The 113,079-nt window shown below is 46.6% G+C and carries 123 protein-coding genes, 1 other RNA gene, 4 pseudogenes and 1 other annotated feature (1 of these 129 only partly in view); of the genes and pseudogenes, 28 read left to right on the top strand and 100 right to left on the bottom strand.

Annotated features, from left to right (window positions below):
• Positions 1–32: 32 nt before the first annotated feature.
• Together ACM6JA_RS25605 and ACM6JA_RS25610 are read right to left on the bottom strand one after the other, a co-directional pair.
• Complete coding sequence (locus ACM6JA_RS25605; RefSeq protein WP_414854662.1) at positions 33–365, bottom strand: transporter; 333 nt, start codon at positions 363–365, stop codon at positions 33–35.
• 148 nt (positions 366–513) lie between these two features.
• The gene (locus tag ACM6JA_RS25610; RefSeq protein WP_414854918.1) at positions 514–1,683 is read right to left on the bottom strand and encodes a UDP-N-acetylmuramoyl-tripeptide--D-alanyl-D-alanine ligase; all 1,170 of its coding nucleotides are present in this window, start codon (positions 1,681–1,683) and stop codon (positions 514–516) included.
• A gap of 151 nt (positions 1,684–1,834) precedes the next feature.
• Here ACM6JA_RS25610 and ACM6JA_RS25615 point away from each other — a divergent pair, with 151 nt between their 5' ends.
• Together ACM6JA_RS25615 and ACM6JA_RS25620 are read left to right on the top strand one after the other, a co-directional pair.
• Positions 1,835–2,902, top strand: a complete 1,068-nt coding sequence (locus ACM6JA_RS25615; RefSeq protein WP_414854663.1) for a CapA family protein — start codon at positions 1,835–1,837, stop codon at positions 2,900–2,902.
• 151 nt (positions 2,903–3,053) lie between these two features.
• Complete coding sequence (locus ACM6JA_RS25620; RefSeq protein ID WP_414854664.1) at positions 3,054–4,022, top strand: GNAT family N-acetyltransferase; 969 nt, start codon at positions 3,054–3,056, stop codon at positions 4,020–4,022.
• A 68-nt stretch (positions 4,023–4,090) separates the two neighbouring features.
• Here the strand turns inward: ACM6JA_RS25620 and ACM6JA_RS25625 are convergent, their stop codons facing one another.
• The 5 genes from ACM6JA_RS25625 to ACM6JA_RS25645 all read right to left on the bottom strand — a co-directional run bounded on the left by ACM6JA_RS25625 (position 4,091) and on the right by ACM6JA_RS25645 (position 6,965).
• Positions 4,091–4,594, bottom strand: a complete 504-nt coding sequence (locus ACM6JA_RS25625) for a CarD family transcriptional regulator (RefSeq protein ID WP_414854665.1) — start codon at positions 4,592–4,594, stop codon at positions 4,091–4,093.
• Positions 4,595–4,696: 102 nt separating this feature from the next.
• Positions 4,697–5,164: a DMT family transporter gene (locus ACM6JA_RS25630; RefSeq protein WP_414854666.1), complete on the bottom strand. Its 468-nt coding sequence runs from the start codon at positions 5,162–5,164 to the stop codon at positions 4,697–4,699.
• Positions 5,165–5,185: 21 nt separating this feature from the next.
• On the bottom strand, positions 5,186–5,884 hold the full coding sequence (locus tag ACM6JA_RS25635; protein WP_414854667.1) for a Crp/Fnr family transcriptional regulator: 699 nt from the start codon (positions 5,882–5,884) through the stop codon (positions 5,186–5,188).
• Between the two features lie 23 nt (positions 5,885–5,907).
• Complete coding sequence (locus ACM6JA_RS25640; RefSeq protein ID WP_007727844.1) at positions 5,908–6,333, bottom strand: DMT family transporter; 426 nt, start codon at positions 6,331–6,333, stop codon at positions 5,908–5,910.
• 137 nt (positions 6,334–6,470) lie between these two features.
• Positions 6,471–6,965: a DUF1648 domain-containing protein gene (locus ACM6JA_RS25645; RefSeq protein WP_414854668.1), complete on the bottom strand. Its 495-nt coding sequence runs from the start codon at positions 6,963–6,965 to the stop codon at positions 6,471–6,473.
• A gap of 106 nt (positions 6,966–7,071) precedes the next feature.
• Between ACM6JA_RS25645 and ACM6JA_RS25650 the strand changes: the two genes are divergently transcribed.
• The gene (locus ACM6JA_RS25650; protein WP_414854919.1) at positions 7,072–7,902 is read left to right on the top strand and encodes a DUF2935 domain-containing protein; all 831 of its coding nucleotides are present in this window, start codon (positions 7,072–7,074) and stop codon (positions 7,900–7,902) included.
• A gap of 213 nt (positions 7,903–8,115) precedes the next feature.
• Here the strand turns inward: ACM6JA_RS25650 and ACM6JA_RS25655 are convergent, their stop codons facing one another.
• Complete coding sequence (locus ACM6JA_RS25655) at positions 8,116–8,238, bottom strand: hypothetical protein (RefSeq protein WP_414854669.1); 123 nt, start codon at positions 8,236–8,238, stop codon at positions 8,116–8,118.
• A 207-nt stretch (positions 8,239–8,445) separates the two neighbouring features.
• Here ACM6JA_RS25655 and ACM6JA_RS25660 point away from each other — a divergent pair, with 207 nt between their 5' ends.
• Positions 8,446–9,237, top strand: a complete 792-nt coding sequence (locus ACM6JA_RS25660; RefSeq protein ID WP_414854670.1) for a DUF2935 domain-containing protein — start codon at positions 8,446–8,448, stop codon at positions 9,235–9,237.
• 283 nt (positions 9,238–9,520) lie between these two features.
• Here the strand turns inward: ACM6JA_RS25660 and ACM6JA_RS25665 are convergent, their stop codons facing one another.
• From ACM6JA_RS25665 to ACM6JA_RS25680, 4 genes and pseudogenes are all read right to left on the bottom strand, one after another.
• Entirely contained in the window at positions 9,521–10,021 is a 501-nt protein-coding gene (locus tag ACM6JA_RS25665) for a hypothetical protein (protein WP_414854671.1), read from the bottom strand.
• Positions 10,022–10,550: 529 nt separating this feature from the next.
• Positions 10,551–10,853 carry a hypothetical protein gene (locus tag ACM6JA_RS25670; RefSeq protein ID WP_414854672.1) on the bottom strand — a complete coding sequence of 101 codons (303 nt, stop codon included), beginning with the start codon at positions 10,851–10,853 and terminating at the stop codon, positions 10,551–10,553.
• On the bottom strand, positions 10,854–11,405 hold the full coding sequence (locus ACM6JA_RS25675) for a hypothetical protein (protein ID WP_414854673.1): 552 nt from the start codon (positions 11,403–11,405) through the stop codon (positions 10,854–10,856).
• A gap of 240 nt (positions 11,406–11,645) precedes the next feature.
• A pseudogene (locus ACM6JA_RS25680) lies at positions 11,646–12,037 on the bottom strand (ArpU family phage packaging/lysis transcriptional regulator).
• A 202-nt stretch (positions 12,038–12,239) separates the two neighbouring features.
• Here ACM6JA_RS25680 and ACM6JA_RS25685 point away from each other — a divergent pair.
• From ACM6JA_RS25685 to ACM6JA_RS25700, 4 genes are all read left to right on the top strand, one after another.
• Positions 12,240–12,371 carry a hypothetical protein gene (locus ACM6JA_RS25685; protein WP_255438263.1) on the top strand — a complete coding sequence of 44 codons (132 nt, stop codon included), beginning with the start codon at positions 12,240–12,242 and terminating at the stop codon, positions 12,369–12,371.
• Between the two features lie 185 nt (positions 12,372–12,556).
• Complete coding sequence (locus ACM6JA_RS25690) at positions 12,557–12,910, top strand: hypothetical protein (RefSeq protein ID WP_414854674.1); 354 nt, start codon at positions 12,557–12,559, stop codon at positions 12,908–12,910.
• A gap of 243 nt (positions 12,911–13,153) precedes the next feature.
• Entirely contained in the window at positions 13,154–13,417 is a 264-nt protein-coding gene (locus tag ACM6JA_RS25695) for a hypothetical protein (protein WP_414854675.1), read from the top strand.
• A 645-nt stretch (positions 13,418–14,062) separates the two neighbouring features.
• Entirely contained in the window at positions 14,063–14,365 is a 303-nt protein-coding gene (locus tag ACM6JA_RS25700) for a DUF1871 family protein (protein ID WP_414854676.1), read from the top strand.
• Here the strand turns inward: ACM6JA_RS25700 and ACM6JA_RS25705 are convergent.
• Both ACM6JA_RS25705 and ACM6JA_RS25710 read right to left on the bottom strand, forming a co-directional pair.
• Positions 14,282–14,554: a hypothetical protein gene (locus ACM6JA_RS25705; protein WP_414854927.1), complete on the bottom strand. Its 273-nt coding sequence runs from the start codon at positions 14,552–14,554 to the stop codon at positions 14,282–14,284. The genes ACM6JA_RS25700 and ACM6JA_RS25705 overlap by 84 nt on opposite strands.
• A gap of 31 nt (positions 14,555–14,585) precedes the next feature.
• Entirely contained in the window at positions 14,586–14,747 is a 162-nt protein-coding gene (locus ACM6JA_RS25710; RefSeq protein ID WP_414854677.1) for a hypothetical protein, read from the bottom strand.
• A 427-nt stretch (positions 14,748–15,174) separates the two neighbouring features.
• On the opposite strand from ACM6JA_RS25710, the gene ACM6JA_RS25715 reads away from it, so the two are divergent.
• Entirely contained in the window at positions 15,175–15,369 is a 195-nt protein-coding gene (locus ACM6JA_RS25715; protein WP_414854920.1) for an Ig-like domain-containing protein, read from the top strand.
• Between the two features lie 215 nt (positions 15,370–15,584).
• Here ACM6JA_RS25715 and ACM6JA_RS25720 read toward each other — a convergent pair whose 3' ends face one another.
• The 3 genes and pseudogenes from ACM6JA_RS25720 to ACM6JA_RS25730 form a co-directional block, all read right to left on the bottom strand.
• Entirely contained in the window at positions 15,585–15,713 is a 129-nt protein-coding gene (locus ACM6JA_RS25720; protein WP_414854678.1) for a hypothetical protein, read from the bottom strand.
• A 706-nt stretch (positions 15,714–16,419) separates the two neighbouring features.
• Positions 16,420–16,794, bottom strand: a pseudogene (locus tag ACM6JA_RS25725) (sigma-70 family RNA polymerase sigma factor); the annotation flags it as partial.
• A 33-nt stretch (positions 16,795–16,827) separates the two neighbouring features.
• Entirely contained in the window at positions 16,828–18,327 is a 1,500-nt protein-coding gene (locus ACM6JA_RS25730) for a recombinase family protein (protein WP_414854679.1), read from the bottom strand.
• 334 nt (positions 18,328–18,661) lie between these two features.
• Between ACM6JA_RS25730 and ACM6JA_RS25735 the strand changes: the two genes are divergently transcribed.
• A complete protein-coding gene (locus ACM6JA_RS25735; protein ID WP_414854680.1) occupies positions 18,662–19,105 on the top strand; it encodes a hypothetical protein in 444 nt (147 codons plus the stop codon).
• Positions 19,106–19,296: 191 nt separating this feature from the next.
• Here ACM6JA_RS25735 and ACM6JA_RS25740 read toward each other — a convergent pair whose 3' ends face one another.
• The 11 genes and pseudogenes from ACM6JA_RS25740 to ACM6JA_RS25790 form a co-directional block, all read right to left on the bottom strand.
• The gene (locus ACM6JA_RS25740; RefSeq protein WP_414854681.1) at positions 19,297–20,010 is read right to left on the bottom strand and encodes a restriction endonuclease; all 714 of its coding nucleotides are present in this window, start codon (positions 20,008–20,010) and stop codon (positions 19,297–19,299) included.
• Between the two features lie 373 nt (positions 20,011–20,383).
• Complete coding sequence (locus tag ACM6JA_RS25745) at positions 20,384–20,950, bottom strand: N-acetylmuramoyl-L-alanine amidase family protein (RefSeq protein ID WP_414854682.1); 567 nt, start codon at positions 20,948–20,950, stop codon at positions 20,384–20,386.
• 204 nt (positions 20,951–21,154) lie between these two features.
• The gene (locus ACM6JA_RS25750) at positions 21,155–21,688 is read right to left on the bottom strand and encodes a hypothetical protein (RefSeq protein ID WP_414854683.1); all 534 of its coding nucleotides are present in this window, start codon (positions 21,686–21,688) and stop codon (positions 21,155–21,157) included.
• Between the two features lie 153 nt (positions 21,689–21,841).
• A complete protein-coding gene (locus tag ACM6JA_RS25755; RefSeq protein WP_106653618.1) occupies positions 21,842–22,042 on the bottom strand; it encodes a helix-turn-helix domain-containing protein in 201 nt (66 codons plus the stop codon).
• Complete coding sequence (locus ACM6JA_RS25760) at positions 22,005–22,574, bottom strand: sigma-70 family RNA polymerase sigma factor (protein WP_414854684.1); 570 nt, start codon at positions 22,572–22,574, stop codon at positions 22,005–22,007. Before ACM6JA_RS25760 ends, ACM6JA_RS25755 begins: the two co-directional genes overlap by 38 nt.
• Positions 22,575–22,774: 200 nt before the next feature.
• Positions 22,775–22,915, bottom strand: a complete 141-nt coding sequence (locus tag ACM6JA_RS25765) for a hypothetical protein (RefSeq protein WP_414854685.1) — start codon at positions 22,913–22,915, stop codon at positions 22,775–22,777.
• A 4-nt stretch (positions 22,916–22,919) separates the two neighbouring features.
• Positions 22,920–23,729, bottom strand: a complete 810-nt coding sequence (locus ACM6JA_RS25770) for an N-acetylmuramoyl-L-alanine amidase (RefSeq protein WP_414854686.1) — start codon at positions 23,727–23,729, stop codon at positions 22,920–22,922.
• A 2-nt stretch (positions 23,730–23,731) separates the two neighbouring features.
• Positions 23,732–24,189 (bottom strand): annotated as a pseudogene (locus tag ACM6JA_RS25775) (holin family protein).
• Between the two features lie 95 nt (positions 24,190–24,284).
• Positions 24,285–24,422 carry an XkdX family protein gene (locus ACM6JA_RS25780; RefSeq protein WP_414854687.1) on the bottom strand — a complete coding sequence of 46 codons (138 nt, stop codon included), beginning with the start codon at positions 24,420–24,422 and terminating at the stop codon, positions 24,285–24,287.
• Complete coding sequence (locus ACM6JA_RS25785; RefSeq protein WP_414854688.1) at positions 24,422–24,553, bottom strand: hypothetical protein; 132 nt, start codon at positions 24,551–24,553, stop codon at positions 24,422–24,424. Before ACM6JA_RS25785 ends, ACM6JA_RS25780 begins: the two co-directional genes overlap by 1 nt.
• Positions 24,554–24,578: 25 nt before the next feature.
• Positions 24,579–25,169, bottom strand: coding sequence for a hypothetical protein (locus ACM6JA_RS25790; protein WP_414854689.1), 591 nt, complete (start codon positions 25,167–25,169; stop codon positions 24,579–24,581).
• A 120-nt stretch (positions 25,170–25,289) separates the two neighbouring features.
• Here ACM6JA_RS25790 and ACM6JA_RS25795 point away from each other — a divergent pair, with 120 nt between their 5' ends.
• Positions 25,290–25,754 carry a hypothetical protein gene (locus tag ACM6JA_RS25795; RefSeq protein ID WP_414854690.1) on the top strand — a complete coding sequence of 155 codons (465 nt, stop codon included), beginning with the start codon at positions 25,290–25,292 and terminating at the stop codon, positions 25,752–25,754.
• A 185-nt stretch (positions 25,755–25,939) separates the two neighbouring features.
• Complete coding sequence (locus ACM6JA_RS25800; RefSeq protein ID WP_414854691.1) at positions 25,940–26,326, top strand: hypothetical protein; 387 nt, start codon at positions 25,940–25,942, stop codon at positions 26,324–26,326.
• Positions 26,327–26,472: 146 nt separating this feature from the next.
• On the opposite strand, the pseudogene ACM6JA_RS25805 reads toward ACM6JA_RS25800, so the two are convergent.
• A pseudogene (locus ACM6JA_RS25805) lies at positions 26,473–26,826 on the bottom strand (2-oxoglutarate dehydrogenase E1); the annotation flags it as partial.
• Between the two features lie 27 nt (positions 26,827–26,853).
• A complete protein-coding gene (locus tag ACM6JA_RS25810) occupies positions 26,854–27,024 on the bottom strand; it encodes a hypothetical protein (RefSeq protein ID WP_414854692.1) in 171 nt (56 codons plus the stop codon).
• Between the two features lie 1,264 nt (positions 27,025–28,288).
• On the opposite strand from ACM6JA_RS25810, the gene ACM6JA_RS25815 reads away from it, so the two are divergent.
• Entirely contained in the window at positions 28,289–28,699 is a 411-nt protein-coding gene (locus ACM6JA_RS25815) for a GNAT family N-acetyltransferase (RefSeq protein ID WP_414854693.1), read from the top strand.
• Positions 28,700–29,509: 810 nt separating this feature from the next.
• On the opposite strand, the gene sigK is transcribed toward ACM6JA_RS25815, so the two are convergent.
• A complete protein-coding gene (sigK, locus tag ACM6JA_RS25820) occupies positions 29,510–30,220 on the bottom strand; it encodes an RNA polymerase sporulation sigma factor SigK (RefSeq protein ID WP_007727902.1) in 711 nt (236 codons plus the stop codon).
• A 205-nt stretch (positions 30,221–30,425) separates the two neighbouring features.
• Between sigK and ACM6JA_RS25825 the strand changes: the two genes are divergently transcribed.
• A complete protein-coding gene (locus ACM6JA_RS25825; protein WP_007727903.1) occupies positions 30,426–30,623 on the top strand; it encodes a hypothetical protein in 198 nt (65 codons plus the stop codon).
• Positions 30,624–30,643: 20 nt separating this feature from the next.
• Here ACM6JA_RS25825 and ACM6JA_RS25830 read toward each other — a convergent pair whose 3' ends face one another.
• The 3 genes from ACM6JA_RS25830 to ACM6JA_RS25840 are packed head-to-tail and all read right to left on the bottom strand — an operon-like array spanning position 30,644 to position 32,956.
• Positions 30,644–31,138 (bottom strand): ankyrin repeat domain-containing protein, encoded by a 495-nt coding sequence (locus ACM6JA_RS25830; RefSeq protein WP_390233524.1) that lies wholly within the window; start codon positions 31,136–31,138, stop codon positions 30,644–30,646.
• Between the two features lie 13 nt (positions 31,139–31,151).
• A complete protein-coding gene (locus tag ACM6JA_RS25835; RefSeq protein ID WP_007727908.1) occupies positions 31,152–31,580 on the bottom strand; it encodes an immunity 22 family protein in 429 nt (142 codons plus the stop codon).
• Between the two features lie 56 nt (positions 31,581–31,636).
• Complete coding sequence (locus tag ACM6JA_RS25840) at positions 31,637–32,956, bottom strand: SMI1/KNR4 family protein (RefSeq protein ID WP_414854694.1); 1,320 nt, start codon at positions 32,954–32,956, stop codon at positions 31,637–31,639.
• Positions 32,957–33,145: 189 nt separating this feature from the next.
• On the opposite strand from ACM6JA_RS25840, the gene ACM6JA_RS25845 reads away from it, so the two are divergent.
• From ACM6JA_RS25845 to ACM6JA_RS25855, 3 genes are read left to right on the top strand one after another with little or no spacing between them, the layout of a single operon-like run.
• Positions 33,146–34,846, top strand: coding sequence for a molecular chaperone HscC (locus ACM6JA_RS25845; RefSeq protein WP_414854695.1), 1,701 nt, complete (start codon positions 33,146–33,148; stop codon positions 34,844–34,846).
• The gene (locus tag ACM6JA_RS25850) at positions 34,846–36,966 is read left to right on the top strand and encodes a J domain-containing protein (RefSeq protein ID WP_414854696.1); all 2,121 of its coding nucleotides are present in this window, start codon (positions 34,846–34,848) and stop codon (positions 36,964–36,966) included. Before ACM6JA_RS25845 ends, ACM6JA_RS25850 begins: the two co-directional genes overlap by 1 nt.
• A gap of 20 nt (positions 36,967–36,986) precedes the next feature.
• Entirely contained in the window at positions 36,987–37,706 is a 720-nt protein-coding gene (locus ACM6JA_RS25855) for a DUF1266 domain-containing protein (RefSeq protein ID WP_414854697.1), read from the top strand.
• A gap of 90 nt (positions 37,707–37,796) precedes the next feature.
• Here ACM6JA_RS25855 and ACM6JA_RS25860 read toward each other — a convergent pair whose 3' ends face one another.
• Entirely contained in the window at positions 37,797–38,363 is a 567-nt protein-coding gene (locus ACM6JA_RS25860; protein ID WP_414854698.1) for a GNAT family N-acetyltransferase, read from the bottom strand.
• A gap of 190 nt (positions 38,364–38,553) precedes the next feature.
• A complete protein-coding gene (locus ACM6JA_RS25865) occupies positions 38,554–39,618 on the bottom strand; it encodes an HD-GYP domain-containing protein (protein ID WP_414854699.1) in 1,065 nt (354 codons plus the stop codon).
• Positions 39,619–39,834: 216 nt separating this feature from the next.
• Between ACM6JA_RS25865 and ACM6JA_RS25870 the strand changes: the two genes are divergently transcribed.
• The gene (locus ACM6JA_RS25870) at positions 39,835–40,326 is read left to right on the top strand and encodes a Mov34/MPN/PAD-1 family protein (protein WP_007727927.1); all 492 of its coding nucleotides are present in this window, start codon (positions 39,835–39,837) and stop codon (positions 40,324–40,326) included.
• Here the strand turns inward: ACM6JA_RS25870 and ACM6JA_RS25875 are convergent.
• From ACM6JA_RS25875 to ACM6JA_RS25915, 9 genes are all read right to left on the bottom strand, one after another.
• On the bottom strand, positions 40,238–42,064 hold the full coding sequence (locus ACM6JA_RS25875) for a peptidoglycan D,D-transpeptidase FtsI family protein (protein WP_414854700.1): 1,827 nt from the start codon (positions 42,062–42,064) through the stop codon (positions 40,238–40,240). The two genes, ACM6JA_RS25870 and ACM6JA_RS25875, sit on opposite strands and share 89 nt — an antisense overlap.
• 105 nt (positions 42,065–42,169) lie before the next feature.
• Positions 42,170–42,814, bottom strand: coding sequence for a uridine kinase (gene udk, locus ACM6JA_RS25880; protein ID WP_414854701.1), 645 nt, complete (start codon positions 42,812–42,814; stop codon positions 42,170–42,172).
• 51 nt (positions 42,815–42,865) lie between these two features.
• Positions 42,866–43,501 (bottom strand): O-methyltransferase, encoded by a 636-nt coding sequence (locus ACM6JA_RS25885; protein ID WP_414854702.1) that lies wholly within the window; start codon positions 43,499–43,501, stop codon positions 42,866–42,868.
• A gap of 105 nt (positions 43,502–43,606) precedes the next feature.
• The gene (gene mltG / locus ACM6JA_RS25890; protein ID WP_173618883.1) at positions 43,607–44,707 is read right to left on the bottom strand and encodes an endolytic transglycosylase MltG; all 1,101 of its coding nucleotides are present in this window, start codon (positions 44,705–44,707) and stop codon (positions 43,607–43,609) included.
• 146 nt (positions 44,708–44,853) lie between these two features.
• The gene (locus tag ACM6JA_RS25895; RefSeq protein WP_007727932.1) at positions 44,854–45,144 is read right to left on the bottom strand and encodes a DUF1292 domain-containing protein; all 291 of its coding nucleotides are present in this window, start codon (positions 45,142–45,144) and stop codon (positions 44,854–44,856) included.
• 5 nt (positions 45,145–45,149) lie between these two features.
• Positions 45,150–45,566 (bottom strand): Holliday junction resolvase RuvX, encoded by a 417-nt coding sequence (gene ruvX / locus ACM6JA_RS25900; RefSeq protein WP_007727933.1) that lies wholly within the window; start codon positions 45,564–45,566, stop codon positions 45,150–45,152.
• A gap of 9 nt (positions 45,567–45,575) precedes the next feature.
• Positions 45,576–45,836 carry an IreB family regulatory phosphoprotein gene (locus tag ACM6JA_RS25905; RefSeq protein WP_414854921.1) on the bottom strand — a complete coding sequence of 87 codons (261 nt, stop codon included), beginning with the start codon at positions 45,834–45,836 and terminating at the stop codon, positions 45,576–45,578.
• 110 nt (positions 45,837–45,946) lie between these two features.
• Positions 45,947–48,595: an alanine--tRNA ligase gene (gene alaS / locus ACM6JA_RS25910; protein WP_414854703.1), complete on the bottom strand. Its 2,649-nt coding sequence runs from the start codon at positions 48,593–48,595 to the stop codon at positions 45,947–45,949.
• A 313-nt stretch (positions 48,596–48,908) separates the two neighbouring features.
• Positions 48,909–49,973 (bottom strand): AI-2E family transporter, encoded by a 1,065-nt coding sequence (locus tag ACM6JA_RS25915; protein WP_414854704.1) that lies wholly within the window; start codon positions 49,971–49,973, stop codon positions 48,909–48,911.
• A gap of 379 nt (positions 49,974–50,352) precedes the next feature.
• On the opposite strand from ACM6JA_RS25915, the gene ACM6JA_RS25920 reads away from it, so the two are divergent.
• The gene (locus ACM6JA_RS25920) at positions 50,353–51,039 is read left to right on the top strand and encodes a TerC family protein (RefSeq protein WP_007717619.1); all 687 of its coding nucleotides are present in this window, start codon (positions 50,353–50,355) and stop codon (positions 51,037–51,039) included.
• A gap of 116 nt (positions 51,040–51,155) precedes the next feature.
• Here ACM6JA_RS25920 and ACM6JA_RS25925 read toward each other — a convergent pair whose 3' ends face one another.
• From ACM6JA_RS25925 to cymR, 7 genes are all read right to left on the bottom strand, one after another.
• Positions 51,156–51,350 (bottom strand): hypothetical protein, encoded by a 195-nt coding sequence (locus ACM6JA_RS25925; RefSeq protein WP_228088569.1) that lies wholly within the window; start codon positions 51,348–51,350, stop codon positions 51,156–51,158.
• A gap of 27 nt (positions 51,351–51,377) precedes the next feature.
• Complete coding sequence (locus tag ACM6JA_RS25930) at positions 51,378–51,584, bottom strand: hypothetical protein (protein ID WP_007717618.1); 207 nt, start codon at positions 51,582–51,584, stop codon at positions 51,378–51,380.
• Positions 51,585–51,618: 34 nt separating this feature from the next.
• Positions 51,619–52,098, bottom strand: coding sequence for a PRC-barrel domain-containing protein (locus ACM6JA_RS25935; protein WP_007717616.1), 480 nt, complete (start codon positions 52,096–52,098; stop codon positions 51,619–51,621).
• A gap of 74 nt (positions 52,099–52,172) precedes the next feature.
• A complete protein-coding gene (locus ACM6JA_RS25940) occupies positions 52,173–54,434 on the bottom strand; it encodes an ATP-dependent RecD-like DNA helicase (protein ID WP_414854705.1) in 2,262 nt (753 codons plus the stop codon).
• A gap of 80 nt (positions 54,435–54,514) precedes the next feature.
• A complete protein-coding gene (locus ACM6JA_RS25945) occupies positions 54,515–56,179 on the bottom strand; it encodes a methyl-accepting chemotaxis protein (RefSeq protein ID WP_414854706.1) in 1,665 nt (554 codons plus the stop codon).
• Positions 56,180–56,349: 170 nt separating this feature from the next.
• A complete protein-coding gene (locus ACM6JA_RS25950; protein ID WP_414854707.1) occupies positions 56,350–57,495 on the bottom strand; it encodes a cysteine desulfurase family protein in 1,146 nt (381 codons plus the stop codon).
• A 27-nt stretch (positions 57,496–57,522) separates the two neighbouring features.
• Positions 57,523–57,942 carry a cysteine metabolism transcriptional regulator CymR gene (gene cymR, locus ACM6JA_RS25955; RefSeq protein ID WP_414854708.1) on the bottom strand — a complete coding sequence of 140 codons (420 nt, stop codon included), beginning with the start codon at positions 57,940–57,942 and terminating at the stop codon, positions 57,523–57,525.
• 97 nt (positions 57,943–58,039) lie between these two features.
• On the opposite strand from cymR, the gene ACM6JA_RS25960 reads away from it, so the two are divergent.
• Positions 58,040–58,213 (top strand): hypothetical protein, encoded by a 174-nt coding sequence (locus ACM6JA_RS25960; RefSeq protein ID WP_007717607.1) that lies wholly within the window; start codon positions 58,040–58,042, stop codon positions 58,211–58,213.
• A 16-nt stretch (positions 58,214–58,229) separates the two neighbouring features.
• On the opposite strand, the gene ACM6JA_RS25965 is transcribed toward ACM6JA_RS25960, so the two are convergent.
• The 7 genes from ACM6JA_RS25965 to ACM6JA_RS25995 form a co-directional block, all read right to left on the bottom strand.
• A complete protein-coding gene (locus ACM6JA_RS25965) occupies positions 58,230–59,588 on the bottom strand; it encodes a replication-associated recombination protein A (protein WP_414854709.1) in 1,359 nt (452 codons plus the stop codon).
• A gap of 6 nt (positions 59,589–59,594) precedes the next feature.
• Complete coding sequence (locus ACM6JA_RS25970; RefSeq protein ID WP_173618892.1) at positions 59,595–60,350, bottom strand: ThiF family adenylyltransferase; 756 nt, start codon at positions 60,348–60,350, stop codon at positions 59,595–59,597.
• Positions 60,351–60,443: 93 nt separating this feature from the next.
• Positions 60,444–60,625: non-coding RNA, 6S RNA (gene ssrS / locus ACM6JA_RS25975), on the bottom strand.
• Positions 60,626–60,675: 50 nt separating this feature from the next.
• The gene (gene aspS, locus ACM6JA_RS25980) at positions 60,676–62,466 is read right to left on the bottom strand and encodes an aspartate--tRNA ligase (protein ID WP_007717595.1); all 1,791 of its coding nucleotides are present in this window, start codon (positions 62,464–62,466) and stop codon (positions 60,676–60,678) included.
• A gap of 24 nt (positions 62,467–62,490) precedes the next feature.
• Positions 62,491–63,765, bottom strand: coding sequence for a histidine--tRNA ligase (hisS, locus tag ACM6JA_RS25985; RefSeq protein ID WP_414854710.1), 1,275 nt, complete (start codon positions 63,763–63,765; stop codon positions 62,491–62,493).
• Positions 63,766–64,256: 491 nt separating this feature from the next.
• Positions 64,257–65,780: a coproporphyrinogen III oxidase gene (locus ACM6JA_RS25990; RefSeq protein ID WP_414854711.1), complete on the bottom strand. Its 1,524-nt coding sequence runs from the start codon at positions 65,778–65,780 to the stop codon at positions 64,257–64,259.
• Between the two features lie 107 nt (positions 65,781–65,887).
• Positions 65,888–66,058 (bottom strand): hypothetical protein, encoded by a 171-nt coding sequence (locus tag ACM6JA_RS25995; RefSeq protein ID WP_016739239.1) that lies wholly within the window; start codon positions 66,056–66,058, stop codon positions 65,888–65,890.
• Between the two features lie 155 nt (positions 66,059–66,213).
• On the opposite strand from ACM6JA_RS25995, the gene ACM6JA_RS26000 reads away from it, so the two are divergent.
• Together ACM6JA_RS26000 and ACM6JA_RS26005 are read left to right on the top strand one after the other, a co-directional pair.
• Positions 66,214–68,103: an SH3 domain-containing protein gene (locus ACM6JA_RS26000; protein WP_414854712.1), complete on the top strand. Its 1,890-nt coding sequence runs from the start codon at positions 66,214–66,216 to the stop codon at positions 68,101–68,103.
• A 233-nt stretch (positions 68,104–68,336) separates the two neighbouring features.
• Positions 68,337–68,831, top strand: a complete 495-nt coding sequence (locus ACM6JA_RS26005; RefSeq protein WP_414854922.1) for a DinB family protein — start codon at positions 68,337–68,339, stop codon at positions 68,829–68,831.
• A 73-nt stretch (positions 68,832–68,904) separates the two neighbouring features.
• Here the strand turns inward: ACM6JA_RS26005 and ACM6JA_RS26010 are convergent, their stop codons facing one another.
• The 8 genes from ACM6JA_RS26010 to ACM6JA_RS26045 form a co-directional block, all read right to left on the bottom strand.
• Complete coding sequence (locus ACM6JA_RS26010; protein WP_414854713.1) at positions 68,905–69,456, bottom strand: short-chain dehydrogenase; 552 nt, start codon at positions 69,454–69,456, stop codon at positions 68,905–68,907.
• 25 nt (positions 69,457–69,481) lie between these two features.
• Positions 69,482–69,919 carry a D-aminoacyl-tRNA deacylase gene (gene dtd / locus ACM6JA_RS26015; protein ID WP_048032145.1) on the bottom strand — a complete coding sequence of 146 codons (438 nt, stop codon included), beginning with the start codon at positions 69,917–69,919 and terminating at the stop codon, positions 69,482–69,484.
• A gap of 51 nt (positions 69,920–69,970) precedes the next feature.
• Entirely contained in the window at positions 69,971–72,142 is a 2,172-nt protein-coding gene (locus ACM6JA_RS26020; RefSeq protein ID WP_007717574.1) for a RelA/SpoT family protein, read from the bottom strand.
• A gap of 383 nt (positions 72,143–72,525) precedes the next feature.
• On the bottom strand, positions 72,526–73,038 hold the full coding sequence (locus tag ACM6JA_RS26025) for an adenine phosphoribosyltransferase (protein ID WP_017247577.1): 513 nt from the start codon (positions 73,036–73,038) through the stop codon (positions 72,526–72,528).
• A gap of 12 nt (positions 73,039–73,050) precedes the next feature.
• Positions 73,051–75,399: a single-stranded-DNA-specific exonuclease RecJ gene (gene recJ / locus ACM6JA_RS26030; RefSeq protein ID WP_414854714.1), complete on the bottom strand. Its 2,349-nt coding sequence runs from the start codon at positions 75,397–75,399 to the stop codon at positions 73,051–73,053.
• A gap of 115 nt (positions 75,400–75,514) precedes the next feature.
• A complete protein-coding gene (secF, locus tag ACM6JA_RS26035; RefSeq protein WP_007717569.1) occupies positions 75,515–76,447 on the bottom strand; it encodes a protein translocase subunit SecF in 933 nt (310 codons plus the stop codon).
• A complete protein-coding gene (gene secD, locus ACM6JA_RS26040; RefSeq protein WP_414854715.1) occupies positions 76,437–77,672 on the bottom strand; it encodes a protein translocase subunit SecD in 1,236 nt (411 codons plus the stop codon). The genes secF and secD overlap by 11 nt, the downstream gene beginning before the upstream one ends.
• 174 nt (positions 77,673–77,846) lie before the next feature.
• Entirely contained in the window at positions 77,847–78,083 is a 237-nt protein-coding gene (locus tag ACM6JA_RS26045) for a post-transcriptional regulator (protein WP_414854716.1), read from the bottom strand.
• Positions 78,084–78,170: 87 nt separating this feature from the next.
• On the opposite strand from ACM6JA_RS26045, the gene spoVB reads away from it, so the two are divergent.
• Entirely contained in the window at positions 78,171–79,757 is a 1,587-nt protein-coding gene (gene spoVB / locus ACM6JA_RS26050; RefSeq protein WP_414854717.1) for a stage V sporulation protein B, read from the top strand.
• A 3-nt stretch (positions 79,758–79,760) separates the two neighbouring features.
• Here the strand turns inward: spoVB and ACM6JA_RS26055 are convergent, their stop codons facing one another.
• A complete protein-coding gene (locus ACM6JA_RS26055; protein WP_414854718.1) occupies positions 79,761–80,474 on the bottom strand; it encodes a DUF421 domain-containing protein in 714 nt (237 codons plus the stop codon).
• Positions 80,475–80,542: 68 nt separating this feature from the next.
• Entirely contained in the window at positions 80,543–81,520 is a 978-nt protein-coding gene (corA, locus tag ACM6JA_RS26060; RefSeq protein WP_007717563.1) for a magnesium/cobalt transporter CorA, read from the bottom strand.
• Between the two features lie 130 nt (positions 81,521–81,650).
• Between corA and ACM6JA_RS26065 the strand changes: the two genes are divergently transcribed.
• Positions 81,651–82,067: a TIGR04086 family membrane protein gene (locus ACM6JA_RS26065; RefSeq protein WP_376898702.1), complete on the top strand. Its 417-nt coding sequence runs from the start codon at positions 81,651–81,653 to the stop codon at positions 82,065–82,067.
• Positions 82,068–82,116: 49 nt separating this feature from the next.
• Here ACM6JA_RS26065 and yajC read toward each other — a convergent pair whose 3' ends face one another.
• The 9 genes from yajC to ACM6JA_RS26110 form a co-directional block, all read right to left on the bottom strand.
• The gene (yajC, locus tag ACM6JA_RS26070) at positions 82,117–82,437 is read right to left on the bottom strand and encodes a preprotein translocase subunit YajC (protein ID WP_414854719.1); all 321 of its coding nucleotides are present in this window, start codon (positions 82,435–82,437) and stop codon (positions 82,117–82,119) included.
• Between the two features lie 18 nt (positions 82,438–82,455).
• Entirely contained in the window at positions 82,456–83,586 is a 1,131-nt protein-coding gene (gene tgt, locus ACM6JA_RS26075) for a tRNA guanosine(34) transglycosylase Tgt (protein ID WP_173618908.1), read from the bottom strand.
• A 116-nt stretch (positions 83,587–83,702) separates the two neighbouring features.
• Positions 83,703–84,731 carry a tRNA preQ1(34) S-adenosylmethionine ribosyltransferase-isomerase QueA gene (queA, locus tag ACM6JA_RS26080; protein WP_414854720.1) on the bottom strand — a complete coding sequence of 343 codons (1,029 nt, stop codon included), beginning with the start codon at positions 84,729–84,731 and terminating at the stop codon, positions 83,703–83,705.
• A gap of 43 nt (positions 84,732–84,774) precedes the next feature.
• Positions 84,775–86,709, bottom strand: coding sequence for a SpoIID/LytB domain-containing protein (locus ACM6JA_RS26085; RefSeq protein ID WP_414854721.1), 1,935 nt, complete (start codon positions 86,707–86,709; stop codon positions 84,775–84,777).
• A gap of 159 nt (positions 86,710–86,868) precedes the next feature.
• Positions 86,869–87,087: a DUF2905 domain-containing protein gene (locus ACM6JA_RS26090; protein ID WP_012685583.1), complete on the bottom strand. Its 219-nt coding sequence runs from the start codon at positions 87,085–87,087 to the stop codon at positions 86,869–86,871.
• Positions 87,084–88,082, bottom strand: coding sequence for a Holliday junction branch migration DNA helicase RuvB (gene ruvB / locus ACM6JA_RS26095; protein WP_012685582.1), 999 nt, complete (start codon positions 88,080–88,082; stop codon positions 87,084–87,086). Before ruvB ends, ACM6JA_RS26090 begins: the two co-directional genes overlap by 4 nt.
• Before the next feature lie 4 nt (positions 88,083–88,086).
• On the bottom strand, positions 88,087–88,704 hold the full coding sequence (gene ruvA / locus ACM6JA_RS26100; protein WP_048032131.1) for a Holliday junction branch migration protein RuvA: 618 nt from the start codon (positions 88,702–88,704) through the stop codon (positions 88,087–88,089).
• Positions 88,701–89,201, bottom strand: a complete 501-nt coding sequence (gene ruvC / locus ACM6JA_RS26105; RefSeq protein WP_007724528.1) for a crossover junction endodeoxyribonuclease RuvC — start codon at positions 89,199–89,201, stop codon at positions 88,701–88,703. Before ruvC ends, ruvA begins: the two co-directional genes overlap by 4 nt.
• 121 nt (positions 89,202–89,322) lie before the next feature.
• Positions 89,323–89,514, bottom strand: coding sequence for a hypothetical protein (locus ACM6JA_RS26110; protein ID WP_007724527.1), 192 nt, complete (start codon positions 89,512–89,514; stop codon positions 89,323–89,325).
• A gap of 132 nt (positions 89,515–89,646) precedes the next feature.
• Here ACM6JA_RS26110 and ACM6JA_RS26115 point away from each other — a divergent pair, with 132 nt between their 5' ends.
• Entirely contained in the window at positions 89,647–90,732 is a 1,086-nt protein-coding gene (locus tag ACM6JA_RS26115) for a hypothetical protein (RefSeq protein ID WP_414854722.1), read from the top strand.
• An 86-nt stretch (positions 90,733–90,818) separates the two neighbouring features.
• Here the strand turns inward: ACM6JA_RS26115 and ACM6JA_RS26120 are convergent, their stop codons facing one another.
• On the bottom strand, positions 90,819–91,391 hold the full coding sequence (locus ACM6JA_RS26120) for a BofC C-terminal domain-containing protein (protein WP_414854723.1): 573 nt from the start codon (positions 91,389–91,391) through the stop codon (positions 90,819–90,821).
• Positions 91,392–91,607: 216 nt separating this feature from the next.
• Here ACM6JA_RS26120 and ACM6JA_RS26125 point away from each other — a divergent pair, with 216 nt between their 5' ends.
• Positions 91,608–93,596: a bifunctional 2',3'-cyclic-nucleotide 2'-phosphodiesterase/3'-nucleotidase gene (locus tag ACM6JA_RS26125; RefSeq protein WP_414854724.1), complete on the top strand. Its 1,989-nt coding sequence runs from the start codon at positions 91,608–91,610 to the stop codon at positions 93,594–93,596.
• A 55-nt stretch (positions 93,597–93,651) separates the two neighbouring features.
• Here the strand turns inward: ACM6JA_RS26125 and ACM6JA_RS26130 are convergent, their stop codons facing one another.
• The 7 genes from ACM6JA_RS26130 to ACM6JA_RS26160 form a co-directional block, all read right to left on the bottom strand.
• Positions 93,652–94,680, bottom strand: a complete 1,029-nt coding sequence (locus ACM6JA_RS26130) for a phosphotransferase (RefSeq protein ID WP_414854725.1) — start codon at positions 94,678–94,680, stop codon at positions 93,652–93,654.
• An 11-nt stretch (positions 94,681–94,691) separates the two neighbouring features.
• Positions 94,692–96,302, bottom strand: coding sequence for a SafA/ExsA family spore coat assembly protein (gene safA / locus ACM6JA_RS26135; RefSeq protein ID WP_414854726.1), 1,611 nt, complete (start codon positions 96,300–96,302; stop codon positions 94,692–94,694).
• A 115-nt stretch (positions 96,303–96,417) separates the two neighbouring features.
• A complete protein-coding gene (gene pheA, locus ACM6JA_RS26140; RefSeq protein ID WP_414854727.1) occupies positions 96,418–97,281 on the bottom strand; it encodes a prephenate dehydratase in 864 nt (287 codons plus the stop codon).
• Between the two features lie 22 nt (positions 97,282–97,303).
• Entirely contained in the window at positions 97,304–98,233 is a 930-nt protein-coding gene (gene thrB / locus ACM6JA_RS26145; protein WP_414854728.1) for a homoserine kinase, read from the bottom strand.
• A complete protein-coding gene (gene thrC / locus ACM6JA_RS26150; protein ID WP_414854729.1) occupies positions 98,230–99,312 on the bottom strand; it encodes a threonine synthase in 1,083 nt (360 codons plus the stop codon). The genes thrB and thrC overlap by 4 nt, the downstream gene beginning before the upstream one ends.
• Positions 99,312–100,613 carry a homoserine dehydrogenase gene (locus ACM6JA_RS26155; RefSeq protein ID WP_414854730.1) on the bottom strand — a complete coding sequence of 434 codons (1,302 nt, stop codon included), beginning with the start codon at positions 100,611–100,613 and terminating at the stop codon, positions 99,312–99,314. The genes thrC and ACM6JA_RS26155 overlap by 1 nt, the downstream gene beginning before the upstream one ends.
• Positions 100,614–100,651: 38 nt before the next feature.
• Entirely contained in the window at positions 100,652–101,095 is a 444-nt protein-coding gene (locus ACM6JA_RS26160) for an ACT domain-containing protein (RefSeq protein ID WP_007728638.1), read from the bottom strand.
• 184 nt (positions 101,096–101,279) lie between these two features.
• Between ACM6JA_RS26160 and ACM6JA_RS26165 the strand changes: the two genes are divergently transcribed.
• Complete coding sequence (locus ACM6JA_RS26165) at positions 101,280–101,432, top strand: hypothetical protein (RefSeq protein ID WP_007728640.1); 153 nt, start codon at positions 101,280–101,282, stop codon at positions 101,430–101,432.
• 50 nt (positions 101,433–101,482) lie between these two features.
• Here ACM6JA_RS26165 and ACM6JA_RS26170 read toward each other — a convergent pair whose 3' ends face one another.
• From ACM6JA_RS26170 to ACM6JA_RS26210, 9 genes are all read right to left on the bottom strand, one after another.
• Positions 101,483–102,661 carry an NAD(P)/FAD-dependent oxidoreductase gene (locus ACM6JA_RS26170; protein ID WP_414854731.1) on the bottom strand — a complete coding sequence of 393 codons (1,179 nt, stop codon included), beginning with the start codon at positions 102,659–102,661 and terminating at the stop codon, positions 101,483–101,485.
• A 43-nt stretch (positions 102,662–102,704) separates the two neighbouring features.
• Complete coding sequence (locus ACM6JA_RS26175; protein ID WP_007728644.1) at positions 102,705–103,160, bottom strand: DUF1641 domain-containing protein; 456 nt, start codon at positions 103,158–103,160, stop codon at positions 102,705–102,707.
• A 290-nt stretch (positions 103,161–103,450) separates the two neighbouring features.
• Entirely contained in the window at positions 103,451–104,116 is a 666-nt protein-coding gene (locus tag ACM6JA_RS26180) for a PilZ domain-containing protein (RefSeq protein WP_414854732.1), read from the bottom strand.
• A gap of 8 nt (positions 104,117–104,124) precedes the next feature.
• Positions 104,125–105,402, bottom strand: a complete 1,278-nt coding sequence (gene obgE / locus ACM6JA_RS26185; protein ID WP_414854733.1) for a GTPase ObgE — start codon at positions 105,400–105,402, stop codon at positions 104,125–104,127.
• Positions 105,403–105,415: 13 nt separating this feature from the next.
• On the bottom strand, positions 105,416–106,000 hold the full coding sequence (locus tag ACM6JA_RS26190; RefSeq protein ID WP_414854734.1) for a Spo0B C-terminal domain-containing protein: 585 nt from the start codon (positions 105,998–106,000) through the stop codon (positions 105,416–105,418).
• A gap of 108 nt (positions 106,001–106,108) precedes the next feature.
• Positions 106,109–106,402 carry a 50S ribosomal protein L27 gene (rpmA, locus tag ACM6JA_RS26195; RefSeq protein WP_005832382.1) on the bottom strand — a complete coding sequence of 98 codons (294 nt, stop codon included), beginning with the start codon at positions 106,400–106,402 and terminating at the stop codon, positions 106,109–106,111.
• A 7-nt stretch (positions 106,403–106,409) separates the two neighbouring features.
• Positions 106,410–106,760, bottom strand: a complete 351-nt coding sequence (locus tag ACM6JA_RS26200; RefSeq protein ID WP_414854735.1) for a ribosomal-processing cysteine protease Prp — start codon at positions 106,758–106,760, stop codon at positions 106,410–106,412.
• Between the two features lie 13 nt (positions 106,761–106,773).
• Positions 106,774–107,085, bottom strand: a complete 312-nt coding sequence (gene rplU, locus ACM6JA_RS26205) for a 50S ribosomal protein L21 (RefSeq protein ID WP_007728661.1) — start codon at positions 107,083–107,085, stop codon at positions 106,774–106,776.
• Between the two features lie 10 nt (positions 107,086–107,095).
• Positions 107,096–107,174 (bottom strand) — a sequence feature (ribosomal protein L21 leader region).
• A gap of 57 nt (positions 107,175–107,231) precedes the next feature.
• On the bottom strand, positions 107,232–108,707 hold the full coding sequence (locus tag ACM6JA_RS26210) for an Rne/Rng family ribonuclease (protein ID WP_414854736.1): 1,476 nt from the start codon (positions 108,705–108,707) through the stop codon (positions 107,232–107,234).
• A gap of 107 nt (positions 108,708–108,814) precedes the next feature.
• Between ACM6JA_RS26210 and aac(6')-35 the strand changes: the two genes are divergently transcribed.
• Positions 108,815–109,354, top strand: a complete 540-nt coding sequence (gene aac(6')-35 / locus ACM6JA_RS26215) for an aminoglycoside 6'-N-acetyltransferase AAC(6')-35 (protein WP_414854737.1) — start codon at positions 108,815–108,817, stop codon at positions 109,352–109,354.
• Positions 109,355–109,364: 10 nt separating this feature from the next.
• On the opposite strand, the gene ACM6JA_RS26220 is transcribed toward aac(6')-35, so the two are convergent.
• The 5 genes from ACM6JA_RS26220 to minD all read right to left on the bottom strand — a co-directional run.
• Positions 109,365–110,201, bottom strand: coding sequence for a M50 family metallopeptidase (locus ACM6JA_RS26220; RefSeq protein ID WP_414854738.1), 837 nt, complete (start codon positions 110,199–110,201; stop codon positions 109,365–109,367).
• A complete protein-coding gene (locus tag ACM6JA_RS26225; protein ID WP_414854739.1) occupies positions 110,194–110,979 on the bottom strand; it encodes a peptidoglycan DD-metalloendopeptidase family protein in 786 nt (261 codons plus the stop codon). Before ACM6JA_RS26225 ends, ACM6JA_RS26220 begins: the two co-directional genes overlap by 8 nt.
• Positions 110,980–111,137: 158 nt before the next feature.
• Positions 111,138–111,338: a cold-shock protein gene (locus ACM6JA_RS26230; RefSeq protein WP_007728674.1), complete on the bottom strand. Its 201-nt coding sequence runs from the start codon at positions 111,336–111,338 to the stop codon at positions 111,138–111,140.
• 309 nt (positions 111,339–111,647) lie between these two features.
• On the bottom strand, positions 111,648–112,778 hold the full coding sequence (rodA, locus tag ACM6JA_RS26235; protein WP_414854740.1) for a rod shape-determining protein RodA: 1,131 nt from the start codon (positions 112,776–112,778) through the stop codon (positions 111,648–111,650).
• 58 nt (positions 112,779–112,836) lie between these two features.
• Positions 112,837–113,079 carry the end of a septum site-determining protein MinD gene (minD, locus tag ACM6JA_RS26240; RefSeq protein WP_414854741.1) on the bottom strand. It continues 552 nt past the right edge of the window, so only the last 243 of its 795 coding nucleotides appear in the window; its start codon lies off the right edge, out of view; its stop codon occupies positions 112,837–112,839.

Genomic DNA, 113,079 nt, shown 5'->3' on the forward strand with positions numbered 1-113,079 from the left:
CCAGGGAATGGCCTTTTTGCTTGTGAATGAAGTTAGCATGTAAAATAGGCGATTCGATTCAGGTCTGTCCCGTAATACTCCCATCGATTCCCTCTCCAGCGATAACCGGTTACAGAGTTACGACTGACATAGACGGGGTAGAACCAGAAAGAGCGACCATTTCGCAGCCAAACGTACGTGTAACGATATAAACAGGGATAGAATCCGCCAGCATCAATCCGACGTGTTCCCCCATAACCTCTTGCTCCCGGTGCACTTGGCGTCCTGCTCGGTGGAGGGCCTGGTGGCGGAGGGGGAAAACCTCCCGGTGAACCGGGGGAACCTGGGGAACCTTCTGGACCGCCAGGGGGAAATTGATATGACATGACGTGTCACCTCCTACTAGTCTCCCTATAGGAAATGCAGCAAACGCACAGATGGTATGTGCGTTTGCCCGCCGTCATTCACCTATTTTTTCCGCAATAGCCTGTATATAAAGTCCTTGTCCGCCACCCCGCAGGCGTCCCCACTCTTTCACCCTTTCGGAGTGTTTCGATTGGCTGTTACTCTGCACAAAAACTGTACAGTCTCTCCCATTTTCAACCGATTTGATCCTTTTACGAGGAAGGCTGTATTTGGCTTCAGCTGTTGTGCTAGACGACGATGCAAGCCTGCCTTGCTCAAGCAATGCCTGACCCGATTTGCCGGAAAACCGGAGAGAATCGCTGCTCTGGCAATATACCTAGCACTTCTTCCCAGCGTATATAAGTAGTCTACATTTTTTTGACTCAAATATTTCCCGACATCCTCATGACCTTTCACGTCGTATGTGCCCATTTCCAACATACTGGCGAGCACCGCGATCTTTGTGGTATGCCCTACCTGGCTTAACACATCAATCGCTGCCTTGGCCGCATCTGGATTCGAGCTGTAGGTATCATCCAGCACCTGAATGTTATTCGCGAGTCGATAGCTGGTTAGTCGTTTTCGCTGTCCGCGAAACTGGCTTAACCCACGACGAATATCATCGACGGGAATCCCCATCGTATGTGCGACTGCGATAGCAGCCAGCGCGTTGTACAAATTATGCTCGCCGGGAATGGGGACAAAAAATGATTCCTTTTCTCCGCGCAAAGAACATTCGAATTGAAACCCATTGCCCTCTATTTTCGTTCTCCCCGCCTTATAGTCCGCCTCCTGCTCCTTGCCAAATGTTATGATTTTTCCCGTGAACGAACCCAGATAAGGCTGTTGAATAAACTGGCGAGAATAGGGACAGTCCCAATTCAGAAAAATGGTTCCTGTGGGTTTCATATGACGAATTAACTCCGTTTTTGCTAACGCCAGCTGCCTGGCATCACCGCCAAAATTTCCGATATGAGCCGTGCCAATATTCGTAATGACTCCCATCGACGGCTGTATGATTTTACAATGCTGTCGCAAATGACCACTTCGATAAATACCATACTCAAGCACTGCGGCCTTGTGCTCGTCCCGAATTCTTTTGGTATGTGCTCTTGTATTTCCCAGGAAGTTCTTGTTGTACATCGATTTATATGTGGGCATGCGGAGATTCAGGATGGAATAGATCATTTCTTTTGTTGTGGTCTTCCCTGCACTTCCCGTCACAGCGATAACCGGCTTGTCGAGAATCAGTGTCTTTACAGGTACAGCAGCAGCTCTTCTCTTCTTTTTCACGGGTATCACCCCTTTGCCTCGTTCTTCTCTCGATCAGCTTTCCTATTGTATGAACGACATAGACAGCCTGTATAGACCATTATCTATGAAAACGTTCCGCTACAATCCAAATCAGACGGACGACTTCTGGAATAGAGTAGGAGGGGAGGTGAAGCGTATGAAAAAGAAGGCCACCATCGCCGCTGTAGGTGACATCCTGATGTGGAAAGAGCAGGTGGCAACTGCCAGACTGCCTGGTACAGATCAATTCTCTTTTACGGATATGTTTCATCCCGTGGCACCGATTCTCTCAGCGGCAGATCTCACGATTGGCAATTTAGAAACCACCTTTTCCGGGAAAACACAGCCTTATCAAATCGGTTCGGCACGAACCGGTTACCCTCGCTTCAACTGTCCAGATGAATTGGCTCGGGACTTGAAAACTTCTGGATTTAACGTATTGACTACAGTGAATAACCACTGCCTGGATGGCGGAGTAACCGGACTTTGCCGAACTCTTGATGTTTTGGATCGATACAAGCTTGCTCATACCGGAACATATCGAAGCCCCGAGGAAGCAAATAGCTACCTGATTAAGGAGGTAAACGGCATTCGCATCGCCATGCTTGCATACACCTACGGGACAAACAAGCAGGTGATCCCCGCTCATACGCCATGGATTGTCCGACTTCTTCATCTTGACACAATATTATCCGACCTGAGAAAAGTCCGTCCTCTCGTCGATGTTGTGATCATCTCCCTTCACTTTGGGATTGAATTCCGCTATACACCAACGACACGCCAGCGACAGCTCGTACAAAGCCTGCTCGACAACGGTGCTGATGTCATCCTCGGAGCTCATCCACATGTTCTGCAACCTGTTGTCACCCCGAGTATCACGACTGCTCACGGAACAAAGAGACAAACACTAGTCGCGTATTCTTTGGGCAACTTCACATCAGAGAAAATGCTCTCGTTTGATCAATCTCAGTGCGGAGCAATCCTGCGATTTACTGTCGAGAAGGATGAGAGGAATCAGATTTCATTCGAGCAAATTTCGGTCATCCCGACCTTTTCGCAACGCTATGTAATTCAAGGGCGTATATGCTTTCGTGTCATCCCCATGCGTTCCTATTTGAAAAGCCCTGATCTGTATGTGCGACCCCTACAGAGAAAAAAGCTCCAGTTGCTGTGGAATCGTGCCATCCGCATCATAGGCAGGTCGCGTGGCGTATTGATTGAATAACACTGGGGCAAACGAGGGAGCAGGCAGTTTGCTCCCTACCCTTCCTCTTTTCCTACATAGATCACGATTGACGATTCACAGAACATTTTGGTAAAATCTCCTTGTAACCAACAAAATAACTTTAGATAGTTACTGAGGAGAGATGACCTGCATGATCACCGTTCGCCGTATCCACTCGGAGGATTTACCTGCATTTCTTGCCTTCCCGGATCATCTTGCGTCCGTTCGGGATGATATAGCTGCTTACCTTGACAAAATGTTCACACAAAGAGCCATGCGTCAGGACTGGTGCTTCGTTCTGGAGGTACAGGGTGAGATCGCTGGTCGTCTTGCCTTCTGGACATTGCCTGGCAGTAATCAAGCGACTGATTTGGTTTTGTGGGAGCTTCCATGGAAAGAGACAGAATGTCCTTCGCTTGGAGCTCATTTCTTACGCGAAGTCTTTACACTCATGGCAGGGAATCTTTCGGAGAAAATCGGCTATGTTCTGGATTCACCTTCCTCCTCTCCCCAATGGCAAACGGATCACCAAGAGCGAAGAAATGTTCTGGAAGCGCTCGGCTTTCGAATTATGCGGGAAACAAACCGCTTCGAATGGCATGCACCGATTGAGGCAACTGTTATACCGTCAAACGAAGCCCATGATCCGATCGTGTACCGCAGTCTTCCTGAGGTTGGCGAGATTGCATTTGTGGATGCCATCATGCGCGTCTCACAATTCACCCATGATCAACAAATTACAGAGGAGTGCTTGGAAAAAGGACCTCTAGCCCAAGCACAGGAAATGTTCAAAGATTTACAACAAATGAAGTACGAACCGGAATGGTGGCAGCTTGCCTATACAGCAAAAAATGAGCTTATTGGTTTTTTGATGCCTACGGTGAGCCCTACCTTTGCCACGATTGGATACATAGGTGTTCTCCCCGAGCAAAGAGGACACGGCTATATAGATCGATTGCTGAAGCAGGCCACAGACGTTCTTGTAAAAGCAGGTGAAACGTACATCCGCGCAGATACCGATGTAAAAAACACGCCAATGGCCAAAGCCTTTTTACGTGCTGGATACCACCAGTTTGCCAGTCGCCAAGAATTTTCCCTGGATCGCGGCTTGTTGCTCTAACAGACATACAAAAAAGGGGGCGATTGCAATAACAATCACTCCCCTTGCTTCCCTTGTATGGACAATATTTATGGGACAATTTCAGACATTTCTTCTGGGCATACAGCTTGCTTTAGCATTACTGTTGCCTGTACCGTATCTACGTCTTTTACCAGTTCAATCTCACTAATGAGGAGCTGCTGCGCATTATCCAGCATCACTTTGTCACTCGTTCCCAATACTTTTTCTTTACTCATACCAACCAAATCGCGAATGACCTCAGATTGCTCGTAAATATCGCCACTCTTCATTTTTTCTGTATGAAGCTTGTAGCGCTGCGCTGCATTCAAGGCGGTGTCGCGTTGCCCCTCTCGCATGGCGGCCAAAACATTCTCCAGAATGTCGGCTTCGACCACCTTTCGAATACCAAGAGCGGACATCTTTTCAACCGGGACCATGATGTTTAACTCTTTCAGCAGCATATTGAGCAAATAATAGAGGTGTTTTTCACCCAGAAATTCTTTCTCCTCCATCGCCTCGATTACGCCTGCTCCGTGCATCGGATAAAAAACCTTGTCTCCAACTTGAAACATACGTCCACCTCCTTCAAAGCAATCTATAATCATTATAACACAAATATCGAATTTAAAATTTTTTATTTTATCATGACGTTTAAAATCAAGTCAACAAAAAATTTACATCTTACTCATTGAGCGTTTCTGTTGCCATTCGCCGCCTAGTTTAAATGCGATCACACCCCCGACAATGACCAGAACCCCAAACAATTGCGTAAAAGTAATTGGCACTTGAACCAGCCCTAACCAGCCGATTGAATCCGACCATAAAGCAAAGCCAAGCTGGGCAGTGAGAACAATGGAGATGGCATACGTTGGGCCAAGCAGTCTCATCCCTTGCACCAGACAAAAGACTACCCCAACGCCGATCATGCCACTGAACCAGTACCACGGTTGCATAACTGGAAGCGAAAACAACTGATTTCCTTCGAAAATGAGACCCATCGTCAAAGAAGACAGAAATCCCATCCCAAGCACAAGTGTCGTGGTAGACCATGTTCCTGCCTTTTCACTTACTTTCCTGTTAAAAATATTTTGCAGGCTGACCAACAAGCCAGCCAGTAACGCGAAGAATATCCCGACTACCATGATTTTGACACTCCTGTCTCATTATTCGTTCGGAGTCTCGCTCGCCATTTTAGCTAAAGCTTCCCTATCCTTGATCAGAAGGAATCCATTGGCACGCTCAATCAGTCCCTCCTTGCAGAACTGCTGGATGACCCGATTCAAATGTCTGTAGCTCGTTCCAATCATATTCGCTGCATCCAAGAGATTGCTCGTACTGATCCGTTCTTTGTTGGCAGAATTCCACTCTTCTATCGAAACGGACAACAAATAACGAGCGAAACGTACTTCTACTGGGTACAGAAGGTTGATGCTTAATGAGTTGGACTTCACACAAAATTTATGCGTAATGATTTGCAGTAAAAATTGCAGGAGTGGAGCGTAGTCTGTACCGTATTTTTTCAACCAGCGATAATGAATCCCGATCATCTGAACAGACGAGGCCGCTTCCACCGAATTCAGATAAGAAATTCCCCTTACGTACTCAATATCTCCGATCACTTCAAGCGGCTTTTTAAAGGAAAGGATCAGGGTTTTTCCTTCGGGGGAAGTCGTAAAAATCTTTACTTTGCCCTTCACTAACACATACAGATGACAGGCCGTTTCGCCCTGAGCACAAATGAGCTCCCCTTGATCAAATTGGAACAAGGACAAATGCGGCAAAAAAGGCTCATGAAAAACAGACGCTAACTGATGGTCACGGAGATATTGTTGCAAAAGCTCACGATTTTCGATTTCCTTCATTCCTCTGTTTCACCCTCTCGTCATCAGGCCCTCAGTATTAGTACCCCCAGAATCATCATTCCGATCCCAATAAAATGCGGCAGCCTCATCTTTTGTTTATCAACACCGAACCACCCATTACTGTCAATGAGAAACGTCAGGCTTAGCTGCGCAATCAAGAGAGCTGAAATTGTCATGGTTACCCCGATATGCTGGATGGCCGTAACATTGCTAAAAATGATAAACGCGGCGAATGCCCCACCTGTCAAATATAACGGTTTCACTCGCCTGTATGCCTGCCATTTTCCATCTCGAAAAAACAACAGGAGTAAAAAAGCCGTGAGGAAGCCCGTTAACTGCGTAAGTGTCGCGGTTTGCCAAGTACCAATATCCTGACTGATTCTTGAATTCGCTACACCTTGCAAGGTAATGAAAACGCCGCCCAAAATAGCAAAAATAATCCCTTTCATCCTCTCACCTCACACTGATCTGTTCCTAATTAAAAAGGATCGCAAGGTGGATAGGGAAGGACATATGTCCTCAGATTTTCGTTGCAAAAAACAAAGAAGAGGACCTTCCCTTTAGAAGGACCCCTCGCTCATTCTTCTCATTGAATCTTGCTTTGTTTCACGATTCCTATCACAAGCAGAACGATCATCCCAATGATGGTGATCGGCAGAAACCATTTCCCAAAGCCGCCTCCCCATCCTAGAGCAATGGAAATCGACTCCAACAAGATTACGGAAAATATAATTAAGCAGCTATTTTTTATTTGGTTCACGATTTTTCGACTGTGCAAATAAAACTGCTCGGCATTCGATTCAGTGAAGCGCGCCGGATAGTTATGGAGCTCCGGATGTTTTTCGAGTACCTGCATGAGGAAAATAATAAAGACGCCAATTCCAGGTAAAAGAAGCAGTTCCCATTTTGAGCCCCAGCGATCTACTTCCCCCAAAGCATTGTAATGGGCAGGCACCTCGTCAGGAAGCTTATTCCATGCAAAGACTAAAAAGAGTAGCGATCCCACGAAAAATAAACAACCAACTACATCCCATAACCATTCGTTGCCTGTCTTTGGTATTTCTATAATTGGTCTCTTCATATTTTCCCCCCTACTGCTGCTCCTCCTACAAACATTTTACCATTTCTGTCCATTTGTGAGTCAAGGTCAATCCGTCACACACTTCTGGGCGTTTTTACATATCTTGATGTGGAGTAAGGAGGGAACAACAGTGAACGACCAATTGCGAGAAAGTATGTTGTTTGAGCATCGTTTTTGGCTACAAATTCTGGGAGATCATGCCCGCTTTATTTTTCAATCACTCGCTCCGAATGAAGAGCGTGAGATTGAAAGAGCCGTATACTTTATCGTGTCATTCGATAACTTACTGGATAACGCCAGGCAAAGCCTCTCTTCCGATGAACTTCACACACTCAACCAGCAAGCAAGTGCACTCACCCAACAACTCCGTGATTTTAAACTCCATATTCTAGAAAGGCACCTCATCAGTAAAATATCCATCAGTCTTCCACCCACGTTTATGAACCACATGGTCAATGAACTAGAAGAATATGAACGAATCTTACATGCTTTCCTCTCCGGAAGCTTGCCACCTGCCAACCACCCGGTAGATCTCCACATCCTCTGGCTTTCCGATGCGGTAGGGCATGCAGCCACCATCTCTTCCCTTTTAGACATGGTGGAAAAAGACTATCAGCTCAAAAGTGAACAATTCACCAAAAAGTTCGAGCATTTTTACCTAAAAGCGGTGGAATTAGCCGGATATCTCCGGACAAACCTGAATAACTTCCCGGCACTACGCCGTTTTAACCATCAAGCAGAAATGGAAATGAAGCTTTTTCAGGTATTCTTGCATGAATTGGAAGAGATGCGGATGCGCGATGAATTGCTAGGAGTCTTCTCCCCGCTCATGGCTGACCATATGTCTCGAGAAGAATGCTACTATTTGATGAAGCTATCTGAGGTTGCCGACGTGCAATCACCTGACTGTTTCCCGACCAGACCGCGAATCGAGTAAAAGATTCACCATTTTCAGAACAGGGCGAAAGCTAAGGGCTTTACGCCTCTTTTTCATTCTTTCTTTGCGATATCCACTCATGCATAAGCAAGCAGGAAGCTGTCCTCATATCCTATAAAGTACCAACGTTAAGGGGGAAGTGTCATGGATCCGATTGAGCATCATAGACACCGAATGCATCACCACATGAGGCAAGCAGAACGTTTTCGCTCTTTAGCTTTTGAACATCGTCATGATCGCATGCGTCATCATACCTTTAGAGAAAGAGAACACTTCCATCGCATGCGGGCCCATCACCACAGAACGCAAATTCATTCGATGCGTCGTTTTTGACATGGAAAACTCCCGTTATTGGGAGTTTTTTTTATGGGACAAGCCAGAAAACGCCCGAAACAATCGTATGGAGAAATGGGCATCATTCTTTTTTTGAATCTGTGCTCATGCCCATTCACGAAACTGGGTAAACGCATAGACATACATCATGTGTGATCAATAGTGGAAAATGGGCTATGGTCCGCCCAAATCCTTATGCGGAGGTACAAAATGACAGATGTTTTTGTTGATCGATCATTAGAGGAAATACGTTTTTGGTCTCGCATCATGAAAGAACACTCCCTGTTTCTCAAATTGGGCTTTAACTGCGAAGACACAAAATTAATTGAAGAAGCGAATCGCTTTTACTGCATTTTTGAAGAAATTGAAAGCCAAGCACTTTCCTTTTCTTCTGACGTAGACCCTCAACGAATCTATGACTTTAATCAAATCGTTCACAATGCCGTTTCATATATTTGGGCTTTTAAACGCAAAGTACTCGGACTCATTATTCGTTGCAAAATCGGTGGTAATAACTTTCCGCTGTTGGTCGATCACGTGAGCAGGGAAGCCGCCTATTTTCGAAATCGATTAGAACAACTGAATACAGGAAACCTTGATCCCTTACCTGATGCGGTGATTAATGAGAATGTCTTCTTCCTACGAATCATGGCCGACCATGCGAAATTTATTAACCATTTGCTCGATCCTTCCGAAAGAAAGCTAGTGGATCAAGCTAGAGAGTTTAGTCATGATTTTGATCAATTATTGTTCCAAGCTCAGGATCTTGATTCCATGCGCCCCCAGTCTCAAACGCAACCGCTACTGAATCAATTTGTCGATCAAAATCGTGTATCCGTCCGTCAATTGCGTGACTTCAAAAAAACTGCTCGTGATCTGATTGAGGAATGCAAAATTAAGAGCATAATCCCCCCATTACTCGCTGACCATGTATTTAGAGAAGCCTCGCATTTTCTAGAGATTTTAGATGCCTTTGAGGTATCCCTTACACACGCCAAGTAGCAAAAATTCACCCGTAAGATTGTCACTTTATGCAAAGTGTATCTTACGGGCGATTGCTATTGGTCGTACCTGGGAACAACAGATTAGCCTAGACATAAAAACGAATTCAGCACCCTGCCGATGTGGATATTTATGTTCGACAATCAGTTTTTTGCTGTCAAACCCAATAGATTGTGGATTGTACGGCCACTTCATTGTTCCACGGTTAGTTTCGAAACTCAGAGCCATATGTTTACCTCCGTATAAAAAGAGATGGGTCATTTATTCGACCCATCTTACATGCTTAATTACTAGGCATTGTAATTGTAACACCGTGAGAATCAGCAAGATTTTTAACAGCAGCGTGATACTCTCGCATTAATTTTCTTCCTTCTGCTAGATTCTCATTAGCTTTAGCAATCTCAGCATAATCTTGCTTCTCAAGTGCTGATACGACCATGACAAACCCACTATGTTGAGAAGTAGCAGCTTCAATAAACTGTTCGTGAACTTCTTGTACTTCAGGAGTAGACGGCCTAATCTTTTCTAGTTCCCCTATGAACTGTGAATAAGTCGGTATAACTTTCTGGGTCAACGTTTCGTACATAACATCGTCATCTTGGAAGTTTGCCCCTGACACTGCGGAATAATCAGCTATCGCTTTTTTCTCAAGTGACGCAATTTTAGGTACTTCGTTATTTATATAATTCAGCAAATCTTCCTGCACTGCATCTGTTCCACACCCTGGCAGTACTATTAATGAAAAAAGCAGTGTAAAAATAATAAGGATTTTTGATTTCAGCATTGGAATCACCTTTCGACAGGACGAAATTATTATCATCAATTATCCCATCATACAAGGCATCTTTCATTGCATATATTCCGACAGAATTCGACTTTATTCTAATTGCCTCATTTTTACTGTTTGTTGTGGCGTTAAAGTTCGATCGTTATAAGTTCGTGAGGCGTAGTTTGAAATACCTTCCGTTTGCACTTGAACCGCACGATTATCTTCAACAGTAACACGTAAATTATTGTTTGAGTGAACCTCTATTGGATTTTGCTGAAGTTTGCTCAAATGATCAACTAAGGTAGGAATCAGTGACGTTGCTTACGACGACGGAGAAGTAGGGCGTGTCATTTCTTCAACCATCTGCTTCTTGTAGCTACTCTTTAGGAGTGGATCGTTATCGATTTCACGTAAGTATTGAAGGCGCTCCCTCTGTTCCTGTTCTCTAAGGTTGCCTTCCTCTCTTTTAGCATCCCCAGTCCTTTTGTAACGCTTTTCGACTCGACACTGCGAGGGTCATCGCTATTTAGCAAGAAATTCTCATTCAAACGCTTTTGAAGGTACGTCTCAATGTTTCCACCACATAGCCTGTTAATAAAAATTCGGAATCCATTGCTGCATTTGATTTTGCCTCCGAAAGTAATTGTTCCGAGAAATTCTGTATAACAGAGGCATATTTCGTATCTTTTTTACTCATCAAGAAATCAATAATTCCTCTTGTTTCTTTACTGTACACAGGAGAGACCATTCCTTCAGGAGTAGACCCGGGCTGTAATTTATTCTGAGCATTTTCAAGCAACCACTGGTCAACACCTGTCGGGCTGTACTCGTTGTAAAAGTTTTTCACTTAGTTTTCATTATAGTATTCACCATACTCGCTTAACCCCCAATACTCTGCTTTTTTATTGAAAATACCGTTAGTGTCCAACTTCGACTTCTCGGTCACTAACAATGGATGAAACACCGCTGTATCCGGTTTTGGCCAATAAAAGTCATAAGGTCCAATTAAACTATTAACAGAAACATATTGATTTCCGTCAGATTCCAAATAATAATAATCATCAGAGTTTTTTGTGTACGTATTATTTATATTGACAATCGGAAAATACTTAATTTCAAGTCTTTCTTCATCAAATTTAGGATATAGCTTGATCCCTTCATTTGGGACGAATGAAGCATTATATCCTAATGTGTCCCCTATTGCATGAACTGGCAGGTATGATGTTCCATCAACAACTATTGCCCTATTATTAAGTGTTTTGCCATTAATGTTTACTGGCAGCTCTCCCTCAATAACCTTACCAACCAAATTAATCACTTCAGCATGTACACTTATCGATCCTCCTATTAATAATTCAAATAAAGTTCCAATTATATATTTACGCATTTTATTCCCCACCAATTCACATTATTTCTTTTTCTTTCGAATATAATTCATGCTTTGATCAATGGACTTGTAAAAATAGTCATACCAAATATTGGGATTAGTACCACTTCAAATTTATATCATAGTCGATCTTTTGGAAGGCTACGGTATAGGCGTAATCTTCCCATTATTACTTTAAATTTCATTATCGAATAGAGGCATCAATTTAACCATCTCAGTCGCTCTTGAGGCTTATTTCATGAAAAAAGACACTCAGATCATACCGAGCACCGTAGCAATTTGCATAATTGCCTCTTTCTTTATTGTGTAGAATTGGTCTTTTGTTTTGTCAAACCTAAATCCAGATATACATTGATGTCCTTCACTCTGGACGTGCTGACATACTTCTCTTCGATGATCTGACGCTCTACTTCATCCAACGATTACTGTAAAGCCCTTTCGATCTGTCGTGCTTTCAACTCATTCGTGGACTCAGACCTTTGAAGCTGTGGAAACAGTTGATCGATCCCCTTCTCCTGTCGCTCCTTTTTATTTTGTACAGCAACACGAAAGGCTTTATATTCTTTTAATGCTTTGACAACAGCCTTTCTGACTTCTTTTTCATCTACTAGTTCCAGAAATGACAGTTGCTCTTGTGCGCTCATCTTTCCAATTCCCACTCGTAGTAGCCCATGGAATAATTTTCTTGGTTAAAGAAATTATTAGGGCTCCCTGATTGGGGACTTATTTTTTGTCTATTTTTTTACTCCCGAAATATTTTGTTAATTATCGCGATTTATTTACTTTAATGCTATCATTCACAAAGGTACAAATTACCCAATGATTACCAATTAAGGTGGTATTAAAATGGATGTATTAGTTTTTGGGATTGTGGTAATGATCTCAATTGTGAATTTGTATTATCTGCTGAAGCAAACCAATCAACATTTACAGAGAATCGAAGACCTGCTTACCAAGTTAATCGATAAAAAGGATTAACATAGTTCATCACAATTTCTCTTGTGTTGAATAGCCTGCAGCAGTTCTGGGTTCAAATTGTTCTGTCTGAGCTCTAATTATTGAATTCCCCCATTTTTTTAACTCATGTAAATTAGTCCAAGCATTATCTCTTTTCCTTCATATGTTGATCCTACGAAACGTAAATAAGCGTAGAAGGTGAAAACATGAAAAAAAAATCATCATCCAAGATTGTGAAAAAAAGAGGTGTAAAACGGACAAAAATCATCACCCTAAGTCGGAAAAATATACGTATAACAGATAGTCTCGGAAATGGCTTTTGGCGCCACCGTTTTCTGCCCATCGAGATTCGACCATATTCATATGAAAATATTAACTTGATACCAGCACCAGAAGGTACTAGGAGGGTTATCAGTGCTGGATGGCTCATTGAACAAAATGAACCTGTATATGTGCTTCAAAATTACCCACTTGGACTAGATAGATGGTTTATGCGTATCTATAACCCAACTGGCTTTTTTAGAAGAGTATTTACTTGGGTAATAACTAAATCGCCATAAAAGGAAATTTGATGGACACGCAGTTGTGCAATTGCTTCGGTTTCGTCAGAAGTCTCGATATAGCGAGAAAACATTTTTGACTCCTGTCTTCTTGCAGGAGTTAAATCTTTTCGCTAGCAAAATTATGTCTGCTGCATTCCTTCCTCCCCTTCTCACAAGTAATGTTTTGACAGATCAACTGCTTTCTTCACGCAGGAATTTCCACCCCCCTGTCCTATTTAATCAGGAAAAGGAGATGATCTGATGACTGAAGTAAAGAAGATCGCTTATAAGAAATTAATTCATCAAGCTTTCCTAGACCTAAAAAACAGTGGTGCTTTTGACGAGGCTACCTTTTATAGAAATTTCCGTATAGCGCATGCATTCCATAATCTCGCAGAGTTTATCGTCGTAGATTTTGTTGGCTTCAATGAAGATGAATTTTGGTCAACAGTCAACGCATTAACCTCTCAATTTGATTTGCACCATTACAGAAAAATTTTCGATGAAGCCGTTATGGAAAGGTGATATTTCAAGATTTCTGATGTCTCTTCATTGGAGCGATCATCTTGTTTATCAAATCGATTTTTTTGTTTAACTAGGTTCATTTCTAAAGCTACCACTAAATGGGTTAACTTTAGTTAGAAGACAGATTTGAATATATGACCTATGTTAAAGTTGCCCGTTGTAAAAACTTTCTTATCCGTTGATGAACGCCGTGTGCGATGAAAGTTGCCTGCCCGGTGTAGGCTCGAACAAAAACCCTCACAAACAGAAGGGAAAAAGTCGAGAATAGCAATCACAAACCTATAATTATCAAGCAAATCGATGTTTTCCAATTAACTTTGAGATTCCCGAATGGACTACTCGAGTTTTCGGATTCTATTAGGGACCCCGACGATGATCCTCTAACTTATTCCATTACTCTAAGTGACAGTAGTATTGCTCAAGTATCCATTGACTGTTCAACTGGTAATGCTAACTTCACCGCATTAAAAGCAGGCCAAACTACTGGTACTATTACAGCGAGTGATGGAATAAGTGGTGAAGTATCTTCCATCGACGAACCCTTAGGAAATCCTAGGGGTCTCTTTTTACTCAATAACTAATGAGTTAAAGGCGGTCCTTATTTATGGTATTGTATTTTGACTGACAAATTTTGAGGTAAAGCAATTGATTTATGCTAAAGTAAAAAACATTATTGATCGATGGGACCCGATTGGGTTAGTTGGTATAGATCCCGAACACGATCATTACCGATTTGAAATAAATGAGATTATTAAACTTCTTCAATCTAACTACAGCACCCCTGAAGAGTTGGCCAAACATGTAGATAGCATTTTCATCGAATACTTCGATGACGAACATTCTCTGAATACACATTGTGTATCCTCATGCTATTACGATCTCGTGCCGGAACAGTCCGGCCTCAGCAGGCTCCATCGGTGGTGGAAAACGGTCGACTTGGAGTTGTAGTAACTGTTTTCCGCGTTTGCTGGTTCCCGCCTTTCGAAAGCCCGCCGCGTGAAAGCATCCGCCCCGCAATTGTTTGCCTACGTATGTGATCATGCCGTCTGCTGGCGGTATGCCGCACATATGTCGCGTAATTCCCAGCGCCAGAACGATCAAGTGGCTAGAAAGGTAGTCTCCTTCGTTCCGAAACAAGGTGCATTCCCACGCATCCTAGCCGTCGTCTCTAATGCCATGTCACCCACAAAGCCTTTTCATCCTCGGTGAGTAGAACCAGATTCTTTCCCGGTCGACAAAACTGGTTGCTACCTGGCTTCTGGCGGGTGTAATGCCGATCAGCCAGAGCCAGCGCCCTTTTGTCGCCTTTATTTATCAGGTTCCACGACATTCCTTTCACCCTCCCATTTATCAAATCGTGTGTTGTGTTCCCATTTCGAAGTAACGGCTTCACCCGCCGTACTCTCTATAAAACTAAATATCTATGCATGCACTTTACTAAAAACCGTTTTAGTGTTACCATTTATTGTAAATAAAACCACATTATTAGGAGGGGCTAACAATGCAAAAACAAGATTTGTTTGATTTAGATGTACAGGTGAAATTTGTAAATCTAGTGAATCCAGACTTGCACGAGCCTAATATGACACAATGGTGCGTAACATTTGTTGGACGCTGCAGCTTGACCTGCTGAGAAAAGCAGTCTTTTAACATAAGTCGGGATACAAAAAATTTCAACTCACTGGCGACAGTGGGTTTTTGTTTTGTCTTAAGTAGGTAATTGAGCCCATTATCCCCAATTACTGTTGTGTTAATTACTGCCGGATGGAGAACCTTTGACCTTCTCGGTTTCCTCGATTGATGGAAGTACCGCTACAGCCACTGTAAATACATCGGGAATCGTACAAATTTCTAGATTTCCCAGTCAAATAGGTATCGTTACAATGACAATCACAGCCACTGATGCCAAAGGAGCAACAGTCTGGGATGCTTTCCAAGTCGATATGCATTAGCCATTTCTGGTGCTTCATGATCATGTAAATGCAGAAATTACATTAACGCACCCTTTGGATATCCAGGGGTGTATTTTTTTCATTACTGAAAGTCTCTTCCTTCTTTACAAAATTACCGTTGTGTTAAGCACGCGTCTCAATCGCCTCAATCGTCCTTTTGCGGCTATGTTGTAGAGTGGCTGCCAGTGAGTTGCAACCTCTATTCCATTCTTCCGCTAAGAGTTAAAAAACTTTTTCGTCCCTCCATCGGTTAGATCAAGCTCTACTTCATGCTTTTCCCATCCCATCACCTTCGTTGCCAGCATGTTGATGACGTGTTCATGTTCCTTCCTACGCTTTGCCATCTGTTCGATTGCGCAATTATCAAGTGCATATTATGTCTGCAATCCTGATACCACCGATCGGAATAATAGTAGCCCTGAGAGGTTCGTCAACCACAAAATATATAGCCCTACCTCCAGGCTAACCGATCAACCTGGCTTCCTGGCACGCTGCTTTTCTGTCCCTTCTGCCATTGATTGCTCACCAGTAGGATCGTTTGTTCTTCACTGAAAGACGACGACAACTTGCATCCCAGCTGCCGTGATCGCCTCTGATCTGCTCTTGTGAGACTTTTTCATTCATACTACACAGGAGCAAGATAGCGGCTGACAAATTTCATACCCGCTGCCAAAGTCACTACAAGACGCTTATTGCACCTTCTGCTGCTGTTCTGCCACTGATGTCTCGTATTTTTCACCGGTAATCCCCTCATATTCTGGTGTTTGATTTGTCATTTGATTTTCTCCTTTGTAATAGTAATTTGCGCTAGGCTATTTCTTTTGGTCCTCCATTCTTTTGATTCGTACAATTACCCATTCCCCCTGCGCTTTGACTGATCCAATAAGAGCCTCTTGATCAGCAAGCAAATAGAAAAGCCACCCGGCATCCGAGTGGCTTCATCCTATTTACTTGTCTGTATTTTACGAGTGTGAATTCTAACCATTAAAAACACTTGTTGTGTAAACTTTTGTAATTTCCCTCAAAATAGTGTCCTCCGCTGCGAACAAACTACCGATTCTGTGGCTGCTTCGTCCGATAAAACTCATTAAACAACTTCATTAACGCTCGCTTTTCGATACGGGATACATACGAACGAGAAATGCCCAGCTCACGCGCAATTTCGCGCTGTGTCTTTTCTTTGTCCTGATCCAACCCAAATCTGCCGATGATGACCTCTTTTTCGCGCTCATCAAGGATGTGAATGTGCTGGTAAATTTTATTGGACTCCAGCTTGAGCTGTACTGCGTCGACCACTTCGTCGGTTTCTGTGCCAAGGACGTCGATTAAGGTAATTTCATTGCCTTCTTTATCCGTCCCGATTGGGTCGTACAAGGATACATCTTTTTTGGTTTTTTTCAGGCTTCTTAGATGCATGAGGATTTCAATCTAAATGTCAAAAGGGGAGCTTAGGCAAACTTAGAATGTGAATATCTCCACGCTCTCTTCAAATACTCTTACTTCCCTTACCACATGACGGATCAGCTCTTTTTTATCCTCAAAGGTTAGCTCATCCTGTGCCTTCGATAAATAATATTCAGCGGCTTCCTGGATCAAGTTGCGGCTATACTCATAATTGACCTGCTGTTTTGTTTGATCCAGCAGCTCGTTTAGACGCTGATTCAGTTTATCTTCCTTCTCCTTCAGTTCTTTCAACTCTTGGCGAATATCTTCTTCACCAATATCTTCTTCACCAGACGCAAACAATTTAAGCAATCTTTTACGTCCTGTTTTGGTTTTTTCAAGTTCTTTTTGCAATCGCTCCAACTCCACTTGCTCGAATGGAGTTTCCACTTTATCTTCCACTGCCACCGCAATCTCGTCAGGATTATTCAACCAGGACGCAACCGTTTCCCAAACCTGATTGTCCAATTGCTCACATCTTATACGGCGACCGCATCCCTTGTTTTTTGCACCTGCGGTATTCTTGACATCGGTATACTCAAATACATGTTGGCTCCAGTTTTTCGCTTTTCTTCCTGGCATCGTATTTCCACAAGTCCCGCAACGTACTAGGCCGCTTAAGAGGTACTCGTTGAAGCTCCGGCCCGCCCATCTTCTTCTAGATTCCTTTAGTAGTCGTTGAGCATGTTCAAACTTCATTTCATCAATAATGGATGGGCAGGGCAGTAATATCCATTCTTCTTTTGGGCGCATTTTCATACGGACTTTCTCATCCGGTTGTCGAAACTGGTTGCCGAGCATCCCTTCTGTATTCCATTTATTCTGATAAAACCTCCCCACGTATGCCTCATTCATGAGCATCTGACGTACCACTTGTCGATGCCATACACTCGATCCCCGCTTTGTAGGAATCCCCTTGCTGGTCAGGTAAACGGCTATTCCATTTATCCCTTCAACAAGATCATTTGGCTGAGTAAACAGATCAAATACAAGACGCACTACTGCTGCCTCAGCTTCATTTATTACTATCTGTTCCTTCTCAGAATCATAACTGTACCCATATATTTGAAAGTCACGGAGAACGCGGCCTTGTCTTGCCTTTTCTCTTCTTCCACGACTCATACGCTCATTTATTTTTGCCTTCTCAAATTCAGCAATCGCTCCACGCATGCTGTAAAAGAGCTGACCTTCAGGAGTTTTTGCATATTCGCCATTTACGAACACAAGCTCTATACCACGTTTATCAAATTCATCTGTAATAAGCAGCTGGTTCATTAGCTTACGCGATAAACGGTCAGGATCCAGACAAACAATCTTTGTTATGACTCCATCCTTTACATCTTGTCTTAGTCTTGAGAGAGCAGGCCGATCTAGGAACTCGCCTGATACATCATCTATGTATTCGGCAACTTCACTCGTCGCTGCCTTCTTCCTGCATTCCCTTAACTGATCGTCGAGGCTGAATCTGCTCTTGGCTTGTTCCTCTGTACTCACCCTGGCATATATTCCGATCATACGGCTTCTCCCTCCTGTACTTGCTTAGTAAATATAGATAACAGGCGGAACGAATACTGTCAGTAGAACTTCCCGGTATAATCTTTACATGCACCGTTCATCCCCTCCTGTCGAGAAGATATGCGCGAACAGCTTGTCAAAAGTAGTGTGGAAACACGAAAAACCCGTCACCTTAAATCAGGGACGGGTTACCGATTTTTTGAATACAGTCCAAGTAAATAGTTTCTAGGGCTATGTTTTTTATCTTAATATTTCCAAAAAAGTAATTTACAATAATTTCCATAATATTATAATATAAGCATGTGCTTATCAAATTGAAAGGAGATGTTTAATCGTGAAAAAGTTTCTGTCTGTGATCTTGGCTTCTGCTGTATTATCCATCGGTGTCCCTTCCGCTTTTGCTCAACATGAAAATACCTCAAACAAGCAAGTTTCTCCTCAACCTGCTTCAACAGTAAACGCTACACATAGTTTCCCATTTACCAATTTGTTGACTACCGAAGAGTACCACTTTAATGCGAAGAGAGGTAGTTTTACGTTACATTATTCTCAACATAGTTCAGGGAATACAGAAGTAAATTACCAATTGTGGTACATCATTGATGATAACAATCACGAACTAGTTCGAGAGATTTTTAGAAAGGGAGATAGGAGTAGTAGTAGTACATTCACAATTCCTAAAGCAGGAGCTTACTATTTTGAAATCACAAACCGCAGTAAAGATAATAACAATCAATATATACCTGTTTCTGGAGAAATAAGATTTACAACCCCGTAATGTGTAACAAGAACAAACCCGCCTCCGCAAAAGGGAGACGGGTTGTTTTTACGCTGCTAGAATAAAATCGACGAATACTGGTGAGCGGAGCATGCCGCTCTTTGTCCAGTTCCGGAATTTGACCTGGACTTTTATCTTCGGTTGAATGTAAACAAATTCCGCTTAATCCTAGCACGATATAACATTCGGACTTAAACTGCTTTTGTATTCCTGCACTTTGGGTAACTACTGCATCCGTAAAATTCCCCTTTTGTTCCTTTTCTTAAAACCATTTGGCTACCACATTTTTCACAAAGCCTTTTTTCAGTTGGAAACTGAGTTATAACTTTTTTGGGATCTAGTTTTGCTGAAGGATTCATCTGGATTATCATTTCAATGAGTGCTTCGCGATTGATCAATTTTACCCCGTTAGAGGCAGCCAGCTTATAAGCAGCATCAGTGAAGTCTCTATTAGTTACTACCCACGAACCCGATGCACCATAATGTTTCATTGCCCCAACGACTTGCTGAATTGCTTCGATCCCAACGTTTTTAGAGTAGCGCTTAGCTTGGACAACTGTTTTAGTGCCATTCTTTTGCAATATCAAATCGGCTCCGAAGTCTCCTGAGGCACGTGTTACTTCTGCTTTAAAACCTTGGGACTTGAATAATAGCCCAAGGTATTGCTCGAATTGTAGGCCATCCATTTTGTCTATTTCGCGTATTCCTGATTTCCTTAATCTCTCTTCTCTCTTTGCGCTCTGAGCAATAGCAATCCAAAGAGCAGCACCCATTACAGCAGCAAAAGCAATTCCACCGATGATAAATGAATTTGTATAGTAATATGCCCCGCCAAATGCAAATAAAGAAAGCAGTCCGACCAACTGGCTTATCGGGTCATCTCCCTTTTTACTTCTTCGTGCCAAAAGTACAGTCCCCTTTCAAAAATAGTTCTTTCAGCATATCTAATCACCTATTTTCTACCAAACGAAACAACTATACACAAATATACAAAATAATAAAAACCCACCCTTCTTTTCGAATAGGCGGAGAGGTTCGCTGTTGTAATCCTTCGGTACATACTATGCACGCCAATTCGCTTGCTACTTGGCGTCGTATAAATAATTGTTAAGGCGAACTTGGCATTCAGCTTTTAAATGCGACACGTTCATGGATTACTCCGAAGAAATTCTAATCACTCAATATTGAAATCATGGGCTTTAATCATCATCTACTATACTGATATGAATATAAAAAAGAGTGAAGTAACCCGAAGGGCAACTTCACTCTTTTGGATTGTTATTCAATTTCTCGGAAGTAGTCGTAAATTCCAGCTACAATCGCATATGCTGCGCGCTCAACTTGATCAGGATCATCATACCAATCTTGATTAATCTTACCAATTTCAAGGAGTGCTTTTGCTTCAGCTACTGTCGTATCTCTTAATACTGCTAAGTCATCCGACCAAGCTATTGCTTGTGTCTGGAAGGTCGTATACTTTGTTGCAATATTCTCAGCCAAAATCTTGGATGCTTTTCCACCCTCTTGATAGGCCGCACCAACACGATTATAAAGATTCTCAGTATTCACATGAATACTGAGCAAAATATCAAGATCGTCATTGGCGTAATACCTATTGATTTTTTTTACTCGCTCATTGACATCCTTAGCGTCGGTCGTACCACCAAAATCCTTATCAGTAATACGAGTCATATAAACTTTTGCACCTTCTGTTTCAAGCATGGTTCTAAGAACTTTACTAAACATCAGAGTAACATCTTTTTCTTGCCGACCCTTATAAACTTTGCCTGGGTGATCGCCGCCATGTCCTGGGTCAAGAGCAATCCTTTTACCTGTCAAATCCATTGTGATTCCACCTTTTAATTTTGGGTAAGGTATTCTGGCCAGAATTTCCTTTCAATATATAAAGTGAAAAACCTGATTGAAAATACAACCTTTGGAAAAGAAAATATAAAAAAACATCCCATATCACAAAATTGTGATTTAGGATGTACATTTAATAAGCGTATGATTATCAAAAACTAGTATTAACAAATAAAAGAATTACGTTTATAATTTTTGGTTAATTTGATTATAATACTCAGTAATTTTCTTTTGAAATGCTTCTACCTTACTGAAGTCTTTTATGTTTAATTCAGCTGATCCGCCTTCTTCATCATTAACATAATAGGTTTGATATATAATATCAATAAATTCTTTCATCATTCTTGTTATTTCAACTAACTCTTTAGTTTGATCCTTACTAAGTTCCATGGATTTCTGGCTCTTTTCAAGGTGGGCAAAGATATCTTTGAATCTGCTTGTAATTGTTTGTAGATATTCGTTCCCCACAATACTATCAGCAACTATTGAATATGCCTTTACTTCTGCAAGTTTATCTTCAATATTACTTACACTTTCCCTATTAAATGTTTCCTCGTGAAACTTACTTTCAATGTCTTGGTAAGTAGTCACAAGGAGAAACAAATTATGTCCTGCTAGAGATTTTACCCTTAACTCTATCCCCTCCTTTTGTATCTGAGTAATAAATGCGTACCCAGCCAAGAATAAAATAATTACTCCTATCGCAATTTTTTTTATCATTGGATACTCCTTATAGTATTAGTTTTTATATAGTATACATTCTTTGTATTATACCAAAAAATGTATATAATTAGAAAGGACTTTAGCCCTCTCCTTCCCATAGCCGAATTTTCTTATTTTTTCAATCCTAAGGGGGACAGCATTATCAATAAATCAGTTACTTTTCTTCGGAAGTTTATACGATTTGACAGCTTTAATCATCCGAAATATTATCTCTTGATGTATGTCTTCACGTACACCTATATCCGTGAATTTTAACGACTTCCGAATCTTTGGCTCAAATCTTTCTATGATCTCTACCATCGCACTCTCATCATTATTTTGCGCTCGCTTTACCAGCGTTAACAGGCTCATGTATTCCGCCTCCCTCCAGCTGTTTTCTGAGCTTCAGTAACGCTCGTTTCTTTGTTTTAGATACGGCTTGCTGGCTAACGCCTAACAGACTTGCAGCTTCCGCTTCTTTGAGATTCCTCAAATAAAGAAGTTTAAGTATCTCCTGTTCCTTTTCTGTGAGGGTTTGAACAGCATCCAAAACTCGTTTGTCAGCTAATACATCTTCCCACTCAGATGTGTCCTCCCGTTCACTTTTGTTTGTGTCGCTAACAAGGTTGTCTACAACCATTTCAATCTCGTCTGTAGGCTGGCATACCTTGCCTATCTTTTGATTACGAACAGCCAACTCGATAGCTGTAAAACGAATGAGTGACGAAATAAATTTGGTCAATTGGACCTCAGCGTAAAACTCCTGAAGTCTACTATCCAATTCATCACTCCTCAGCGTGTCGCCCGGTGAAGCAAGCACTCGTTGGTATAGTAGTTGATTGTCTGCTTGAGCTAGAAATGCATCCAGCAACTTCTGATTAGCTACGTCTGTAAGTTTGATCACGAAGTGCCTCCTTCCAAAAGGGGATCGTACGTTCGAGTTTCCGATAAAAAAAAGAGACGTGCCATAATTACACTGACACGTCCCGAACCACTCTATCCATTTTACTAAACAATCCAGTTTGTTTGCTTAATAATCCTGTAGTGTAAACTTTTGTAATTAATTGTACAGCAGATTCACCTTCTCGGGACACTCCACACGCCTTATTGCAGAAAATATTCAATCCCTTTTAGAATCTGTATTTGTGCTTCCTCGCTGATACCAACGTAAGTCCCCACAATAGCCAGACCGCCTGTGATAATAAGCAACACAGATTTCTTATGCTTGCTCAAAAAGTTATTCATGAATCTACACTCCTTTCATCTTTACAATTTTATTTGGGCCATCCCACTCAATCTGTAGACAAAGTGCGGCAGCCAGCTCACGAGCTGGAGCATAAGCCGAACCCGATATGAGCTTTTCATTTAGGTCATTGCCGTTTACACGCACATCTTGGGTCGCCGCGATCCACTCCACTTTTCCGCCAGCAGCATTGGCTACCGCTCTGACAGGTAGCATGGACACACCATCCTTTAAGAAACCAGTCACTGATAACAGCGAACCATTCAGGCTAATAGCAACCGGTACTTGCTGTGGTTTGTCTGGTTTGTCCACAGGTTTCTGTAAATACTGTGAATAATCCGACCGAAACTTGACCATCGGGAATGCAGGGCAGTTTTTCCATGAATAGCCGGGGTACTCCTGGTGACCAAGCACCTGCTTCATGGATGGAATCTGTACCTGCAGGTGCTGGATCAAGCGATTCGCCACATCGAGCTGTGCTGCGGTTGGTTGCTGTGTCCGGAAGTCCCCTACAAGACAAATGCCTAACGCATGACGGTTGCTATTGCCTACGTGGTAGGAAATTGTTTCTAGATCGTTACACCAGTAAATCGTTCCGTCCTTTTGGATCACAAAATGATAAGCAATGCCCGGCCATCCGTTCGTGCCAACATGGTAGCGTGCGAATGCCTCTGGCGAACCGCTTTTTGTAGCTGAATGGTGGAGGGCTGCCGATCGTATATCAAACGGCTTACGACGTCCATACCTTAGAGTTTTATGGCGTGGCAAAGAGGTGCGAACGTCGATCACACGCGCACCGAGAATAGTCATATTCATCGTTATTTTGTCTCCTTTCGTGCAGCACGCTCAGTCTTGGCTTTGATCTCCGAACCGCCAAGTTAACAATCGATTTCGGAACAGGCCAACCAGCTCGGTGAGCATTTGCTGTGAGGCTGTTCCATGTGTGATAGAGTAGACCAAATGTGACTCCATAAAACAGAAAGCCTGGTGTGCCCATCACCCGATCCAGTAAATTCGCTACGGCTGGCAGTGCAAAAAGAAACAGCGACCGTGGGATTCGGGAAAGACCATAATCAGACGAGTAGGTATGGTCCTTTTTCGCTGCGGAAATACCGGTGATCCAATCGAGTGAAATCATAAGAAAAAGCACGATTAAAATATCGAGCCGACCCGTTCCATAGAGGTATTGGAATATCGGGGTAAGAAATATCCCCATGGTTACTGCAATTCCGTTTGCTGGGGTCACTACGTTCTCTAAACTCTGTAAAAACTTCATCAGCTCATCTTCCTCCTCACCCCCTCGGGGCACAAAAATAGCCCCGCTAGGTACGAGGCTGGCTCAAGGTCTGGTTGAAATAAAAAATCACCAACCTAGAATTCTTGGTTAGTGATTTTCGTGAATTCCTCTGGAGAGATTTCTCCAAAAGGATTTGATGTTGTTTTTACAGCTAGTCGCAGCTTCTCTGCTGTGATCCACTTCATGCTAAACGCTAGTGCCCAGAATGCCATCAGTTACCATCTCCTTTCAATTGGATTAGCTCAAGCTTAACCATGGCTAGCTGCTCCCCCATTGTTTGGATTAGCGCATCCTTTTGGATATTGCTAATTTTGAGAAAGGATAGCTCCTGCCCCATCGTCATAACGGGGCCCTGTTCTTGCTCTTGCCTAATTTTCGAAATAGGAACTACATTTAGGGTCTTCATCAATCGATCTGAAACGCTCTGTTGCTGTTCCCTTGGCAAGAATGACCCACAGATTAATCGCCCAATTTGCGGCAGTCTTCGTTTTGTTCGTGAAGAGATAGCCTCGGTTCCCTTTTACTGCTCCCGTACAATCTTCCCAGGTCGGCACAGCATCCAAGGCATTGTTATAGACCTTTACACTCTCAATTGTGGCTCCTTCCGTGATATACCTCTCCAGCGTTACAAGTACCCGCAACGGCATACCATCAAGGATGAAATGCCCCTGTACATCCGGGCTATCGAAGTTGAGTAGGAATTCGATATGCGTCTCTGTTCGAGTGAATGTGTAAATTCGTTCGGATGAGATTCCCGCACTGTCAGTAGCGACTAACTTGATTTGATGCTGCATGTCTAAATCCAACCGAATCCAAGCCTCATGACTGATTTCTACTTTGTATTGTTGCCCTGCAACGCCTTGGAACGATCTGATTTGCTTGCCGTTTAAATACTCGCTGAATGTGAATGTATTGCCCTCTGGATCGGTGGCAGAATAGTTCACTGTTGGAAACTGCATAAAGGAGCCGAGGTCTCTAACTAAATTTTGAATATTATATTAAGTTCTTACAATTCATTTGCTTTAGTATAGATTTATGGTAATAATAGGAAATGTACCTAATTTTAGGAGGTTTTGATTATGAAGAAAAAAACATTCTTAGGTATTTCCTCATTAGTTTTAAGCCTGTCATTAGCAGCATCAGCATTTGCAGCATCTTATTGGGAGAAAGAAACTAACCAGAATAGTAATAACGACTGGGGTCAACGAGATGCAAATGGGTTTGTTATCGGTATTGACGATGTTGCCCAAGGATATATCTGGGACTGGAAAGACCGAGACTATATCGCTTTTAAGCCAAACCAAAGTGGAACAAGAACAATAAGGCTTAATGTTCCGTCAAACATGGATTTAAAATTTGAAATATGGGATGCAAGCCGCAATAAAGTATTAGATGAAGAAATTTCAAATAAGAATGGTGTAGGTCAAGCAGATTCTGTTACAATGTATTTTTCCGCACAGAAATATTACATATTGGTTGATAGAGTAATTGATTCAGGTGCAGAGGGAAATAATTTACAAGGCTACTCTTTATCAATTCAATAAACCAATATTTGATTTATCATGACCCGCCCATTAAATAATGGATGGGCTTTCTTAACTTAATTTCTCTTATGTTAAAACTTGTTCTCCATTCGTAAGGAAAGAATATTTCGAATTTGAAAATATTGTATTTTTCATCATATAAAGGTAACCTTTAAACAAGCCCAATTATTAGGAGATGATAGAAAATGAAAAGATTAGCATCTGTAGCTTTATCCATTTTTTCAGTCTTTGCCATTATTTCATCAGCGAGTGCCGCAACACCTCAAACTGTTCAATCAAATGTTACGGCCCAAGCGACTGTCACCAAGCTTGTTATTGAAGAAGATATCCCTTACAATTTCTATCCTTATGACTATGCTCCTATTTGGGTAACTGCTCATTTTTCGGACGGAACATCCAAGCTTGTATCAAATGAAGTTAACGTAACGGATGAACAAGCATGCGAGTATATCAAACAACCTAAAACTGTATATGCTATGGTTAAAGCGACGAGATCTACAGGAAATGATGTTGGCTGGTTTACTGTTGAGTACGGTGGCGTGGAAAAGACGCTCTACTTTAGTGTTGAATAAGATATTAAACCAGAGTCCTTCAGTAATATAGAAGGACTCTTTTGTTACCCTCTCCCTCCTCTGCTTCGCATTTCCACATATCCGGTTTTAAGCTGCAATAGTAGTTTTCCGGGCAACTCTTACATACATCTGGCATTTTATCTAATTCAGGCATCCCGTTCCCCTCCCCAATTCCAGAGCCATTGCTGCCCTTTTGCTGGTACTGGATCAATAGGCTTTACATCCGTCATTTCCCAAGCATACCGTCCGGTTTCAAACCACCCGAAGGAATCCTCTTGTAAGCAAACACGTTTCGTTTTCCCACCTTCCCCGCTGAAAAGCAGTGGCATGCCGCTCTGATAATCTTGTCCTACAGCCCAGCATTCAGTTAGGTTTGCTGTTGCAACTATCGCCCCAGTCGGCAGGTTATCGGCTGTATACCTGTGTTCTGACAATACGCTATGGAATGGCTCCTCCAAGCAAATCTCCATGTCCACTTTCTTAGCTGCATGGATCGCAATTTCTTTATGTCATCAATAAGCGCTGCTTTATCTTCGGGAAAGAGCAGCATCATTATCCTGTTCCAAGAACTGCTCGGTTGGAATCAAATCATGCTGGTCAACATTGATTCCACATAAGGTGCATTCATAGACCCCGATCGCACTACTGTAATGAAATAGCTTTTCGCACCCACACGTTGGGCAGCACAACCCGTCCATCTTGTTCCCCTCCCTGGGTACAAACGTACTGTTTTGATAAATTACTCAATATCTTGCGTGCAAGCCTCACACAACTCGCCTTCTTCATCGGCGAAGTAATCCGTTTCTGACAAGCAATTACTGCATACTTTGTTCAATGGCGGCCCTCCTATTTAACAAATCGTGTATTGTGTAAAATTTTGTATTTACTTGAAGGAATAATCATTTTAATGTATATAGTGTTTGAAACATAAATCTGGGATTCGAAAGGTACTTTATATGACTCGCTCAAAAAAATTGATACTATTAGGTTTCATCACAGGTTTATTAATTTTTGTTGCTTTTCCAGTCCTTCAAAAGGAAGCGCCCCTGATGGGATTATGGATGATTCTGTGGAGTCGTATTAGTTTACGAAAAGGCTCTGTTTATGGAATCTGGAAGCTTTTAACCTACATAACATTAGTGATTGGCTGGATACTCTTGCTTTTCGGGATACTTCTGACAGCCTTAGAGTACATTTTCTAAATTACCATTTTGTATACTTCATATTGTTGTAAAATGGTAATTATCCATTTGTAGCTATACCGACTGATTAGCACCCGGTCATGATTAAATGCTGATTGAAGTAACAGGTCATTTTACTGATGAGATTATCCTTCATGGGAAGAAGCACGAAATTCTTGAATTGAAGAATATGGTCGCATATGCTTTAGAACAGAGCGAACAAACAAGTGATTTCCCCCATGTCTTTTGTAAGCTCTTTAACTTTGAACTCATCCCTTACTCACCTGACATTAAAGTTGATGTTGTTTTCGACACAGATACTCATCGTATTTACCAACCCTTTTATTAAAGGGCTTTTTTCATTAACTATCATGTTAAATTGGTTATGACCAACATTCCTCCAAGCTTACTATTTGGTATAATTAACCATAAATTGGAGGTGTTTTACATTGCTGCTAATATCTAAAGTTTTATTAGCGTTGCTCCTTTTCTTGTGGGTCGGTGCGGAAATTATCTTTTCTCCAAGTCCCCAAAAGGTTAGAGCTAGAATATTGTTTTTCATCGCATTAGTCGTAATCAGCGGAGCAATTTACTGGATAGGGTATTGGTTATAAGGTCCACCTTACCTCCCTACACATTTTGATAAATTGGTCTTTTATTAAGTCCAAATACTTGAGATCTCAAAGCAAAAAATGGTAAAATTTTCAATAATCAACATTTAGGGGGTGTCTCAAATGAAGTTATATCCTCAGACATAGAAAATTTGGAAGCGAGGAGTTATATGTCATTTGAGATTATTGAACGCTCCCCTACTCTTGAAGAGTTTCATCAATTGTGTGTTTCAGTTAGTTGGGAAAAGACGATGAATTTCAAAGTGATCAAAGACTCACTTAAAAATTCTTTGTACTCAGTTGTTGTTCTCTCCGAAAGTAAAATAATTGGTATGGGCCGAATTATCGGCGATGGGTACGTTTATTTTTACCTCCAAGATATTGTTGTACTTCCGGAGTTTCAAAAAATGGGGATAGGGACAATGATTATGGACAACCTTATGTCCTATCTAAAAGAGAATGCTCCCGATAAAGCTTTTATTGGTCTCTTTTCTTCTAACGAAGGTAAGTTACTGTATGAGAAATACGACTTTAAGCAGTACCCTGCTTTAACAGGAATGTTTCGTGTTGCGCCAATATAGTTAGTTGCAAGTCTCCTCCGAACCTGGGGGAGTTTTTACTTTTTTGCCTCAAATGCCTTATCTCCCTGAGCAATTTGTAAATAAACAAAATTCGTGATACATTTTTGTAAAATACTGTATACAGGTGAGTATTATGAAAAAAACAACTTTGCAAAAAACAGGTTCTATTATAATTTGCTTGATTGGTCTTTATTTAATGATAACTAGCCTGGATTACGGTTTATTTGGGTTTATTTGGTTTTCTTTATTTAGCTATTGGAATTTGGAGTGTTTTTACATACTTTGGCAAAAATGATGAGTGATGTAACTTAAATGAGCTTGTGTGCCCTGCTTTTTTTGTCCTATCCTCCCGCGTTACACTCCTAGAAAAAGGAGTGTTGTCTCCGTGAATTTTTTAGTTACTAGTTTATTGAAAAGTTCCGTTATCGGCATAATTTTCATTTTTAAGTTCTATTCTGGATTCTTCGTTTGAATTTGGTTCTGGTGTTTGATTTGTCATTTGATTTTCTCCTTTGTAATAGTAATTTGCGCTACGCTATTTCTTTTGGTCCTCCATTCCTTGGATTCGTACAATTACCCCTTCCACTTGCGTTTTGACTGATCCAATAAGAGCGTCTTGATCAACAAGCAAATAGAAAAGCCACCCGGCATCCGAGTGGCTTCATCCCAATATCCACAAAAAAACGCTTGTTGTGTAAACTTTTGTAATGAAATGTCATTTTTCACATCTGTTTATCATTAACTTTGAATGGAAGTAGAGAACGAGCTACGAAATGTTACCTCAAAATAACGTCCTCCGCTGCGAACAAACTACCGATTCTGCGGCTGCTTCGTCCGATAAAACTCATTAAACAACTTCATTAACGCTCGCTTTTCGATACGGGATACATACGAACGAGAAATGCCCAGCTCACGCGCAATTTCGCGCTGTGTCTTTTCTTTGTCCTGATCCAACCCAAATCTGCCGATGATGACCTCTTTTTCGCGCTCATCAAGGATGTGAATGTGCTGGTAAATTTTATTGGACTCCAGCTTGAGCTGTACTGCGTCGACCACTTCGTCGGTTTCTGTGCCAAGGACGTCGATTAAGGTAATTTCATTGCCTTCTTTATCCGTCCCGATTGGGTCGTGCAAGGATACGTCTTTTTTGGTTTTTTTCAAGCTTCTTAGATGCATGAGGATTTCATTCTCAATACAACGCGCAGCATACGTAGCCAGCTTGGTGCCCTTATCCACCTGATAACTCTCGATTGCTTTGATCAGGCCGATGGTACCGATGGAAATCAGATCTTCACTGTCCTCACCTGTGTTCTCGAATTTCTTCACAATATGCGCCACCAAACGCAAATTGTGCTCAATCAGCTTGTTGCGGGCGTAAGGGTCGCCTTTGGCCATGAGTCGGAGGTACTTTTCTTCTTCGGTGTCCTGAAGCGGTTGCGGGAAGGCATTGTTCTTGACATAAGCCACAAAAACAAGAAGTTCTTTAAAAACAAGGGAAAGCGCCGCGATAATGCTGGACATGGCTGCCACCTCCACGTCTGGAATAGCTTACTTCTATCCATATGTGGGCGGTTGCCTATGCGTGCCTGTACGCAGGGAGTTGTTGTCGATTAATTCACTGTTGCTTGTATGGTAAAGGATTCACATTTGTGCATATGGATCGAAGCTTAGAAAAAATGAGATATTTTGGTAAAATGAACAAAACGAATGATTGGAGCGATCACCCATGGTAGAATTTGGCGCTGTGTCGATCGAATGGGGTACTGTACTCTTTCAGCTCTTTATCTTCTTCATGCCCATAGCACTTGTCATTGCTTGCTGCTTGTTCATCGTAAAACGCACGGAAACCAAGCAAAAAGCCATCGCCGAGCTGGAAAAACGTGTCGCAGCACTTGAGCAAGAAATAAAGCGTCCGAAATCATAACGGACGCTTAGCTTTTTCCCCTATTCAAATAAAGCCATCATCTCTTCGTCTTCTCTTTCGCGTGCTATATCGTATGGTGTTTGCCCCTCCATGTCCTTTTTGTTAGGATTCGCACCTTTAGCCAGCAGCAACTCTACCACATCCACACGCTCCTCTCCATCCGCTACCTGTGTGTGCAGCGGGGTACTTCCATCATGAGCGCTGGCATGTATGTCTGCACCGTGCGCGATGAGCGCCTCTGCGACCTCTGGATAGAGCGCGATATGCAACGGAGTAATACCCTCATCGTTTTTCGCATGGACATCTGCTCCCTGTGCGACTAAGTACGCAATGAGGTCAACATCGTCTGTCATCACAGCGCCATGCAGTACGGAAAACTCATACTCATCTTTCTCATGCAGCAATTCCGGCTGTTTCGTGACGATCTTTTTTACGAGCTCAATGTCTCCTAATTCAGCTGCATCATATAAATCTGCGAAATGGTAAGCCATATCTGTCTCTCCTTTCTTAGGCATTCTTCCCTGCTCCTTACCGCTCCTCTGTCTCAAATACAAGTTTGGCGAGCAGGACCACCGGTGCATCTTTTTCTTGCCCGCCCTCAGTGAGATCGAACAATTTTTCGTTAATCGGACCGTACCGAGATTCATTGCCATACAGCAAAATCACATGTGGGTACTTGCCAATCTCCTCTGTTAGCTGTTTGGGCCATTCTTTTCTATCCAGTGTTGCATTCATCGCATATTCGTTTTCCAAATACGTGAAAAAGTCCGCTCTGGCCTCTGCATCCTGTACCTCATGCACTTCAAAAAAGTCCTCGTCCACCCATTCAAGGCCCGACGCTGTTAAAAAGCCAGACGGTATCACTTCCCCGTCCTCATCGTAAACCGGAGTCAGAAAATCCGCTAGTTCATCAGAAGACTGCAAGGCTGCTCCCCATACCGTTACCACATTTCTCATTGTCTTTCCCCCTTGCTTCATTCCTCTTGCACAAACACGGGTCAATGCCTCTTCGTCTAATGCTTTGCTGTTTCCAAGGAAGATCGAATGCGATCTACACGCTCCTTTTCCTTGCGCAGAATGGCTTTTTCGTACGCTACATCCAACAACCGATTGATTTCTTGCCAATTCGCTTCACCTGAAGGCGACTCACCACTCGTCAGCATTTTCCCCCAAGCACTTAACGCAATCTGCCGCTGTGCTTCATTTCCGTCCAGCCAATGAATCAGATCATCCCATTGTGGACGTGATACCGCGAATAGATCATCCCAACCTTCAATCGGGTACACCACATGCGGTTTCATCCACAAAATGACTTCACGGGAGCGAAAGTGATGCAAATGACTGTTGGCAGCATATCCTACCAGACATTCTTTTCTGGCAACGACTTCGTCCATCTCGGCCAAAACTCGCTGCAAGCCTTCTTCTTCTGGCAAACAAGCCGCCGTTACATATGCACGTAGACTCGAGCCTATGCGTTCATAATGTGGCCCAGACTCCCAGAGCGAGCGTACCCAGCTCTCTGCCTTTTTGCCTACTGTCTCGACAATGAGCTGGCACCAGAGTAGCAGATTGCTTGATGAGGTTTCCTGCTCGATTTGCGCTACCCATTTATGCAAAATCGGCTCCCAGTCGTACTGAGCAAATGCCTTTTGGATACGTGAATCTCCTGCACCATGCATTTTGGCAAACAAGACCAGCTTCTCGAAATCTTGCGCGGCCTCTTCAAAGGTTAGCGTCCGATAGGTTTGCAGCCATTCTTTCCACTCTTGTGCGACTTGCCCCTCAACATCGAGTCCCTCTGCACCTGCGAGCGCTTCATAATTCCAGCACTCTGCCCCAATACAGCCGAGCTCTGTGACTCGCTCTACGAACTCTGTGAAGCTTTTGCCGAGCAATAGGAACTCGTCTGTCTCATGTCCCCATGAATAGACGGGAGGGTCATCCGCGCCTGTCGACAAATCGATGAGCAGCATGTCGCCATTCCCGCCGACGTGAAAACAGAGATATCTTTTCTCGTCCTCACTCTCTTCGTCTCCGCCAAAGTACGGCCACTCAAATGCATCCAATGACCATCCCAAATCTCCACTGAGTGAAAAAGGATCTAACGCTCGAGAGGGCAACGACCAATTTATTTGAACTTGGCTGCTGCCCGCATGCAAAATAGTACGGATCGTCGCAGGAAAGCTGATCCCGAGACTCTCCTCTCTTCTTTCGATTTCTTCCAGCCCCGCCGGTGGTTCTATAGTGAGCGGCCAAACCTGGGCACCTTGACGCTCCATATCATGCATAAGTAACTTCCACGCTTCAAACCACTTTTCTATTCGCTGCTGCATTGGCATAACGACCTCTCTCGTATGTCGTTTTCTATGTTACGAATTCTATTTCTATTTTCTTTATCTAAAATTCTATTTCATATCCTACTAAAGCACCAATTATATCCATTTTTTCATGGTAAAATTATATATTAAGTCTCTACTTTTACCGATATTAGTAGAAAAAACACGGAAATGAGGACCTAGCTGATGACCACCATTGGAATTGATTTGGGCACGACGAACAGTCTGGTGGCCTACTGGACTGAGAATGGACCCGTGCTCATTCCAAACGCGCTCGGAGAAACACTGACTCCTTCTGTGGTCAGCGTCGATGAAAACGGCGAGATTTTGATTGGAAAAATCGCCAGAGAGCGCCTCTTAACTCACCCTGATCGGACTGCTTCTACCTTCAAACGGTTTATGGGGACAGAAAAAAGGTACCAACTGGGAAGATACTCTCTTTCTGCCGAAGACCTTTCCTCCTTTGTGATTAAATCTTTGAAGGCGGACGCTGAGGCTCATTTAGGGCACCCCGTTCACGAAGCAGTTATCAGTGTGCCTGCCTATTTCAACGACACACAACGCAAAGCAACCAAACGAGCAGCAGAGCTTGCTGGACTGAAAGTAGAGCGTTTGATCAGCGAACCGACTGCCGCTGCGATCTCTTATGGGCTCCATCAGGAGGAAAGCGAAACACAATTCCTCGTATTCGATTTAGGTGGCGGAACGTTTGACGTTTCTATTTTGGAAATGTTCGAAGGTGTGATGGAAGTAAAATCAATCGCTGGAGACAACTTTTTGGGCGGCGAAGACTTTACCGATCTGATTGCCTCTTACTTTATAGAAGCCCATCGACTCGATATCAACACGCTGGACAGCAAAACGCTTTCGTCCATTCACAAACAAGCTGAGTTGTGCAAGCGCGCCTTGTTTTCCGAGCAAGAAGGGAAAATGAGTGTCAATATCCAGGGAGAACTGGTTGAAACGACCCTCAGCAGGAATCAGCTGGAAGATCTCGCGTTTCCGCTGCTGCAACGACTGCGTCAGCCGATCGAGCGTGCTTTGCGAGACGCATCCATCTCCCCTCGGGAACTGGACGCAATCGTGCTTATTGGCGGTGCGACGCGGATGCCGCTTATCAAATCCATCGTAAGCAAAATATTTGGGAGACTGCCCTATTCCCATATTAATCCCGATGAGGCTGTTGCATTGGGAACAGCGATTCAAGCAGCACTCAAGGAACGCAACGAGGCGTTAAACGAGCTTGTTTTGACAGATGTTTGCCCATACACACTCGGTACGGGTATTGTACAAACCATGGCAAACGGCAAACACGAAGACGGCTACTTCTTTCCGATCATCGAGCGCAATACGCCAATCCCGGTCAGCCGGGTAGAACGGCTATACACCGTAGTCGATTATCAACGCTCCATTCTCGTTGACGTGTATCAAGGGGAAAGCCGACGCGTCGAACATAACCTCAAGCTTGGCGAATTGAATGTAAAAGTTCCCCCTGCCAAAAAGGGCGAGGAATCTATCGATGTTCGTTATACATATGACATCAACGGGATTCTGGAAGTCGAAGTGACTGTCGTCTCTACAGGAGTCAAAAGCAAGGCCGTCATCGAAAAAAATCCGGGCAGCCTATCACAAAAGGAAATTGAGGAGCGTTTTCAAGCTCTTCAAAACATTAAGATCCACCCCAGAGAGCGAACCGAAAATCGATTGCTTCTGGCAAAAGGCGAGCGTATGTATGAGGAAGCGTTGGGCGAAGACCGCATGATCATTGCGAATTATTTACGCCGGTTCGAAAGTGTCCTCTCCACCCAAAATGAAAGAGACATCGCCAAAGCAGCAGAAGAATTGAAGCAGCAGCTGGACATGTTTGAAGGGTGGAATGAGTATTAATGGGGATTTGGGAGATTCTCGGGATTGAACCGACGGACAATCCTGCCCAGATAAAAAAGGCTTATGCCAAAAAGTTGAAGGTGCACAATCCAGAAGTTGATCCTGAAGGTTTTCAGCGATTGCGAGAGGCGTATGACCTCGCTCTGAAGTACACACGCAATACCAAGCGGAATCGTATGTTCGAAGAAACGCCCCTACCGGAAAGAAGACAGACGAGACAACTGGATGAAGGCGAGAATCATGAATCGGAAGAAGAATCGGTTCCCCTTCAGCCACCACGGCAGCGCTATGAGCTGGCGAATACCGATTCCGAAGAAGAGGCAATTCACCTCCAGCCGCCAAGACGTCTTTACGAGCTGTTGCATTCTGAACCTGTAGAAGAAGAGCAGCCTAACTACGATCCACCGCAGCGACTCACACTGTTTGATAGGTTTCTAGAGGAAACAACGCAAGAAGTTGTCTCTCAAGAAGAAATCCCCATTCCCAAGCGGTACGATTTCACGGAGAGCTACGATCATTCCGAACGCTCCATGAACCCCGATGATATGGTCGAGCGTTTTTTCCGCCGTACGCAAGAGCTGTACGATAACTATCACGAACGAATCCAGCTTGAAAACTGGCGTGAGTTGCTGAATGACGAGGCCATGTGGAATGTCGGCTGCCATCAACTCATCGATACGCAATTTCTCCACTTTTTAGAAGAACACTATCACTTGCCTCATGAGGTGTGGAAGCTGCTCGATTCTCATTTTCAATGGCGGGAGAAATCGGAAAAGCTCGCAAGCCAGCTCTCAGGACGTTTTGTCGCTTACCTGAACGGTCAGCTCAATCAGACCTTCACGCTGCGTTACCACTCTTTTGAGAATCGTGAGGACTTGGATATTGAAGCGTTTCTAGAATGGCGCAGCGATGCGTTATTTGCCCTCATGGAAAATGATTGGGAAACGGCTCAGAGTTATTTGGCAAAAGCCCATACCCTGTATGCTCTTGACCCCGATTTGATCCGTTTACAGGGCGAATATTTTTTGCGAACCGGGAATAAGAATCGTGCCTTTCATACCTTTGATCAATTGTTACGTCTTGATCCAGATAACATCGATGCGTATTTGTATCGTGCCCGGCTTTTCCTTGAAAAAGGGGATGCCGCCGATGCGATCAAAGATTGCGAGGAAATCCTCACTCGCATGCCGGAACTGTGGGACGCTCGCAGCTTGCTGGGGAAAGGCTATCTTCAGCTAGGGGAATGGGAAAAGGCTCAAGAGGTTTTTCAGGAGATGCTTTCGCATAATCCCTCCGATATCGACGCGAATATATGCCTGACGCAAATACAGTCTCCGTTTAACAAGATGACCGAACCAACTGCAAACAAGCAAGCCAAAGCCGCTAGGAGAAAAAACTTACGCGCACTCGGGCTTCCTGGCAAGTTATCAAGGTTCAAGCAATTTTTTGCCATTTACACGAGACGTAACATTTGGACGATTATTTTTCTCCTTCTGCTCCATTACGCTATGTTTGCTGTCGTATCCATGAAGCTGGAGATGACTTCGGAGCAGATGCTTGATTCCTTGATCAATCAATTTAAGCCTGTCCAAGTTAAGACGATGGACGAGTTAAAACAAACTACGCTTGGCTACCAGGTGGAATTTACATTGACCAAAGCTTCCTATATCAATATGCTCCGCGTCTATGACAAAGAAAAGCATCCCGAGCCAAAAGCCGAGTTCATTCCTGCTGCCAAAGCCGAAGAGCGAGATCTATTAAACTCTGACACCGGTTATGTAAATGTGGGTTATCTGGATCAAAAAGCGATCATCGTCATTACGGACTACGACCATGCCAAAGAAATTCATGACAAACATTCCATTACGATGCGAGGAACGCTCAAGGCGATACCGGATGGTGAGATGTTGCCTGTCATTGTGAATGCTTTGGACAAACGCAAGCATCCGCACAATGCGGTTCTCGTGACCGATACGTATATCAATGCCAAGCCTGACTTGGAAGAAAAAGGATGGACGGGATCATGGCTTATGGGCATTCTCGCGATAATTTCCATGTTGTATTACATCCGCATCATTCGTGAGATTCCCAAAACTCGCAAAGCATTGACATTCCACTAAAGGAGGCAGGGAGGACTTCCATGACAAAAGAAGCAGAAAACGAAAAAGAGATCGACCCAAAGTTAAGTCGCTACTTGCATGCTCTCTCCTCTGTTTGCTTAAATCAGAAGCGGCTCGCGTATTATTTGGCAATCCACGAATACAACCGCCTGCGCGATACGTTTTTGCGGCTTCGAATTGATAACAGATGGGACACGGGAGATGCTGCGAAAACGCAAGAGCGCTTAACTTGGTTTTTGGAACATGGGCGAAGAGCTGAGTTTGATCAGCATCGCCACGTATTATCCGCACTCAGCGCTGCCAATCGTCCCAACTACATCGCATCCTTAAAAAAAGGCGACCTGGAGTCAGCCCGGCAGTTGATCGTGTACTCGTACATGAACAGACTCCCACATGCAGGCATTGCCGCCTTTGATTACGCTTGGTATCTCATTATTTGCAAAGCAGGCGCCCAGCAGTCCTATCTTCCCAAGGCAGATGCCGTAGAAAGCATGCTGGACGTAGCCAAGCGAATCCAACTCGCTTATTCGAGCTGGGAAGAGTATTTATTTGCGTATGCATGCGGTAATCTATACGACGAAGCAGGCGCGACCAAAAATACGAGTAAAGCAACCGAAGCTCATATTTTGAAGCTCCTGACGGGTAAGTACAGCCCGATCCGTGAATTTGACTGGAAGTTTGATCTCACACCTTATCTGTCCTCACCTCAAGTAGAAAGCGTGCCTTCTTTTAGCAGCTAAGCGTACGAAAAAACGTTTCCCTCGGACTTTTTGCGCTATGTCCAACGGGAAACGTTTTTTGTTCTTGTATCTAGCCTCGATAGAGATCTCTTATGCCTTTTCCGATAGGGCCTTCACCATATGGCTCAATTTATGCCCGCTTACGATCACTGTCCCATCCTCACGATAGCCGAGCGATTCATACAGCTTTCGCGCACGTGGTTTTTCCTCGTCAACGAGCAAAGCGATTCGGTCATGCCCGCGCTGAATCGCTTCTTTTTCAAAGGCATCCAGCAGAAGAGATCCGATCCCCTTCCCTCTGCATGAGGAATCAACCGCGACAGAATCCAAATAAAATTCGTCATCCTTTGCTTCTTTTACAAGCGTAATTGTCTCGCCAGTCAAACGTTGGACATGCTCAACGAAGGGGCGATCGAGCACCTCTGTTTGGCTCCCATGATAAAAGAGCGCCAGTCCTACCGGTACATCTCCATCCATGGCAATCACCGCGTTTTCGTAGCTGAGTCGGTTATTTTCCTTCACAAAAAACTCTTCCATCATACGAATCGCATCCGCTGCCTCCGTTGCACCTGTCAGCGTATGCGCGATATCTCCAATGGCATCATAAATCAATGGCGCAGCAAAAGCTGCATCTGTAGGTTCCGCTTTGCGTATCATGTGTTTCCTCCTCGCATTTCGAGCATTCGCACGACACGACTCTTTTCGTTTCTTTGTCTATCATGCACACTTTCATTGTGTCACAATCTGCCAAGCGGATCGAGCTTTCCCGACGATCGTTCACAGATCAGCAACAATGAAACCGCTCTCATTTCTCAAGAGCGATTTCACCTTTTTCGCATCGACGTTCCTATCCAATCATTTTTTCAATCGTCAGCTTGCGATCATGCCGTAAATCGAGGAATTCACCCATTCTTCGTACCAACGGACGCATCGGTTCATCCTGATGAATAAGAATCACTTCGACTTCTTCCCCGCTACTCAACCTCGCCTTCGCACCTACGTACAGCAAGGCAATGTAGCGCACAAACTGTGCAACGATCTCAACGTTCAATATTCCATTACAGGCTTCCTTCCACAGGAGCTGTGCCGCCTCGAATGGAGAAGTCCTCCCTTTGTACACCCGATCAGAACAGATCGCATCAAACATGTCGGCAACGGCAAGCACCTGACATTCGATCGGAATGCTATCGCCTTTTCTTTGCTCCGGATAGCCAGACCCGTCGAGTCGCTCGTGATGCAGCAAGGCACACAATGCCAACAGCTCAGACCCACCCTTCATCTCACGGATCATTTCATAGCCGTAGATGGTATGCTTCTTCATGATCGTAAACTCTTCTTCACTTAGCTTGCCTGGCTTAAGCAATATTTCCTTGGGTACCCTCATTTTTCCAATGTCATGCAAAAATCCTGCTGTCCCCATGAATGCTACTCGCTCTTCATCCCATTTCAACAAGCGAGCAATGAGCGAACAGAGAATGCCTACATTTAATGAATGTCGGTATGTATAGCTGTCTGCCCCTTCCAGTACGTACAAGTTCCGGAACAACCCCAAATGCTTCGTCGATTTTTCTGCTACATCAAAAAAGATGTTGGAAAAATGATCAAGACTCGGTGCTACGCCAACTGTCAGTTCATCGAAGAGTAGTCTCGTTTTGTCGAGAGCTTGTACATAAGCAGCAACGGTTTCGGAATCTGCCTCTAGTTGGAATAGTTGAGAAGTAACTTCCTCACCCGTTCCCTCCGTCAGACTCTGTATAATGTCAACCTCACGGACTCGTTGCTTTTGCAATAAAATCACATGGGCAGGCGTGATCGTCGTGTTTTGTCCCAGCAGCAAAATTCCTTGTTCGGTGTACAAATCAGCCGCTAAAACTTGTCCAATCAGTGAGAGATCAACAGGTGCCAAAGGCATACAATCAACCTTTCCAGTCTCCGTCTTTTAGAGGTTGTTCAAAAAGTCGACTTTTTGAACTCACACTTTTACTCAAATTATAGAAAGGAAGAGGGTGAGTTACAATCTTTTTTTCGACAATTCATAACTTTGCTGGACGCCGGGACCTTTCATAATTCGCATACATATGATATCAAGCAAATGTCAGTGGTTTTATCAAGGAGGGACGAACGTCTCATGACGACGTTGTACATCACACCAAAAGCGTGGAAACAGATTGAGCAGGCCGTACGAAAAAAACCCTCACTGGAAACAGGAGGGGTTATGATGGGATACCCACTTGGTGAGGATAGATGGGTCGTTACGTATGCAAGTGAACCAGGCCCAAATGCGATTCACCAGCCACACTCTATTTTTTTCGATGACACGCATCTCAATAAGCTCGTCCGCAAATTAAGCAGACATCGACAATGGAAATACATTGGTGATTGGCATAGTCATACGGTAAAACGCCTATCTCCCAGCAAAGGTGATAAGAGAACCATTTGGTCAAAAGCGTCGCAATCCATGTACATGTCCTCCTCTCCCCTCATGCTGATCGTCGGACTAGGTAAAAACAATCAAATTAACGCAAGAGGATTCATCCTCGGAAATACTCTTCGCGAGGTTGGGAAGATTGAGCTGTATGATCGGCAAGCTCAGCAACAGCTCGGTGAAACAGCTCCATAGCCTGGTTTTTTCCCCAGCTCGGCTGATTTTCTGCCACGACACAAATGGCGTAACGCGGCTCTTCTAACGGGGCGTACCCGAGAAACCACAGGTGGTTGTTTCCATTCGCATCCCCGATTTGCGCAGTCCCGCTTTTGCCTGCCACCTGCCAAGCGGAATTCATGAGCATCTGTCCTGTTCCCTCAGTGACGACTTTGCGCATCATTTTTCGCAATTTATTGGCAGTGACGTAGTCAATTCCGTCCAAAGAGAGCTCCTGCTCTGGGAATGCGTGGAACGACTGACCATTTCGGTATGCGATCTCTTTTACCAGCCTTACTTGAGAGCTTTGACCGCCACGCAAAATCGTTACCATCATGTTGGCCGCTTGCAAGGGGGATATTCGTACATCCCGCTGACCGATGGCGCTTTGAATCAGGACGCCTTCATCGTCGCGGGATACTCCCTCTGCAAAGACTCTACCCGGCTCTTCACCATCCAGCTGCTTGAAGTTTTTCAGTTTATACAGATGAGGCGTAACATGCCCCACTTGAGTGGTCAAGCCCAGTTTTTTTGCATATTCCTCCAACTTTTCTCCGCCCACCATCTTGGCGATATGGGCAATCGCAATGTTACAGGACTGGGCATACGCTTCTTCCAGTGTCACACTGCCGTGACCTTCTTTTTTCCAGCAGGAGAATTGGTATTTCCCATACTCACCTGTACATGTGAAACGGTCAATTGGTGAAACGATTCCTTCCGCCAAAGCTGCTGCTGCTATCACTGTTTTATAGACAGAACCAGGTGGGAGTTGTTTGAATGCGCGATTCTTCCAGTTGCTTGCGTTTCCTGTGACATTCGTTTGATCATAGGTAGGGCGGCTCACAGCTGCAAGAACATCGGCTGTTTGTACGTCCAAAACGACGATACTGCCCTCTTTTAACCCTACTTGATCGGCTGTTGCCTCCATGCTTCTCTGGATTGCTGCATCCAAGGTAGTCGTTAATGACAACGGATAGTATTGATTCGACTGCTTTGTATAGCGAATATCCAACCCTCGGAGCGGTTGTCCGTGCCCATCTACATAATAGGACAAGACAGACGGCTCTACCCCCTGTAAAAATCGGTCAAAGCTTCGCTCCAGACCCGATGCTCCCAGCGTACTCTCGGCATTCATTTTGCCGCTGGTCCATTCATCAGGATACAGCTTCTGCACCATGTCGGGATTTTTATGGATAAAACCAATCAGATGCTTGGCTACTTCATCCGTGCGGTATCGCTCTGTCACCGCCAAAGCCACAACTCCCGGGATGGCAAGTGCATTGATTTCCTCAGCCTGCCGCTCGGTGAGCATCACCAGCTTGCCGGACTCCTCTCGCATGAGCAGCGGTACTTTTGCCTTTTCCATCGTCTCCGACAGCCGTTCCTTGGATTCTTCGGTTATGTGAGCCAATCGCTGCAAGCCATCTGTTCCTTGCAGGCTCCCACGCGCCAACGGGAACAAAATCAAGGCGAGATGCTCTTCTCCGGTAAAGGCATACCCATTTCGATCCACGATATCGCCACGCCCGCTATGCAGCACGATGCTTTGCTGTCTTTGCTTTACTGCTGCCTTTACCAAATCAACGCCATGCCGAGAAAACCGATGGGGCGAACCGAGTTGAATCCACCACAATCGCACGACCAAACCGAGCCATAACAACGACATGGACAACAACACAAGAAAGTGACGTCTTTTGATTCGTCGATCCAGCTGCATCGAATTCCCTCCCTGGCTTTTTTCACCAGTATTGCCGGAATGTACGCGACAGAAACAACGAACAAAGAAAAAAGCACACCGTACGTCACGGTGCACTTTTGGTATTTAAGATTGATTGGCGAATTGTTGCTTCTCCAATAAAATATTGCTGATCTTCGTGGATAACAGATCCAATGCTACTCGGTTGTAGCCGCCTTCTGGAATGATGACGTCTGCATATCGCTTGGTCGGCTCAATAAACTGCAAATGCATCGGTCGAACGACGTTTAGATACTGTGTCACGACAGAATCGAGGGAACGACCGCGCTCTTCGATGTCACGTACGATTCGGCGTACAATACGCACGTCCGCATCGGTATCGACGAATACTTTGATATCCATCAAATCACGAATCCGCTCATCCTCTAGAATCAGCATTCCTTCCAGAATGATGACATCCTTCGGGTCGACCTGGATTTGCTCCGGCTTGCGGTTATGCTCCTTGAAGTCGTAGATCGGTTTTTGGATCGCTTTTCCTTGCATCAGCTCCTGCAAATGCGCAAGCAACAAATCGTTGTCAAAAGCGAAGGGGTGGTCGTAGTTCGTCAACGCCCGCTCTTCTGGGCTCAAATGGCTTTGATCCTTGTAGTAGGAATCCTGCTCAATCATCGTTACACTATCATTTTGGAACTGGCGGTACAGCTCCTTTGCTACAGTCGTTTTTCCAGAACCACTGCCTCCCGCTACCCCAATCAATACGGGGTTACCCATGCTTCATGTCCCCTTCCTCATGATGCTTTACACGTTTACGACCCTATGTTTTTACTTCTTTTTCATACAGATGGCCAACCCGTCTCCGACCGGAATAAATGTCGTTTCTAAATCAGGACGCTCCATCAGATGTGAATTATAAGAAAGCAGCTTGTCCACCATCGGACGCTGGCGCTTGCCCGCTTCTTCAGGGGTCGCCACCAGTCCTCGGAACAGGACATTGTCGCTGATTACCAAACCGCCTTCGCGAAGAAGCGGTAGATACAAATCGAGGAATACTCGATACTGACCTTTGGCTGCATCGATAAACAAGCAGTCAAATTGATACGACTCCGGCAGCCCTAAAGTGGCGTCACGTGAGAGTATTTCCACACGATCTGCACATCCTGCTTCTTTTATATTTTCCCGTGCTCTCACCAATCGATCTTCATCTATGTCCATCGTGACAATTCGCGCTTCCGGTGCAGCTTCTGCAAGCCAAATGGTGGAATAGCCAATTGCCGTACCCACTTCAAGAATCGCTTTGGGACGATGCAGCAACAACAACATCCGCATGACTTGAGCGGACGGGAGCTGCACAATCGGAATGTTTTCCTCTGCCGCCTCCTGCTCCAGTCGCTTGAGCAGCGGAGAACGCTCGGGTACCAGGCTTGACACGTAGTCGTCAATTGCCGGATTGGTAATCATGATTTCACTCCTCTTTCGTTACAACCGAATTATTATAGCACACCTTGAGAAAGCTTGGCTACGTCAAGCGCTGTTGATCGCATGCAAAAAAAAGAGGAAACTTGGTTAGTTTCCCCTGCTTTTCTTATCATTTGCTTCATGCTCTTGCAGTGTTTTGGAAAAGTAATGCTCGGACGTTCCGTCTTTTTTCGTCACGTAGAAAAAGTAATCGTGTTTCGCCGGATTGACGACGGCTTCAAGCGAAGCTCTGCCTGGGCTTGCAATCGGTCCCGGTGGCAATCCAGGATTTGTGTACGTGTTGTACGGACTTTTTACTTTTAGGTCCTCGAAGGTCAGACGGTCTCGTTGTTTGCCGAGAACAAATTGAACCGTAGCATCAGCCTGCAACGGCCACTTATCGCGAATCCGATTGTAGTACACGCCTGCTACAAGCGGACGCTCCTTGTCTACTGTTACTTCACGCTCAACGATCGATGCGAGATTAACCGCTTTATCCAGTGTTAAATCGTGCTGCTTCAGCTGCTCTGTCCACTCTGGCTTCCATTCCTTTTGGAATTGAGCCAGCATACGCGAGACGACATCATGCGCCGTAGCGTCTTTGTCTACCTCATACGTTTCCGGGAACAGATACCCTTCCAGACGGTGTTTTCGGTCTGCATGCTTCGGAATGGCTGCGACAAAAGGATAGTCGGGGAATGCACCTTCATTTACTTCTTTTAAGAACGCCGCCTTCTCTACAATGCCTTCTTTATCGAGATGATCTGCGATCTGTTCGACATTCCAGCCTTCTGGGATCGTAAATCGGTTCGCATTGATCACCGTGTTTCCTTCCACCATGGCGGTTAGTATCTCGTCAATGGCTTGGCCAGTCGTAAATTGGTATTCTCCCGCCTTAAGATCAGGGGCCACGCCTTTATACTTCACGTAGTAATTAAATACATCGGCATTTCGGATCAGGCCTTGTTCTTCCAGTAATCGACCGATTTTTTGTACGGATGAACCGGACGGAATCGCCACGTTTTTCACCGTCTGTTCACCTGCAACCGGCTGTAATTGCTGGTACACGTACCACGCTGCTCCCCCCGCAGCCAAAATGATCAACAACAATAAGGCAACCAGCCACATCACAATTCGTCCGCCGCGTCTGCGTCGATGCGTCATAGGGCGGCCAGGGTTAAAATCAGGCTTCGCTGACATTGGTTTCAAGCTAGAAATCCTCCCTTTAGGGTCTCTTTATCTCCATCCCATCCATTATACAAGAGGCTTATCCAACTGTCACTTCATGGGTGATTTTGGCGAAAAAAGTCATAAAAAAGAGCCCGCCAGTTGCGGACCCTTTTCTCACGAATCTATTAAATTCCGTCTTTCTCCAAATCAGCAATCAAAGTTTCGAAGGTAGCTTCTACTTGCTCCCACTCTTCATCATCTTCGATTGGCATGAGCATGTCTGTACCATCATAACGCAGGAAGTGAACCTCGTACTCTTCTTCCTCTTCCTGATCTACTGGTACGAGCACCAAATAGCTGCGGTCTTCAATGTCAAAAATGTACATGATACGAAAATCTCGCGGTTCCTCGGTACCTTCTTCTGTTAGCGCGATCACATCGCCCACTTCGAACTCTTCCATCATCTCTTCACTCATTGTGGTCACCTCGATTTCGCGTCCAAATATCCTTGGAGGATTAAAATGGCCGCCATTTTATCTATCACTGTCTTTCGCTTTTGACGGCTGACATCAGCAGAAATCAGCATACGCTCTGCCGCCATCGTCGTCAAGCGTTCGTCCCACATGTGGACAGGAAGAGACGTGCGTTCCTCCAAAAGCTTGCCAAATGCTTGACACATTTCAGCACGCGGGCCTATGGTTCCGTTCATGTTTTTGGGCAAACCAACGACGAAAGCCCCAATTTGATACTGCGAAACTAATTCGCTCAGGCGGGCAAGATCCTTTTCCTTGGATTGTCGCTTGATGGTCTCTACTCCTTGCGCAGTCCATCCCAGCTCATCGCTGACAGCCACTCCAATCGTCTTGTCGCCTACATCCAACCCCATCAATCGTGTCATCGTTAAGGTCTACTTGCGCTCTGACAAGTAAACGGTCACCAACTCTTCTATGATTTTGTCCCGTTCCAATTTGCCGATCAGGCTCCGCGCGTTGTTGTGGCGTGGGATAAACGCCGGGTCGCCAGAAAGCAAGTAACCTACGATCTGGGTGATCGGGTTGTATCCTTTTTCCTGCAGGGCTTTGTACACCTCTGTCAATGTTTCTTGCACATCCGCCGCATTCGCTTCCTGTGGCACCGTGAATTTCATGGTATTATCCAACGAACTCACAATCAACACCTCGATTTCCTTTGAGACTCTTTTGGTTACCTACTCTTTTTTGTATTCGACTCGGATTTCGTTTACTCCTGTCGATTATACAAATTTCTCGTGCAATCGCACTATTTCGCTACTGCTTGACTCTTCACGAAGTCAACCACTGCATCCAGTGCTTCTTGCAGCTTGGATGGATCCTTACCACCGGCTTGTGCCATATCAGGACGTCCACCACCGCCGCCACCACAACGAGTTGCGACTTCTTTGATGATCTTGCCAGCGTGAATGCCTTGATCCATGAGATCTTTGGTTACACCTGCAACGAGGTTCACCTTGTCGCCATCGACCGCACCCAACACAATGACAGCGGAGCCGAGTTTGTTTTTCAGCTCATCTACCATACCGCGCAGGTTGTCCATATCGACAGCGGAAACACGTGCAGCGAGTACATTCATGCCGTCTACTTGTTGGAGTTTATCCGTCAACGACGCTGCCTCGATGTTCCCCAGTTTTGCACGCAGGGACTCGTTTTCGCGCTGTACTTCTTTCAATTGTTGTTGCAGACCTTCTACACGTGCAGGTGCTTCAGCCAGTACTGGTGCTTTGAGTGCTTGCGCCACTTCTTTGAGTGTAGTGAACTGCTGGTTCAAGAACTGGTAAGCGCCGCGTCCTGTTACTGCTTCGATCCGGCGTGTACCTGCACCGATACCGCTCTCGCTAACTAGCTTGAACAGACCGATTTCAGCGGTATTGTTCACATGGCATCCGCCGCACAGCTCCAGGCTGTACTCACCCACTTTTACAACGCGTACAACGTCGCCGTATTTTTCACCGAACAACGCCATCGCGCCCATCGCTTTTGCTTCAGCCAATGCTTTGTTGGAAATCTCGACACTCAGGTTTGCCCACACTTTTTCATTCACGATCGCTTCGATACGCTCCAGCTCTTCTGGAGTAATGGAGCTGATGTGAGTGAAGTCAAAACGGAGACGCTCTGGTGCTACCAAGGAACCTGCCTGATTGACATGCGTTCCTAGGACATCCTTGAGTGCTTGATGAAGCAAGTGAGTCGCTGTATGGTTTTGGGTGATAGCCAAACGTGCTTCACGGTTCACTTCCGCGCGAACCTCATCGCCTTTGCGCAGGGTACCTGCTTCGACGATGACGGAATGTACATTTTGACCCATTGGTCCTTTTTGTACATCTGTCACACGTGCTTTCACGATATCAGAAATCAGGAAACCTTCGTCATTGATCTGACCGCCGCTTTCTGCATAGAAAGGAGTTTGGCTCAGAACGATTTGTACGGTTTGACCTTCTTCTGCTTCTTCTACCAGCTGGTTGTCCAAAATAATCGTTTCAACTTTACCTGTTGCTACCAATTCAGTATAACCAACAAATTGGCTCGTAACCGTCAAATCAGACAATGGACCACCTTGGATTTGCATGCTGTCTACATCTTGACGTGCTGCACGTGCACGCTCACGCTGTTCTTCCATCGCTTGATCAAAGCCATCGCGATCGACAGTCAGCCCTTGCTCGTCTGCGAAGTCTTCCGTCAAGTCAACAGGGAATCCATACGTATCGTACATTTTGAAGACATCTTGACCAGACAGTTGTGTCTTTCCGCCCTCTTTTGCTGCCTTCACCATGTCAGACAGGATCGCCAGACCGTCGTTCAGTGTTTCGTGGAAACGCTCTTCCTCGGCACGAATAACTTTTTCGATAAACGCACGCTTTTGGACAACTTCTGGGTAGAATTCGCCCATCATCGTTCCTACTGTCTCAGTCAAGCTGTACAGGAATGGCTTCTCCACGCCCAGCTTTTTCCCCATACGTACGGCACGGCGAAGCAGACGGCGAATGACATAGCCACGTCCTTCATTGGATGGAAGCGCACCGTCACCGATCGCAAACACAACCGTACGTGCATGGTCAGCGATAACCTTCAAGGCTACATCCATCTCAGGGCTTGTTTTATACTTCACACCGGAGATTTCCGTGGTCTTTTCGATCAGCGGGAACAGCAAGTCTGTCTCAAAGTTGTTGTCTACGCCTTGGATGACAGACGCCATGCGCTCAAGACCCATCCCCGTATCGATGTTCTTCTTAGGCAGCGGCGTGTAGGTACCGTCTGGATTGTGGTTGAACTGGGAGAATACCAGGTTCCATACTTCCAGGTAACGCTCGTTCTCCCCACCTGGGTATAGCTCAGGGTCGCTCGGGTCGTTTCCGAACGCTTCTCCACGGTCATAGAAAATCTCCGTGTTCGGTCCGCTCGGGCCTTCTCCGATATCCCAGAAGTTGCCCTCCAGTCGGATGATTCGCTCTTCTGGAACACCTATTTTCTTGCTCCACAGCTCAAATGCCTCTTCGTCCTCTGGGTGAATGGTAACGGAAAGCAAGTCTGGATCAAAGCTCATCCATTTTGGGCTCGTCAAAAACTCCCATGCCCATTCAATCGCTTCTTCCTTGAAGTACTCACCGATAGAGAAGTTACCCAACATTTCAAAAAAAGTATGGTGGCGAGCAGTACGTCCCACATTTTCAATATCGTTCGTACGAATAGACTTTTGCGAGTTCGTGATGCGCGGGTTGTCCGGGATGATTCGGCCGTCAAAATATTTCTTGAGAGTCGCCACACCACTGTTGATCCACAGAAGGGAAGGATCGTCGATTGGAACCAATGGAGCGCTAGGCTCAATGCGATGTCCTTTTTCTACAAAAAAGTCGAGGAACATCTGGCGGATTTGATTGCCTGTCAGTTTCTTCATCTACATTCTCCTCATCTAAAAATAAAAAAAGTCCCCATCCCCTCAGGGACGAGAACTGATTTTCTCGCGGTACCACCCTGCTTACAGGCTCGCTACACGTATCTGAGCCAAGGCCTGTCGCTTAAGTGGCGTCTAACGGTGCCAAGCCGCCGGGTTTTGCCCGGTCTTAGGAGTAGCCTTCTGCTGCTCTTCTTTTGGTCGCCCTCTCAACCATGGAGCGCCCTCTCTGTAAAAGGTCTGCAACATACTCGTTCCCTCATTGATTTCACATAAATCACTTTGTCCATATTATAAATATTTTACCTGATCACTGTCAACTTTCATGCATCATGACAGCGATTCGGCTGACGATCACTTTGCAAACGGCAAGAATGGGGACAGCAACGATAAGCCCGATGATCCCCCCTACAGTCTCCCCTACCAGCAGTGCCAAGATAATGAGAAGCGGGTGCAAATGCAAAGAACGACCAACGATGTTTGGGGACAAAATATTCCCTTCCACGATTTGAATGATGAGATTGACAACGAGAACGAGTAGTAGTGTCTTGGTGGAAATCGTAATCGCGATCACAACTGCCGGTGCCGCCCCAATCAATGGTCCGATGTACGGAATGATGTTGGTGAGACATACGAATGCAGCCAGTACAAAAGGATACGGCATGCCGATCCACCAGTAGCCCAGGTATGCGAAAGCGCCTACGATCAGGGCGACAATCATTTGTCCATGTATGTATTTACCCAAGGATTCATTAATATCCCGCAGGACGATCAGCACTTGCTTCCGATAAGCCTTTGGAACAATCGACATCCCCGTCTCATGCAACTGCTTCATATCCTTCAAAAAGTAAAAAGCGATAAACGGCACGATAGCAAAAGCAAACAACTTTCCCATCGAATGTCGAGCATTATCCACAATTTTCGATATGGAATGAGACATTCCCTCATTCGACTGGATGATCACCCGGTCCACACCCTTCGAGATGCTATCCGGCAAGAAATACTTTCGTGCCTCCCACTCACTCATCCATGTATAATACCAATCCATCAGGCGGGGAATATCGTCTGACAGCTCCACCAATTGTTTCGTAAAAACAGGGATGGCGTTTATGATCGCAATAGTAATCACCAGTACAAATGATCCATAAATGAGCAGGACTGCCATTAAGCGCGGAACTCTTCTTTGTTCTAGCAATTGCACGACCGGATGGAGCAAGTAAGCGATGACGAGTCCCAATATGACGGGAACGAGCACTTCTTTTATGACCGAAAACAACTGTGTCAGGACTGGTCGGAGCAGCCAAAGCAGATTGCCGATGACCAAAAGTGCGATGAGCCAAACAGCAGCAGCAAATAGACGACTTCGCCGAAGTTCATCCACGTTCCCCAACTCCTCCCTATTTGCAAACATCTTTTTTAGCTTGTCTCATTCACATTAATTTCATGTAACCTATTGACACACAATTTCGTGTTCAGTAGTATGTAATTACAAGAGGATATCTCCAAAGGGGAGTAGCTTTTTCGCAACATAGTCGTCATTACGGGATTTTTCCCCGGCTATGTTGGCAACATTTTCGTAAATGTTGTAAGCAAGACCTTTGCCGACCAGGTAAAAGGTCTATTTTTGTTTTCCCAATGACCTTTTCCTGTCCCGGGAAAGGTCGTTTTCTTTTTCGCCCCTTTACACACACTATAGGAGGTATCAAGAAAACGGCCAGCGGATTATTCGCTTCCAAAATGGATTAGGAGGAGGAAGAGAAATGGATTTATTGTTAAGCCCTGAGTTTTGGACCGCATTACTTTCTATCGTTATCATCGACCTGGTGCTGGCCGGGGACAATGCCCTCGTCATCGGGATGGCGGCTCGTAACCTGCCTGCTCATCAGCAAAAGAAAGCCATCATCTGGGGAACGGTTGGTGCAATTGTCATTCGTGCATTGGCGACACTCGCTGTCGTTTGGTTGTTGAAAATTCCTGGTCTGCTGCTTGTAGGTGGTTTGATTCTCATTTGGATCGCCCTCAAACTGCTGATTCAAGATAATGGTCATGAGAATATGAAGGCAAGTGGATCGCTTGGAGCAGCGATTTGGACGATTATCGTAGCCGACACAGTAATGGGCTTGGATAACGTTATCGCGGTTGCTGGTGCAGCACATGGTGATTTCCTTCTGGTAGTTATCGGTTTGATCATCAGTGTTCCGATCATGGTATGGGGTAGCACATTGATCTTGAAGCTGATCGAGAAATATCCGATCGTTATATATATCGGTTCTGCCGTATTGGCGTATACCGCTGCGAGCATGGTAACAAGCGAGAAGTTCCTCACACCATTCTTTGCCGCTTACCCTTGGGTCAAATGGGTATTCATCGTAGCTGTTGTGGTTGGTGTCCTGTTGATCGGACGCATGAAAAGCCAACAGCAAAAACGTTTGGCAGAACAATCTTAATGCAAAGCAAGGCTCCGTCGTTTCCGCGACGGAGCTTTTTCATGTATGTCGAAAAAAAAGCACCCGAACACAGTGTATGTTCGGGTGTTTATTTACGTTCCACTTCACATTTTGTGTTAACGAGTAACGGCACGCATCAGCTTACGACCTGATTTCCACATACGCGTCACATCACGCATGGAGAAGGGCAACTGATTCCAATTCAATGAAAACCGACTGCGACGTCGCGGAGCCATCCAATAGCCAATGATCGCCACAATTCCGCTTGTGGCCAGAACCCGCAACAGGCCTCGAATGAACAAGCGTGCCACCTCCATTGGTTTTGCCGCTCAAATCCATTACATATTCAAGTGAGCGGTTACTGTCTGATCCTCAATAAACAGATCGTTGAGCGAATGCAAAGATCCATCTTCCTCAACTTGGTAGACAGAAGCGATCTGCTCATTGGAAACGCTCATTTCTATAAAGCAGTTCCAGCAATAGTATTGATTGGTTCCAATCTTTCCTACGTCTTTGGAACTGCAATTCGGGCATATGACACGCATCACGCTTTTCCTCCCTTTCACGCCTGGCCACGAACTAGTCCGGCACGATCAGGTTTTCTTCCCCGATGATAACGGATGCTGGTGCAGGGAGGCGCTTTCGTCCTTCCGTAATATCTGCAAGCCAGCCATTCGATAGTTCGTACCCTACAAGTTTCTCCCAGTTGGCTGAAAAGTAAACATCTTCCAGCCTCCCCAAACACTCTCCGGATGCGGTTATCACCGCTTTTCCTTTTAACTTCGTCTTTCCCGTCACAATGCCGACAGGCTCTAGTCCGGCGAGATTAGGTAAGGGCGTGATCGCGTCTTTTCCCGATACGGTAAGGCAGGACTCCCCGACCGCATGAATATGTTCGGTAGGAATATAGGTACCTGATTGGAACCAGCCCTGTTCGCTCAGCAAGACTCCTCGTACATGCCAAGTGGAGTCGCAAAGAATGTCACGCACGGTTCCAATCGTCTCCCCTGTTTGTAGGCAAACAACTGGCAATCCGACTGCATCCATTGCCTTGCGCATGTGGGACATCCCCCTTCCGCCTTGTTAGTATCAGGCGAAATGGACACATCCATTCGGCGCAAATGGTTCCAACTTCACTCTTGCTTTAGCCGTTCTTCCAGGTAACTGTACCGTACCCCCTCCTCATCAGACTCTACAGCAGCGCGGAACGCATCCGGCTCTCCACACATGATGAGGAATGATTTGCTCCGGGTAATCCCGGTATAGACTAGCTTGCGTCTGAGCATACGGTAGTAGCTTTTGACAAACGGCATGATCACAATCGGAAATTCGCTACCTTGAGACTTATGAACCGAGCAGCAGTAGGCAAGCGTCAGCTGATGATAATCCGAACGCTTGTACACCACTTCCCTGTTATCAAAAGCAGCGACCAGCATCTCCTGGTTCTCCGCATTTTCATTCGGGAAAAAGATGGCGACGATCTCACCCATGTCACCGTTAAACACCTGTTCTTCAGCATTGTTCACCAATTGCAGAACCTTGTCCCCAGTACGGAAAGTCGTCTCGCCGAAAGTAACTTCACGCTTTTGTGGCGTTTTCGGATTAAACAGCTCCTGCAATTCTTCATTCAACCGGTTCACACCGGCATTACCTTTATAGATAGGGGCTAATACCTGAACATCTTTTGCCGTATATCCTTTTTTTACGGCTCCGAAGCAAATTTGTTTCACTGCTTCCGGAACTTCTTGTGGCAAACTTGTGAAGAATCGCCGATCCGGGGTGGTTTGTAGCAAATCTGCCGGTACATTCCCCTTGCGTACATCATGGGCCAACCGAATAATGGTGGACTCTTCTGCTTGCCGATAAATTTCTGTCAGCTGTACCAACGGTAGCAATCCAGATCGAATCATATCCAACAGGACGTTGCCTGGTCCTACGGAAGGCAACTGGTCAGGGTCACCTACCATGATGATCTGCATGTCGTCTGGGACCGCACGAAACAATTGATTTGCGAGCCAGATATCGACCATGGACATTTCATCCACAATTAATAGCCGACCACGGATTGGGTGCTCCGCGTCATGCTCGAAGCTCTCCCCTTTGTAACCGAGCAAGCGATGGATGGTCATCGCTGGTAGACCCGTAGTCTCTGTCATACGTTTTGCTGCACGTCCAGTAGGAGCCACAAGAACGATCGGGAACGGATTTTCTTCGCTGTATTTTTTCAAGTCCAGAGATAATCCATGAAGCTGAGAAAAGACACGACAAATCCCACGAATGACTGTCGTTTTCCCCGTACCAGGTCCCCCTGTCAAAAGCATCAGACCTGCTTTGATCGCCTGTTCAATGGCATCACGCTGCGTCTGGGCATACGTAATAGCCAGCTCATCCTCAACCGCCCCTAATGCACGGTAAAATTCTGATGTCGGGAACGTACCGAATTCATCCCGCGCAGCGAAGTGACGCAGTCTTTTGGCAAGACCGAGCTCGGCAAAAAACAGCGAGGGCAAATACACCCGCTCATCTTCCCAGGCAATTTTGCTTGACACAAACAGGGCTTCCACTGCCAGTTGAATATCGTCTCCAGAAAAGACGTGCCCCCCGCACTCTTCGAGAAGGCCCAGCGTTTTTTCACAAAGCTCCTCCACAGGCAAATAAACATGTCCTTCTGAATACGAAGCCTCCTGTAAGACAAAGAGGGCCGCCGCCTTCACACGTTCTTCGGAGGAAGCAGAGATTCCTGTTGCTCGCGCAATGTCATCTGCCCGCTTAAAGCCGATTCCTACGACATCCTCAATCAACCGATAAGGCTCTTCCTTCAGCACTGTCATCGTTTCCAACTTGTAGGTCTGATAAATACGCAGCGCCATGTTCACACCAATGCCGAAGTCGTACAAAAAAACCATGGCACTTTCCAAGGAGCGATGCTCGACTACGGAATCATAGATCGTTTTGGCACGTTGTTCAGAAATGCCTGGTACCTCAGCCAATCGCTCTGGGAAGTCCGCAATAATTGACAGCGCATCTACCCCGAGCTGCTCGACAATTCGTTTGGCCATCTTCTTTCCGATCCCTTGAAACAAGCCACTGGCTAAGTAGCGCTCAACCCCGGCCAATGTTTTCGGCGTTTCACGTTCGTAGCGCTTTGCTACGTACTGCTGTCCAAAACGAGGGTGTGTCTTCCATTCACCGTAAAAGGTGTACAGCTCATCTGGATGCGGGCGAGGAAAATTACCGACAATAATGACCTCCGATTCTTTAATCGATTCGGTAGTCTCTTCTATCTTAAGACGGATAACTCCGTACCACGTTTCTTCCTTGTAAAAAATTTCTTGAGAAACAAATCCTCTAATAAAGTTTTCTGCAAACAGCGAGATTGACTGCTGCTCGTCCATCTAAACGCCTCCTTACATAAAAACCGTTCCAGAAAGGAAAAATCCACTTCTCTTGAAAGTGGATTTCTCATATGCTCGTCTTAAATTGTAAATCGTTTTACTTGTTCTGACAACTGCTCGGCCATTTTCGCAAGCGTTTCTGATGCTGCCGTCATTTCCTCAGACGTTGCTGTCTGTTCTTCAGACGCTGCTGCCACTTCCTGCGTATCTCTGGACGCTGTTTCCGCAAGTCCAGCTATTCTTTCGGAGTGACTCACCAATTGAACTGTATCGCGATGAATCGCTTGGGCTGCATCGTTCATACGATGTACTTGCTGGCTGACGTCTTGAACCGCCACCAATATTTGCTGGAAGCTGTCTCCTGCCTGCACCACTCCTTCGCGTCCATCCTGTATAGCGACGGCAGTCGTTCCCATTTCCGATACAGCCGCGAGAATATCTGTATGGATCGTATGAATCAAGCCTGCGATCTCTTCTGCAGCCTCACCCGATTGCTCAGCCAGCTTCCGTACCTCTTGGGCCACAACCGCAAAGCCGCGTCCCTGTTCCCCCGCCCGCGCAGCCTCGATGGCGGCATTCAAAGCCAATAGATTCGTCTGGTTGGATATTTGACGAATGATCGTGATGATTCCGATGATTTGCTCGGATTGAGAGCCAAGCTCGCGGATAACCTGCTCCGTTCGACGGGCATGATCCGTGATTTGATCCATTTCTTGTACGAGCTCATGCAGCTTGCCCTCCCCAACCTGTGCCAATCGATTCGCGTCTGTCGCGTCAGCATTTACTTGAGAGGTCGAGGCCGCAATGAGTTGGATATCTCCTCCGATGCGAGACAAAAAGCGTACTGTATCTGTCACGGTTTGTTTTTGTTGTTCGGAACCTGTAGCGATTTCCGAAGAAGCCATGGAAATCTGTTCGGAAGCACGGGCACTTTCTGTCGCACTCGCTGTTAATTCTTCCGAAGCTGCTGCGACCTGTTGGGCTACTCGCTGCACCTCGTTGACCATGCTGCGAAATACCCCCATCATCTCATTGTACATCGACGATAATTCCCCGAGCTCATCCCGGGAACGTACAGTCACATGCGAGGTCAAATCTCCTGTCTCTGCACGCTTCATTGCCGATACCAGCTCTTTTAGCGGTCGTACCAGCTTGTTGACAATAAAAATGCCTGTGACGAGCGCTAAGGTAGCACTCACCAGGTTGAGGAGAAACATCATCGGACGACTGCTCTCAATCGTCGTCAGCAAATCATTCTCGTAGCTGCCAATGACTAAAATCCACCCGTTTGGCAGCTGCTTATACGCCGCCACTTTGGTAGAGCCTCCAAATTCATATTCGATCCAGCCGTTTTTTTGAGCGAGCATGACTTGTGTGAATTCTTCATTCGCCAAAGAGGTATTCTCGACTTTCGGGTCTGGATGAAAGATGGCAATTCCACTCGCATCCAAGATATAGGCGTAGCCAACCATACCATTTGGCTTGTAGTAGTGTTCGGCCACTTCACGTGTTAGTTCGTTAATTTTCTGTCTGTTTCCCTCACTAATCGTTGTATCTTGAGCGTAAACAGTTAGCTCGCGTGCCTTCATTTCCGTTATGTATTGCAAGTCAGATACAGCCAGCTTGTATAGCGCGCTGCGTGCATTTTCAAATTGGATATAGCCGACGACCATTAATGGAAGCATGGTTAGGATGAGTATCGTAAACACCAGTTTGTAGCGAATAGAGTAGCGTCTGGCCAACATGAAAGTCCTCTCCTTATCGGATGATCCGAATTATAATAGTTCTTCAGGATTAGTACTACAGAATCATTCTACCATCCTCTTCCACAATTCACCACAAACTCCAATAAGAAACCCACTTTTGCTCAAATGAAAAAACCGCTTGGCTTCATCCAAACGGCTTTCATCCTTCGTTATTCGCGTACCAAACGCTTTACAATCGCAGCAATCGCTGTAGCAGCCTGCTTTGCCTCTTCCACCGTATTCGTAATCCCAAAGCTGAAACGAATCGCTGAATGAGCAATCTTCTCGTCCACATGCATCGCTATTAGCACGTGTGACAGTTCTAATGATCCGGATGTACAAGCTGAGCCACTCGCTGCTGCAATCTTGGCGATATCCAGATTCATCAGCATGGTTTCTGTATGAACACCCGGGAAGGACACATTTAAAATATGCGGCAATGCCTGCTCGCTATGTCCATTCAGGCAGTACGTAATTCCTGCTTCCTGCCAGACTGCGATCATCTCTGCTTTCATCTGCGCATACTTTTCAACCCGCTCGGCCATTTCCTCGCCAGCGACCTTTGTCGCTTCGGCAAACCCAACAATCCCGGCCAGGTTTTCCGTTCCCGCTCTGCGTTTGCGTTCTTGTGAACCGCCGTGCAAAATCGGGGAAAACGGAACCTTACGCGCTAAATACAAAGCGCCGACTCCTTTTGGACCATTAATTTTATGGGCGGATACCGAGAGCATATCAACAGGCAGCTCCCGTGCATGGATAGGAAGTACACCAAAAGCTTGCACGGCATCCGTATGAAAAACAATCCCTTTTTCACGCAGGAAGGTACCGATTTCCTCAATTGGCTGGATCGTTCCTACTTCGTTGTTCCCGTACATAATGGACACCAGTACCGTATCCGGGCGCACCGCTTGTTTCAGATCATCCAAGCAGACCATGCCTGCCTGGTCAACAGGCAAGTACGTCACTTCAAATCCTGCCTGCTCCAAAAATTCACAAGCATGCAAGACTGCATGGTGCTCGATTTGCGAAGTAATGACGTGACGACCACGTTCGCGCTGTGCCATTGCAGCGCCGATGATTGCCATATTGTCCGCTTCTGTCCCGCCACTCGTAAAGATGAGCGATTGCGGATCAGCATCCATAAAGTCGGCAATCGTGTCTCTCGCATGCTCCAACGCTTTTCGCGCTTCGCGACCTGCACCATGGACACTAGATGGATTCCCGTATACGTGAGTCAAATAGGGAGTCATAGCAGCAACTACCCGCGGATGTACAGGCGTAGTAGCTGCATGGTCAAAATACATTAGATCTGACACTGCTGTCACCTTCTACCAACTTATATTCTAGATATAAAACATATAATTATCGCCAGGACCATCGTCTTCAAAGCTGATTAAGTCCTGAAGGGATGTCGAATCCAGAACAGAAGAAATACTATCCCGAATGCGCAGCCATAAAAAACGCTTAGCCGGATCTTCTTCCTCTGCAAATTCCACAGGGCTGATCGGTCCTTCCAGCACGCGAATCACATCGCCAGCAGAAATCTCATCCGGCTGCTTTGCCAGAACGTAACCGCCATATGCGCCACGAATGCTTTTTACCAAACCCGCGTTGCGCAGAGGTGCAATCAATTGCTCCAAATAATGCTCGGACAAATCGTGTTTTTGGGCGATGCTCCGCAGTGAAGTCGGCCCTTCTCCGCAACGGTTGGCCAATTCCATCATGATCGTCAGCCCGTAACGTCCTTTCGTCGAAATCTTCACGTTAACAACTCTCCTCTTTGTATCGGTAATACGCGCCCGCCCCCTACATGTCCTCAGTATCGTGGGACACACTAACATCTTAGGGGGTGATATGCAGATGACAACGAACAAACGCTCGGAACGAGGTCGCAACCACCCGTCCGACACCTTGTACGAACAACCCGCAGGCACGATTGCTCACAAAGCCCGTTACGGTGCGAGTGAGCAGAGCAAACAACCGAATGAAAACGGTGATTTGCCCAATAAACCAGGCGGAAATGTCCGCACGTAAATGTTAGCTCCCCCTATTATTCGGGGGAGTTTTTCCTTGGCAATCCATGTCCATCCATCTTCTGTCTTTCTTCCTGGAAGCGGCGAATGTGACGCTCATAGCCGTGGTCCTTTGGCTGGTAGAACGAGTAGTTTACACCGTCAGGCAGATACTGTTGAGGTACATACCCATATGGATAGTTATGCGGATACAGATATCCCTGACCGTGTCCCAGCTTCGCAGCTCCCTTGTAAGCAGAATCTCGCAGATGAATCGGTACTTGCTTGTGACCATCCGTTCGGATACGATCCAACGCAGAATTAATTCCGTTGTAAGCGGCATTGCTTTTGGGGGCGGTTGCCAGGTATGTCGTCGCTTGTGCTAAAGGGATACGCCCTTCAGGCATTCCCACCAATTCTACCGCCTGAAAACAGGAAATCGCAACTGTGATCGCTTGCGGGTCAGCATTTCCGATGTCCTCTGAAGCCGAAATGACCAAACGGCGAGAAATGAAGCGCGGATCTTCTCCGGCATCGATCATTCTCGCTAGCCAGTAAAGAGCTGCGTCCGGATCAGAACCACGAATGGATTTAATAAAAGCGGAGATCGTGTCGTAATGGTTGTCCCCACTCTTATCGTAACGTACAGCCCTGCGCTGAATGGATTCTACGGCGACGTCCAACGTCACGGTAATTCGCCCATCCGCTCCTGGTTGCGTCGTTGTCACTGCCAGCTCCAATGCGTTCAGTAAACGTCTGGCATCCCCTTCCGCGTATTGAATCAAATGCTCTGCCGCTTCCGGTTCTACAGAAACAAATAGCTCCGCCAATCCGTTTTCTTCATCAGTAAGTGCCCGATCCATGACCTGCTTCAATTCCTCATGAGAAAGCGATTGAAGGGAAAACACTTGTGAACGCGACAAAAGCGCCGGATTCACCTCGAAAAAAGGATTCTCCGTCGTAGCGCCAATCAAAATGATCGTGCCTTCCTCTACATAAGGAAGAAGGGCGTCCTGTTGCGATTTGTTGAAGCGATGAATCTCGTCTACGAACAACGTTGTCCGCTGACTGTCCATGACGAGCCGCTCCTTTGCCGCATCCACCACTTTGCGGATGTCAGCGACACCGGCCGTTACGGCATTTAACTCGGAGAAATGCGTGCGTGTGGTCCGGGCAATGACTTTTGCCAGCGTTGTTTTCCCTGTACCTGGAGGTCCGTAAAAAATGACAGAGGACACTTGATCTGCTTCAATCGCGCGTCGGAGCAGCATTCCAGGAGCCAAAATATGCGATTGCCCGATTACATCCTGAATCGATTGTGGCCGCATCCGTGCAGCCAATGGCTTCTGTTTGCCGCCACCCTGCTGGTCGTAGGCAAACGTGAATAAATCATCCATGTTCCACTATCCTTTTACAGGCTGCCACTCCAAAATATCTCTTGCCACTACACTGGCCAAAATTAAACCAGCCACAGAAGGCACGAAAGCATTACTTGCTGGAGGCATCCGTACTTTGCTAATCGGTGAATTCGGGTTGGAAACGATCTGTTCGCGTACATCTACACGTACGGTTACGGGAATCTCACGGGAATATACAACTTTTACCCCTTTGTAGATACCGCTTTTCCGCAGCTCACGACGAATGACCTTTGCAATCGGATCATAACTCGTTTGGGAAATATCGGCAACCTCAAAACGGGTCGGGTCCATTTTGTTGGCCGCACCCATGCTAGAAATAATAGGGATATTGCGACGCTTCGCTTCTTTAATTACATGGAGCTTCGCGGACATGGTATCCATGGCATCCACGATGTAATCCAGTTCATGCTCAAACAGCTCATGCGCTGTTTCTTCATTATAGAACATATTGAGTGTTACGACCTCGCACTCTGGATTGATCGTCGCAATACGCTCCTTCATGAGCTCAGCCTTTTTTTGACCGACTGTGTTCAGCGTCGCATGGATTTGGCGGTTGATGTTCGTAATGTCTACTACATCCTTATCTACCAAAATGAGCTTGCCTACACCTGTACGCGCGAGTGCTTCTACTGTAAAGGAACCGACTCCACCAATTCCTAATACTGCAACGCGGCTATTTTTCATTTTTTCCAAACCTTCGGGACCGAAGGCCAATTCACAACGAGAAAATTGATGAAGCATATTTCGTGTCACCTTTCATTCGCAAGCGAGATTATTGTGGTAGTTTCACACTTACTTATAGTCAATCGGAAAAGTAGGATTGAAGTAGAAAAAAGGAGCCCCATTATGTCGTGTTACTCCTTAGTTTTGAACCTGCTCATCGCAGGTGGGTGTCTTGCCGAACTGTTACAGACGTCCACTCTAAGGAGGCATGCCTTTACAATCACGGACGAAAAACTCCCTAAACAAACTTTGTGGCTCAAAACTATCGGATGTCACGAGCATCGCAGGGCTTTCATCATAGTATTACCAATGTATCAAAGAGCAATGCAGTTGCGCAAGTCGATTACGCTTCCACCTTTTCTTCTTCTGTGACAATTGTTGCAATGGACAGCTCTTTCAATTGTTTTTCGTCTACTACATCTGGAGCATTTACCATCAGGTCGCTCGCACTTGCTGTTTTCGGGAATGCGATGACTTCACGCAGGTTAGTACGGCCAGCCAAAAGCATGATCAGGCGGTCCAAGCCAAGAGCAATTCCACCGTGTGGAGGTGTACCGTATTCGAATGCATCCATGAGGAAGCCGAATTGTTTACGCGCCTCTTCTAGTGTAAAGCCAAGTGTGGTAAACATTTTTTCTTGCACGTCGCGCTTGAAGATCCGCATGGAACCTCCGCCGAGCTCGTATCCGTTGAGAACCATGTCGTACGCTTGTGCGCGCATTTGACCTGGATCGGTGTCGAACAGGTGCAGGTCTTCGTCTTTTGGACGTGTGAACGGATGGTGCAGGGCAACGTAGCGTTTTGCATCCTCATCCCACTCAACCAGCGGGAAGTCTACCACCCAAAGGAATGCAAACTGGCTTTGGTCAATCAGACCGAGTTCAGCACCCAACTTGGAACGAAGAGCACCCAGTGCATCTGCTACTACTTTTGGTTTGTCAGCAACGAACAGGAGCAAGTCGCCTTCTTCTACCGCCAAGCGTGCTTTCATCTCGTTAAGTTCTTCTTCTTTAAAGAACTTCGCAATTGGTCCTTTGACTTCGCCGTCTTTGAAGCCGATCCAAGCCAAGCCTTTTGCGCCATAACGGGAAGCGAATTTGCCCAGGTCATCTGCTTCTTTTCGGGAGTAGTGTCCGCAGCCTTTTGCGTTGATCGCTTTTACTTGTCCGCCGCCAGCTACAGCTGCTGCAAACACCTTGAAGTCGCTTGTCGCAACCAGATCAGATACGTCTGTCAGCTCCATGCCGAAACGTACGTCTGGTTTGTCAGAACCGTAACGCGCCATTGCATCCGCATACGTGAGACGAGGGAATGGAGTCGGTACGTCTACGCCAACCGTTTGCTTGAATACGTGAGCAACCATCTTTTCCATCATTGGCAGGATTTCTTCCATAGACAGGAAAGAGGTTTCAATGTCCACTTGGGTAAATTCAGGCTGACGGTCAGCACGCAGGTCTTCGTCACGGAAGCAACGAGCGATTTGGTAATAGCGCTCCAAACCGGATACCATCAAAAGCTGTTTGAACAGCTGTGGCGATTGCGGCAGTGCGTAGAACTCGCCTGGATGTACACGGGAAGGCACGAGGTAGTCACGTGCGCCCTCGGGAGTGCTCTTTTGGAGAATTGGTGTCTCTACTTCCACGAAGTTGTTCTCATCCAAGTAGTCACGGAATGCTTTCGCTGCTTTGCTGCGCAAAATCAGGGAGCGCTGCATTTCAGGACGACGCAAGTCCAAGTAGCGGTATTTCAGACGAACTTGTTCATCTACATCGATCTCGTCTTCAATCAGGAACGGAGGCGTTTTTGCATCGTTCAAGATTTCGATTTCAGAGATGTGCACTTCTACTTCGCCGGTTTTCAGCTTCGGATTGATTGCTTCTGGTGCACGGTTTACAACTTTCCCTTTTACAACCAGTACGTATTCGCTGCGAACCTTGTCAGCCGCTTCCCAAGCTTCTTTGTTGTACTCTGGGTTGAATACGATTTGGACGATGCCAGTGCGGTCACGGAAGTCAATGAAGATGACGCCTCCGAGGTCGCGACGCTTTTGTACCCATCCATTCAGTACGACTTCTTGCCCAACGTGTGCTGTTGTTACTTCTCCACCATGTACGGTGCGATATTGCCAAGACATGATCATTTCCCCCAACAATTTGTTTTATGGATTTACTTTTGCAGCGAGTACCGAAACGAGTTCCTCGCGTTTCACTTCTTGTTGCTCGCCTGTTGCCATTTCTTTTAGAACAAACGTGCCATTCGCTAATTCAGACTCACCGATGATCGCCGTAAAACGAGCCTGTAGACGATCTGCTTGCTTCAGCTGTGCTTTCATTTTCCGATCCAGATAATCCAGCTCAGCCGCAATCCCTGCTTGGCGCAGTTGGTCGACGAGTACGAAAGCTGTTGTTTTCGCTTCTGGTGTCTGCACCACTACGAAGCAGTCGATGCCACCCGAGATCGGCAGTTGAACACCTTGCTTTTCCAGAGCCAACAGCAGACGCTCGATACTGAGCGCGAAGCCGATGCCCGGCATATCGTCGCCGCCCAGCTCTGCAACCAGTCCGTTGTAGCGCCCACCGCCACAAAGCGTTTCTACCGCACCGATCTCTGCCATTTTGATTTCAAATGCGGTCAGCGTGTAGTAGTCCAAGCCGCGAACCAGACGCGGATTCACATGAAACGGAATATCCAGCGCGGTCAAATAGTTTTGTACGGCTTCGAAGTGAGCCGCTGATTCTTCGCTCAAGTAGTCCAAAATGGACGGAGCGTCCATCGTCAATGTTTTGCATTTTTCATTTTTGCAATCGAGCACGCGCAGCGGATTGCGATCAATACGAGATTGGCAATCCTCGCACAACTCGGAGCGAACACCGTTCAAATGTGCGAGCAAATGCTCACGGTGACGCGCCCGGTCTTCTACCGTACCTACGCTGTTCAATTCCACAGACAGTCCAGTCAATCCGAGCTCCTGATACAGACGAATCGCAAGGCCAATGACTTCTGCATCGATCGCTGGATCGCTTGAACCGATCGCTTCTGCACCGAATTGGACGAATTGGCGATAGCGGCCTGCTTGCGGACGCTCGTGACGGAACATCGGTCCCAGATAGTACAGCTTGGTAGGCTGATTAGGCACACCGTACAGCTTGTTTTCCACGTAGGAACGAACAACACCCGCTGTCCCTTCTGGACGCAGCGTGAGAGCATCCGTACTGCGCGGATTGGCTACACTGTACATTTCTTTTTCCACGATGTCAGTCGTCTCGCCAACTCCCCGTTGGAACAACTCTGTGCTCTCAAACAGCGGCGTGCGAATTTCCGCGTAATTGGAGCGGCGACACAGATCGCGGGCCTTGGCCTCCACGTAGTGCCACAGCTCTACAGTACCAGGCATGATATCCTGCGTACCGCGTGGGATCTGGATTCTTGTCATTCCTCTCGAACCTCCATGTCTTTTCAAAAACTCGGGCTAAAGCCAAACCTTCAGGATCAAGGAACTTTTATTTATGACCAAATAAAAAAGTCCCTCGTCTCCTGACATTTAGCAAATCGCCGCATGTCAGGGACGAGAGACTGGTTATACTCCCGTGGTGCCACCCTGTTTGAATAGCCCTACATCATAAAAAGGCTATCCCACTTATTAGCCGTTAACGCCGGCACACGCCTGCCAGTTACTGGGGAAAGAGATTTCTTTCAGCCGTTCACTGCGGTCTTCAGGGATGTCATTCACCAAGCCGTTATACGAAAGCACTCTCAGCCACGGCGCTTTCTCTCTGGGTATCCGGTTCCTAGATACTTGTTCCCGTCATCAGATCATTTCTTATTCAATAAAAAAGCTTAATGTGAATCATAGCAAACCCGCCAACAGCCGTCAACAGGCGCTCAAATAAAACTTTTTTTATTAATAACAAGTATATCCATCGCTTACTTGCCAGATACCTGTCCAGCCGTTCTCGCACCCGAATAGATTTCATCCAAATCACGGAGCTTGTTTTCAACCAGAACCTTGTACGTGTCATTGTATGTTTTCGGGTCCTTCGGATTCGGAAAGCGCGTCAGCTTTCCGCTTCCTGGAGCCATCAGCTTGGATACTGCACCACATCCGAGACCAAGGATGGTTTGTACCTCTTCCATGATCATGATGTTGTAGATGCTCTCCTGCCCTGGCTTGGCATATCCGACATTCTCCAGATTTCCCAAAATGTTTTTCTGCCGATACAAATAGTACGGGTCATAGCCGTTCGCCGCTGTCCACTCGGAGGCCATCTCCATCATTTTGCTGATCTCATCCCGACTGGCGACCTTGTAGCGGTCTTTGTTCTGCGTCATTTCTGATGCTCTTTTAAAAGACAGCGTATGCACCGTCAGCGAGGCAGGCATTAGCTTTTCTACCTCTTGGAGGCTGTGCGCCAGCTCGGCTACGCCTTCGTTTGGCAGCCCGATGATCAGGTCCATATTAATATTAGTCAAGCCCATCTCCATAGCCAGATGGTATTTCTCAATCGTCTCTTCGACGGTGTGATGACGTCCGATTGCCTGGAGCGTCTCCTGCGTGAACGACTGTGGATTAATGCTGATCCGATCGACTTCCCACTGCTTCATCACATCAAGTTTTTCGCGTGTGATCGTGTCGGGTCTTCCCGCCTCAACCGTCAGCTCGCGCACATCTCCCATGTGTGGAAATGAGCGATGCATCGTCTCAAACAGCTGATTCATATCATCCGCGGTAATACTTGTTGGGGTTCCGCCACCGAAATAAATGGACGTGATCCGTTGGTCATTCGCGCGAAGCCACTCTCCCATCCGTTCCATCTCGTAATGGAGACCTTCGAGAAACGGATTAACCGAAGCCGTATGACTGCGAATCGCGTAAGCAGGAAACGTACAGTACGCACACTTCGTCGGACAGAATGGGATGCCAATATACACAGACAGTTCGCGATCAATTTGATACAAATCAGGCACGACGTAGAGCTGCTTGTCTACGATTTCTTGTAAAAGCTTTAGCTTGTATGGACGCAAAATCACATCCTGCTGCAATCTCTTGTGTGCTTCCTGTCTGTCTACACCAGCGGCGTTCAACTGATGCAGCAGTTTCGTCGGGCGTATCCCGGTCAAAATACCCCAGCCTTGCTCCATGCCCGTGTATTCTTCCAGCATCAATAACAGCGCATAGCAAAGAGCTTGCTTGGCCGTCTTTTTCATCGCTTTTTCATCACGTGCTACGTAGTCTCGCTCCACCTGATGGGAAATGCTTCGTTTGCCATCGTATAGCTCTCCCGAAGCTACGACTCCATTTTCATGCACGGTCAATGCCAGCTTGATTTTCAAATCAGCCTCACCTGTCCACTCGGGCACAAAAGTGAGCGCTGGATCTTCATAAAATAACGCGAGAATTAAGGAGAGTTCCCGCTCGAATGCGTGTCCCTCACATATGATCTGTATCATGGAGTTCACCTGCTTTTTTCAAAAATGCCACTCCTCATCATAGCCGACGAGAATTACTCGGGTCAACTAGACAAGTTGTGGCATCGTGTGCAAGGTGGCAAATACGGTCATGTCCGTTTTTGCCGAGGATGTTGGATATCCCGCAAGCCTGGATGAAAATCTTGTGCCATTTCCGCATTTTGTAGTGACGTTTCTTTCTCCAAATCGTCTTGAAAATCAACAGACAAAAACTGCCGATTCAATCCTTGCGCGAATGTTTCCTTCTTTGACTGTCTCACGATGAATTCCTCCTGAAAAGCTGCGTGCGCTAGCATCTAGTAAAATCTAGTATTGCCTTGCCAGATGAAAAGCAATCAGGGAACTCATGCAGAACTTTGTCGTTTTTTGCAGGAAAAAGCAGGAGAAATAGCGAAGTGATTATTTTGGTAAAAACATGCAAGAGAGCAATGAATTCAAAAAGCTACGTATTTCGGAAAGGATGTCTATCGTGTTTGTTCGTCAAAAGATCCTGAGGAGTCTCCTGACTGTCGTCTGTGCCATTTCCCTCCCCGTTTCTGCTGCTTGGGCCGCCGGTTCTGTTCAGGTCACCGTGGACAAGCTCAACGTCCGTTCAGGTCCTAGTCTCCAAGACGCTATCGTCACTACACTGCCGAACAAAGCTACGCTACCCGTCATCTCCACCAAAAATGACTGGATTCAGGTAAAGCTTCCGAACGGTCAAAACGGTTGGGTAGCGAACTGGCTCGTCAGCACACAGCAACAACAACAGAAACCAGCAACTGCATCTGCCAAGCACGTGGAGAGCACCACAACGAATCTCAATGTTCGTTCTGGACCCGGTCAGACATATGCAGTCGTACAAACAATCAATCCAGGTACGCGCTACCCCATCGTGCAACAGAGTGGCGAATGGTTCCAAATTCAACTCAACGCAGGAACAAAAGGCTGGGTCGCAAACTGGCTTGTAAAAGAAGTAGGTGCGGGACAAGCAGTTTCTCCTCCTCCTACTGGTAGTACACCCCCACCAACCAATCCTGCGGGCACAGGATCACAACCGAAGCCTCCTGCCGTACAAGGAGCCAGTCTAACCTTGGATTTCGCTCCGTACGTATACGCCACGCCAGATGCGAGTACACCTGCTATCGGTCAACTACATGCGGGCGAGAAAATCACGGTCTTGAACAGACAAAATGGTTGGATTCAATTTCCATACGACGGAGTCAACGCTTGGCTCTCCACCGATCAAACCAACCCGGACACAGGTCAACCGACTCTGCCCGAAAATGGAAACGGAAGCACGCAACCTCAGACTGGACAACCATCTTCTTCAAGTCAAACCGCCACAGTAAAAACGGACGGATTGAATCTGCGCAGTGAACCGAACACAACCAGTGCCATTCAAGCTATACTTCCAGTCGGAAGCAAGCTGACTGTTTTGGAAAAACAAGGAGACTGGTACCGCATCAACACAGCGGCCGGAATAACTGGCTGGGTGGCTGGCTGGCACATTACGGTGAACCAACCAAGCATGCCTACTCCGAGTGGCCCATACGTAACGATCATGAATCCAGATACCAATGTTCGTTCTGGTCCGAGTACCGATCACAATGTTATCAAACAGGTACAGCCTGGCGAGAAATACGGGATTGCCAATAAATCAGGCGAGTGGTTCCAAGTAAACTTCCCTGACGGCACCACAGGCTACATTGCTGGCTGGCTCGTTTCTGCTAATGGTGCACAAGCTGTAGTACGCAGTAATGATCTTGCCGGCAAAGTCATCGTCGTCGATGCTGGTCATGGTGGTACAGATGGTGGTTCGACTGGCTCTAGCTTCTCTACTTTAGAGAAAACAGTCAATCTGCAAGTATCTATGCTCCTGCGAAACAAGTTAGAAGCAGCAGGTGCCAAAGTCATCATGACACGGGCTGATGATCGCAAGCTGACCCTGCAACAGCGCGTCGACATCGCGATTCAAAATCAGGCTGATATTTTTGTCAGCGTCCATCATAATACGCATCCAAACTCAGCAACGAATGGCTCGATTATTTTCTACTACAGTCAAGGTAACTCTAGCAAGCTCGCCTCCCTGGTTCAAACGGAACTAGTGAAAGCGACGAGCTACAAGGATATGAACTATCGTTACGGAAACTATTTCGTTCTACGCGAAAACCCGGTGCCATCCATTTTGGCCGAGATCTCCTTCTTATCCAACTACAACGATGAGATTCGCGCACGTTCCGAGAAACAGCAGGATCTTGCAGCGGAAGGTCTGTTCAAAGGGATTGTCCAGTACTTTAATACACAAAGCAATCAGGGAGGCTGATCCCTCTCTTACAAACCCCCCCATGCGAAAGAAGCTGCTCTCTCGTATGGGGGGTTCTTTTATGGTGTACCCGCTCGCATCAAGGAAAGGCAAGCAGGAATTCCAAGAGGATTTGCGAATATCATAAGGCATCGAAAGGAGTGATGACGGATGAAAAACAATCACAACATCAGCAATCGCACGGTATGGACGCAGGTGATCACAAGTTAACCTTTGAAAATGGAGTGATTTTTATTAAAACGATGTTTGAGTACAATTGGATGGTTCGTGAAGAATGGCTGAAATGGTGCGAGGATGTCCCAATGGAAGAATTGCTTCGTGCGCGCATCGGGGGTGTCGGGGGTATTTTGCACACACTGTTCCATGTTATTGATGTAGAATGGAGCTGGATTCAAGTCATGCTGGGAAGGCCTGATTTTCAAGAAAGCTTCGACCTTCACAACCGGTTGGAAAAGGTTCGTGACCTGGAGGCGACTTTTCGCCCGGATGTGCTTCAATTTTTACGCAATTGGGATGAAAGTATGGAAACAAGAGCCTTTCAGGATACGAAGTCTGACGGCAGCATCGCTACATACACATGGGGTGAAATTATGCGGCACATGATCGCTCATGAAATCCACCATGTCGGGCAGCTATCGATATGGGCGCGAGAAATTGGGAAAAAGCCGATTTCCGCAAACCTGATCGGCAAAAATCTGATCCTCCCTGCAACCAATTTCATTCACTGACCCAATTTAGTACTGAAACGACAAAAACGATTGCATCCGGCAATCGTTTTTGTTTTTGTCTTCGCTATTTGTATTAATACGTCGGGCGTTTTTCCCACGGCTCGACCTGACCGACGATTATTTGCCGTTCAGATGTTTGCAGAGCGTCAATCACCCCAGCCGCAATTTCATCATTTGTCAGCCAGCGTGAATACTCACCTGCACATGTAAACCCAAGGATGACCCGTCGATATATACAAACTTCTGATGTAGGTGCTATCGGTGGATTCCTCCAAGCACCGCTCCCACACACATGCAACAATTGCCAGCGCTGCTCAGGTCGCGACAGTTCTTCCACGATCACAGAGAGTGCATGTGGTGCAGTCGAATGAATCCACGCGACAACCACATCCATCGGCCCTCTCTTCTCTACGAGCTCGGCCATAGCCTGACGCAGGCTGTCTGTCTGGTGGTAGTCTTGTGGCAGCAAATGAATCGACTCTGGATGAATGGAACCGTCTCTGACACTTCTTAATTTAACTGGATCACGACCAAGTACAGTTACTTGATAACCTTGACGAGCCAGCCAGCGGGAGACCTCTGTAAGCATGCCACTCGCACCAATCACCAATGCTTCTTTGGCCATGTTTTCATCCCCCCGATGGTTGTGTTTACGATTCCACAATCAGTGTGACAGGGCCATCATTTAACAGACGTACGTCCATCATTGCGCCAAAGCGTCCTGTTTCCACCTGGAGCCCTTTTTCACGCAGCTTGGCGTTAAACAGCTCGTACAGCGGTTCAGCCTGCTCTGGTCGTGCGGCAGCCATGAAGTTCGGCCTTCTGCCCTTTCTGCAATCGCCATACAGCGTAAATTGTGATACGGACAAAATTTGACCACCCTTATCTAAAACAGAGAAGTTCATTTTGCCTTCCTCGTCTTCAAAAATACGCAAGTTAGCAATTTTGTCTGCGACAAATTCTACTTCTTTTTCTGTGTCTTCATGCGTAATTCCTACCAGCAGCATTAAGCCGTGTTCAATTTGTCCGACGATCTCTCCTGCCACGGTAACACTCGCTTCTCTCGTTCTTTGTACGACAACCCTCACACTGACTCATCCTTCCTGTTAGCTAAACAAGAACACCCAATCCAATAGGGATTAGGTGCTCAGTATCCGGCGAACCGAATAAATATCTTTGATGCGCTTGATGCGCTCTACTACTTTCAACAGATGATCCACATTGCTAATCGAGATGGTCATATGAATCGTTGCCACTCGATTTTTATCAGACTTGCCACTGACAGCCGCAATGTTCGTCTTTGTCTCTGCCACAACCTGCAATACATCGTTTAACAGTCCGCTCCGATCATTGCCCGTGATCTCGATCTCTACATGGAAATTATGTTTGAAATCGGTATCCCATTCGACATCAATCAGACGCTCTGTACATTCGTCTGTCAGTACGTTCGGACAGTCCAGTCGATGCACCGATACCCCACGACCTCTTGTAATGAAACCGATAATCTGGTCGCCTGGGACAGGTGTACAACAACGCGAAATACGGACGAGCAAATTATCCAAGCCACGGACTTTGACGCCAGACTCACTCTTGGCAGAATGATTTGCTGGATTCGGTTTGACCTCAGGAATGGTCGGGTTTTGTTCTTCGCGCTCTCGACGGAGTTTGTCTAGAAGACGAGTCGCAATTTGCGAAGCCGTAATACCGCCATAGCCGACTGCGGCAAACATGTCTTCTGCCCCTTGGAAATTAAACCGGGCTGCCGCTTCCTTCAGGTTCGTTTCCGTCATCGCTTCTTTAATATCAAAGCTGCGCGACTTGATCTCCGCTTCCACCATCTGCTGACCTTTGGCGACGTTCTCTTCCCGCTTCTCTTTTTTAAACCACTGTTTAATTTTATTGCGAGCATGCGCGGACTTGGCCATCTTAAGCCAGTCCTGACTAGGCCCGTACGAATGCTTGGAGGTCAGGATTTCGACGATATCGCCTGTTTTCATCGCATAGTCGAGCGGTACAATCTTGCCGTTCACTTTGGCGCCAATTGTTCTGTTTCCTACCGCAGAGTGAATCCGATAGGAGAAGTCCAGCGGTACAGAGCCTTTTGGCAGCTCGACTACATCGCCTTTTGGCGTGAAGACGAAAACTGTATCGGAGAAAAGATCCTGTTTGAGACTCTCCATGAACTCTTGCGCGTTCGGAGCTTCTTCCGATCCACCTTCAATAATCTCCCGCAGACTACCCAGCTTCTCTGCAAACGAGCCTTGCACGATGCTTTTGCCTTCCTTGTACGCCCAGTGAGCCGCGATCCCGATCTCAGCTGTCTGGTGCATATCCCAAGTGCGGATTTGCACTTCCAATGGCTCACCTTTTGGCCCAATCACTGTGGTATGAAGAGATTGGTACATGTTCGTCTTTGGCATGGCAATGTAATCTTTGAATCTACCTGGCATCGGCTTCCACAGGGTGTGCACGATACCGAGAACCGCATAACAGTCGCGGATGTCATTCACGATGATCCGCAACGCAAGCAGGTCATAAATCTCGTTGAACTGCTTGTTTTGTCTCGTCATCTTTTTAAAAATGCTGTAGATATGCTTCGGACGTCCCGAAATTTCTGCCTCGATGTTTAACTCGCCCAGCTTTTCTCTGATCGTATCCGATGCTTCGTTCAGGTAGGCTTCGCGCTCCACCCGTTTCTTTTGCATCAAATTCACAATCCGATAATACTGTTGCGGATTCAAATACCGAAGCGCTGTATCTTCCAATTCCCATTTGACGGAAGCGATCCCCAAGCGATGGGCAAGTGGCGCAAAGATTTCCAGTGTTTCATCGGAAATCTCGCGTTGCTTCTCCTCGGACATGTGCCGAAGTGTCCTCATGTTGTGCAGACGGTCTGCCAGCTTGATCATGATGACGCGGATGTCCTGTGCCATGGCAACCAGCATCTTGCGGTGGTTTTCGGCGAGCTGCTCTTCCTTGGACTTGTATTTAATTTTTTCCAGCTTGGTCACTCCATCTACCAGGAGAGCTACATCCGGTCCGAACTGCTCACGGAGATGATCAAGCGTAATCTCGGTATCCTCCACGACATCATGCAAAAATCCAGCCGCAATCGTAACGGCATCCATGTGCAGGTTTGCGAGAATACCCGCCACAGCGATTGGGTGCATAATGTAAGGAACGCCTGATTTGCGTATTTGCCCTTCATGCGCTTTTTCGGCAAGCTGATAGGCACGTGTAATCAGGTCCATATCCGATTGTGATAAATAGGTGCTTGCTTTTTTTACTATCTCATCAATGCCGGTAATCATAGTTCCCTTCCCTTATCCTCTCAGTAAAATAACCTCGTTCGAGGCCTTCTCACGGAGGAGCGACCGCATTATAGCGGAAAGTTTCACCGAAGTATTGCCGGAAGCAGACGCTGAGGCACTTCGTGATGCGCTCCGGAAAGTTTAAGCCTGGACGCATTTCGCACTGTGAAGCACTTGAACTTTCCTATACGTCTAGAAAACTTGGGCTTTGCCAAGCCTTTTGGCGCAGGCGAAGGCTTACTTGCACGTATCATGTCTGTCTATTTCATACTATTATCTTGTATGTGGTTCGTCTTGTAAAGCTGAATTCCCCTGTAAAGTATGTACAGCCCCAGAAAAAAGAAAAAAACGGGCATCTCACCCGTTTTTCCTTGTTGCATCAATTAATATTGAACGAGCGATTTGATAGGAATTTCACCTATTTTGCTACGTCCATCCAAGTAGGACAGTTCGATAAAGAAGGCAGCTCCTACTACTTTACCTCCGAGTTGCTCAATCAAATTGATTGTTGTCTCAATGGTTCCACCTGTCGCCAGCAAATCGTCTGCAATCAGAACACGCTGACCTGGTTGGATAGCATCTACGTGTACAGCGAGTGCATCTTTTCCATACTCCAGGTCGTAATCGGCCTTGATGGATTCATATGGCAGCTTGCCAGACTTGCGGATCGGTACAAAGCCAATTCCCATTTCGTACGACAATGGAGCACCTACTACGAATCCACGTGCTTCTGGACCCGCAATCACGTCTGCTTGTACTTCACGTGCGAAGACAGCCAAGTCTTGAATCGCTGCTTTGTAAGCAGGGCCATCCTTCAACAGAGTAGTGATGTCCTTGAAACGAATACCTGGCTGTGGAAAATCTGGGATAACACGAATGTATTGTTTAAAATCCATGAAAAATTCCTCCTAAACGGTGGTTGGTTCCACCAATTGATGAAGCGATTGAATCATTGCATCAGAAGAAGAAAGTAATAAATCCGTAGCTAGCTGTGCCTCTTCCTTCCAATTCGCGTAGAGCATAGAGCTCTCGAGCGGCCTTTTCACAGTGTTGGCCAAGAGCGTGTACTGCTCCGCCTCCTCTACTAAAAACTCCAGCTCCATAAAGATGGCAATCATGCCGTCCAATAGATTTCTTTTCCATTGCAGCTTTCTAGCCAACGCATCCATATGGATTTTTTTAACAGTTGGCACCTGGACGAAAAACTGGTACAACTGTTTAAAATGCTCCCGGCCCGGACAGGAAAGCCGCTCCATTCCTAAATCCGGATCACCAAACAAACAGTATATGCGCTCCGCTTGTTTGAGCAAGACACGAGCCACTTCCAATTCGGAACGATGCTTCGGCAAATCATACAAAATCACGTTGGAAGAGGCTGTGATGTTCGTCCCCTCTCGACCAACCACGAACAAGGAATTCACCTGATCGCTTGTCGCTTTCGCTGCCAGTGGCTCGTAGCTTTCCTCGCGAAACAGGATGGTCACCGAATTTGACTCCGCCATCACTTGCTGCCATTTCTCTATCTTGTCACGACTGCCTCGCCAGTCAAACACTTGCTGGTGTCCAACAGACAAATCACGGATCGTCAGCTGAGGCTTTCGATTTCCGTTCCATTCGTTTACAGACAGTTCTCCCAATACGTGAAAACGTGCCTTGGGCGTTACTCTCTTTGTTACATGTGCCCAGTTGAAGCCAATTGCATCCAAAGAGGTACCCGCTTTGTTCAATGTACACTTCAAATGATTGTCATCGCGCCCAATGGTGCGCATCCCTTGCGTTTCTACTTCTTCTAACAAAACGAGCGGTGTTGGATTCCCCATTCCATATGGGGCGAGCTGTTCGAGTTGCTCCGCCGCGGTCAAGCTGATCTCTTCCATGCTCATCGCAACGTCCACTTTGGTCATCGGCGTGAAGTCTTCAGCGGACAACCACTCTCCAGCGAGCTCGTTTAATTTTTGGCGTAATAAGTCGAGATTTTCTACAGGCAAGGTCATCCCTGCTGCCATTGTATGACCACCATAGTGGGGTAGCCATTCCTTGCAAGCAGTCAGACCTTCATACATATCAAAACCTGCAATGCTTCTTGCCGAACCTTTTGCCGTTCCTTTTTCCGGATCAATGCCAAGCACAATCGTTGGACGGTAAAAAAGTTCGACCAAACGGGAAGCTACGATCCCTACCACGCCCACGTTCCAGCCTTCTTTAGCCAGAACGAGAACATTGTTCTGGTCAGGCGGATACAGCTCATTCACCATCTGTACAGCTTCCTCAGTCATCGCTGCGACAATTTCCTGACGTTCGCGGTTTAAGTCGTCCAGCGCCTGGGCACATTTCTCTGCTTCGTCCATATCCGAAGTCGTCAGCAATTTCACAGCGGATTCAGCCGTCTCCAGCCTTCCACTCGCATTCAGACGCGGTCCTAGCGCAAAGCCTACATGTCCCGCAGACAGCTCGGTATCGGCCAACCCACAAACTCGGATTAAGGCTTGCAGACCAAGGTTCCTTGTATGATTTAAGCGCTTTAATCCTGCTCGAGCAAGAATGCGATTTTCATCTACCAACGGCACCAGATCCGCTATCGTCCCCAATGCAGCCAAATCAGCCAAATGCAGTGGCGGTTCTTTCAGCAAGGCATGCCCCACTTTAAAGGCGACCCCTACTCCCGCCAACATATCAAACGGGTACGAACAGCCGGGCTTCTTGGGGTTAATCACAGCAAATGCCTCCGGGATGATTGCCGGAGGTTCGTGATGGTCGGTTACAATGACGTCAAGACCTAACTGGTTCGCGTACGCTACCTGCTCCACTGCACTGATCCCTGTATCGACAGTGATGATCAGCTTATAGCCACTATGATGCAGATGCGCCAATGCGTCTTTATGTAACCCATACCCTTCTGTAAAACGGTTGGGAATGTAGTAGTCAAAAACAGCGCCGAGTTGGCGCAGTAGATGTACCATTAGCGATGTGGAGCTAACCCCATCGGCGTCGTAATCGCCGTATATGCAAATCGGTTCTTGCCTTTGAATGGCTTGTTGAATGCGATGCACGCTTTGTTCCATTCCATCCAGCAAGAAAGGGTCATGAAACAATTCTGGACCGGCTTGCAAAAAATCACGAGCCTTTTGTGATGTGTCAATGCCACGTATCACCAGAAGCTTGGATACGAGCGGAGTAAGCTGGCAATCTGCGGCAATAGTAGCAGCAAGCTGCTCATCATAGGTGGCCAGTTTCCAGCGTGTTTTCGCTTTCAGCATGGGCGTTCCTCCAATCCTCATTCATTATAGAGGATGGAGCACAAGCCTGACAATAGTGAGGCTTGCTCCGGTAAAAAAAGGAGAAAACCGCGGGAATATCCCCGCGGCTTTCGGATTAGCTTTCGTTTGGAGCTGTTGAAAAGCGCTTCTTGTTCAGTTCTCTCTTTTTCAAAGAGACCCAGATTTGCGCAGCGATAAAGATCGAAGAGTAGGAACCACTGAGCAATCCGAAAATCAGTACGAGGGAGAAGTTGCGAATCCCTTCGCTTCCCAAGAACACAATCGCAACGGCTGTCGCCAAAACGGTTACCACGGTAAAGACAGAGCGGCGCATTGTCTGCCACAAGCTCACGTTTACCAGGTGTTCCAGGTCTTCAATTGTCTTGGTCTTCATCACGCGTTCATTTTCACGAATACGGTCAAAAATAACAATCGTATCGTTCAACGAATAACCAACGATCGTCAAGATCGCTGCGATAAAGGTCAAGTCAACCTCGAGTCGAAACACGGAAAACAACGCGATCGGGATAAATACGTCATGCAAGAGCGCAATCGCACACGCGACCCCAATCAAGAACTGGAAGCGGAACGCTACGTAGATGGCAATCCCAAGTGCAGCGAACAAAATTGCAAAACCCGCATTGCGTACCAATTCTTGTGCAATAATCGGATCAACTGTAGACTCTTGCTTGGTTACCTGATCACCATACTTGGCTATCAATGCCTGTTCAATCTCCGTCAGCTTTTCCGGTGGAATGGTTTCTTCAAAGCGTGTAAAAGCCTGTTTTTCCCCATATGCTGTCACATCTGAAAAAGATGTCTCCGGTAGCTTTTCCCGGACGATCGCATCAATATCAGTCGTCGAGAAATCTTTCCCGATATACATATCCAGACGTGTACCTGCTTTAAAATCAACCCCGAGGTTCAACCCAAGAGTGAACATGGACAGCAGGCCCAACGCAAGAATAATCCATGAAATCACAAAAAACTTCTTACGATTTTTTACAATGTTGTACTTATCAGCGTACTCTAGTGCTCTATAACTCACCAATTTCACTCTCCTTTACCCCGAACCAAGACGGCTTCTTGAATAGGTTCGTACGGATCAACAAGCCGAGGAGGAAGCGAGAGGCAAAAACGTTTGTAAAAATACTTACGATCGTTGTCAGCATCGAGATAATCGCAAAGCCTTGGATAGAGCTAGTCCCGAAGAAATACAATACCACAGCTGCGATCATAGCCGTAACCTGTGCATCCAAAATGGTGACCAAGGAACGTCGTTCACCTGCACGGAATGCAGATAGAATTGTCTTACCGGAACGGATCTCTTCCTGAATACGTTCGTAGGTAATAATATTCGCGTCCACGGCCATCCCGATTCCCAAAATGAAACCAGCAATCCCTGGCAATGTGAGCGTCGCATCCATCCAATCCAAGAAGAGCAGGGAGAGATAGATGAACGCTGCCAATGTAAGATTCGCGACCAGACCTGGCAAACGATAAACCACCAGCATGAACAGGAAGATAAAGGCTCCACCGATATATCCTGCATACAAGGTTTTTTCCAAGGACATCGCACCAAGTGAAGCCCCTACAGATGTTACCTGTTTCTCAATCAGTTTGGCCGGCATTGCACCGGAGTTAAGCAAGTCAGCCAACTCTTGCGCAGATTCTTGCGTATAGTTACCGGTAATTTGTGCACTACCACCGGAAATGACAGACTGAATCGTCGGGTTGGTCTGCATTGTATCATCTAGGAAGATTCCCATTGGCTTACCAAGATTTGCACGAGTCACGTCTTCTAGAAGTTTCGGTTCTTTAAATTTGACGGTAACCAACGGTCTTTTCAGGTCGTCGTAACCGACTGCTGCTCCCCCCGGAGCCAAATCGCTACCTTTCATCATCGTCTTGCCTTCTACGTCACGGAACGTAAGTACAGCTGGCTTACCGATCAACTCACGAAGCTTTTCCTGATCAGCATCATGGGAGGCGATCCTCACGCGGATTCGGTCCGGCAGCTCGACGTTTACCTCTGGTTCGGTAACGCCACCGATATTCACCCGTTTTTCGACCATTTGCGCAGTTGCAGCCAATAATGTTGTATCGACCTTTTGTCCTTCATTCAGGGGCTCTACCTGATACAAAATTTCAAAGCCGCCCTTTAGATCCAATCCTAGTGTGATATTGCTTGCTACTTGTCCAGTCGTGGTAAACAAACCGCCCAACAAGCCCACCACAACCAGGAACAATACAAGTCTGCTCCATTTAATCATGTAATACCCCTCTTTCCTAGCCGTGCCTCGTCGTCGACACGAAAACCAATATGCCCATTATAGCGAAGGAAGAAAAAACGTGTCAATTAATGCTGGAAAAGCGAACCATGGTAACCAACCCCTTATCTGCATCGCGCATTTTTACCTATACGATTTAGATAAGAAGAAGTTTCACTAAGAATTTTTGTACATTTGAATCATGAGGTAATTCATATACTTGTTAGTCTTCAAGGACAAAATGTCGTTGACAAGCTGGTGGATCGGTGGCATTACTTTATAGCCGTTCGTGACGCATTCCCATATGTCTTCAGCTGCCACATTGTCATACCCCAAGAGAGCAAATTCCTCTGCCTTACTTACACAAAGACTCGCGACTTGCCCATACCATTCCTGTTTTTGCGCTTGGTCCATCCCAATTTCCCCCTCAAAGTAGTCATGCCGACAGCGGCACGTCCATATTCTTTACTGAGTGAATTTATCCTTGCAAAGGAGCCTTCCATGAAACAATCCTTCTTTTACGGAACGGTCATCCTCATTATTGCTGGTGGCATCACCAAAGTGTTTGGCTTTGCTCACAGGATCGTGTTGTCGCGCATTATCGGAGCGGAAGGAATGGGGCTTTATCAGATGGTTGTGCCCCTTTTATACTTTCTGATTACTGTGACGACATTCGGACTTCCGGTCGCCATTGCAAAGCAAGTGGCAGAGACGGAAGCGGCTAATAATCCCCGGCTGACTCGCCGATTTCTGTTACTAGCCTTGTCGGTCGCCGGCGGGATCAGCCTCTTCATCTGTGTTCTGCTCCTCTTGTTCTCTCAATGGATTGCTGGAATGCTATTCGCGGACCCTCGTGCACACATTGTTCTGCTTGCCGCCATTCCGGTCATCCCGATTTCTGGCATTTCTCTTGTCCTGCGAGGATACTTCCAAGGCAAGCAAAACATGATCCCTACTGCGGTCTCTCAGCTTGTAGAGCAAGTCGTCCGAATGGCACTGGTTGTTGTCATGACGATGTCGTTTCTTTCGGCAGGCATCGAGTACGCCACAGCAGGGGCTGTCGCCAGCATTATTTTTGGAGAAGCAGCCGGACTCTTGTACATTCTCTGGCAGTATCGCAAAGGCAGCAAAAAAGCAGCAGCTCAGCTTCTGGATAAGCCCCTTCTCATGACGGTTTCAGCAAGCAAAAAGAGCTTGTCGCAACTTATCCACGTCGCACTCCCTGTCACGCTAAGCCGCATCATCGGCTCCATCGCTTACGTTCTAGAGCCGATGCTCGTACCGTACGCGCTCGTCATTGCAGGCTTTACCACCTCGACTGCTACTGGTTTGTACGGACAGTTTGCCGGGATGGCTGTTCCTTTGCTACTTTTCCCCACTTTTTTAACGTATTCCTTGTCCGTTTCCCTCGTTCCTGCCGTGGCGGAAGCGGCCTATCAAAAAAATGCTCCACTCGTGCATCGCCGCATTTATCAAGCCATGCGGATTACACTCGTCATCGGAGCACCTTGTACCGTCTTGCTCACCATTTTTGCAGAACCTTTATGTGTCCTGCTCTACGGCAATGAGTATCGGGAGGTTGGCGTGCTGCTAAAAGAGCTGGCACCGTTCTCCGTCTTCCTGTTTTTCCAAGCACCGCTTGCAGCCGCCTTGCAAGGCCTCGATTACGCTCAGGTCGTCTTTCGAAATACGCTGATCAGTGCCATCATCAAAACTGTCGCCATGTTTTTTTTCACGGCACATCCAGCATTCGGCATTCACGGCGCTGTCATTGCTCTTAATATCGGCATTACACTTGGAACATTATTGCATTTTGCCAGCCTGATCAAAAAAATTGGTTTTACGGTCGACCTTCAGGAATTCGGCAAAATCGCGATCGCCATGTTACTAATGGGTTATTCCGGTTCCTACATTGCCAAGCATTGGTTTATGGACGTATCGATTGGACAGCTATTGACTGCAAGCACCTTCATTAGCACCTTGCTGTACTTTGTCCTGCTCGTCGCCATGCGCGTCTTGGGCAAGCAAGACGTGCGTCGCATTCCGTGGATCGGCGAACAACTCGCCGTGTTCTTCCCTCGCCGCTAGCGCCTATTGCAGCGGCTTGTCTTTTTTGTCCAAATACATGATGCCACGTTCGTCAATGCTGCAAAAAGAAACCTCTCGAATGTCTTTGATTCCGTATTTGCGGATTTCTCGTTTCAGCCAAAGCTGGTTTTGTCCGATCTTGTTCAGTGCTTCCGTTCTCACCTTGCCATCGAGAATCAGTGGGATGGGCAGACCTTTGTACGAGACAGGACCGACTTGTGGCTTCATCATCAACGATAAATCTTCCCTCGTAATCTTTTCTTTTTGCTCCTTTAAAAACACACTCATCTGTCCGGTTGGCTCCAACAACGCAAATTCAACATCGGCAATGTTTTTTACGTCTTTTTGCCGCAGATGTACCATCAAATCATCCATGTTCAAGCGATTGCGACGCATCGCCTGCTCCCTGATTTGCCCATTTTCTATAATCAAATCGGCAGAGCCGTCCACTGTATCGCGGAATTTCTTGCTCTTTAATGACAGATAAGCGAAGGCGACTTCCAATAAGGCAATCAACAGCATCGGCAAATAAAACCGAAGAGCAGGCTTATCGACATCCTCAATCGCCAGTGCAGCCATTTCTGCAAGCATGATCGAAATGACTACATCAAAAACGGACAGCTTTCCCAATTCCCGCTTTCCCATCAACCGCACCAAGATCAAGAGGAAAAAATACGAGAAAAGGGTGCGAAGTAACACCATTGTAAGATTATCCACTTTCGCTGCCCCCCAAAGAACATTTGATACTAGTGTTCAACAAGGGGCAGGGAAAGTATTAGCACCAATTACAGCCACTTTCGCTTGCGGAAAATGTGGAGCATGGCAAACGTCATGGCTAGCATAATCACGAGTGCCACGATCAGCATATACGGTTCGGCTTCTTCACCCAGCCATGCGAAAGTATTCATCCCGAATAGTCCGGTGATAAATGTCAACGGAAGGATGATCGTAGAGATGATTGTAAGAACTCGCATCGTCTCCGTTGTTTTGGCGCTAATGATGGTGTAGTAAGTATCCAACGCACCGTTAACCAGATCACGGAAGGTTTCCGTTGAATCGGAAATCCGCTCCAAGTGGTCTGTTAGGTCGGTGTAGAACGGAACGTTTTCCTCGGAAATATCGAAGGAGTAACGGCCATTGACGTTCGCGAAAATTCTTTTTTGCGGCATGATCACTCGCCTGATTAAAATAATCGTTCGCTTCAACGCCAGGAACTCTTCGGTAATTTCCTCCATCTGATGTTCATAAATCTCGTCCTCCAGCTCGTCAATCCGCACACTAATCCGATCAATAATGGGAAAATATTCATCGGTAATCCCGTCTACAATGGCATACAGCAAATAGTCAGGACCTCTGTTCAAGTAAGAAATGTTGCGGTGACACATGGCAGCGATCCGACCGATGGTATTCATCGGAGACTTGTGGATCGTCACGATGTAGTTAGGGCCGAGAAAAACGTTCAGTTCTACCGTTGTGATCTCGTCATCGCTTTCTTCATTGTAACGCAGGGCGTGAAAAACGAAGAAATAGTAGTCATCGTACTTGTCTACCTTGGCACGTGGACTGACGTGCAGGCAGTCCTCAATTGCCAGCGGGTGAAAGTCGAAAATCTTGGCAATATAGGGCAGTTCATTGTTTCCCACATCATACAGATCGATCCAGAGTAGATCCTCTGGTGATTTCAGCCATTGATCCTTCGTTGCCAGATCAACGTCGTGAAACATCTTCTGTTCAGAGTGGTTATAAAAGTACGTTTTGATCAATCTTCCTCACCCCCGTCTCGTTCCCCATCCATCATACGAAAATTCCTATCAATGTTCAACGCGAAGATGAATACGTGAGCCAAGCCTCTCATATAGATGTACAAACACTTCCAATAAGGGGGTACATACCGTGCGAAGTGCATCTACCTCTGTACTGACAGGTCTATTGTATACGACATGTCTTGTTTTAATTGGAGCGTTGCTCGCGACCTTGCTCCTTAGCTTCACCTCGATACGGGAAGGCACGCTGCCCTATTTTACGTACGTGATCAATGCCATCGCCCTCTTGATCGGGGGATTCGTTACTGGACGTCGGTGCGGCGGCAGGGGCTGGTACTACGGCGGACTTACCGGACTCACTTACTTCCTTTTCATCCTCTTGATCGGCTTCCTCGGCTTTGACGCCCCGATGCAATGGGGGACCTTCCTGTTCTTGTTCGGTGCTTTTGGAGTGGCTGCGTTAGGAGGGATTCTCGGCGTGAATTCGGCCAATTCCAACAACAAGCATAAAGGCGGTAAACCTAAAGTTATCAAGCCTCGCCGCTAAAACAAGACAGAAAAAAGCAGGTGGATCACCCACCTGCTTTTCGCATGTATTATTTGGATTCTTCTTTTGCTTCTTCGCTCTTTGCTGGTTCACTCTTTACAGGTTCGTTGCTGGAAGAAACTACGCTGTTGATCGCACCACGATCGAACGTAACGTTTACGTTATGAGCAATACGCAAAGTGATAGTATCATCAGATAGGTCTTGGATCGTTCCATGCACTCCACCGATTGTTACGATCTTGTCGCCTTTTTTCAGAGCACCAAGCATAGCGTTGCGTTGTTTTGCCTTCTTTTGTTGCGGACGAATCAGCAAGAAGTAAAAAATCGCAAACATGATGATAATCGGTAAAAACTGAGTCAAGCCATCCATGAAAAAAATCCCCCTCGATTAAAAAGATCTATCTTCACCCAATCCATATTGAGCGAAAAACTGGTCTCGGAAATCTTGCAAGCGGTCTTCGGCAATCGCCTGACGCACCTGTTCCATTAACTTCACCAAGAAGTGCAGGTTATGGTAGGTAGTTAATCGGATACCAAAGGTTTCCTCCGACTTGACCAGATGTCGGATGTAAGCACGTGTGTAATTTTTGCAGGTGTAGCAATCGCAATTTGGATCAAGCGGGGTAAAGTCACGCGCGTATTTTGCATTGCGGATGACCAGTCTTCCCTGGCTTGTCATGCATGTCCCATTGCGGGCAATTCTTGTCGGCAACACACAATCAAACATGTCGATGCCGCGGATCGCTCCCTCGATAAGAGCATCTGGTGAACCAACCCCCATCAAATAGCGGGCTTTGCTTGTCGGAAGCAATGGAACAGTATGCTCCAGCACTTCATACATCAAAGGAAACGGTTCTCCCACGCTCAAACCGCCGATCGCGTAACCTGGGAAATCCATGGAAACCAGATCGCGTGCACTTTGTGCGCGCAAATCGTTGAACATACCACCCTGAACGATTCCAAACAACGCTTGTTCGTTTGGACGAGTATGCGCCTTCAAACAACGCTCTGCCCAGCGGGTTGTTCGCTCCATTGATTTTTTTACGTAATCGTACTCCGCAGGATAAGGAGCACATTCATCGAATGCCATGAAAATATCGGCACCCAACGCGTTTTGAATCTGTGTAGCCTCCTCAGGACCAATAAACAGCTTTTCGCCGTTTAGGTGGGAACGGAAGGATACTCCTTCCTCCGTAATCTTGCGGAGGTTACTAAGGCTAAATACTTGAAAACCGCCGGAATCAGTCAGAATGGCACGGTCCCAATTCATAAAGCCGTGCAGTCCGCCTGCCTCGCGAACAATTTCATGCCCTGGACGTAGAAACAAATGGTACGTATTACTGAGGATGATGCCCGCGCCAAGCGCTTTTAACTCCTCGGGGCTCATCGTCTTTACTGTCGCTTGTGTACCGACAGGCATAAAGACAGGGGTGTCAATCGTCCCATGAGGGGTATGTAACTTACCGAGACGTGCACCAGTTTGTTTGCATGTTTTGATTAACTCGTAGCGTACAGCCAAATCTTTGCACTCCTCAAGCTCTGTATGTAAGTCTTACCTATTATAGAAAAACTTCTGGATGAAGTAAACCCACCTGACTAATAAGTATACACTTATACGGGTGGGTTGTTCACATTTTATAAAATTAACATCGCATCGCCAAAACTGAAGAAGCGATACTCCTCTTCCACAGCCGTTTTGTAGGCACGCATCACATTCTCTTTTCCAGCCAAAGCACTCACGAGCATGACGAGCGTAGACTTCGGCAAGTGGAAGTTTGTCAGGAGCCCGTCCAGGATGGAAAACGTGTAGCCCGGATAAATGAAAATATCCGTCCAACCAGAGGTTGCGACCAGCTTTCCTCCATTCGCGCGCCCTACTGTCTCCAATGTGCGGCAAGATGTCGTCCCGACAGCGATTACTCTTCTACCTTCTGCTTTTGCCTGGTTTACCAGATCTACTGTTTCCTCGGGAATCTCATAGTACTCCGCGTGCATGACATGCTCTTCCACGGAATCCGCTGAAACAGGGCGAAAAGTCCCAAGTCCCACATGTAGGGTCACGTAAGCCAGCTGTACACCTTTTGCAGCGATTTGCTCCAAGTACGGCTTCGTGAAATGGAGGCCGGCTGTCGGTGCTGCTGCCGAGCCGCGCTCCTTCGCATAGACTGTCTGGTAACGCTCACTGTCCTCCAGTTGTGCGTGAATATACGGGGGCAAAGGCATCGAGCCTAATTGGTCGAGAATCTCATAAAAAATTCCCTCGTACAAAAAGCGCACGATTCGTCCACCCGTCTCTGTCACGTCTTCACAAACACAGCGCAATAGACCGTTTCCAAAAACCACTTCTGTCCCCTGCTTCATCCGCTTCCCGGGCTTCACCAGCGTCTCCCAGCGATCGTCACCAAGTGATTTCAACAAAAGGATTTCTATTTTTGCACCAGTCTCAGCCTTTTCTCCAATCAATCTGGCAGGTAAAACACGGCTGTCATTCATGACAAGTACATCCCCTGCTTGGAGGTGATCGATTAAATTGGTAAATTGCTGATGCACGATATTGCCTGTTTGTTTCTCTAACACAAGCAATCTCGATGATGTTCGGTCTTCTAGCGGGTGCTGGGCAATTAAATGCTCCGGCAAATCAAAATCAAATTGTTGCACGTCCACGAAATCGTTACTCCTTTTTGCGGTAGATCTTGTGGCAAACGACTTACTTTTCGATTGTCACATCCTGGTAGTAGTGTTGCAAGATATCTTTGTAGTCATACCCTTCCTCTGCCATCGCACGAGCTCCGTATTGCGAAACACCAAGTCCGTGCCCAAAGCCAGTACCTCGGAAGATGAATTGCGAGCCATTGACCATTTCTACTTCAAACTTCGTGCTACGCAGAGGGGAGCCACCTTGTTGAAAAACAGAACGGAAAGCATCCGGTGAAGAAACGACGATCGGCGTCCCGTTTGCTTCCATCGCGATCACACGTCCAGATGGACCGCGCTCCGTCACTTTCAGACTCGTTACGTTCCCTGCAATGCGTGGAGCTTTGTTCTTGTCATGCGCGGCATTGATCATGGCTGCAATCTCTGTAGCAGTAAACGGACCACGCGTCCACGAATACGCATTTTCTTCTTTTACTTCTGAGAGGATCGTTACTTCTGCGCCAGTAGGGAGTACGGACAACACACGATGAGTCGTTGTACTTGGACCTGAACGCAAATTGGTATTCTCGGTCGAAATGACCGCTATTCTTTTTCCTTCTGAATTGTTCTGGCCTGTTTCGGTTACCAGATCATTTCTTACATAGCCGAGCGTTCCATCTGCTAAAGCCACGCGGTACCATACGCTCGCATTTTCCATTGGATATGTGTCTTTACTTTCAACTGATCGCAAATAAGGAACCGGATTGCCCCATACTTCTGTGCCGTCCGCCGTCATACCGCCTGCATTGGAATAGAAGAGTGACTCTGCTGGCTTGCCTTGGTAGTAAATGATATTGCCTTCTGTATCGTCGACGGCCTCACGTACATCATCAGACTCTTTTGTATAGCCATAATACGCCTGTTCGAAAACCGTGTCGGATACATTGGCAACTCCATACTTATTACCTTGCCACACAGCACGAGTTCTCGACAGGACTGCCTGTGTTTTCAATGCTTCCATCGGCCAGCCTGGAGCCATTTCAGAGCCAACGACTCCATACAGATACTCTTCCATTGGAAGCTCATTTACTAGCGTCAAGTGACCATTGTATTCCGATAGCTCCATCTCACCGCGATATGTGCGCTGCTCTCGTTCCACAACGCCAATCACCGATTCATCGCCTGCTTTATTTGCTTCGACAGTCAGCTTAACTTGAGGAGAGAATACATACTTCCAAATCACTTCATCCGGTGATCCGTATACATCCTGCTTCAATATAACATAAGATTGGCTGTCTGGCTCCTGATAGGAGAAAGAAGGAAATGCGGCGTTTGCTTTTCGTTTCAATTCTTTCACAGCATCAGGACTACCCTCGTCGCCGATCCAAACCGCATATTTGACTTTATCCCCATCTGATACCATCACGGGATAAGCAGGAATACCTGCTGCTTCAAATGACGCTTGCCATTCTTGTGCTTCTTTTAAACTTTTGAATTTACCCGCTTCGAGTCGAAGTGGACCTTTTACCAGCGGGTTCTGCCCGATTGCCTGGGCAACTGTTTTTGCCTGATTGGCTGCAGCCTGATACGTGTCATACGTTCCACTTACGACTTGATAGACGGTCTGACCGTTGCGCTTTGCCACCTGGATTGAGCCCTCGTATTTGCGTTGGCTCATTTGCTGTGCAATCTGCTGTGCACGGTTCCAGTCACCTGTTTCGGCAACGATCAGATGATATTCATCAACCCGGTAACGGGCTGCATCTCCCTTTAATTCGGGTAAATCTGTCTTGCCTTCGGGTCCATTGAGTACGACTTCCATTCCATTTTCAGCCGTTAGCGTCACGGAAGGAACTACTCCCCGATAACCTTGTCCCGTATCCACAAATAGCGCGACCCTGATATTGTCGCCGGCTGCCTGCGCTGGTACTTGTCCTCCTACGAGAACTACTGATAGCAGGCCCACCGAAAGGACTTTCCCCATCCATTTCTTTCTCATGTCGTCCATTGTCCTTTCTCCACCTGATTTTCAACAAAAATTGGCATGTCTTCCCAATGTTTTTCGACAATCGCAGGCTGATCTCCTGCCTTTTTCGTAAAATGGGACCAAACGCCCGCACGCAAAAAAGCCACCGGAACGATGAGCTCCGATGACCTTCACACTTGCCTATTTAAACAGTCGGAATAAATACATGCCAAGAGACAGGACGATGCTAATCACAATACAAGTCACAATCGGAAAGTAGAACTTAACGTTTTCCTTTTCTACCACGATATCTCCCGGCAAACGCCCCAGTGGCAAAAATCTGCCTCCTACTTGCCACAAAAGACCGATTACGATTAATGCAGCACCACCAATAATAAGTAGCTTGGCTACAGGATTCACGATTTCATCTCCCGACCAAAGTGTTGGTACGCACTCGGAGTGAGAACACGCCCCCGCGGCGTCCGCTGCATGAAGCCAATCTGCATGAGGTATGGCTCACAAACATCTTCCACCGTTTGCGACTCTTCTCCGATTGTTGCTGCGATCGTATCCAGTCCAACCGGTCCGCCGTCAAAGCGATCAATAATCGCTAGCAATAGTTTATGGTCGATATGATCCAGACCGCAGGCATCCACCTGCAATCTTTCTAGTGCTTCTTTGGCAATCTCTGTTGTAATGACACCTTCGCCTTTTACTTGAGCAAAATCGCGAACCCGCTTCAGCAAACGGTTTGCCACCCGGGGTGTTCCCCGTGAACGTCTGGCAATCTCCTCTGCTCCGCCTTCTCGAATGACGACCTGCAGGATGTCGGCTGCACGGGAAACGATAAAGGTCAGTTCCGGGACTGTATAAAACTCGAGGCGATTTACAACCCCAAAGCGATCTCGAAGCGGCGCGGACAGCATGCCAGCTCGCGTCGTGGCCCCGACCAGTGTAAATGGTGGCAAATCCAAACGAACACTGCGAGCACTTGGCCCTTTACCGATAATGATGTCCAGTGCAAAATCCTCCATAGCCGGATATAGTACTTCCTCGACGCTTCGATTGAGCCTGTGAATCTCGTCGATAAACAGGACGTCGCCCTCTTGCAAATTCGTCAAAATCGCTGCCAAATCACCCGGACGCTCAATTGCCGGACCAGACGTCGTGCGGATATTCACACCCAGCTCATTTGCGATAATTTGCGACAAGGTCGTCTTCCCTAGACCAGGCGGACCGTACAGCAGTACGTGATCCAACGACTCTTTCCGCATTTTGGCTGCTTCAATAAAAATCTTCAGGTTTTCCTTCACGTGCTGTTGACCGATGTATTCGTTTAAATAGCGAGGACGGAGGCTCAGCTCCGCCGCATCTTCTTCCCAATTCATATGCGTCGTGATGATCCGAGAATCCAAAATCCTACCCCCTCATGAGCAACGCAAGCCCTTGTTTGATGAGCTTTTCTACACCATCGCCCTCTTTTGATTTCTCAGACAGCGTGTTTCTGATTTTTTGCAGTTCACCATCAGAGTAACCCAGTGCAGTCAATGCATCGAGTGCTTCGTTCAGCGCAGACACAGCTTGCTCGCCTGCTGTCAAATCACCCGCTGCAACAGTCAAAATCGCAGATGGTGTGTATCCTACCAATTTATCCTTCAAATCGAGGATAATGCGCTGGGCAGTCTTTTTCCCAATCCCCGGAAATTTCGTCAAATAGGTAACATTCTCCTGTTGAACCGCCATCACCAGCTGCTCAGGCGTCGCCGCAGCCAGAATGGCCAATCCGCCCTTTGGACCGATTCCGCTAACATCAAGCAACTTGCGGAATAAATCGCGTTCGTCACGGGTAGCGAAACCGTACAACAGAATGGCATCCTCCCGCACATGGTGGTGGGTAAACAATTTAGTTTTGCTGCCTTCATATCGAACGAATTGATACGGGTTTGGGCAAAACAGTCGATAACCTATTCCGCCGGTTTCGATAACTATGTATTCCGAATCGAGATAACTAAGTGTACCTTCTACAAAATCAATCATTTCTGAACCCCTTCCGAAATGGAAATGAACGCGCGAAACTGTGCGTGCGTAATAGCAATGCCCAATGCGTCCGCCACGTCGTCAGGCTTTGGTACTTCTTTTAACCGCAATAAGAGCTTCGTCATTTCCTGTATTTGCTTCTTCTCTGCTCCCCCGTATCCAGTCACGGCTTGCTTGACCTGCATTGGGGTATATTCATAGACCGGCACACCAGCCAGCTCTGCTGCAAGTATAATAACCCCTCGCGCTTGACCAACTGTAAAGGCCGTCGTCACGTTTTTATTAAAGAAAAGCTTTTCGACGGACATTTCATCGGGACGATATGTTTCCAGAAGGCTCTGCATTGCCTCAAAAATCTGTTTCAATCTAAGTGGCACTGGCAATCCTGCTTCTGTCTGAATGCTTCCATATTGGACGGGACGCAATTGGCTGCCCTCTTTATCCACAACCCCGAAGCCAACAATCGCAATGCCAGGGTCAATTCCTAAAATGCGCATAGTCCACTCTCCGTGAGCAAAGATTCTACTCTCTACTGTAACACAAAGCACCCGAAAAGCGAACGTGTATTTCCATATAAAAACCCGCTCCCTATTAAAGGAGCGGGTTATACGGTGTCTGTTAGTGTTTGTTCATTCCGAATGAATCCGACACATCATGCTGCATGTGGGCATAGTCGTCTACGCCACTCTGCATGTGCTCTTTGATCTTGTTGATCTGTTGGTAATTGAGCTTGTTGTGCCCCTGGTTCAACTGAACGTACAAACGCTGATGGAACTGGTCTTTGTAGCTACCTCTAGGCATGGTAGACATGGTCTAAAGACTCCTCCTTCGATCACCGTATGAAATCAGTATGGCGTAAGCGCAATGGTGTTATGATACCAAGATTTACGCCACATGAGCCAGACATCTTATTGAAACGATAAGCAGTGGAGGTGTTGGTTGTTGCGAAGCAAAGTCCTTATTTTTTGTATATGCCTCTTCGTAATCGCCCTGTCAATGCCGCACTCTGTGTTTGCCAAGGTCAAGAATGACATCACGGTCACCGTTTCGGTGTCACCTGAGTCCTCCTTCCAAACGAGCATGTCCTTCCGTGATCAAAAGCAATTTACGAAGCGGCTATTGGGCTCTACTACCGAAGTCGCCTCCTATAACCCGCACTGGGTACGTGCTACATTGACCGTAAAAAAACGAACGTATGTATATGATCACGATGGCCAGCTTTATGAAACAGAAATGCCTCGTCGCTATGTTTTGGCAAACGATGTTCGCCAGCGGATCGAAGAAATGATCAAGTCCGTAGAGACCATCCATTTTGCGCAAGCCATTCCCTGGGAACAGGTGAAAAAAACGTTGAAACGGATGGAGTTCGGTACCGTGATTGATTTAGAGACAGGCCAACGTTTTGATGTCCAGCGCAGAGCAGGCAGTCGCCATGCCGATGTTCAGCCGTTGACACGCAAAGATACACAGATCATGAAGAATATTTATCAGGGGAAATGGTCGTGGAAGCGCAGAGCCATTCTGGTAGAGGTAGACGGAACTTATTTTGCAGCATCCATGCACGGAATGCCTCATGGCGCTGGTGCGATTAAAGGAAATGAATTCCCCGGGCATTTTTGCATCCACTTTTTCGGCAGCTCCACTCATCGACGCACAGAGCCCGATCCCAGTCACAGCATGATGATTCTCAAGGCCTCCGGAGCGCTTGCAACTACAATAAAAGGGGCGTCTCCTGAAGAGCTCGTCGGCTATTTCCTCACGGCTCTGCATGAGCACGACACCCATGCGATGCGAATGACAACGGACGGATTCTCACTTCCTGAAGGGCTGTCCGCGATCGAATCTGTGCGATCGTCAGAAATCGTCATCCCGTCAGACGAACGCGGCCCCTTCTTGATAGAGGTTCCTGTTCGACTCACATACATCGGCCGGGAAGGTGGTAATTTTCGACGGACATGGAAGTTTCTTTTGCGCCGCGAAGTACCGGGGGAACGCTGGCGAATCATTGCGGTTGAACCGAATCCATAGCAATGGAAATAAAAATCCCTTTCCAGTCCAATACGTGCTTTTTTACACGAAAGGCTCGAAAGGGATTTCTTTTGGTCTACCCGTTTTCATTGGCCACTCCATTGGTATTCGCCATAGGTGGACAATACACTGTTATACTCTGCCAAATTACGAATGCGAATCCCCCGTTTCAGATTCTCCCATTCCTCTTTTGGCAGACTCGCTTCCATTTTCGCAGTATCGATTCGATAAAAGGTTTGCACGACATCTTGTTCAGCAGGCAGACCATGAAAGAGAGTAAGCATGCCGTCCGCAGCTATTCCGATATGTCCATTCTCCTTGCATGCTGGCGCTATATCCTGCTCGCGTTTCATTAAGATCATCTTGATAGGTTCTGCTTGTACAATTTCCCATCCATTATAGTTACCCATGACGTCTGCCAGTTGATTGGTACGAACTGTCACATGTTCTTCATCTCGCACCCCACACAAATAATGGCGAGCTAAAACCAGTTCATACGAATTACCTACGACTACGTCCGCTTTTCCTGTATGGTTCAGTAAACGAGCCAGACCCGAATCGTTTCCGTCCTTCCCTACTAACAGGATGCCGACTACGACGCCCGTGGCTAATGCTGCACCCCACGTCGCGTAAACCATCCACTTTTTCTTCTCAGTCACATAGAACCCCTTCTTTATATAGGTTTTTCTTCCTATCATTTCCACAAAGATAGAGGGACATACGCGACCAATGGGGGATTGACGATATATTTTTTTATTTTTGTCAATACAAAAAATTAATATACTATTTCATCTAGCTATCTATCCAGCTTCCGAATCTAATGATAAACTATTTTTGCTTGGCATTATTGTAAACTTATGGAGGTCATTTCAAACATGAAAAAAACGAACAAAAAAATGCTGACTGCTTTCCTCCTCAGCACTTCTTTGGTTGTTGGCGCACTCTCTTTTCCTCTTACTCCTGTAAGCGCGCAAACAGATTCTGTCCTCAAGCTCCGCCTGTTGGAAACGACAGATATCCACACAAACATCGTTAACTATGACTACTATCAAGACAAAAACACAGACGAGTTTGGCCTCGCAAAAACAGCGACATTGGTCAAAAAAGCAAGAGAAGAAGCGAAAAACAGCATCCTGATCGACAACGGTGACTTGTTGCAAGGAAACCCATTGGGCGACTACGTGGCAAAAATCGATCCGTTGAAAGCTGGAGATACTCACCCTGCTTATAAAGCAATGAACCTGATGGACTATGATGTTGCTAACATCGGTAACCACGAGTTCAACTTTGGTTTGGAGTTCTTGGACACCAGCTTGAAGGGTGCGAAATTCCCTTACATAAATTCCAACGTCTATGTAGATGACAAAGACAAAAACCCGGACAATGACAAAAACATGTACACTCCTTACGAAATCCTGGAGCGTACTTTTAAAGATGAGAACGGTAAAGATGTAAAACTCAAAGTAGGTGTAATCGGTTTTGTTCCGCCACAAATTATGCAGTGGGACAAGGCTAACCTAGAAGGAAAAGTAATCGCGAAGGACATCGTGGAAACCGCCAACAAATTCGTACCTGAAATGAAGAAAAAAGGTGCGGACATCATCATCGCGGTTCCTCACTCCGGAATTGGCCCTATCGAGGGTGGTCCTCAATTGGAGAACGCTAGCTACCAGCTGAGCAAGGTAGATGGTATCGACGCGATCCTGTTCGGACACTCCCACTCCGTATTCCCTGGCCCTGGATTCGATAAAATTCCAGGCATTGATGCAGAAAAAGGAACGATCAACGGTAAACCAGCCGTTATGCCTGGCTTCTGGGGTAACCACCTCGGCGTGATCGACCTGACGCTGAAACAAGAAAAAGGCAAATGGAAAGTGGCTGAGTCCGCTACAAAAGTAGTTCCGATCTATGACAAAGCTAACAAAGCATCCTTGGCTGATGCTGATAAAGCTATCGTAGATGCTGTAAAAGAAGATCACGATAAAACAGTTGAATGGGTTCGTTCTGCTGTAGGGAAAACATCTTCCCCGATCTTCAGCTACTTTGCACTCGTACAAGATGACCCATCTATCCAAATCGTAACCAATGCACAAAAATGGTTCGTTGAGAAAAACGTGAAGGGTACAGAATACGAAGGCATTCCAGTTCTGTCTGCTGGTGCACCATTTAAAGCAGGCGGCCGCAACGGAGTAAGCTACTACTCCAATATCCCAGCTGGTACAATCGCCATCAAAAACGTATCTGACCTGTACATCTACCCGAACACATTGAAAGCAGTTCTGGTCGATGGAGCTACGGTGAAAGAATGGTTGGAGCGCTCCGCTGGACAGTTCAACCAAATCGATGCGAAGAAAACAGATGAGCAACCACTCATCAACGAGTCTTTCCCAACGTACAACTTTGATGTAATCGACGGTGTTACTTATCAAATCGATGTTACACAGCCATCCAAATACGCTGTAGATGGAAAAGTAGCAAGCAAAGATGCAAACCGCATCAAAAACCTGTCTTTTAACGGCAAACCAGTAAAACCTGAAGACAAATTCATCGTCGTAACCAACAACTACCGTGCAAGCGGCGGCGGTGCGTTCCCAGGTCTGGATGGCAAAAACATCGTAATCGATTCTCCAGATGAAAACCGTCAAATCGTAATCGACTACATCCTGAATCAAAAAAATATCGACCCAGCAGCAGACAACAACTGGTCTTTTGCTCCAGTAGAAGCGAAGCTGAACGTTACATTCACTTCTTCTCCTGACGCGAAACCATTCGCTGAAAAATTGTCCAATATCAAGTTCATCAACGTATTGGAATCTGGGTTTGCGAAATTCTCTATTGATCTGTCCAAGCCTGCTTCCAAGTAAGCTTGTCAACAACACAAACATCCCTCTTTCGAGAGGGATGTTTTGTTTTATCCGACTATCCGACAAAATGGTAATGACCCCATGGAGAGTGCTGGAAAATTCGTTCTCCATCGTTTAAAAAACGTTGGCGATTCGCCATCACTTTGCCTTCCATTTGGATCAGCTGCATGACGCCCTTCATGTGGTAGCCTGGGCGCTGACTATACAAGCCCGTTACCTCCCGCAAGAAATTATCCGGATAGCGAAGCAATTGATGAACAGCCCAAATCTGGGTATCAGATAAATAGTTGACGTTACTATAGGCTTCCATCGCTTCCACAAAGGAATCCATGCGGTACTCTTGCATCAATAGCATCCGCGACATCAATTGTACCAGGTCAACAAGCTGAAGATCATGACCTACTGTATCAAGGTCAATCAAATAGCAATTGCCTCGCTCCGTAAGCAAAAAGTTATGACTCGCCACGTCTCTGTGCGCGAGTGTCCCCTTCTCCATGGCTAAAAACATTTCTGGCGTCAAAGGCAACTTGTAGGCAGATTGCAGCAGCTCCTTGCCATCTCGAAGAACGTGATCTGCCTGGTGCGAAATGAGCTGCTCCAGTTTTGTCTGGGGTCCTTTCTGTTCAATCGACCACATCAACCGCTCAAAGTATTCCAAGCGGCTCTCCCATTTATCTAAAAGAGCCGGTTTTCCTTCATACGCATACGAATGAGCAATAGGAAAATCCTGAGCTGCAACATGAAAACGGGCCAATGTTTCTGCTGTTTTTTTGACATCGAAAAGAGAAGCGTTATCTGCTTCATGCCCATCAATCATTTTCATGATGGTGTAATGACGGTCTTCATATGCAAAAATTTTGGACCCTTCCTGATTCGCCACATACTGCACGGTATGATGAAAGCCCTTCTCATGCAGTGCATCCGCTAACTCTGTCACCCACACAGCTTTTTCGACCTGCTTATATCCTTTGAGTATCCAGTGGCCCCGGTCTGTTTTTAACAGGTTGACGTTTCGCTTCGGCTTCACCCCGTAGATTTGACAGCGAAAAGTCTTTTCAATGGTGGATAAGATTCCTTTGTTCATCCCATACCCTCTCAGTAAGAAGAGGAATCTTCATGCCCATCTCCCCAGTTCGGCCAAACCCCTTGTTCAGGCATGGAAGCCATACACGGGGAAGGTGGGAACATCATGTTATTGTGAATCTCCTGTGGAGAACGATTGTACTTGCCTTTTCGTCCTCTGTACTCCGGGACTTCAGAAGAACACTCACATGATGATGACTCCACTGGTTCCGGGCACACTGGCTTCTTCGCTCGTGGCCGCTTTAATGGCATGGGTGGAAATGGTGGTGGGCATGGATAAGGAAACGGCATCGGTCTAATCGGTCGCGGGACGATTGGAAATGGATTGATTGGTCGAATTTGTTCTGGACTCACAATCGGTCGTCGATTTGGATAAAACGGGCCAATCCACGGATTCCCGAACGGTGGGCAAGGCGGAAATGGCGGAAATGGTGGGAATGGCGGGAATGGACGCACCTGTGGCATTGGCCTGCGCTCTTGCTCTGGGCTTACCCTCGTCGATGGCTTCATCTTCTGTTGCGGGCTCACTTTTGAAGGTGGCTTGAGCTGCTGTTGTGGGCTCACCTTTGAAGGCGGCTTCTGCGGCCGCAACGGACTCACCCGTGGCGGTGGATAGTTTGGCTGCATCGGTTGCAATGGACTTACTCGTGGTGGGTAGTTTGGCTGCATCGGTTGCAATGGACTTACTCGTGGTGGGTAGTTTGGCTGCATCGGTTGCAATGGACTTACCCGTGGTGGGTAGTTTGGCTGCATCGGTTGCAATGGACTTACCCGTGGCGGCGGATAGTTTGGTTGCATTGGTTGCAATGGACTTACCCGTGGCGGTGGATAATTCGGCTGTGGGCAAGGTGGGCATACATATGCTGGCGGTCGTGTAGGCTGTAATGGCAAGACCTGAGTCGGTGGTCTATATGGAATGTTGGGCACATTTTGATTCGGTGGAATCGCTGGTGGATAAATATACGGACTCACTCTGGTTGGAGGTGGAGTCGGTATGAGTGGACGTATAGGAACAGGCGGAACCGGAGGCAGCACATTTGGCTTCCCTGAAATGTTCGGTGGTTTATACGGTGTTGGCTTCTCAATCGGTTTTTCGATTGGTTTTTCGATCGGCTCCGTTGGTTTTGGAATAGGCTGTGTTGGTGGTGGAGGTGGTAATGTTGGTGGTGCCGTTGGCCTGACTACCTCTGGTGAAACAGAAGGGACTGGTGGTCTTGGCATTTCTTTGGGAGGTCTAGGCATCTCCTTGGGTGGCCTCGTTGGAATGGGAGCCGGCGGTAGAGTAGGTCGTATCTCCTCCCTGGATTCGATTTGTACCTCTCCTGATTCTTCCGGCTCAATGGGCCGCCTTTCGATTTGTTGCGGTACCTCCATCTCTTCCTCTTCCGTAATCGGTCTTTCTTTCACATAAGGGGCCGCCTCACTCATTGGATGGGGGGGCGTCGTTCTTTGCGGTGGTCGGACAGGAACTTGTTTCGCCGGAATCTTGATTCTCGCTCCAGGATAAATAATATCGGGAGTTTTTAATTGACTATTAAGGCGTAACAGTTCTTTGTAATCGACGCCATATCTTTTGGCGATCTTCCACATCGTATCGCCTTTTTGGACGATGTGTATTCTCAATGTTTTTCTCCTCCCTTGCACCAAGCTCCCTAACATCGTATGCAGTCATGGGCGTTTTGCTCCTTGACGCCACTCCTTTGTTGGGAGGGAGCAGAAAAAGAAAAAACCAATCCCTCTAGGAATTGGTCTGATGCATATAAAATGGATACGTCCCGAGCTGACGAACTTGACAACCAATGGCTTCAATCTCCGCAAACGCTCCTGGCAACAAGACGTCGTCCATCTTCTGTTCAATGTCGATGACAAAGTAATAGCTTCCGAGTGCTTTTTTTGTCGGACGTGATTCGATGCGAGACAAGTTGACCTTTCTCCAAGCAAAAGCAGCCAGTACTTGATACAATGCTCCCGGGAAATCTTCCGGCAGCGTTACCAGTATCGTCGTCTTTTCCTTGCGGGAAACCGGTAGATCAAGACTTTCCTGACCGACAAGAACAAAGCGCGTGTAGTTATTCGAATAATCTTGAATTTGTTCACGCGCAAACTCCAATGGATAAATCTCTACATTCAATCGAGTACCAACAGCAGCCCACGGCTCTTCTGGATGCTCACTCACCATTTTTGCAGCCAATGCCGTACTGTTTACCGTTTCAATCGCTGCTTCTGGCACATTCTCACGCAAAAAGTTATGACTTTGTGCAATCGCTTGAGGATGTGACAGCACTCTCGTAATCGCGGACAAAGGCAATGGGTGCTCTCTTTTTGCCACCAGCAAGTTTTGCGTAATGGGCAGTGCAAGCTCCGCCAAAATAGGCAGATCTACTTCGTGAATGAGCCAATCCAGTGTAGAATTGACTGTTCCTTCAATGGAGTTTTCCATCGGTACGACACCGTATGCCACTTCCTTTTTGGAAACAGCGTTTAGTACTTCAATAATACTTGGGTACGGAACGAAAGATAGCTTTTGTCCGAGTGACAATATCCGCGCTGCTTCTTCGGTAAACGTTCCACGCGGTCCTAGAAAAGCAAGTTTCTTCTCCATGGCTACTCCTATCCACTATGGTCTATCTCTGATGGATTTCTACCTGTACGCCATTTTCGTCCGGTTGCAAGATCATCACGCGGTACGAGATGTCGTGCCCTTTCATCACTCTGTCCACAAATGCACGCAGCTTCTCTAATTCTTCATCCGAAGAGAAAAAGCAGAGGATCGTCGGTCCAGCGCCGCTTAAAGCAGCCCCCAGTGCCCCGTGTTCAGTTGCTTTGTCCAGGATTTCGTTCAAGCCAGGTACAAGCTTTGCTCGATACGGCTGATGCAACCGATCCGACATTGCCCGTCCCATCAGGTCTAGTCTGCCTTGTGCCAGTGCAGCAACTAGCAAACTACTATGACCCACATTATATACAACATCCTCTCTGCTGTACACCTGTGGCAAGACGTTCCGTGCTTTTTCTGTCGAGAGCATAAATTCTGGGATCACGACGAGTGTTTGCAATCCCGCCGGAGCAGAAAACCGCACATATGGAATGGGGTCTCCTGGTACTTCGGGCATCGTCGCAACAATGATACCGCCAAACATCGAAGCACCCGCATTATCTGGATGCCCTTCCAGGCGTGTTGCTTTTTCAAACAACTGCTCACGAGTAAATGGTTCGCCAGCGAGATGGTTGGCTGCTACAAGTGCACCTACAATCGCAGCGGCACTGCTCCCCAATCCTCTCGTCAGAGGAGCGTCACTTGAAGCACGGATCGCAAGCTCAGGAATGGCGAGACCTGCTTCTTGAAACAATCTCGCCGCAACCTTGTACAGAAGATTGTTTTTGTCCGTCGGTGTTCCTTGTAGCTCCTTGCCCATCATCTCTACTGTCGTATGATCACTAATTTCCATTTCTACGACAGAATACAACTGGAAAGCCATTCCCAGCGCATCGAATCCCGGTCCCAGATTCGCTGTCGTTGCCGGTACGGTTACTTTTACATGTCGCCCGTTCATAATACAAATTCTCTCCCACTTTGACGAACCAGCTCCATCACAGCTTCATGTGTCGCCGGAACAGAACGCGGCTCTTCATCTACCAGCTTCAAAGCGATATTTGGATCTTTTAGTCCGTTTCCAGTCAGTACGCACACGATCTGGCTGCCGGGTTGAAGCCTTCCAGCCTCATGCAGCTTGATAATGCCAGCCAGCGATGCTGCCGAGGCAGGCTCACAAAACACACCTTCACTCTTCGCTAGCAAATGATACGCATGCAAAATTTCTTCGTCCGTTACACTATCGATGAGACCGCTTGATTTCGAAATGGCATTCAAAGCACCATCCTTGCTCGCCGGGTTTCCAATGCGAATAGCAGTCGCAATCGTTTCAGGGTTGGCTACTGGTTTGCCATGAACCAATGGAGCTGCTCCCGCTGCCTGGAATCCGTACATCTTAGGTAAACGACTCGATTTTTTGACTGCGAAATATTCCTCGAAACCCTTCCAGTATGCTGTAATGTTACCTGCGTTGCCAACTGGGATGGCCAAAATGTCAGGTGCGTCCGTCAGCGCATCGCACACTTCAAATGCCGCAGTCTTTTGTCCTTCGATCCGGTAAGGGTTCACGGAATTCACCAGTGTAATCGGCTCTTTCGCTGTGATTTCGCGAACGATATCCAACGCTTTATCAAAATTACCGTCAATCGCGATGACTTCTGCACCATAGGCGATAGCCTGTGCCAGCTTACCCAACGCGATATTGCCGTTCGGGATCAGGACGATGCAACGCAATCCTGAGCGTGCCGCATACGCCGCAGCTGCTGCTGATGTATTCCCCGTCGAAGCGCACATGATTGTGTTGCTTCCCTCTTCTACCGCTTTGGCTACAGCCATGACCATACCTCTATCTTTGAAAGAGCCGGTCGGATTGAGCCCCTCGTACTTGACGTACAGCTCCACTCCCAATTGTTTGGAGAGGTTCGGGGCGTGGATCAGGGGGGTGTTTCCTTCATGCAAGCTAACCAGCGGAGTTTTTTCTGTGATCGGGAGAAATTCCCGGTAACGTGCCAGGATGCCAGACTGTCGATCAGAAGCCATTATTTGTCTCCCCCTTCTACACGGTAGCAGCTCTGCACAGTTGATACGATATCCATCTGCTCCATGTAAGCCAGTACCGCATCCATATCACTTTTTGAGGACAGGTGTGTAATCATGATAATCTCCGCTTCACGTCCGTTGTTAAACGGTTGCTGGATGACCTGCTCAAGGGAAATATTTTTGTCTGCCAACATCTGCGTTATTTGAGCAAGTACACCGCGTTTATCGGCAACTACGATACGCAGGAAGTATTTCGAGAATTTTTCGCTGTCTTCTTTCAATACTTTTTCTTTGTATGGAGCAACCATTCCGCGTCCATTCACTCCTAGCTTTCTGTTTTTGACGACAGTGACCAGGTCAGACACAACGGCGGTAGCAGTCGGCAACTCACCTGCGCCCGGCCCGTAAAACATGGTCTCCCCTACTGCTTCCCCATGTACGTACACGGCATTAAAGACGCCATTTACGGAAGCGAGTGGATGGGATTTTGGAACCAGAGTTGGCTGCACACTTACCTCAATCGCCTCTTCGTCACGACGAGCAAGTCCGAGCAGCTTGATTTCATAGCCCAGTTGTTTGCCATAGGCGATATCTTCCTTGCTCACGGAACTGATCCCTTTTACGTCTACATCTTCTAGCTTCATCGGTACACGGAAGCCCAACGTTGCCAGAATCGCCATTTTGCGGGCGGCATCAAAGCCTTCTACATCAGAGGTAGGGTCTTGCTCCGCATAGCCCAGTGCTTGGGCTTCTTTCAATACCTCGCTATATTCTGCGCCCTCTTGACTCATTTTGGTCATGATGTAATTGGTCGTCCCGTTGACAATCCCCATCATTTTCGCGATACGGTCTGAGGAGAACCCTTCTACTAACGCGCGCAAAATCGGTATTCCACCTGCCACGCTTGCCTCGTAGAAAACATCACAGCCCTTTTCTTGCGCCTTCTCTAAAATTTCGGCCCCGTGCAACGCCATCAGATCTTTGTTGGCTGTTACTACGTGCTTGCCTCGTTCAAGTGCACCCAAAATGTATTCCTTTGCAGGGTGAATTCCACCAATTACTTCTACGATGACTTCAATTTCTGGATCATCCAAAAGACTAGCAGGGTCAGTGGTCAGCGCTGTCTCCATGGATGAAATATTGCGAGATTTTTCCGCATCCTTAACAAGAATACGGGAAATCTCAATACTGAGGCCGGTTTGCTTTTGCAAATCCTCCTGATGCGCTTGAATAATACGTACTACACCAGTCCCGACTGTACCAAAACCCATTAATCCCAATTTAATGCTCTGCTTCTCCATGTCTCTCTCCCCTGCCTTTTCTTTGATTGTTTTTTAGCTTAGCCTCTACCGACGATCATCGCTTTGCGAACGCCCGGGATCAGCTGCAAGCTATCCAAAAACTCCGTGCTAGATACGCGAAGATTAGCCATATCGACTGACATGGATATAGTAGCAATCCCTTGAAGTGGTATCGTCTGATTGATGGTCAATACGTTTCCACCTTGATCTGCTACATATGTGAGCACTTTGGACAAGTAACCTGACATGTGATCCAAAGAGAAAGTAAACGTCATAATTTTTTCGCTCATCATCGCATTGAACGGAAAAACGCCATCTTTGTACTTATAAAAAGCACTGCGGCTAAGTCCCACCCGTTCAACCGCATCATTCACGGTATCCACTTCGCCGGATTCCAGCATCTTCTTGGCTTCAATCGTTTTGGCAATCGATTCTGGCAGGATGTCAGATCGAATCAAGTAGAATTTTTCTTCCTTTTTCATGCGTTGTGTCCTCCTGAGAAAAACAGTTGTTTCTTCATAGAGGACATTATAACGGAAAGCATGTAATGTGACAATCCTTATCTGTCACTTTTTTCACCGGATCATATTTGGTTTACTTTGATTACATGAGGGGGAGCTTCTTCGCGCACAATAATGCGTATCGTATGGAGGAGGTGAAAGGCAAATGGCCGGACGTGGAAAGTCTGATAAATCGGAGCGCCGTAACAATCACCCAGCGGGTAAGCCAAGCAGTCTCGAACAGTTTGGCAATGACATGCGGGGTAAAAAGATGGCACAATCCCCAAACGTGATTGAAGATCCGAGCGGAAACGGATAAACAAGCACAAAAAACCCGGGACCTCATGATCCCGGGTTTTCCTGATTCGATTAGTATGCCAAAGAGGACAGACCGTTAATATGAGTCAAGTAGCGAACGTTACTCGCTTCTTTCATCAAGGTTGCTGGCAAGCCTTTCAGCTTCAATTGGCTTGCACCGATTGTTCCGATCGCGTCTTTACGGCCCAGGCTACCCAATGTACCGGAAAATACCGGTTTGAAGGTATCCATTTTGGTGCCGTTGAAGTGTGCGAAGAGATTGTGTCCCACTACTTCACCCATTTGCCATGCCAGTTGCGCAGTTGGAGGGAATGGACGACCTTCTGGCCCCATTACGACCGCACTGTCACCTGCGAGGAATACATCAGGGTGAGAAGTGGATTGCAGGAATTCTGTAACAGTTGCGCGCCCGCGGTTAACTTCCACGCCGCACTCAGCTACTACGCGATTTCCTTGTACACCACCTGTCCATACCATTGTTTTGGTTTCAATGGTAGCGCCATCTTTTAAGCAAACTGTGGTTTCTTTCATTTCCGTTACAGGTACGCCTGTCAGGAACTGAACGCCGCGTTTTTCCAAGCTCGTTTTCGCACGCTCAACCAGGTCAGGAGCAAAACCAGCCAAAATGGAAGGACCTGCTTCTACGCAGTAGATGGATACGTCTGCAAAGTCTACGCCGTGTTTGTGGCACAGATTTGGCAACATATCAGCGAATTCCCCAACCAGCTCGATACCTGTCAGACCGCCACCACCTACTACGAAGGTAACATCTGCTTTATTTTTGCTCGTCTTGTATTCAATCACCCGCTCTTCGAGGTGTGCACGCAGACGATTTGCTTCTTCTACAGACTTCAGTGTGAAGCTGTACTCTTGCAGACCTGGGATTCCGAAGAATGCGGTTTCACTACCCAGCGCAATTACCAAAGCATCGTATTTGATGGACTCGCCGCTCGCCAATGTTACGCGTTGGGAATCGAGACCAATATTTTCTACCGCGTCTACTACAAGGTTAATCTCTTTGCCACGCAGCAATCTTTCCAGAGGGAGCGCCACGTTTTGTTCAGACAGGTTTCCTACTGCCAAGCGGTGCAGTTCCGTAATAATTTGGTGAGTAGGAAAACGGTTTACCACCGTGATCGACGCTTCTTCAGCCGTCATGTATTTACGAGCAGTCAATGCGCTGAGCAAACCACCATAACCGCCGCCTAGAATCAGAATATGCTTCGCCATGCCCAATCCTCCGTCCATGTCTTACAATCAATAATAAAAAATACTAGCGTTTTTGTTGTTGACGTTCTGCTGATACTTCCAGGAATGCTTGTGCGAAACGCAATGTTTTTTGTACTTGCGGATCCTTGAGCATTTTGAGAATACCGAACAAACCGATAGTAGACTCTTCTACATGAACACGGTCATTGGCTTCAATGGCTGCTTGCGCAATACCTTTCGCTTTGTCAGAGATCGGTTTTACGAACTCTTCCATTCCGCCTTTGATGTCGTCGATCAACACATGATCATTTGCTACTGTTTGTACCAAATCATATGTTTTGGTCAAAAGAGTTGTCAGTTCTGCCAATTTAGGCAGGTTCGCCACCAATACGTTCAGTGACTCTTGAATTTCTGGTTTCATCAACTGATCGAGTACATCTTGTTGCTGTGCTGGTGCCAGAGTTGCAGTGCTTGCTACTTCAGCAGCAGCTTGAGCTTGTTGCGTAGTTGTTTGAGACATAAAAAAAACGTCCTCCTTTGCTTTGGAATAGAGGCCTTTCATTCTCGATGCCTGTTCATACGAGTAACGGCCGCTATTCTCCCTGAAAATCCGGTAAAAAATTGTTTGTAACATTTTTCACAAAGTAAAGCAGACAACGGATTCGAATAATCAAAAGTGAATGATTTCACGTGTATTTATTCAGGAAAGCGTACACAACAAATCATGACGTGAACAGGCTCGATTTAGAACTCTATGTACTCTACTATATACCTTCTTCACAGGAACATCAAAGGAAAAAAACCGCTTCCTTAGGAAGAAGCGGTAGGTGAGAGCTTTTTATAGTAATCCTTGATGAGTTCATGGTGCTTTTCATTGATATCCGTAAAGATTAATTCAATCATCGATTGCTTGTCTTGGAACGTTTTTTCCACGATTTTCGCCATCATGACGATCTCCTGCGCTTGCTTTGGTATTTTGAAAGACAAGTGGAGAAAATCGCCCTTCGACACATAACCGTCTGTACCCAATACAAGACGAGTAGGAGAGAATTTCAGCAACACTGCCTCGCCTTTTTCTTCGATCGGTCTCGCTCCCATCACCTTGTAAGGGACAGAAATACCGAGATCTGGGGAGATGGGATCCTGCTTGCGCTTTTGTGTAATTTCTACCCCTACACTAATCGGAATCATCCCTAAAAGCTTGATCGGCCAAAGCGTTTGCTCCGAAACTACTTCCAAATCGATTGTATTCACTGCCGCATCCGTCTCCCAACGAATGCGTACAGTTGATCCGAGAAGCTCTGCTTTCGTTTCAGGCTTCATCTCATAGGAAACTACGAGATAACTGCCCTTTGCATGTTCAACCAAAACTTGGACAGGTGTCGTCACCTGCTTGGAGATGATTAGCGGTAGCGTCGCACCGCGTTGGAGTCGTTTATCCCCCATAAATGGGTTCAGTGATGGGATATCAATCATGGTTTTTGTCACTCCACAAAGTCAAACTCTAATTTGCCGATCCGAACGGTATCCCCGTCTTTTGCTCCTTGCTTACGCAGGGCCTCATCTACACCCATGCTGCGCATTTGTCTTGCAAAACGTTGGGCTGCATCATAACTGGTGAGGTTGGTCATGCGTACGAGCTTCTCGATTTTTTCGCCGCTAACAACAAATACTTCGTTATCACGCGTAATCTCGAATTCGTCTGGTTCTTTTTCTGCACGGAAGACGACACGCTCTTCCACTTCCACAACTTCTTCGACAGTAGGCTTGTCCGGAATGGTCGCCAACATATCCCCGATTACATACATCAATTCCTGTACGCCTTTGCGGGTTGCAGCAGAGATCTCGTACACCTTCACATCTGGAGCCTTTTCCTTGAAAATACGCAGGTTTTCCACTGCTTCTGGCAGTTCCATTTTGTTCGCGACTACAATTTGCGGACGATCTTCGAGCTTCAGGTTATACATAGTCAGCTCTCGGTTGATCTGCAAATAATCCTCGTATGGATCGCGTCCATCTACCGCTGCCATGTCAATCACATGGACGATCAAGCGCGTACGCTCTACGTGACGCAGGAATTGGTGACCAAGACCCACACCTTCATGTGCGCCTTCAATCAATCCTGGCAAGTCAGCCATTACGAAGCTCTGCTCGCCCAAGTCCACAACACCCAGATTCGGTGTCAGCGTCGTAAAGTGGTACTCCGCAATTTTTGGCTTCGCCGCTGTTACACTGGACAGCAACGTGGATTTTCCAACACTCGGATAACCAACCAAGCCCACATCTGCAATCAGCTTGAGTTCCATGACAATGTAACGCTCTTGACCTGGCTCCCCGTTCTCCGAGATGTGTGGGGCTGGATTTGAAGAGTTGGCAAAACGAATATTGCCTCGTCCACCACGTCCACCTTTTGCGATCACAGCACGTTGGCCATGCTCTACGAGATCGACAATCACTTCTTTGGTATCATCATCAATGACAGTTGTTCCCGGTGGCACGCGCACGACCATATCTTCCGCGCCTGCTCCGTGCTGAGATTTGTTGCGGCCATGCTCTCCGCGAGGTGCTTTGAAATGTCGTTGATAGCGGAAATCTACCAGTGTACGCAGACCTTCATCCACGACAAACACGACATCTCCACCTAGACCGCCATCTCCACCTGCTGGACCACCCAGCGGTACGTACTTCTCCCGGCGAAAGGAGACAGCTCCGTTACCACCGTCCCCGCCTTTTACATATACTTTTACCTGATCGACAAACATGGTGTCACCTCTTTCATTCCGCGAATGGGACCACCAATTTCAGGACCCATTCTTCTTCCGTATGTATCCACTCGGTGACCTCCACCGTACTCTGTTCGCTTTTACGTATCAGCTTTTCCAATTCTTCCATTCCGGATGCACGAAGCACTCCGGCCAGGTCAAAACGAAAATGAACGCCACGCTCATCCATCTGCAAGCTTACCTGCATGCTGGCTGGTTCGTACCCGCTTTGGTCTACTTGATCGTTCACTGTGCATAATATCTCTGACACCAACTGAAACAAGTCTTGCTCGTCCAAAACTATTCGCGTGAGATCCACATGATTGCACACGTCTACTTCTAAAAGCAATTCATTGTTCAGTGCGTTAAATGTCAAGAAGAAGACGGACAACAAGGAGCTATTCAAACGGGCAACCATCGATTCCTGCATCGCCATCTGAGCGATGCGCTTCAAGTGTGCCTCTCCTTGTTCAGTACGGTTCAAATGCAAATAGCCGAGCAGAACCTGAACGTGGTTCAACCAGTCATGCCGCTGCCTGTTCAGAACGGTCAGCAACTGGTCTGTCTGATGCGTAAACAGCCTCCGCTCGTCCCCCATCACATTCACCCAAGTCGATAAGAATATCTTTCCCCTCTATTGTACCATAAAAAAGAACCAGACAAAAAGAAAACCCAGCTACATGGCTGGGTTTTTCTTAACAAATATTTACGCTTCGGAAGCAACTGGCTCGATCACAACTTGTTTGCGATCACGGCCCAGACGCTTGAAACGAACAACACCATCTGCAGTTGCAAACAGAGTGTCGTCTCCGCCTTTCATTACGTTCGCACCTGGGTAAATCTTTGTTCCGCGTTGACGAACGAGAATGTTACCAGCAGTAACGAATTGCCCGTCGCCACGTTTCACACCCAGACGCTTGGAAATGGAATCGCGACCGTTCTTTGTGGAACCTACCCCTTTTTTCGATGCGAAAAACTGAAGGTCCAAATTAAACAGCATGTTCATATCAGACACCTCCCTGCCATTTATCATCACTAACTTTTACGTATTTACCGTAATTCGCCTCAACTGACAAAAGAGAAATAACCATGCTCTCTGCCAAAAGCTGTTGTTTCTCGAGTGTAGCCCCATCATCCGAAGAGGAAAGACTCCACTTCAAGAAACCACCACCTTCTTGTGCGACATCGACTTCAGGAGTGATGCCGGTCAAAGGTTGAATGGCGTTTAATATACCAAAGCTGATGCCTGATACAGCAGAACAAACGATGTCTGCCCCATAGGCACCCGCATTGGCATGTCCGGAAATACTAATTTCATGGATACCGTGCTGCGCACGGCTCACGATCACTTCAATCATAACAAGTCACCAATTAAGCGTTGATCTTTTCGATCACAACTTTAGTGAATGGTTGACGGTGACCTTGTTTGCGACGGTAGTTTTTCTTGGCTTTGTATTTGTACACGATAATTTTTTTCGCTTTACCGTGTTTTTCTACTTTACCAGTTACCGTAACACCAGCTACTGTAGGAGCTCCTGCAGTAACTTTGCCGTCTTTGCTTACGAGAAGAACCTTGTCAAAAGTAACTACTTCACCTTCAACGTCAGCCAATTTCTCGATGAAGAGAACTGCTCCCTCTTCAACCTTGTATTGCTTTCCACCGGTTTCAATAATTGCGTACACTGTGTGCACCTCCTATACTCAGACTCGCCTTTACAGGTGCGTCGACGAGCGACGGCTTATGTACCTGATTCGTGCGGTTACAGTATGCACGAGGCATATCTGTATGACAACCATTAGGTTATCATAGCTACAATAGCCCAGTCAAGTTATTTCGATCGTAAACGCTCCGCCTCTGCCCGATTTCCAACGTATCCAATTCGAAACTCTTCTGGGTTCAAAGAAGGGACAAGCCGCTTATAGACATGGACAGGCCATGTAATTGCTTCCGCTTTTTCCCACTCCTCTATCATGTCCAACAATCTTGGCGGCATGTCCACGAGAACAGCCTCCGCATCTTGGCTCTTTGCCAATGCGGTGACTTCGGCGTACAAGCGCCGGAACAGCTCGTCTACTCGCCAAACTCTCCCTCGGCCCTTGCATGCCTCACACGGCTCCGTCAGCCGCTCCGTCAGGCTCGCACGCACTCTTTTTCGCGTCATCTCGACTAATCCAAGCGACGTCATCCCGAGAACAGTCGAAGGCACAGGGTCCTTTGCCAGCTCTTGTTTCAATCGCGAGATCACTCGCTCCTTATTGCTCTGCTCTTTCATGTCGATGAAATCAATGATCACGATGCCACCGATGTCTCGCAACCGCAGCTGCCGGGCAATTTCAGTTACCGCCTCCAGATTGGTCGCCGTCACTGCCTGCTCCCGCTGTTGCCCTCCCCCACCTGTGAATGAACCGGTATTTACATCAATGACTGTCATCGCTTCTGTCCTGTCGATGACCAAGGACCCTCCACTCTTTAGCGGCACTTGTCGATCACGAGCACGAATCAGCTCCGCCTCGACACCCAAGAAGTCAAAGATCGGCTGTTTGCCCTGATACCAGCGCAGCTTCTCTTGTACTTCCGGAGCAAAAGCTGCCAACGCCGCTTTTACCTGCTGATGAGTCGCTGCACCTTCTACCAACAGCTCATCCATGCCGTTTGCCAAGCCATCTCGGACCGCCATCTCAATCAACTCTGCATCCTGAAAAATCCGCCCGGTCGAGCGTAGTCCCTCCGCTGTTCGCAGCATGTCCTGCCAGCGATTGCGCAAATAGACCAGTTCGCTAATGAGTGTCTGCTCTTCTGCTTCCGCCGCTTCCGTGCGTAGAATACAGCCTTCTCCTTGCGCTACTGTCGAAGAGATCACCTGTTGCAGTCGTTTTCGTTTGGTATCATCGGTTATTTTACGAGAAAGCGATATGCTTTCTTCAGTCGGAAGGTACACCAGGTAACGCCCCTGCAAGCTGATCCGCATCGTGATTTTTGGTGCCTTCATTTCCAACGCTTCTTTACTCACTTGAACCAATACCTTTTGTCCTACGTGAACGCGTTCCGTAATACTTGGTTTCGCTGCTCCCCCCGACTCCACACCAACCGTGTCAACTACATACAAATAAGCATTTTGGCCTGTACCAATATCAACAAAGGCGGATTGGATACCAGGCTTCACATCCGCGATCCGTCCTTGATAAATGTCACCAACGCTCGCGTCTGCTCCCACATCCTGTGTACGCCATTCCTGCAATTTCCCGTTTTCCATGAATGCGATGCGGATGCTGCCACCTTGTGCACTGATCGCTACTTGTTTCACTGCCTTCACTCCTTATTCCCCGTGCAAACATTGCCCAAAAGAAGGATAACCGGGCTCATAGGAAGTAATCTAACATAGCTGCCAAGTCAAGGTAAAGGAGAGAATCCATGATTCATGCTGGTGATTTAAAAATAAGAGCCTTATCCTCCAATGATGCCGCTTACTTAGTCAAATGGCTTTCTGACGAGCGCGTTTTGGCTTATTATGAAGGTCGCGATCGTCCACATGACGAGAAGCTCGTGCAGCAAAGCTTTTTTCCGGAAGACGACGGTGAAACACGCTGCCTGATCTTGTACGCAGACGAACCGATTGGTTATGCGCAATTTTATCCACTCGATACCCCGGAAAAACAACTGTACGGGTATGCAAAAGACGACGTTGTCTACGGCATGGACCAGTTCATCGGAGAGCCTGTTTACTGGAATCGCGGTATTGGCACTCAGCTCGTTACAGCCATCCTCCACTATCTCCACACGGAAAAACAAGCACAAAAAGTAGCGATTGACCCACAAGCCTGGAATGAACGAGCCCTGCGTTGCTATGAAAAATGTGGCTTTCGAAAAGTAAAAGAGCTTCCTCTGCACGAATGGCACGAAGGAAGCATGCGTGATTGCTGGCTGATGGAATGGATCGCTCCTGCAGATTAAGGACTAAAGACTAAAGGAGCCTGCCCACTGCGGCGTCGTGCTTTTGCTCGAACAGAAGGGCATACAACAGCTGTTCCTCTGCCAAGAGACCCGCGCCTTGCACGTAGAAAAGATGGGAGCATCCCCGCCGCAGCTTGTGTGAGACAGCCAGTACTGTTTCCTCAGGATGCACGCGTATGGCTTGAACGGCAGCCTCTTCTTGCTGCCGTTCGTATTTTTCCACAAGAAAGCGAAAAAATTGATAAGGAAACCGCAAAAATGCCTGAATGTTCAACGTCAATAAATAAATCCCGATCACTGCTAAGTTGTACTTCAACTCCAAGCTGGACATCCCCACCATGATCCCCGCAAACAGCGTACTCCCCGTCATCGATATCATCGTCGCCTGCCTATACGACATAAACCAGCATAGAACAGCCAACAAGATTCTCCCGCCATCCAATGGCCAGATTGGCAACAAGTTGAACAGCGCAATCGTCAAATTGCTTATCAAGAAAAAGCGGGCCCACTCTTCCGTCCATATCCCCATAAACCAAAACAAGTACGAAGCAGCCATCATCACCATATTTAAGAAGGGCCCAGCGAGTGCCACGACAATCTCATCCATTGGGTCCGTGGCGTACGAGGCTTCCATCGTCGCTACTCCACCAAAAGGCAGAAGCTGCACTTCTTTTACGGTCCATCCGAGCTCACGCGCCATCGCTACATGCCCCAATTCATGGATCAGCACGATGACAAACAAGGTAATGACCTCCAAAAAATGGCCTGTCACCACGGACAAGCCGATCACCGCCCAAAATAGCAGGTGAATACGAAACCGAATGTCGAGCCAGCCTCCCCTATTCAAACGGTATCACTTCCAAGGGATTAACAAATTGCTCATTCACTTTCGCCCCTATATATAGATGACGTGATGTCTGGTCCATTACCCGTGCGGTTCCAATGACTTGACCAGGTTTCATGACCTCGTCTTTCGTCACCCCTATACTATCGAGATTGCCCAACCATATCTCCCGCCCTTTGGTTAGACGAACAATCACTGTGGTCCCATAATCAGGCTTTTCTCCGACAAACGCGACCCAGCCGGCTTCTCCGATCGTGATTTGATCGTTCATTCCCGTATTCAGGATCACATTTGCACTCTCTTGATCATAGGATTTTACGACTTTCCAGCTACTCGGGAGCTTCCACACAGCACCTGCGTTCTTTGTTGTACTCGTTGCTGGCACGGCAGGGGGATGGGTAGGTATCGAGGGAAGCATCGTCGGAATTGGACCAAATCTTGCTTCATACCAGTCCGCTACCCCCGAAAAATTAAAGTCCCGTGTCATGACTTCCCTCGCGGAGCTTTTCCAAGAGGCAGGGATCAGTGTAGTTTGAAACAAAACATAAGCAGCACCAATCAATAAGACAGATGCTAAAATTTGCACGCCCCACTTTTCATGGGACGGTGGCTGGTCCATCATATCATTCTCGCGCGGCGAGTAACTGAATGGATTCGGAGTTTCTTCGACGGGATCTTTCCAATCATCGACGTAGGGAGTATAGCTGTCTCGAGACTGTGTTCGGATTCGATCCAATCGTTCCCTCCGTCTTTCTTTTACACGATCTACTCTTTCAAACATGTCCATCCCTCCGCAGGCCAAGCCTTTAGAATCATCCTATGACTTGTCTACCTGCTTTATGACGACCGTTGTCCCTCTCCAACTATCCAGCTTATTGGTTGGAAACACGCAAAAAAGACAGTCTCCCCATTGAGAGACTGTCTTTGAATCTGTCAATTTTACAGTTTAGATACGCTAGCAGCTTGTGGTCCACGGCTACCTTGAACGATTTCGAACTCAACCTTTTGACCTTCGTCAAGAGATTTGAAACCTTCTGACTGGATTGCGCTGTAGTGTACGAATACGTCGTCGCCACCCTCAACTTGGATGAAACCATATCCTTTTTCTGCGTTAAACCATTTTACGATACCTTGTTGCATGAAACAAAACCTCCCTGAACATTACGCCCCACGAGGCGAAAGAGTGTAGCGTTAACCTCTTTTTTACAGATAAGCCTTTTGCGTCAAGGAAAAAAGTCATACGAATTGCGATTGACAATTGGTGACGTCACTCACAATACGTACGACTCCATACCAATCAATCAAACACTATAACTTGTAAAAATGGTTAACTTAGGATGATTTTAGCATAAGTATTTGCATTTGTCACGCATTTCGTGAATGTTCAAAAAGTCATCAATTCAGCACCAATAAAGTGGCGAGAACCTGATGACTTTTTGAATAACTCCTTTAATCAAAACGCAACTTGTCCTTACGCATCCCAATATTGAGCACGACACCAATGATCAAGAAGTTGGTTACAAGCGAGCTCCCTCCGTAGCTAATGAACGGAAGCGGAATACCCGTAATCGGCATCAACTGAATCGTCATCCCGATATTCTCAAAGATCTGGAAGGTAAGCATCCCTACGACACCCGCGACAACGTAGGAGCCGAACGGATCTTTTGCCTCCATCGCGATGCGGATCATTCGGTAAATCAAGACGAAAAACAGAATCATCAGCAAGCCTGCTCCGACAAAGCCCAGCTTTTCGGCAATGACGGTAAAGATAAAATCACTTTCTCCTACCGGCACCCATCCAAAGCTCGCTTGCGTCGGCGTATCAATCCCTTTTCCGAACAATTGCCCTGAGCCGATAGCAATCAACGCTTGCTTGAGCTGGAATCCTCGTCCCATCGGTTCAAGATCCGGGTTCATCCAAAAGACGATCCGATCCCATTGATACGGCTTGATAATCTTGAAAAAAATATCCTGCTTGTATTGATACAACAGTGTCATAGCGGCAAAAAAGCTGCCGACAAGCCCGCCCACATACAATACATGCTTCATCCGTATACCACCAACGATTAGCATAGTGGCAAGCATACCCGTATAGACCATGGCGGTACCCAAATCGGGCTGAATCAAAATCAAAAGCAATGGTACACCAACCAAGGCCATTACCGGAATCAGCTTATAAAAATAGTAAAACCGATCCGGATCCGTTGCCCTCTTGGACAAGAAGCGGGCCACCGTTATGATCGTGAACAGCTTCATCGGTTCAGAAGGCTGAAACAACACAGGACCAAGGTCATACCAGCTCGTCGTATTGTTAATGGGCCTCGTTTGAAATACCCCGATCAAAAGAATCAGACCGAGTGCATATAAGACATAGGCCATGTTGTGGAATAGGCGATAGTCAAATAGCAATGTCACACCTAGCACAATAAAGCCGATAACATACCAAAGGACCTGCTGATGCGCCTTATCTACACCTGCCGCAGAACCGGAAATCCCGAGATAGCTAAAGATACCCAGCCCTGCCAAAATCAAAATGATGGTCCAGTCAATTGTTTTTAAATGACGTTTTTCCAGGTCCATCCGTTTCCTCCTAGAAAACGTGACTCCCCTCTATAGAAAGAAGGGAGCCAAGTATTACCTATTTTAATCCAAAGAATTTACGCATTTTATGGAACACGCCCGCTTTTTCTTCCAATGGTTGTAATGGAACAGCTTCACCCAAAAGGCGACGAGCCACGTTCCGATACGCGATGGAAGCACGCGATTCGTGATTCATCACAGCCGGCTCACCTTGGTTCGCGGATTTAATGATATGATCATCATCCGGCACGACACCAATTAAGTCAATGGCTAACAAATCCAAAATGTCTTCTACATCCAG

Origin of the sequence: Brevibacillus sp. IT-7CA2 (assembly GCF_949767855.1) — a bacterium.
GTDB lineage: Bacteria > Bacillota > Bacilli > Brevibacillales > Brevibacillaceae > Brevibacillus.

What these genes read in the sequence shown, in the direction of transcription:
- ACM6JA_RS25605 (WP_414854662.1), bottom strand. Translation starts at nt 365, where the DNA reads ATGTCATATCAATTTCCCCCTGGCGGTCCAGAAGGTTCCCCAGGTTCC.
- ACM6JA_RS25615 (WP_414854663.1), top strand. Translation starts at nt 1,835, where the DNA reads ATGAAAAAGAAGGCCACCATCGCCGCTGTAGGTGACATCCTGATGTGG.
- ACM6JA_RS25620 (WP_414854664.1), top strand. Translation starts at nt 3,054, where the DNA reads ATGATCACCGTTCGCCGTATCCACTCGGAGGATTTACCTGCATTTCTT.
- ACM6JA_RS25625 (WP_414854665.1), bottom strand. Translation starts at nt 4,594, where the DNA reads ATGTTTCAAGTTGGAGACAAGGTTTTTTATCCGATGCACGGAGCAGGC.
- ACM6JA_RS25630 (WP_414854666.1), bottom strand. Translation starts at nt 5,164, where the DNA reads ATGGTAGTCGGGATATTCTTCGCGTTACTGGCTGGCTTGTTGGTCAGC.
- ACM6JA_RS25635 (WP_414854667.1), bottom strand. Translation starts at nt 5,884, where the DNA reads ATGAAGGAAATCGAAAATCGTGAGCTTTTGCAACAATATCTCCGTGAC.
- ACM6JA_RS25640 (WP_007727844.1), bottom strand. Translation starts at nt 6,333, where the DNA reads ATGAAAGGGATTATTTTTGCTATTTTGGGCGGCGTTTTCATTACCTTG.
- ACM6JA_RS25645 (WP_414854668.1), bottom strand. Translation starts at nt 6,965, where the DNA reads ATGAAGAGACCAATTATAGAAATACCAAAGACAGGCAACGAATGGTTA.
- ACM6JA_RS25650 (WP_414854919.1), top strand. Translation starts at nt 7,072, where the DNA reads ATGTGGAGTAAGGAGGGAACAACAGTGAACGACCAATTGCGAGAAAGT.
- ACM6JA_RS25655 (WP_414854669.1), bottom strand. Translation starts at nt 8,238, where the DNA reads ATGTCAAAAACGACGCATCGAATGAATTTGCGTTCTGTGGTGATGGGC.
- ACM6JA_RS25660 (WP_414854670.1), top strand. Translation starts at nt 8,446, where the DNA reads ATGACAGATGTTTTTGTTGATCGATCATTAGAGGAAATACGTTTTTGG.
- ACM6JA_RS25665 (WP_414854671.1), bottom strand. Translation starts at nt 10,021, where the DNA reads ATGCTGAAATCAAAAATCCTTATTATTTTTACACTGCTTTTTTCATTA.
- ACM6JA_RS25685 (WP_255438263.1), top strand. Translation starts at nt 12,240, where the DNA reads ATGGATGTATTAGTTTTTGGGATTGTGGTAATGATCTCAATTGTGAAT.
- ACM6JA_RS25690 (WP_414854674.1), top strand. Translation starts at nt 12,557, where the DNA reads ATGAAAAAAAAATCATCATCCAAGATTGTGAAAAAAAGAGGTGTAAAA.
- ACM6JA_RS25695 (WP_414854675.1), top strand. Translation starts at nt 13,154, where the DNA reads ATGACTGAAGTAAAGAAGATCGCTTATAAGAAATTAATTCATCAAGCT.
- ACM6JA_RS25710 (WP_414854677.1), bottom strand. Translation starts at nt 14,747, where the DNA reads ATGTCGTGGAACCTGATAAATAAAGGCGACAAAAGGGCGCTGGCTCTG.
- ACM6JA_RS25720 (WP_414854678.1), bottom strand. Translation starts at nt 15,713, where the DNA reads ATGGCAAAGCGTAGGAAGGAACATGAACACGTCATCAACATGCTGGCA.
- ACM6JA_RS25730 (WP_414854679.1), bottom strand. Translation starts at nt 18,327, where the DNA reads ATGATCGGAATATATGCCAGGGTGAGTACAGAGGAACAAGCCAAGAGC.
- ACM6JA_RS25745 (WP_414854682.1), bottom strand. Translation starts at nt 20,950, where the DNA reads ATGGATTTGACAGGTAAAAGGATTGCTCTTGACCCAGGACATGGCGGC.
- ACM6JA_RS25750 (WP_414854683.1), bottom strand. Translation starts at nt 21,688, where the DNA reads ATGATAAAAAAAATTGCGATAGGAGTAATTATTTTATTCTTGGCTGGG.
- ACM6JA_RS25755 (WP_106653618.1), bottom strand. Translation starts at nt 22,042, where the DNA reads ATGAGCCTGTTAACGCTGGTAAAGCGAGCGCAAAATAATGATGAGAGT.
- ACM6JA_RS25765 (WP_414854685.1), bottom strand. Translation starts at nt 22,915, where the DNA reads ATGAATAACTTTTTGAGCAAGCATAAGAAATCTGTGTTGCTTATTATC.
- ACM6JA_RS25770 (WP_414854686.1), bottom strand. Translation starts at nt 23,729, where the DNA reads ATGAATATGACTATTCTCGGTGCGCGTGTGATCGACGTTCGCACCTCT.
- ACM6JA_RS25780 (WP_414854687.1), bottom strand. Translation starts at nt 24,422, where the DNA reads ATGGCATTCTGGGCACTAGCGTTTAGCATGAAGTGGATCACAGCAGAG.
- ACM6JA_RS25785 (WP_414854688.1), bottom strand. Translation starts at nt 24,553, where the DNA reads ATGACGATGGGGCAGGAGCTATCCTTTCTCAAAATTAGCAATATCCAA.
- ACM6JA_RS25790 (WP_414854689.1), bottom strand. Translation starts at nt 25,169, where the DNA reads ATGCAGTTTCCAACAGTGAACTATTCTGCCACCGATCCAGAGGGCAAT.
- ACM6JA_RS25795 (WP_414854690.1), top strand. Translation starts at nt 25,290, where the DNA reads ATGAAGAAAAAAACATTCTTAGGTATTTCCTCATTAGTTTTAAGCCTG.
- ACM6JA_RS25800 (WP_414854691.1), top strand. Translation starts at nt 25,940, where the DNA reads ATGAAAAGATTAGCATCTGTAGCTTTATCCATTTTTTCAGTCTTTGCC.
- ACM6JA_RS25810 (WP_414854692.1), bottom strand. Translation starts at nt 27,024, where the DNA reads ATGGACGGGTTGTGCTGCCCAACGTGTGGGTGCGAAAAGCTATTTCAT.
- ACM6JA_RS25815 (WP_414854693.1), top strand. Translation starts at nt 28,289, where the DNA reads ATGTCATTTGAGATTATTGAACGCTCCCCTACTCTTGAAGAGTTTCAT.
- sigK (WP_007727902.1), bottom strand. Translation starts at nt 30,220, where the DNA reads ATGTCCAGCATTATCGCGGCGCTTTCCCTTGTTTTTAAAGAACTTCTT.
- ACM6JA_RS25825 (WP_007727903.1), top strand. Translation starts at nt 30,426, where the DNA reads ATGGTAGAATTTGGCGCTGTGTCGATCGAATGGGGTACTGTACTCTTT.
- ACM6JA_RS25830 (WP_390233524.1), bottom strand. Translation starts at nt 31,138, where the DNA reads ATGCCTAAGAAAGGAGAGACAGATATGGCTTACCATTTCGCAGATTTA.
- ACM6JA_RS25835 (WP_007727908.1), bottom strand. Translation starts at nt 31,580, where the DNA reads ATGAGAAATGTGGTAACGGTATGGGGAGCAGCCTTGCAGTCTTCTGAT.
- ACM6JA_RS25840 (WP_414854694.1), bottom strand. Translation starts at nt 32,956, where the DNA reads ATGCAGCAGCGAATAGAAAAGTGGTTTGAAGCGTGGAAGTTACTTATG.
- ACM6JA_RS25845 (WP_414854695.1), top strand. Translation starts at nt 33,146, where the DNA reads ATGACCACCATTGGAATTGATTTGGGCACGACGAACAGTCTGGTGGCC.
- ACM6JA_RS25850 (WP_414854696.1), top strand. Translation starts at nt 34,846, where the DNA reads ATGGGGATTTGGGAGATTCTCGGGATTGAACCGACGGACAATCCTGCC.
- ACM6JA_RS25855 (WP_414854697.1), top strand. Translation starts at nt 36,987, where the DNA reads ATGACAAAAGAAGCAGAAAACGAAAAAGAGATCGACCCAAAGTTAAGT.
- ACM6JA_RS25860 (WP_414854698.1), bottom strand. Translation starts at nt 38,363, where the DNA reads ATGATACGCAAAGCGGAACCTACAGATGCAGCTTTTGCTGCGCCATTG.
- ACM6JA_RS25865 (WP_414854699.1), bottom strand. Translation starts at nt 39,618, where the DNA reads ATGCCTTTGGCACCTGTTGATCTCTCACTGATTGGACAAGTTTTAGCG.
- ACM6JA_RS25870 (WP_007727927.1), top strand. Translation starts at nt 39,835, where the DNA reads ATGACGACGTTGTACATCACACCAAAAGCGTGGAAACAGATTGAGCAG.
- ACM6JA_RS25875 (WP_414854700.1), bottom strand. Translation starts at nt 42,064, where the DNA reads ATGCAGCTGGATCGACGAATCAAAAGACGTCACTTTCTTGTGTTGTTG.
- udk (WP_414854701.1), bottom strand. Translation starts at nt 42,814, where the DNA reads ATGGGTAACCCCGTATTGATTGGGGTAGCGGGAGGCAGTGGTTCTGGA.
- ACM6JA_RS25885 (WP_414854702.1), bottom strand. Translation starts at nt 43,501, where the DNA reads ATGATTACCAATCCGGCAATTGACGACTACGTGTCAAGCCTGGTACCC.
- ACM6JA_RS25895 (WP_007727932.1), bottom strand. Translation starts at nt 45,144, where the DNA reads ATGAGTGAAGAGATGATGGAAGAGTTCGAAGTGGGCGATGTGATCGCG.
- ruvX (WP_007727933.1), bottom strand. Translation starts at nt 45,566, where the DNA reads ATGACACGATTGATGGGGTTGGATGTAGGCGACAAGACGATTGGAGTG.
- alaS (WP_414854703.1), bottom strand. Translation starts at nt 48,595, where the DNA reads ATGAAGAAACTGACAGGCAATCAAATCCGCCAGATGTTCCTCGACTTT.
- ACM6JA_RS25920 (WP_007717619.1), top strand. Translation starts at nt 50,353, where the DNA reads ATGGATTTATTGTTAAGCCCTGAGTTTTGGACCGCATTACTTTCTATC.
- ACM6JA_RS25930 (WP_007717618.1), bottom strand. Translation starts at nt 51,584, where the DNA reads ATGCGTGTCATATGCCCGAATTGCAGTTCCAAAGACGTAGGAAAGATT.
- ACM6JA_RS25935 (WP_007717616.1), bottom strand. Translation starts at nt 52,098, where the DNA reads ATGCGCAAGGCAATGGATGCAGTCGGATTGCCAGTTGTTTGCCTACAA.
- ACM6JA_RS25940 (WP_414854705.1), bottom strand. Translation starts at nt 54,434, where the DNA reads ATGGACGAGCAGCAGTCAATCTCGCTGTTTGCAGAAAACTTTATTAGA.
- ACM6JA_RS25945 (WP_414854706.1), bottom strand. Translation starts at nt 56,179, where the DNA reads ATGTTGGCCAGACGCTACTCTATTCGCTACAAACTGGTGTTTACGATA.
- ACM6JA_RS25960 (WP_007717607.1), top strand. Translation starts at nt 58,040, where the DNA reads ATGACAACGAACAAACGCTCGGAACGAGGTCGCAACCACCCGTCCGAC.
- ACM6JA_RS25965 (WP_414854709.1), bottom strand. Translation starts at nt 59,588, where the DNA reads ATGGATGATTTATTCACGTTTGCCTACGACCAGCAGGGTGGCGGCAAA.
- ACM6JA_RS25970 (WP_173618892.1), bottom strand. Translation starts at nt 60,350, where the DNA reads ATGCTTCATCAATTTTCTCGTTGTGAATTGGCCTTCGGTCCCGAAGGT.
- aspS (WP_007717595.1), bottom strand. Translation starts at nt 62,466, where the DNA reads ATGTCTTGGCAATATCGCACCGTACATGGTGGAGAAGTAACAACAGCA.
- hisS (WP_414854710.1), bottom strand. Translation starts at nt 63,765, where the DNA reads ATGACAAGAATCCAGATCCCACGCGGTACGCAGGATATCATGCCTGGT.
- ACM6JA_RS25990 (WP_414854711.1), bottom strand. Translation starts at nt 65,780, where the DNA reads ATGATACAGATCATATGTGAGGGACACGCATTCGAGCGGGAACTCTCC.
- ACM6JA_RS26000 (WP_414854712.1), top strand. Translation starts at nt 66,214, where the DNA reads ATGCAAGAGAGCAATGAATTCAAAAAGCTACGTATTTCGGAAAGGATG.
- ACM6JA_RS26010 (WP_414854713.1), bottom strand. Translation starts at nt 69,456, where the DNA reads ATGGCCAAAGAAGCATTGGTGATTGGTGCGAGTGGCATGCTTACAGAG.
- ACM6JA_RS26020 (WP_007717574.1), bottom strand. Translation starts at nt 72,142, where the DNA reads ATGATTACCGGCATTGATGAGATAGTAAAAAAAGCAAGCACCTATTTA.
- ACM6JA_RS26025 (WP_017247577.1), bottom strand. Translation starts at nt 73,038, where the DNA reads ATGGATTTTAAACAATACATTCGTGTTATCCCAGATTTTCCACAGCCA.
- recJ (WP_414854714.1), bottom strand. Translation starts at nt 75,399, where the DNA reads ATGCTGAAAGCGAAAACACGCTGGAAACTGGCCACCTATGATGAGCAG.
- secD (WP_414854715.1), bottom strand. Translation starts at nt 77,672, where the DNA reads ATGATTAAATGGAGCAGACTTGTATTGTTCCTGGTTGTGGTGGGCTTG.
- ACM6JA_RS26045 (WP_414854716.1), bottom strand. Translation starts at nt 78,083, where the DNA reads ATGGACCAAGCGCAAAAACAGGAATGGTATGGGCAAGTCGCGAGTCTT.
- spoVB (WP_414854717.1), top strand. Translation starts at nt 78,171, where the DNA reads ATGAAACAATCCTTCTTTTACGGAACGGTCATCCTCATTATTGCTGGT.
- yajC (WP_414854719.1), bottom strand. Translation starts at nt 82,437, where the DNA reads ATGGATGGCTTGACTCAGTTTTTACCGATTATCATCATGTTTGCGATT.
- ACM6JA_RS26085 (WP_414854721.1), bottom strand. Translation starts at nt 86,709, where the DNA reads ATGGACGACATGAGAAAGAAATGGATGGGGAAAGTCCTTTCGGTGGGC.
- ruvA (WP_048032131.1), bottom strand. Translation starts at nt 88,704, where the DNA reads ATGATTGATTTTGTAGAAGGTACACTTAGTTATCTCGATTCGGAATAC.
- ruvC (WP_007724528.1), bottom strand. Translation starts at nt 89,201, where the DNA reads ATGCGCATTTTAGGAATTGACCCTGGCATTGCGATTGTTGGCTTCGGG.
- ACM6JA_RS26110 (WP_007724527.1), bottom strand. Translation starts at nt 89,514, where the DNA reads ATGTCTACCATGCCTAGAGGTAGCTACAAAGACCAGTTCCATCAGCGT.
- ACM6JA_RS26125 (WP_414854724.1), top strand. Translation starts at nt 91,608, where the DNA reads ATGAAAAAAACGAACAAAAAAATGCTGACTGCTTTCCTCCTCAGCACT.
- ACM6JA_RS26130 (WP_414854725.1), bottom strand. Translation starts at nt 94,680, where the DNA reads ATGAACAAAGGAATCTTATCCACCATTGAAAAGACTTTTCGCTGTCAA.
- pheA (WP_414854727.1), bottom strand. Translation starts at nt 97,281, where the DNA reads ATGGAGAAGAAACTTGCTTTTCTAGGACCGCGTGGAACGTTTACCGAA.
- thrB (WP_414854728.1), bottom strand. Translation starts at nt 98,233, where the DNA reads ATGAACGGGCGACATGTAAAAGTAACCGTACCGGCAACGACAGCGAAT.
- thrC (WP_414854729.1), bottom strand. Translation starts at nt 99,312, where the DNA reads ATGGCTTCTGATCGACAGTCTGGCATCCTGGCACGTTACCGGGAATTT.
- ACM6JA_RS26155 (WP_414854730.1), bottom strand. Translation starts at nt 100,613, where the DNA reads ATGGAGAAGCAGAGCATTAAATTGGGATTAATGGGTTTTGGTACAGTC.
- ACM6JA_RS26160 (WP_007728638.1), bottom strand. Translation starts at nt 101,095, where the DNA reads ATGAAAAAGGAAGAAAAATTCTACTTGATTCGATCTGACATCCTGCCA.
- ACM6JA_RS26165 (WP_007728640.1), top strand. Translation starts at nt 101,280, where the DNA reads ATGGCCGGACGTGGAAAGTCTGATAAATCGGAGCGCCGTAACAATCAC.
- ACM6JA_RS26170 (WP_414854731.1), bottom strand. Translation starts at nt 102,661, where the DNA reads ATGGCGAAGCATATTCTGATTCTAGGCGGCGGTTATGGTGGTTTGCTC.
- ACM6JA_RS26175 (WP_007728644.1), bottom strand. Translation starts at nt 103,160, where the DNA reads ATGTCTCAAACAACTACGCAACAAGCTCAAGCTGCTGCTGAAGTAGCA.
- ACM6JA_RS26180 (WP_414854732.1), bottom strand. Translation starts at nt 104,116, where the DNA reads ATGATTGATATCCCATCACTGAACCCATTTATGGGGGATAAACGACTC.
- obgE (WP_414854733.1), bottom strand. Translation starts at nt 105,402, where the DNA reads ATGTTTGTCGATCAGGTAAAAGTATATGTAAAAGGCGGGGACGGTGGT.
- ACM6JA_RS26190 (WP_414854734.1), bottom strand. Translation starts at nt 106,000, where the DNA reads ATGGGGGACGAGCGGAGGCTGTTTACGCATCAGACAGACCAGTTGCTG.
- rpmA (WP_005832382.1), bottom strand. Translation starts at nt 106,402, where the DNA reads ATGCTGTTTAATTTGGACCTTCAGTTTTTCGCATCGAAAAAAGGGGTA.
- ACM6JA_RS26200 (WP_414854735.1), bottom strand. Translation starts at nt 106,760, where the DNA reads ATGATTGAAGTGATCGTGAGCCGTGCGCAGCACGGTATCCATGAAATT.
- ACM6JA_RS26225 (WP_414854739.1), bottom strand. Translation starts at nt 110,979, where the DNA reads ATGTTTGAAAGAGTAGATCGTGTAAAAGAAAGACGGAGGGAACGATTG.
- ACM6JA_RS26230 (WP_007728674.1), bottom strand. Translation starts at nt 111,338, where the DNA reads ATGCAACAAGGTATCGTAAAATGGTTTAACGCAGAAAAAGGATATGGT.
- rodA (WP_414854740.1), bottom strand. Translation starts at nt 112,778, where the DNA reads ATGGACCTGGAAAAACGTCATTTAAAAACAATTGACTGGACCATCATT.